The following is a 115,343-nucleotide window of genomic DNA, read 5'->3' on the forward strand; positions in this document are numbered from 1 at the left end:
ACCACCCACAAACAGCCAACGCGTCCAGAACGGGCGACGATCATCACGACGAAACTCGGTCAGCAACCAAGCAAATGCGGCCGCCACAACCGCCCAGCCACCGGTCAAAACATGGAAAGCGGACGCCGCGCCAAGGTAGACCCAAACTCGGTTCCACTTTCGATCCACCAATTCGGCGATCCCCATCAACACCAACCCGTAGGCCGGCACTTTGGCTTCGGTTCCACCAACGACCCATTCGCCAGCCAAATTGCCATACTCGATTCCAGCGATCCACAACGTCGCTACCGCCAGCGACGCCCACCACGCGGCAAACATGCGATCGCAAATTCGCCGCAGCCCCACCGCCAACATCCACCACCCGATAACGCGGCCGATCCAGGCGGTCGCCGTCAGCGACAAAAACTTTGTTGGCCAACCGAAGACCGCATAGTAGGTCGTGTGCGCTTTTCCAGAAGACGCAAAAAGATCGGCGGCACACCAATCGGGCTGCCAAAAGTTTTTGGCTTTCACAAGGTAGTGCGCTTCGTTCACCATCGGCGGCGCATCGCCCGCGTAAACAAAGAACAACAGAAACAACATCACGGTCACCCACCCGCGACCGCTGACCGCCGCTGGGTTGCTGTTCAATTCGGACGCAGCGTTTGGCATATCAAGCATCATCCGACAGATCGATCGCCATTCGAATCGCAGCCAGCATGCTGTGGTGATTGGCTTTCCCCTGCCAAGCGATATCCATCGCGGTCCCATGATCCACACTGGTGCGAACCATCGGCAGCCCCAACGTCACATTCACCGCATCGTCGAAACACAGAGCTTTCAAAGGGATCAATCCTTGATCGTGATACATGCAAACATAAACATCGGTTGCTGATCGCATGGCTGGTGTGAATGCCGTGTCGGGCGGCAAGGGACCGGTGACGAGGATGCCGTCCTGTTTTGCAATTTCGATCGCGGGGATGATCACGCGTTCTTCCTCGCCATGGCTAAACAACCCGTTCTCGCCTGCGTGCGGATTCAATCCACAAACCGTCACGCGAGCCGGTCGACCGTTGCGACGCGTGATGGCGTCATTGCCCAAACGGATCGCTCGGACGATCGATTCGGTCGTCAACTGCTGGGCAACATCGGCCAACGGGATATGGATCGTGGCCAAGACGCATGAAATCGCGTCGCCGGTCAACATCATGCAGGCATCGTCCGTTCCGGTTCGATCCGCCAACACTTCGGTGTGTCCGGGAAATCGGATCCCGGCCGCATACCAGGCTTCTTTTTGGATCGGTCCGGTGACCACGGCATCGATGCGTCCGGCGATCGCGTCAGCCACGCCGCGGTCAAACGCATCAAACGACGCCTGCCCGGTCACCGCATCAAATTTGCCAGGGCAAACTTTCGCCGCATCGACCTTCCCGATGTCCAGCACCCGCGTCGGACGCTGCAGCGACATCTGATCGGCGATTCGATCGATGACGGCCTGTGGACCGTACAGGATCGGTTCACATCGCTGCGTTACCTCGGCCAGTGCGGCACAACGAATCGCCAATTCCGGACCGACGCCAGCAACATCGCCCACGGTGATCGCGATCCGAGGAAGACGGCGCGCCGGCGGTCCGCTTGCGTTGGGATCGGGAAGCTTCGAAAATTCGGGCACGGACGGTGAAGACAATGGAAAGACCGAGAGTTCATGTTGGGGGGGGGAGGGACGGGCGTGACAGACCGCCGGGACTTCGTTGCCGAGAACTTCGTTGCCAAGGGCCCCGTCGCCGAGGGCCCGTTGCCGTGGACACCGTTGCCGATTACACCGCTGCCAAAAACCCTGCGGCCCCAAACACCGACGTTCTCCCCCCGCTGAGCTCAAAAAAACGCTAGAGCGACTGGAGACGTCGATGGCATGGCCGACGGAATGGGATTCGCCAGAATTCCCTTCTAGCACGAAATTCAGGCGAATCCCAAGACAAAAGCCTCCGCAGTGGAGTGGATGCTCTGGCTCGCCCCGGATTGGTCTGGCAGCGAACGTACAATTCGGTTGAGATAATGAGGATATCGACATTGTCAGCTTAACCCATCCGTGGACGATTCCCCAATGACCAGTGCGCGAATAGTTGCGATCACGCTTGCCTTGGTTGTCATCGGCATCATCGCAACCGGCGACGCCCCGGCAGCGGATATTGTCGCGGTATGCCCAGCGGACTTTCGCACCGAACTAGAACCATGGTTGCAGCACCGGCGTGGCCAGGGGATGTCGGTCGACGTGGTCGCATCGAAGTCGGATGCGGAAAGCCTGTCGCGTTCGATCCGCGCCGCCGCAGACCAACAGACTCGGTATGTCGTCTTGATCGGCGACGCCCCCACGATCGGTGTTCGCGGGAACGCCAATCGTCAAATCCCCATGCACTACCGATCCACCACGGTGACCGCGATGTGGGGGTCCCCACCCACGCTGTCGACCGATCAGCCGTTCGGCAATTTGGACGGCGATGACGATGGCACCACCGAAGCGGCGGTTGGCCGATTGCCCGTCAGCACCGCCAACGAACTGCAGCAAGCGATCCAGCGAATCGTCGCCTACGAAACCAGCCAAGACTTTGGACCATGGCGGAATCAAGTGCAGTTGGTCGGGGGCATGGGCGGATTCGGAATGATGGCCGATGCCGCGATCGAATCGGTCACTCGCACCGTGGTGACCGGCGTGCTGCCCGCATCGACTCAAACAACGATCGCCTACGCCAGTCCCGGGCATCCATTTTTTCCGCAGGGTAAATCGTTCACCGGTGCGGTGTTGGCGAACTATCAACGAGGCTCGGCATTCTGGGTCTACGCCGGCCATGGGCAGGTCACCGAACTGGATCGCGTTCCCCAATCAGCCGCCGGGATCCCGGTGCTGGATCGCCAAAGTGCCCAGCGTTTGGATCGCCCGGCCGGTGAATCACCGATCGCGTTGATGTTGGCCTGCTATACCGGTGCGATGGATGCACCGGAGAATTCGATTGCCGAAACCATGTGGCTATCGCCGGGCGGCCCCATCGCGGTGATTGCCGGCAGCCGCGTCACCATGCCCTACGGAAATGCCACCGCAGCGGTGGGATTGATCGATGGGGTCTTTGAACAAAAGCTGCCTCGTTTGGGCGACGCATGGCGGAACACCCTTGATCAAATGCAACAGGAAGATTCCGCCAACCCGGTCACTCCTGAAAACGCGAACTCGCGAATGATGATCGACGCCTTGGCGACCATGATCAGCCCCGCCGGTTCGAAACTGGTGGATGAAAGACGCGAACACCTGATGCTGTACAACTTGATCGGTGACCCAACGCTCAACATGCACCATCCGGAAACGATTGACGTATCGGTGGACACCAGTGTCGTGGCAGGCGATCCCATCGCAGTCACGGTGACCAGCCCAATCGGCGGAAAGCTATCCGTCGCCATCGATCGTCCGTTGGGCGGTGCGAAGGCAGACGACTTTTCCCACACCGATAGCGTGACACCCGATCCAATAGCGTTTGATCCCAACCGCACGCGGTTGGCAACCTTGGAAATGGAAATCAACGCCGGACGCAGCGCGACCGCGACGTTCGTTTTGCCGGCGAAAACGACCGGCCCCGTGATCGCCCGTGCATTCGTCGAAGGTGAACAGGGCTTCGCCAATGGGGCCGCCAGAACCATTCTTCGGGCGCCCTGATTTCGACACACCGATGGGCTCCATCCCCGTCGCGTCCAGTGTCTATAATCGGGGGCATGAACACCAATCTTAGCGCCAAATCGGCTGCCCCCATTCATCGCCTGAACCGCCAACGGTGGCTTCCCAAGTCAGCGCTGGCAAACGGGATGGGTTCGATCCTGTTGCTGACACTCGGTGCAATCCAGACGTTGGCACAGCCACCCACGGTCGAATCGGCCAAGCCGCTGGGGATTGTCTCGCTTCCCAATGCGTTTCGTATCGACCAGAACCTGATTTCGGGTGGGCTTCCCGATGGCGAAGCAGGATTTGTGGCGTTGAAAGACATGGGCGTACGCACCATCATTTGCGTCGATGGAGCGATCCCAGATGTCGAGACGGCCAATCGGTTCGGCCTTCGCTACGTGCACCTGCCGCATGGTTACGATGGCATCGATCCGAGTCGGATCATGGAACTGGCCAAAGCGATCACCGAATTGCCGGGCCCCGTTTACGTGCATTGCCATCATGGCAAACATCGATCGCCAGCCGCTGCGGCAGCAGCCTGCATCACGGCGGGGCGGATGACGGGGACGCAGGGACAGGCGTTCTTGAAGACCGCGGGCACCAGCCCCGACTACCGCGGCCTGTACAGCAGCGTGGCAGCCAGCCGGCCGGTGTCGCCGATTCAGTTGGAACAGTTAAACGTCCAGTTCACCTCGATTGCTCCCGTCCCAGAGATGGCCGCTGCGATGGTTGAACTGGAACACACCTTCACCGCATTGACCTCGTTGGCGTCTAACCAATGGAAAGCCCCCGCATCACACCCCGATCTCGATGCACGGCACCAGGCATTGTTGCTTCGCGAGCACTTCACGGAAATGTTGCGAGTGGACACGTCGACGCCCCACACCGCCGACTTCGACCGCTGGCTGCAACGGTCGATCGATCGGTCGGTCGATTTGGAAAAGTTGCTGAAACAGCGTGCTGAAGCGATCCCCCCCGCGGCCAATCCAGACACAGCTCAACCTGCGATAGCGGCGGACAAAGCACCGACCCAAGTGGGGGAATTGGATCTGCAGATCGACCGGCTGATGAATTCGATCCGATCCGACTGCAAAGCCTGCCACCGTCGCTTTCGCGACAAAAATTAGCCGTTCCCGCCAGGCTCGGGCGGATCGAAATTCCTAGAAAAACGTCTCGCTGAACCAGATTCGTGCGATCGTATGTCCGTTGGGCGGTGTTTGTATCAGAGATGACCTTGGAATTTAGGACGGGATCCAAGGTTGCCAATCTCTCTGAATCATCGCTGTTAGGTGCCCCATGAAAAGTCGCCATTGCTCTGCCGACTGGTTTCCGCTTCCGATCGCACTGACGACAGTTTCGTTGCTCGGTTTGTTCTTCTTTGTTTCGGATGTTGCCGCCGACGATCCCCCGGCGCAGAAATCGTCGTCGTTCCACATCACGCGTGGATTCTTGTTCGTGGACGATGCATTCGTCAGTACGCCTGTTGACATCCAAGCGGACGCGGACCAAATCCGTCTGAACGATGCCATGGTGTCAGCCAGCCAAGTGCCAAACGTTGACTATTCGAATGGGACGACGTTTGGTGATGAACGCCGATTTCGCGGGTCCCGAGGCGCGCCACGACGGGGCTGGGGCGACTACTCCAACCGCGATCCACGTCGCAACCGACCACGTGCCCAGCTTTCACCGGCGCAGGGGCTCGCCGGCCGAATCGCATTTGAATTGAACATGCAAAATATTGTCGTGGTCCGCCCCGACCGTTCGCTACTCGTCTTAGAGATGGCATGGGGTGGACGCGAATTCCTCGCTCGTCTGACATCACCGGCGGAAAGGGAAAAATCACCTTCGGCCGAATTGCTGGAGGCGATCGAGAGCCAAGACATCGATTCGGGCGAGGTATTGGAATGGGCCGACCATTACCAACCGTCCGCCATCTTCTTGGAACAAGCCAAAATCCAATTGGACCCGGTGGACGCTTTGATCATCGCCAACGAAAAGGTGATTACCGGCGTCAAGTGGCAATCTGCACTGACCTTCCCGTTGACTGTCATCGGCATGGTCTTGGTTGTGTTGGCGTTCGGTCACCTGTTGTCGGCCAATCCACGAACCACCACGATCACCGGCGGTGTGGACCTGTCATCGGATCAAGAACAGATGATTCGTCGATCGCTGATGTACGTGTCCGCGTTATCGGTGATGGACCTAATCTGGACAATCCTGGCCTCGCAAGCCGGCACGATGCGAGAACTCAATCCACTCGGTGGCCAACTGATCTCCGATCCGTTGATGTTGGCTGCATTCAAAATTGGCGTGACATCATTATCGGTCGGACTTCTGTTCGCCCTGCGTCGTCAACCGCTGGCTCATCAAGCATCATGGTGGACCTGCCTGCTGTTGACCCTACTGACCGCCCGATGGCTAACCTTCCAGTCCATGTTTGTGGTCTAGGGAATCGCCGTCCGTCAACCAACGCCCCCCCGATCCCAACGGCAAGAACGAAGATCAGCGTTCCCTATCCCCGAGCAACAGTCGCAACACGCTTCGCCACCGTCGCCCAGCAAAGCAATCGAACACTCATCACAAGGCAGGCGGACATCTGACCAGGCTTATTAGTGTTCGATTAGTGGAGATTAGCGTTCTCACTCCTTTCCCTCGACAGCCTCGACGCGAATGAGCGGATGCAGTCGGCGATGACAGGGAACCAAAGCAAAAACGACAAGAACACTAATCAAAGCAATCGAACACTCATCAAAGCGCTGACATGCATCAGACCAGGCTGATCAGTGTGCGATTAGTGAAGATTAGCGTTCTCACTCCTTTCCCTCGACAGCCTCGACGCGAATGAGCGGATGCAGTCGGCGATGACAGGAAACCAAAGCAAAAACGACAAGAACACTAATCAAAGCAATCGAACACTCATCAAAGCGCTGACGTGCACCAGACCAGGCTGATCAGTGTGCGATTAGTGAAGATTAGCGTTCTCACTTCTTCTTCTCGACAGCCTCGACGCGAATGAGCGGATGCAGTCGGCGATGACAGGGAACCAAAGCAAAAACAACAAGAACGCTAATCGACGCAATCGAACACTCATCGAAGGGCTGACGTGCGTCAGACCAGGCTTATTAGTGTTCGATTAGTGGAGATTAGCGTTCTCACTTCTTGCCCTCGACAGCCTCGACGCGAATGAGCGGAACGCTCAGCGATGAGCAGGCGGTGAAGCCAAAACGACAAGAACACTAATCAAAGCAATCGAACACTCATCAAAGCGCTGACGTGCGTCAGACCAGGCTGATCAGTGTCCGATTAGTGAAGATTAGCGTTCTCACTCCTTGTTCTCGACAGCCTCGACGCTAACGAGCAGATGCAGTCGGCGGAGGTCCCCCAGTGAGACAGCACCTTCGAGGAACGCGAATCGTGACAATCGATCACTCATCACAGGGCTGGCGGATACCGGATCACGTCGATGAGTGCGTCTTTGGGGAAGGTTGCCTTCTTCGATCACTCGTTCCTGCGATCGTGAAGATCATTGACAACGAATCGCTTCCACTCCAGGGCACCCTTCTTGCCAAAGTTGATCAAGTACCCAACCTGCTTGCACGCAATCCGCATGTAGTTAAACAGTTGGGCATCGTGTTCCGAACTCAGTTCTTTCAGCGCTTTCAGCTCAACAACGATCTCGTCGAACACCAGCAAATCCGGCCGATACTTCGGCCTCAACAGGTGCCCTTTGAAGAACACATCCAACTCGACCTGAGCGTTGAAAGGAATGCACCGCAAACCGAGTTCAACTTCCAGCGCCGACTGATAAACATCTTCCGCCATGCCATACCCGAGCTCGTTGTAGACCTCAAAAGCGGCACCCATCAAGTCGTATCCTTCTTGTTTGAACATAACCACTCGACTCCTCTAAAACTGACATCTCGAAACACAATACGAACATCAATTTTACCGAACAACTTCCTGATCTGTGATCGATCAGCAAAATTTTGCGTTCCCTTTCCGAGATCCACGAGTGAAACGCCGATGCGAACAAACGCTCGGCAACGACGACGCATCGCAGCCCAAACAGAATGAACGCTAAGCAAAGGGAAGACGAACAACTGACCAGGTCAATGAGTGCGTCAATAGCGAAGATTAGCGTCCTCACTTCTTTCCCTCGACAGCCTCGACGTGAATGAGCGGAACGCTCAGCGATATGCAGGCAGTGAAGCTAAAACAACAAGAACGCTCATCAAAGCAATCGAACACTCATCACAAGGGCTGACCCGCATCAGGCCAGGCATATTAGTGTTCGATTATTGGAGACTAGCGTTCTCACCTCTTTTCCTCGACAGCCTCGACGTGAATGAGCGGAACGCTCAGCGATATGCAGGCAGTGAAGCAAATACAACAAGAACGCTCATCAAAGCAATCGAACACTCATCAAAGGGCTGACGCGCATCAGGCCAGGCTTATTAGTGTTCGATTATTGGAGATTAGCGTTCTCACTCCTTTCCCTCGACAGCCTCGACGCGAATGAGCGGATGCGGTCGGCGATGACAGGAAACCAAAGCAAAAACAACAAGAACACTAATCAAAGCAATCGAACACTCATCAAAGGGCTGACACGCATCAGGCCAGGTTTATTAGTGTTCGATTATTGGAGATTAGCGTTCTCACTTCTTTCCCTCGACAGCCTCGACGCGAATGAGCGGAACGCTCAGCGACATGCAGACAGTGAAGCAAAAACAACAAGAACGCTCATCAAAGCAATCGAACACTCATCAAAGGGCTGACGCGCATCAGGCCAGGCATATTAGTGTGCGATTAGTGAAGATTAGCGTTCTCACTTCTTTCCCTCGACAGCCTCGACGTGAATGAGCGGAACGCTCAGCGATATGCAGGCAGTGAAGCTAAAACAACAAGAACGCTCATCACAGAGCAGACGAACATCTGATCAGGTTGATGAGTATTCGATTAGTGGAGATTGGCGTTCTGTCTTTTTGGCCGCGCGGATGCTGCGTTGCTATCGACGCGGTTGCTCGACGACTGTCGCGGGAAGAGCCAACGAGACTTGCGAGTCGTGCACGACAGCGGGTGCAGCTACAATTGCAAGGCTACGATCACGTTGGATCGCGTGTGGGCTTGCGCTCACCTTATTGGCCATCAGCCAGAGGCCGCCGGAATTTGCCCGTCGACGGCAAGTCGCCTTATCATCTTCGCATTTCAAGAATTGACACGATGAACATCCTTCTGAACGGTGCAGACGCCGCTCGAACATTTGCATGTTGGACCGTCTGGAACATGGCGGTGATGGGGGCCGTGTCGACATCGCTCAATGCAGGCACGCCAGCCGAGAACTTGTGCCGGAAACCAGCCGTCTGGTTCGATAGCCCCGCGGGACAGGAAACCATGCGGATCGTGCTATCGTGGCAATCCGATCATGGCGACTGGCCCAAGAATACGGACACCACAAACAAGGTGTTTTCGGGCGACCGATCCACACTGCGTGGAACGTTCGACAACGGTGCGACCACCGGTGAATTGCGTCTTTTGGCCCACGCATTCCAAGCCACTAACGACCCCAGGTACAAACAGGCATTTGTCAAAGGATTGGACCATATCCTGAATGCCCAGTACGCCAATGGTGGATGGCCACAGTACTTCCCGCTGCGAAAAGGCTACTACACCCACATCACCTTCAATGACAATTGCATGATCCGGTTGCTGCAGTTCCTAGGTGACATTGCCGCAGCCCCGGAATTTGGTTTCCTGGATCAAGAACACCAAAGGGCTGCCCAGAAGGCGATCGATCGCGGCATCGACTGTATCGTGAAATGCCAGATTGTCGTGAATGGGACTGCAACGGTTTGGTGTGCCCAACACGACGAAGTCACCTTGGCTGCGGCCAAGGCTCGCGCCTATGAACTCCCCTCGCTCAGTGGAGCCGAAAGCGCTGGGATCTTGAAATACCTGATGAGCCTGGACAACCCGGATGCACATGTCATTCGCTGCGTCCATGATGGCGTGGGCTGGTTCGAAACTGCAAAGATCGACGGTTTCCGATACCAGAAAAGTGGCACCGGCGCTGCGCTGACTCCCGATCCATCGGCACGCCCACTGTGGGCACGGTTCTATGAGATCGAATCGAACCGTCCGTTTTTCTGCGATCGAGACGGGATCCCCAAATACGATATTCAGCAGATCGGAAGCGAACGACGCAGCGGCTACACATGGTACGGCAACTGGGGCGAAAGCTTGATCAACCAATTCGCCAAATGGGAATACCGGTGAACGCCTACCCGAAGCGGGTGGAATGCTACGCCACGCGTCGGCTGAACACCCACCACTCGGTTGCCAACAATCCCAAGACGCCCAGCAGCGCCCATCGCCAATACTCATGGCGTCGCTCGATGCCACCGGTCGCGGCTTTGACGGCTTCATACCCCAGTTCGATACTGGGCGCCACGGCAAGGCTGCTTTCACCTTGATCAAACAGATTGATCGCAAACAAATCGGCCAATCGATCGTTGTCCAAAACGCGGTAGTTCCCGGTCTGTTCGGTGTCCACCACTTCGATAATTCCGTTCGGCCCGGTTGGGATCGTCGTGATGGCGTCCGCTTCGGCCGAGTCGCTTGACGAACGTTTCAACACCGCTTCGGCAACGGCACTCTCCAAACGCACTCGCACAGTTTCGCCAGGCTGGTATGACGGCGCCCCCGTCGCTTCGGCAGCACCCGCTAGATAGCGCAGCAGGTTCAGCAAGAACACCGGCCAGGATCGTTCGGTATACCAGTTGGTATTGGTCTGGGTCAGACCATCGGCATCAGTCGAAATGATCTCGAAACCAAGCACCAAATCTTGGAATCCATCGCGTGGCGACAGAACCAACATCGGCCCGGTATCGGCGGCAATCAGTTCAAAGGATCCGGCAGGCCCCGAGATGCTGCGACCTTCAAAAATCAACAACGAGAAGACCTCTAGGAATCGCATGATCGGCTGAGTCCGGTCAATGTCGACCAACACGACAGACCCGGGCTCGGAAGCCCAAGACCATCCCTTGCTAGCCGGCGCGTCCGCAGCGGAACCGTCGGGTTCTGCGGTAACGGCATCACCGTCACCGGCATCGTCGGTGTCAGGATTGGGCGGAAGCGAACCGATGAAAAACGTGTTGGTTGCCGGCATCTGGCCCGGGCTGCAGCGATCAAAGATGACCAGGTCATCGGTTCCGGCCCCAGCCCGATCGGCCCAAGCATCGGTATCCAAATAGGATGGCGTCACAAATTCCGAAACGCAAATCTTGGCAGCCTTCTCGGTTTCCAATCCTAGTTCCAGCGGTGTGTTGCCAGGCGTGATCACTAAAACACGGACCGTACGCAGCGGCGTCAAACCTGCAAAGGCGACATTATCGACGGCCAAGTCATCTTCGACATCCAGTGCCAAACGCAGCGACACACCTTCTTCGTTTTCGATCGCGAAAGACAGTCCGGTCTGTTCCCCCGGTTCCAGCGAAACCGATGCCGCATCCAGAAACTCGCTTTCCATCGACAACGTGGCGGTTGTCTCGATCGGCCGTTCCCCAAGATTCATGACGGTTGCAAACGCCTGCACCTGAGTCGGTTGTTCAACGTTTCGCTCTGCCGAAAACGCGGTGATCGCGACATTGTTCGGGCTGTTCCCACCGATCGCGACGTACTGCGGAATCAGGTTACCCAGATTGAACTCGGTGACCGGTTGGAACCCACCATCGCTGAACACCAACAGGTCGGCCGGCATCGCATCGGCCACTTGCAAATCATTCAGGTTGCCGACTTCACTGCTGCGTCGCGGGTTCGCCAATCCGTCTGCGGCCTTCAGGGCACCCAAGATATCGGTTGGATGATTGGTCACCTGGACACGTGAAAGTGCATCACGCAGTCGCCTGCGATCGGTGGTAAACGACTGGACCGTGTCCGGGCGATCGCTAAACGTCACCAACATCGCGGTTTCAGAATCGCTCATGCCTTCGATCCGATCGCGGATCAAGTCGCGGGCGGTTTCAAAGCGAGATTTGCCGTCTACACCGTCGGTTGCCTGCATACTGGCCGACGTATCTAGCAGGTAAACCGTTCGACCTTGCGACGAGGCGTCTCCACGAATTCCGGGCCGCAGCAGCGCCATTGCAGCCAACGCCACCGCCAACAACTGCAGAAACAACAACAGGCTGCGACGCAAACGTTGCATCAGACTGTTGACGTGCAAATCTTCGATGGTTCGCGACCAGAGGTACGTGCTGGGCACCTCGACTGGTTCGCGTCGCAACTTCAGAAAGTAAAGCAGCACGATCCCGACCGGAACGGCTGCGAAGATAGCCCATTGCCAAGGCGCCAAAGCCGATATCCAGCTCATCGTACAACCCCTCGTTCACGCAGGTATCTGGTCACGATGGTTTCCACCGGGACATCGGTGCGGACCGGGATGTACACGATCGATCGACGGCTACAGAACTGTTTGGCTCCTGCGATGAAGGATTGCACCGTGGATTTGTACTTTTCCAACACGTGAGCGTTGATCGTGATCTCCGCGGCGTCCCCGTCTTCGACATCGATCAATTTCCGATCGCCTCGCAGCGGCGGATCAATTTCCTCTGGCGACAGGATATGCATCACAAACACGTCCATTCTTCGTCCGATCAGCATCCGCAGCGCTGACTCGTAACCGGATTTGTCCATCAGGTCGGTCAGCAACACACATACACCGCTGCCCGATGTTCGCAGCGAGAAGTCTTTGACGCCGTCATACAGCGAGACGTTCTGACCCGCTTCGACCGAGTCCAAATAGCCCAGCATCTTCCACAGACTGGCTCGACCGCGCAGCACTGGCGCTCGTCGACCTTCGGGGCCCAACACAGAAACGCTGACTCGGTCCGCCCGGCACATACCGACATATCCGAGCGCGGCGGCCAATTGCTTGGCAACATGCAGTTTCGTGGGATCCCCGAAGTTCATCGATTCGCTTGCATCGACCAGCGCAAAGAAGTGCAGATCCTCCTCTTCCAGAAACATCTTCAGGAACAGTTGGTCAAGTCGCGCGTAAAGATTCCAGTCGATCAGCCGCAGGTCATCGCCGGCGACATAGTTTCGGAAATCGGCGAACTCGACACTTTGACCCTTCCGCTTACTGCGCCGTTCGCCCTTCATTCGGCCACGAAACACTTTTCGCGACACCAATTCCATGCGTTCCAAACGGCCCAACAATTCGGGGCTTAACAGTGTCGATGAGGTGGCGGTTTTGGGCATCGCAAGAGTTTACCAGATGGCGTGCGGCGAATGACATTGGTTACTTCCAAACCAGTGGCAAACGTTCGTCGTCAGGTCCCAAATTGGCGGCCGGCCGTACGCCAGCACCTTTTTGGTCGTTCAGCCGATCCCCCAGGTCTTCGCGAGCCAAGCTAGCCGCAGCCTGCAATTCTTTGACTTGGTCGGGGAATTTTTCCATGACGTTGGTGGTTTCGCCCAGGTCATTGTCCAGATCGTACAAGGCCAATTCGGCACGCGCACTGGCGTAGGGTACCGGGTTACCGCCCGATCCGCCGGGCTGTCCGTCCAACGTGCGGTACTGGTGCGGGAACACCAATTTGAAGCGTTCGTTTCGGATCGTTTGTAACTGGCCACCACCATAGTATCCATAGAATGCATCATGGGGCGAAGTGGCATCGGGTTCGCCGAACATCAACGGACGGATGTCGTGCCCATCGATTTTATGATCGGGAAGCGTTGCACCGATCAGCTTGGCAACTGTGGGAAGAATATCGATCGAGCTGCACAATTTGTCACAGGTCGTGCCGGCCGGAATTTTGTCCTTCCACCACATGATCGTGGGTTCGCGGTAGCCACCTTCGAACATTGTGCCTTTGCCTTCCCGCAGCGGGCCAGCCGAACCAGAATCCGTGCCGTAAGAAAGCCACGGTCCGTTGTCGCTAGTGAACACCACCAACGTGTTCTGCTGGGCACCGATGTCTTCGATCGCCGCCAACACTTGACCGACCGACCAATCGACTTCCATCACAACGTCGCCAAAGATTCCGGCGCCGCTCTTCCCGCGAAACTTGTCCGACACGTAAAGCGGTACGTGAACCATCGGATGTGGCAGGTACAAAAAGAATGGCTGGTCCGCGTTATCTTTGATGAACCCCACCGCCCGTTCGGTGAATTCGGTCGTCATCTGTTCCTGGTCCGACGGTTGCATGTCATCGTTGACCACGCGTGCGCCGCCTTCACGCGTCGACTCGATCATCGGAAGCGCCGCCCAGGGGATCTTGGCTTTGGGATTCTTTTTACGAACCGCGACCGAATCCGGATGCAACGGCCACATGTCGTTGCTGTAGGGGATCCCATAGAACTGGTCGAATCCGTGATTGGTTGGCAAAAACTTTGGATCGTGCCCCAGATGCCACTTTCCAAACGCAGCCGTTGCGTAGCCTTTCGATTTACAAAGTTCGGCCAACGTGACTTCACGATCGGCTAGCCCCGTGGTCGCCTTGGGCCCCAGTGCTCCGCTGAACCCAACGCGGCGGTGGTAGCAACCGGTCATCAATGCCGACCGTGATGCTGAACAAACCGCTGACGAAACGACAAAATCGGTAAACCGCCGACCTTCACTGGCCATGCGGTCCAGGTTAGGCGTCGGGTAGTCGGTCGCGCCAAACGGTCCGATATCAGCGTATCCCATATCATCGATGAAGATGACCACGACATTGGGCGGCGGCGTGTCGGCCGAAGCGCGATCGGCCGTCAACAGCACGAGCATCAGCGAGAAACCGAGCAAACAAATCAAACAGCGAGGCGAAGTCATCACAGCAGGCTCATCAAGAAAGTCAGGTGTCTCCATTACAGTTGGCCCATTGTAATGGCTGGCGTCCCACGCTGGCAGGCAAACCGGAAGATTGCAAATTGCAAAATGAACATTGCAAATCGGATATCGGATCGGCAACGAAAATCGAGACGCTACGCGGAAACGGACAGACCGAACCGAGTCACACAGATCTCAGCGGAAACAACCGGCACACCGGGACTCGCCCGCATCCCAGCGTTTCAATTTGCGATTTGAAATGTTCATTTTGCAATTTGCAATCTCCCCCTCCCCCCTCCGCAACCAACCATTGCCCAAAAATCGCATTGGGGCAAATACCGTTCTGCCCGCATCTGAATGCCCGCGGATTCGATTAGCGGATAGAATGGCTTCCAACCGCTGATTTGTTTTGTACCGACCACGTGTTCCGCCTTTTTCCTCTCCCATTCCATCCGAGTGTCATGTCGATGACGTCTGCCCTGCTATGGATGATGCTGGTCATGCATCCGGTCCACGAAACTGTGGCCGAAGTCGAATGGAATCCGCAAACGAAACGATTGGAAGTGGCGTTGCGATTGGATGTCGATGACGAGCGATGGATCGCTGACAAAATGGCGGCGCGAGCCGAAGCCGACGGCATCCCATGGGACCGATCGAAGACGTCGACTTGGGCAATGGCCTACCTGCAGCCACGTTTCCGAGCGGCCCCACTGCCTGCGTCTGGCAAGTCCGATTCAACCCGATACCACTGGATCGGGCATGACCAAGACGGCGCCCACGTTTGGTGGTACTTCGAGATTGAACCGGCAGACGGCAAACCGGTCCAGTGGATCGACCAACGATTGCTGTTCGATCGCGAACCCGACTTTCTGCACCGCATCCTGGTTTTGAACCAAACGCAAACGCCTGGGTCATCCAAAATCAAATCGCCACAGCGATCTGATTCGGCGTCAGTCCCCAAGTCAGACTCCCAACGATCGACGGCTTCGCGCGCCGCCGATTTGACGATCGGACGTTCCAAGTTTTTCTTGGACGGTTCCGACGGCCCATCACGATCGGGTCCCTCCGATTCGAATCATTCCAATTCCCCCGAACCCAGCACGGACGATGACGATGCCCCCCTGCCGCCCACTGACCTGTGAAATCGTTTCGATCGGCGACGAGATGACGTCGGGAGCGAGGCTGGATACGAACGCGCAGTGGCTTAGCCGCCGGATGGGCGAACTGGGTGTGACGGTGCAGTTCCACAGTACCGTTGGCGACACTCTGGATGACAACATCAACGTGTTCCGTATCGCTGCGTCGCGCGCCGATTTGGTGGTGGCGACCGGCGGACTTGGTCCGACCCGTGACGACCTGACACGCGAATCCTTAGCCGCGGTTGTTGGCCAGCCTTTGGAAATGCGTGAATCGGCAATGAAACATATCGAATCGATGTACTCACGCCGCAATCGCGAGATGCCCGAGCGGAACCGTGTCCAAGCCATGTTCCCGGTCGGCAGCGATGAAATCTTCAACCCGCAGGGAACCGCACCTGGGATCGATCTGATGGTTCCCCAGAACGGTCGGTCGCCGAGTCGTATTTTTGCACTGCCAGGTGTCCCGGCCGAAATGGTGCGGATGTTCGACGATACCGTGGCGCCGCGAGTCATGGCAATCGCCGGAGGCGGATCCAGAATTCGACACGCTGTGATGAAATTCTTTGGCACCGGCGAAAGCGATATGGAACAACGGTTAGGCGAAATGATTTCGCGTGATCGCCAACCCCGTGTCGGTATCACGGTCAGTGCAGCCACGATTTCGCTGCGGATCACAGCAACAGCAGACACCGACGAAATCTGTGATGGCATGATTGCCGAGACGCGTCGAGAGATTTTGCAGCGAGTACCAGAGTTCTACTTCGGCGATGGCGAAACGTTCGAACAGCATCACGCGATCGCCGCGACGCTGCGTTGCCGCGACCAGTCGATGGCGATCGTTGAACTTGGACGCGCCGCCGTCCTGGGCGACTGGTTTGCCACGCTGGGCGATTCACCAGCCTATCGTGGTGGCGTTTCGCTGGCTGACACCGACGACCTGTGCCGCATTTTTGACGCGGCGAATCCGGACGAAGCCCTCCAAAACGCTCGCCAACGATTTGCCGCCGATTGGATGTTGCTGGTCGACCAATACCCGGCCTTGGACAATGCAGCCGATGCTCGACTGCCCAACGTGGATGTCGCGCTGACGATCATCGATCCAAGTGGGCAGACGCTTCGGCACACCATCACATTGGGCGGACATCCGGACATCATGCAGGCTAGGATTGCAAAGTCGGCGATGGCCTGGATGCGAAAAGTGCTCCAATGATGTTCACCGATCTCGGTTGCAGCCCAGCGTTTTCGCTAAGCCGGCGATCGGCGCCGGCGATTCGTCCTCACCATCCTTTTATGGAAACCATCTGATGTCACGCACGCTATCTCTGCTGGCCTTTTCGTTGATCCCGACCATGGTGATCGCAGCGGAACCGCCCGCGTCAGGATCGGACACGGCCGTCATCCAGAGTGACGCGAACCAGGAATCGGATCAGCCAACCGCCGGCACAGCGGCCCCGACACCAAGAGAATCTCGGCTTGCTGCTTACCTTAGCGGCGCCCAATTCGTCGGCAAGTTCACCGTCGACGGCAAAGAAGACAAACTTCCCAAGACCGAACGGTACACGATCAGCAAATGCGAAAAGCTACCGGCCACAGACATGTACCGGCTGACCGCTCGGATCACCTACGGAAAGGTCGACAGCGAAGTACCGATGGACATCAAGATCCTTTGGTCTGGGAACACCCCCGTTATCACTTTGGATCAGTTGTGGATCCCCGGCATGGGAACCTTCGACGCGCGCGTGATGATTCACAGCGACCGTTATGCCGGCACATGGCAACACGACGAGGTCGGCGGCCACATGTTCGGCCAAATCCAACAGGCCGCTAAAACCGACGCCGCTGGTGAACCGGCAGCGAACCAATAGCGCATAAAAAACGCCCGGCTTCCCCCCGAAAGCCGAGCGTTTTTCGCTTCTTGAACTCCTGATCGTTGCCCTAATCGCAACCGGGCTATTCCACCGGCTCCCGCCGCCCAGGTTGCGAAGTCAATCGATCATTCGTCGCATCAACGGTTCGATGCCAAGAAGCGTCGTTTGGAAACTGGTTCGACTGATTCCAGTTCGCCAAAGTTAAATGCCTGAGCCGTGGCTCCCGGCCCGATCACCAGATTATTGAACTCGTCATTGGCGGTGTTGGACGAGACTGCCCCTGTCCCGGCAGTGTCGGTCCCGTCATCAAACCCGGCCGGATCGGTTTCGACGACGCGGTAGGTACCGGCTGCCAACTGAGCGAACAGATAGTCACCCGCCGCAGTGGTTTGAACCGTGGTGTCGATCGTGTTGCCCAGCACATCGGTGCCGGTCAAACGAATGTCGACTCCTGCGATGCCGGTGTCGCCCGTGTCGAAGATTCCGTTGCTGTTGACATCCAAGAACACCTTCCCCGCGATCGACGACGTCAATGGATCGACGGTCGTTGCCGCCGTTGCCGTGTTGTTGGCCGTGTTGGTTTCGTTGGTATCGGTCGCAGCGACCGCGGTGTTGGTTTGCGTCACCGAAACGCCCGAGTTGATCGTGGCGACAATGGTAAAGCTAAGCGATGCACCGCTGGCTAGGTCGCCACCGTTGACCGTGACCACGCCGCTGGATGCCGACAATGCCGATCCGGTCGGGCCGGTTCCGCTGGTGAATGTCACACCGCTAGGCAGGGTGTCGGTGACCACAACATTCGTTGCAACCGACGGTCCGTTGTTGACAACCGTGACGGTATAGGTCAGCGAATCGCCAGCCGCCGCGTTGGCGTCGGAGACGGTTTTGGTGACGGCCAAGTCGACTACCGGAGTGACGGTAACCGTGGCGGTGTCACTGTTGTTGGTCAGATCGGTTTCACCCGCAGCCGAAAGATCGGGGATACTAGCGGTGTTGGTGATCGTTCCCGACGCGGTGGACGCAACCGTAAAGTTCAACGTCGCCGTGGCCGATTGATTCGGTGCCAAAGTGATCGCAGGGAAGACAACGTTGCTACCCGAAACCGTGCCGGCTTGCCCGTTCAACGTTCCGCTGACGAACGTCATCCCAGCGGGAATGACATCGGTCAGAACGATGTTCCCAGCTTGGCTAGGACCGCTGTTGGTCAACGCCACGCTGTAGACGACGGTGCTGCCGACCGCTGGGGTCGCCGTGTTGACGGTCTTGTCGACGTCGATGTCGAACTGCGGGGTCAACGTCGTGGTGACGGTGTCCGAGTTGTTCGTCGTATCCAGCTCGGTCCCTGACGAAGTGACGGTTGCCGGGTTGACCACATCGGCGGTTGCGTCGGCATTGACCGTCGCGGTGACCGTAAAGGTTCTGGTTTCACCAACCGGAATCGCACTGTAGTTGACGGTCACAACGCCGTTGGCAAAGTTGCTGCTGGTCGCGTCGGCGGCGGTGATCGTGACGCCCGCCAAACCGGCTGGCAAGGTGTCCGTGACGACCACGTTGGCCGCGTCGCTGACACTATCGGTGTCGTGGCTGACGGTGAAGGTGTAGACCAAAGTGTCTTGACCAGGGACGGCGGTTGCCTTGTCGACAGCCTTGTCCAAGATCAAATCGATCTCGCGACCCGCATTGATGTCCACGCTGTCGGTGTCGTTCGCCGGGACAGTATCGTCGTCCGTGGTCGAAACCGTGGCGGTGTTAGGGATCACTCCGAACGCATCGGAATCAAGCGTAACATCGAACGAGAACGTTTCGACTTGCGATGGGTCCAGAACGCCGACATCAAAGGTCAAGGTTTGGCCGTTTTGAGTGACCGTGACTCCCGAAGTCCCAGCGTTCAGGCTGCCGGTGACGAATGCAAGGTCGGCATCCAAAGTATCCACGACGGAGACGCCACGAGCTTGGCCAGGTCCGTTGTTGGAAACTTCGACCGTGTAGGTCACGGTGCGACCAGCCACTGCGGTGCCGGTTACTGTTTTGTCGATGGCAACGTCGACTTGACGATTGACGGTGGTGTCTTCGTCTGTCGTGTTGTTATCAGGGTTCGGGTCCGTGTTGGGGCTGGCGGTCACGCTTGCGGTGTTGGTCAGCGGGGTGTCGGCATCCGCATTGACCTGAACCACCAATGTGATCACCGATGCACCCTGGTTGGCGAGCGTTCCGACGGTCGCGGTGACTTCGCCAGTTTGGCTGTCAAAGGTGACCAGGTTGGAAGCCCCATCAACGTTGCCACTGACGAACGTCACACCAGCCGGCAAAGGATCCACGACCACGACACCCGCAGCATCGTCAGGTCCGTCGTTATTGACGGTAATCTGATAGGTGAATTGATTCCCCGCGTTGACCGGGTCCGTCAAGTCGATCTTATCGATTCGCAAGTCGGTGCTGATGACGTCGATCGCTTCGTCGTCACTGTTGTTGGTCGTGTCGGTTTCAACTTCGTCACCGGCCACGGTTGCGGTATTGGTCAAGTCGGCGGTCTGGTTGGCATCGATGTCCGAATTGAATCGGAACGTCGCAGTCGTGCCGGCGGGAATCGTGCCCATCACAACCGTGACGGTCGTGCCGTTGACGTTGGTCGTGAAGCTGCCCGATGCATTGGTTGTTCCGGTGAACGTCAATCCGGCCGGGAACGCGTCGGTGACGACCACGTTGGTGGCATCCAAGGGACCGAGGTTTTCCACCACGATGTCGAACACGGCATTGCCACCGGCGACAACCGTCGAATTGGCGGCGTTGAGTGTCTTGGTGATCTGCAAATCGACCTGTGGGAAGAACCCAAAATCGATGGTGGTGTTTGTATTGGGGTCGGTATCGTCATCGTTGATCGGCTCGGAATTCGATTCCAAGGTAATCGTTCCGCTGGCCACGTCTCCGCTGGCCAACACGGTACCATCGTCAACGGCATCGGCGTTATCGTCGGGATCCGCGATCGGATCGTTGCCCGTGCTGTTGGCAAATCCAAACAGCGGGGCTCCGGTACCGAACTGCGACGCAGGAATCACAACCGCGTAGTTTCCGGGGTCCAGGTCCGGGAAACTGTACAGACCACCGGTTCCGGTCGTTGTGGTTGCGATCGGTGTATCGTTGGCTGGGTCGACCACATCGTTGGCACCGGCCAATTGATACAGTTGAACGGTGACACCGACTTGGCCTGATTCGCTGACCTGCAGAATGCCGTCGTTCTGGCCACCGGATGAGTTATCCTGGATCACCGATCCGCCCAAAGTCAACGTTTGGACGTTGGCCAGGTTGACGGAGACGATTTCGGGAGTGATCGCTTCGACGATTCCGATGTTCACATCGTTGTTGGCAACGGTGATTGGAACGTTGGTTTCGATGGCACCCACGTTGTTGAAGTTCGCACCGGTACCGGTGTTGACGGTAAAGGACGCGAACGGGATGTACAGTTCTTGGTTGGTGGTCACGTTTTGAGGAATGGCGATCGTCGCGATCGACGAATTGCCGCCATCGGTGTGCACGATGACCTCGATCGAATCGCCCACCTGTTCGGATCGCAGCAGTGCGATGAAGCCAGCGTCAGGGTCCACCGGGTCACTGGCAGCTCCCCCACCCAACGAAACGCCTACGCCACCGGTTTGCAATCCGATGGGATCCAGGGCCGCGGTGCTTTCGGGACCGTCATACTGAATCTGAACGTTTCCTGTACCGCCCGCACCTGGCGAAACCGTCAGTTCTTCGGTGGTCGTATTGATTTGGAACGTGATGTTGCCGGTATCCGCGCTGATCAGAATATCGCGGTTGTCACCGATCGCTTCGGAAGCCGCTTGCGTCAGGAAGGAATCGGGGTCACCCGCGGTAACGACTTGGGCGGCGACTGCGGTGGTCGCAAAGTCATCGATCAATGCAGTCTGCACACCGCTTTCGTTGACGACTTGTGCGGCAACCGGATCAGGCGTGTTCAGCTGTGGAACGTCCGCTTGTTGGACAAAGTACGATCCGACGGACAAACCATCGAAACGATACAGGCCATTGGCGTCGGTCGTCGTCGTTCCCGCCAACGTATCGGATCCGTCCAGCGTGCCGGGGGTCGTCCCATCATCGTTGAACAGTTGCACTTGGATCCCTGTGGCACCCACGGTGCCGACGGAAACGAGGTTCCCGCCACCATCGACCAACACAGGCGGCTCGGTGCCGTTCTGGACTCCGTTGTTGTCCTGGTCGACGAACGCAGTACCGGCAATCACCCCCAGGTCGGACGCCATCAATTCGCGGCGTTCCATCTGTTCCAAACGCAAACGGCGTTGATTCAGTTTGCGGTTGGTGCGTTTGGTATTGCGGCCCAAACGGTTCAAAATGTCTTGCCAGACCATCGAGATCTTCCCGTATTGCTTGATCGTTCGCGATGCCGTCATTGGCCAAACAGCAGTGTTTGGCATGGGTCGCGACTATGTTGGGGTGAATCAGGGCGTAGTTTCGTGACACGTATCGGTGGCAAAGTGAACTTCGCCACCAGTCCGTGTTCTGGGTCTATCGGACAACCGGCCCAATACTCTTAAGCGTTGCTGTCGCTTTTTCTGCTAAACGTGGTGAAACACCACCTTCGGGGCACCGCGGCGGGACAAGTCATGCTCGCCGCCGCCGGGCCGCAGAATGATTACCAGCGGTATTCGCCACCGATGCTAAGCCCTTGAGCCCAGTAGTCGGTCGTGTCGAAGTCAAATCCAGGTCGGTTCGCACCGGTGAAAGGATCCGATTCAGGTGGCAACAAAGCGGGGTTCACGTCGCGGTCGATGTGATCGCCGGGGCGAACCACGTTGGACCAGTACAGGAACGTGTATCCCAAAGTGGCTCGGAAGTGGTCGGTCAGTTGATAACCGAGCTTCAGGTCCAATTGAGGGATGACGCTGAATTCGTCTTGTTCGTGATTTCCGATGTTGGTGCGTTGAGCCAGCAGTCCGCCAACCAGAGGTGCACCGCCATCGATGGTGGTCGCCCCGTTGATGCGAACCGATTGCTTGGTATTGCCGACGGCCAAGCGAAGCAACGATTCGAAGCTCCAGTAGCCGCGTGTTCGACGATACTTCCAGCCCAGATCAATCCCGTTGAACTGGTTCCGGGTTTCAAAGCGATCGGCGATGTTGAACGTTGCCGCAGGGTCGATGCCTCGAAGCGATTCGGTGACCGATACGCTTTCGTCTAGTTGCACGTAGCGATAGCCGATCAGTGCTTCTTGGCGGCTGCAGTAGTGCCCGGGGCATCCACAGAACAGTCCGCTGGTGCAACCTTCGCTGCAGCAGCGTAGGAAGTTCAAGTGCATGCCGGCTCCCATCAATTCGCTGGTCGCACGGGCTGATACGTTGCCCGAGACAATTCCGTCGTACGAAACCAATTCCGAATCTTCGCGGGCCGGACCAGTCGTTGGGTTCACGTTGAAGAACGGTCGAGCCAGGATGGTGCTGCCCGAGCTGGTGCGGCTGAACGATTCGCTTTCTTCGCCAATTTGGAAGTACTCGCCGCTGATCGACAGGGTGTGACCGCGATCGAGCCAGACGCCAAAGTCAAGTCGATAACCGTCAAAGGCATCGTCCAGAACGCGGTCGCCACCGAACAAGGTTTGGGCTCCGCGGCCCAGGACACCGGCGTCCGTTGCACTGGTGCCGGGGATGCTGGTGGTGACCAAAGGTGGCAATTCCATGCCGTCTTGGAACCACATCAGATATTCGGCACTGAACCAACCGTCTTGGGGAAGGCACAAGGTGACACAAGGTCGCCATGCTGCGGGGCTGACCAATTCGCCACAGGTGCTGCAGCCGGCTGATCCACAGCCTCCGCAACTGCCCATCGAATCGCATCCGCCGCTGCAGGATGTTTCACCGCAACCGCAGGACGAACCCATGGAATCGCAAGAGGAACCGTCTTCGTAGATCACTTCGCCCTGCATAGGCGACAGGATCACTTGACCGTCGAGTGTTTCGTGGTGGATGGGCGGATCGATGATCGACATCGAATCCGAGGGTGGCACAGGGATGCCTCGGCTAGAAGCGTGACCGACCTGTTGGACGGGAGTCTTCACTTTGCGACGCGGCGTGGCGGGCTCGACAGGAGCGTCCACCAAAGGCCGCGATGTCGACGCGGAACTCGTTGACGAGTTGCTGCGGGTGGGCTGCCAGTTAGCCCGAGCGACGCTCTCGCTCGAACGAACACTGGTTTGGGATAGACCCCTCGAAGATCCAGTCTGAGCCTGAACTTCGGTGGTCATAACGACCAATAGGGCGAGAGAGAAACTGATGTAGTTACGGTAGGTAAGCACGGGCTTCACCATGGAATGCTTGGATGGCGTGTTCGTGAAACAGCACCGAAATCGTCTTCCCCCCCGGGAAGAACCGATCGTCAAAGCCGCACTGCGTCGGCGATCATCGACCGGTTCCTTAGCGATATCGGCGACTTCACCATCGAACATCAACTCAAAATCGGAATAATCCGAAAATTCCATAAACTCCATGCAATCGACAAAGTCCCCCAAGCCGGAACAATGTGAACGGGCGACCGAAGTGGCAGCCGAACTGCTCGCCACCCCGCTCGACCTTTCTTCACTCGCTGCGCCAAACCCCCCGAGCCACCCGCTGCGTGCAGAGCCCCGCGGTGGCTGACACCGGTGGTTAGATGTCGTCCTTGGCGGGATTCTTTTTCTGCTTCAGGTGCTCGTACATATTGAAACGCTCGGGAAACGCGACCCCGGTCTTCGTCGCCCAGATTTCCCACATCTCGACCATTTCATCACGTTTTTCGGCCCGAACCTCGGCCAGATTGTTCAGCTCGGTACGGTCCGCGTCCAAATCGTAAAGTTCCCAGGGTTGTTGGTACTGACGCACCAACTTCCATGGCCCCATCCGCATCGCCGCGTTGCCTTCGTGTTCCCAGTACATCGGTGACTGGTGAACGACCAATTCAGTTTCCGGGTCAGTTTCCGGGTCAGTTTCATGCAGCACAGGCACCAACGACTGGCCTCGAACGGCCGGCTTGTCGGACGGATACTCAGCACCGGAAAGATCGATGCACGTGGCCATGAAATCGGGCAGGTAGGCCGCCCCGCGATAGAACCCGCCGCGACGCGTGGCCGGAATTCCCTGCGGCCAATGCGCGATCATCGGCGTGCAGGCACCGCCCTCGTGGACGAAGTGCTTGTACAACCGAAACGGCGTGTTGCATGCGTTCGCCCAAGCCTGCCCCAAACGCACCCCATCGACCGTCTTCAGCGGTGGGTCCTTGACCATCGCGGCAGATCCCTTGCCAAGCATGCCACCTTCCTGGCACGCACCGTTGTCGGACAAAAAGAAGATCAGCGTATTGTCGTACTGTTTGACGCGGCGCAAGTGACGCGTCAGTTTGCCAATGTTCTGGTCAATCGAATCGATACACCCAGCGTAGGCTGCCATGATCGAATCCATATCGTTTCGTTTGCGTTTCCCCAGCGAATCCCACTGTGGCCCTTCGTGCGATGCGTAAAACGTATCCGCCTCGAACAGCCCCAACTGTTGTTGTTTGGCCAACCGATCTTTCATCAATTGATCCCAACCGCCGGTGTACTTGCCTTTGTACTTTTGGAAGTCTTCCAGCTTGGCGTTCAGCGGCCAGTGCGGCGCGTTGTAGGCCAGGTACAGGAAGAACGGTTGGTCCCCGTCCGCTTCAACGGCTTCGCTGATGTACTGACAGGCTTTGTCGGTGAACGTGTCGGTCGCATAGAAGTCTTTGTCGGTCGTGACCGCTTCGTTGCCTTCCATGATTCCCCGATCTCCGCCGGGCTGGAAATAATTGAACGCGCCGCTCAACCCGCCGTAAAACCGGTCAAAGCCGCGCTGCAATGGCCACTCGGACTTGTTCTCGATGCCGAGGTGCCATTTGCCAGTCATCATGGTGTGGTACCCCGACGACTTCAAAACTTGGGCGATCGTGACGCAGTCGTTGTTCAGATATCCCTGGTAGGGGCCCGTGATCCCCAGCGGTTGACCGGGGGGTGCCGTCATGTGACCGATGCCGACCTGATGCGGATGCAGCCCCGTCATCAAACTCGCTCGCGTTGGGCAGCAACGACCCGAGTTGTAAAACTGTGTGAACCGCAATCCGTTTTCGGCTAGCCCGTCAATGTTCGGCGTTTCGATCTCGCCACCGTAGCAACCGACGTCCGAATACCCCATGTCGTCCACTAGCACGATCACGATGTTGGGCCGTTCGGCCGCCATGGCAGTCGTGCCAAGGATCGCCGCGCCCAATATCGCCGCGCCCAATATCGGGGCTCCCAACGCCAATCCCATCCACAGGGTCCATGCAAATCGGTTCATCTTTTCAATCCGCTAACGGGAAAAACGGGGGGGAACGCATCGAACGACCGCGATACCTGCGCAGGCGGTGGCCGAAACGGGACATGATGTGACGACCACGGTCGTCCTGCTACACGCGACGCAGCACAAAGACCGCGTCGGTCAGGTCGTTGTCGAATTCACGCGGTTCGTCGATATCATAATCAAAGTCGTAGATTCCGCTGATCTGCCAAACGTCGGAAACTTTTTCAAGCAATCGCTGTGCCTGTTTGGGGGTGTAGATCCGAAGCGGAAAATCGCTGCGAATCCGCTCGATCTGGCCGGTGCGTTTGACTGCTTTGATCGACACTCGCAGCATCTCCTGACGCCGCTTGCGATCAAAGTCGGTGACTCGCAGCGTCACACTGATCTTCGTCCCGCCGGCACTAGCCTTCCAACGCTCGGTACACTCCGGGTCAGCATCCATCGGGATCAGGTGCAGCCCCAGGATGTAGATCCCGCCGACTCGCATATTGTCGGCAACACTGCGCAAATGGGCAATCGCCGACGCTTCGTCCAGCATGTGACGAAAGGTATTGAAGGTGCAGAACGCAGCGTCGAAGGGCTGGTCGAACTGCATCGCCGTCATGTCACCAAGGACATAAGTGCCGTCTAATTTGCGACGTCGCATGCGGGTTCGCAGATACGACAACATCGGCTGGCTTAGATCCAAGCCGGTCAAGTCGTATCCTTTTTCGGCCATCGCGACGACCAAACGGCCGCTGCCGCAACCGGGTTCCAGCAACCGTTTGACATCGATATCGGTGAAACGTTCGAAGGCCTGCTCGAAGAATTCAACTTCGGCCTCGGTTTCGTCACGAAACACCATGTCAAAGTATTGAGGGTGGTCGTACCAGTTTGCCATCAGAATCCTAAACTACGTCGCGCCGCATCGTCATGCCGCTTGGGTCACGGAAAGGGGGAAACCCACCAAGGTATCCGACCCGATGTCACTTCGACCAGCGGCCATCACTATCCTTTTCCCCAAGTAGGACGGCCTTTCCAGGCCGCCGGGAACTTCCCAAGCACAAATCCGGAACGGTCTGGAAAGGCCGTCCTGCGAAAGCGTCGCATCTACCGCTGACCACTTCGTTGGCGAGATGGCTTCACAGCGACTTGAGGTATTCCACCAGATCCGCGGCCTCGGATTCGCTTAGCGGACCGGTGCCGTTGACCTTTTCGGGGCTATGCCAGTCCGTCACCACGTCTTCCAAACTCTTGGCCCGACCGTGGTGCAACCAGCGTACCTTGGCGTAGGTGCCCAGCAACGATGGTGTGTTGTATCCCTGGTAGTGGTCCGATTTAGATCCCGTATCGACGTCATGGATCTGGCCATCGGTTAGCAACGGGCCAGAGTGACAATCGGTACAAGCCGCTTTCGGACTTCGAAACACGTCCTGGCCACGCATTGCCGATTCGCTTAGCGAACCATCGGCCAAGCGGTACGGGTTGGGTGGATGATCCAGCGTCTCCAAAAACGCGACCAAGGCTTCTTTATCGCGACTCTCCGGTGCAGTCCCCTGCATCGACGACACGATGGATCGGTGCATCGCGTCGCTGAGGTCATCTTGCCAACCGTGCCACGTCCATGGCGACGTCTTGGTGACGTTTTGGAGCGGCAAGACCGTCTTGAACGTCATCTCGGTCCCATCATTGAAGGTATCCATCACCCGCGAATTGCTGCCCCCGCCGGGGTGACAGGAGTGACAACTGTACCACTGGTCCAGGCTTCGCTTGGCGTCATAGAAGATCTCCATTCCCGTTCGGGCCAAGGTTTTCTTGGCTGGCCCACCCAACGGAATTTCGGCGACCACGCTGCTGATCGCGACATCGTCAGCAACCACCTCGACCACCTGCACACTGTTGGCCAGATAGTTCGCCACGTACACCATCTGGTTGCCCGACGCCGGGTCACGTTGGATCGCCATCCCCATCGGCCGTCCACCGACTTCGATCCGATGGAACCGCTCGGGATCGTATTGCAATTGAGGGTCGATCAAATCGCCGGGGCCGCCTTCGGCAATGAACGGTAGGTCGGGCAAACGGTACACCAACAATTCGTGAGTCCCCGACGACGACGCAACGATCCGTTTCCCATCGTCGCTTATCACCAAGTCGTGCGAATCCGCGACCGCGATTCCGGGCACGTCCAACGAAACCGCTTCGCGATAGGCGGGGCCATCCAGCCGGACACGTCCGATTCGGCTAGCCAAAACCCAACCCAAACGAATGTTGCGGACGTTGATCGGATTGGTTCGGTAAACCATCCAAGGGAAATAGGCATAGGTTCCATCGGCCGAGGTCAACATCTGTCCCAGATTGATCCCACCCGACAAGGGTTCGCCGTACAAGTTTTCGCCGGATGCAACATCGATCACAGCAATCTCGCTCTGGCCCGCCAGCCCGACTGCCAAGCGGCTCGCATCGTTGGACAGTGTCAGATAGCGAGGCCAATCGCCAACGTGAAACCGTCGCTCGACGACTCCCCGTTGCCAGTCGATTTCGGCAACTTCGCCGGACGCCACCAAACCGACGTAAGCCTTGGACGAATTCGCCGAGACAGCGATCCCGCAGGGCCGCATGCCGACGGGGATCGTGCGGACCAAGTGCAGACGATCACGGCTGATCTGCAGCACCTGGACAGTTCCTGCCCACGCGCAGGTGACCAGTACAAATTCGCCATCGGGCGTGAACGCTAGGTTTGCCGGATGCTGACCGATGGAAATCTCGTTCACGACCGTTCGATCGGCAACGCGGATCAGGGATGCCGAATCCGACGTTTCGTTGATCGTGACGATCCACTGGCCATCGGGCGAAATTGCCAGATCGACGGGGGACCGGTCCATTTCCTGGGGTGGGGAACCAATCGGTGCGGCGGACGTTCCGCCAACGGTCGTCTCTGCAGATACCGCCGAAAACCCGCCCGCGACGATCAGGGTGCTGACCCACAGGCCGATCGCGACTGGCAAAACCAAGTGTCTGGACGTCATTTTCGGTCAGGCTTTTGCAACGAGGGGACAAATATCGGCAAAAAAACTCAAGTCCGGCGGCGGATGAACTTCCACTTTAGACATTCCTTCCTAACATACCCGCGTCCGGCAAATCGGTCGAACAGATCCTGCGACGCTGGTCAAGGCAAAACGCGATGCGGATTGATCAAATGTCAAATTGACAAGTCTTGAACACTTTCGACTAGCCAGCTGGCATACAATCTAACTCGCGCACCGAACTCCCCGTACGAATTCTGTAGAACGGCGTCCTCTTTCGGGCGTTGTACTTACGTTGTGTTTCTCCCTCCTTTTGAAGGAAGTATCCGTGAAGAAGTTTTTTGTGTTCAGCCTCGGAATGGTTGTCGCCTTGGCCGCCACAAGCCTGACCGGATTGGCCACCGCCGAAGAAGCCGCCACCGCAACTCATGACATGGTCAAGAGTGGTCCAAAGGGTGGCGATCACCTGGGTCCGTTCACCGTGACCAAGATTGCCGGCGCAAGCGAAGACGGTGTCGAAGAAGGCAAGAAGTTGTGCTACCGCTGCAAGAACAGCAGCCGCCCACAAGTTGTGATCTTCACCCGTTCGACCGGTCCTGAAGTTGCTGCCTTGGTTTCGAAACTGGACGCTGCTTTGGTCGAGCATGAAAGCGAGCAACTTCGCTGCTTCGTCAACGTCTTGGGTGATAACCCCGAGTCGGCTGCTGAATCGGCCAAGAAATTCGCCATGACCAGCAAGGCCAAGAACATCCCGTTCGTGGTCCCTAACGAATTCGAAAACGGTCCTGACGACTACGGAATCAACCCCAAGGCCGAAGTCACCGTGACTTTCGCAACCGACGGCAAGGTCACCTCCAGCCGTGGCTTCAAAACCGCTTCGGACGTCTGTGTTGACACCGTCATGGGCGACCTGGCTGCACTGGTCAAGTAATTCAATCGAAACAGGTGGTTGAAAAGCGGGGGTGACCCATCCCCGCAAAAAGCCGCCTGCCGCGAAAATCTGAAAGCTTGCCTCGAACTGTTTCGAGGCAAGCTTTTTTTGTGTCGATCGATCGCCGGACGTTGGTTTCTGATAATATACGACGCATGAAACAGATCGTCACCATCGTCCGCCCGCACCTGGCTGAACAGGTTCTCAAGAGCCTTCGGCTGGCACCGATCGAAGCGCTTAGCGTTACGGAAGTCAAAGGATACGGACGTCAAAAAAGTTACCTGGACGAATACCAGGAAACCGAATATTCCCAAGCGTTTGTTCCCAAAGTGGAAATCACGATGTGGGTCGACGATACGCGATGTGACGAGATCCTAGAAAAAATCGTGTCTGTCGCCCGCAGCGGCCGAATCGGCGATGGCAAGATCTTTGTGCTTCCCGTTGGCGAATTCCTGTAGCGATGCAGTGGCCGATTCTTCCTGATTACGGTTGCATTCCACGTTGGCCCGAAGACGGCCAAGGATTCATCCACCCCGACGATGTCGCGATCGCCACGCGACTGTTCCCCAGTGAACGCGTCATCCGGCGAGACCGGTTTGATGGCGTCTATTACCACTGCTGCTATGGGGCCAACCATTTTCGCCTGCGTCCCTGCCTGTGGCTGACCGTCCAACCGGACGGCATCGACATCGGTGACGAAGTCGAAACCATCGGCCTTGGAATGGAACGTGAACTGTTCATCGCGACCGTTTACGGCATGTATTACGTGCGCCGCAAAGGTCGAATTTTGTACCGGCTTCGCCGCGGCGATCAATTGGTCCCACGGTTGTATTCGGCTGGCCAAATGCGACTGCTGACCGTCAAAGACACAGTTCGACCTGGCGAAATCCCGCATCCCACCCCCAAGTGGTCCGGGCAAGGCGAGAAAATAGAAGGAATCGACCTAGGCGAGTGAACGACTTGGGCGGCCAGCGATCTACAATGCAAACTTTTCGACGCAGTCCGTTTTGTCGCCGTCGGTGGCGAAGCGGCGCAAAGTTTGGATGTGTTGATGAGTTGGCGGCCAAAAGGGAATCTCGTGAATCGAACCATCCCCGAAGTTCAGCATCCAAAGACTGAATTCAAACCGGCGCTGGCCCGAACCCTGCTGCTATTGGCCGGCGTTTGCTGCGCGATGCGTGGCGTGCCCCCCTGCATGGCAGCGTCCCCCACCGATGATCCGGCCCTCGAATCCGCCGCGACCGGCGAACCCGCCGTGGATCCGCAATCACCGCAGGCCAAGGCTCAGATCGACGAGACGATCCGGGCGCTCGGTGCACCTAAGATCTCGATCCGAATGGAAGCCGTCCGACAACTTCGCCGAATCGGGCGTCCGGCCACCCAAGCGGTGGCCGATGCAGCCGACCGGCACCCCGACGCCGAGGTGCGCCGACTAGCACAAGAAATTCATCTCGATTTTCGCTTTGGTCTCTTCCGCGACACTCCTGCGATCGTTCGCCAAGCGATTGCCGATGTTCGCAGCCGATCGGAAGTTCGTTGGGCACGCGGCGTTGATACGCTGTTGAATTTCCAGCATTTCGAAACACTGTTGATCGCGATCGAGTTTCAACCCGATACGTCTTCGCGAATCAAGATGGCCGGAATGGTGATCCAGCATCCCGCCGGCCAAACGTACTTCATGACCGAGTCGAGTTTGACGTCGCTGTTCAAAGCGGTTCGTGGCGATACGCCCAATCCGATCGTGCAGATCAGCAGCTTGTTCTCGCCCTCGATCATCGATGCGATCGCCCGCAATGGCAAACTGGACTTGCTGATCGAACTTTTCGCTGACCTACCGGTTCTAGATCGGCAAAACGGCTGGCTCCTGATTTCACGCAGCCACAGTGCGCTTGCGAATCTGTTCGAAACCGGCGGGGTCGAAAAGGTGTTTTCGTTGATCCAACGTGGCACATCCAAGCAGGCACGCGAAGAGATCGCCGCCAGCGTGTCCGGCAATGCGATCATCTTTGTCACTTTGATTCGGTCGGGATCGCTGCCACGTTTCCTGGACTTTTTTTCCGATTCCCAAACCAGAATCATTGCGTTGTTGTCGGCCGATGCGACGCTGCGAGCCATCTTGTCGAATCTTTCCAACGATCAAATCATCGAGTTGTACGAACGCATCGATTCGGATGCACCGAAGGTTGCGACAATATCGGCGCTGCACCAACTGCGACAACGCATGGGGGGCAATGAAAAAGAAGCCTTGCGCGCCGATGATGCGATTGCCGCGGTCGAGGAACACTTTCTGCGGGTCGAAACCGATGCGTTTCGCGTCGCTTACTTGGTGAACCAGGTCCGTCTGACTTCGTCCAGCCGATCCGACGACGTCGTGAAGTTTCAGTCGGTGCTAGACCAACTGATCCGCTTGGACAATCCATTGGACGCGGAACAATGTGCCGTCCTGACGCGATCGCGAGTGGTCGCGAGGCTGCTGGCGAACCAACCGGCCTATGCCTGGTTCAACAAGCAAATCGAACGCCTAGACCTTACCAACCATGCATTGGTAGTCCGTCAATGGATCAACCAGCGTGATGTGCTGGTCGCATTGTTCGAATCCGAAGGAGCGTTAGGACTGCAAGTCCTGGATCAGATTCTGAGCAAGGATTCGGATGCCCATCGGCAATTGGCGGCGGGAATCATCCGTTCCATTTCATCGCGTGATTCACGCCAGATGGAACGTATCAGCAATGCACTGATGCAGCGACTGGAAACCGTCACCCACGTTGACACTCGACAAGCAATGATCGCATCGCTTGCGGGCAACAGCATGATCATACGGCACTTGATCGCTAATGAAAATCTGGAACCGTTGCTGGTCCAGATTGAATCGATCGAAGACATCCGTCAACGTAGCGAGTGTTTGACGCCGCTGTATTCGCACACCGGCATCGCTCAGGCGTTGATCGACCTGGAACGCACCGATTTGCTTCTGGCCTATCGCGACGACGCGTGGCCAGCCGACAAACGCATCCAATTGCTGATGCGAATCGTGCAGTCGACGGATTGTTTGTCGGCATTGATCCAACAGGGCGAATTCGAAGCGTTGGACAAGGCCACCCGGGATCTGGCGAACGATACCCAGCGTCGTCTGAGCCGAAGTCACTTCTTGGCGTCCCCGTCGGTGATGGCGATCTATCTGAAAAACGGTTCGATCGATCAGGTCAAAGCATTCCTGGAATCGGTACCGCCTGCTGAATTGGACATCACCCTGATCATGTTCGCGGGACGAAACTACGACCGCGATGCCTACAGCGTGATTGGTGAAACGCTTTGGGATCGTGTCGCAGAAATCCCCACCGACCGCACGCATCAACGATCCTACGTCCTGAACCGACTGCTTCGCAGCGATTCGTTCGTTGCGTGGCTGGTCACCCAGAAAAAGTCCGGCCAACTGATCAACCGCCTGGAATCGTTGCTGGAACCGCATGACGTTGGCAGCGTGATGTCGGAATTCATGTCCAACCAACGCTCGATTGCTTGGTTAAGAAGTGTCCCGATCGATCAGTGGATCCAGATGCTTCGCGCCAAAATCCCCACTTCGGAACCAGGCAATTACGCAGCGATTCTAAGATCGAAAACACTGATCGACCATCTACTTGGCGAAGACCGTTTTGATGACTTCGCCAAGGAACTGTTCGCCGTGCTTGACCAACCATCGGGCAATCGGGACGAATGGATTCGCCGGATGTTCAACGATTCACTGATGCGGGAACTGATCCAACAGGGTCACCAAGAATCGCTATTGGGCATGTTGACGGTGAAGTCGGACCAGATCCCCTACCAGACGTTCAGCCAATTGCTAAGGATGAAAGAGTTTTCGAACTCCTACCTGCATGATCACAGTGCCACCGAAATGATGGATCTAGCGGAACGTCAGCAGGATCCCAACGCCGCAACATACCTGCAAAGATCCTTGCTGACCTCCGCGTCTTGGATGGCGGCATTGACCAAGGAAGCGGCGATCGATCCGCTGCGTCATCGTTTGTTGGCAGCCCCGGCGACTGTGGACCGAGATTCACTGCTGGCGGTCCTGATCACACAAGCTGGTATTCTTTCCGACATGAAAGACGCGGACGTGGACCAGATCTTCGAACTTCTAGTCCAACGAAGCGACGTTTCGACGACCGCCCTCTCATCCACTCTGCGGTCGCCCAGCACAGTGTCACGTTTGATATCGCTGGGCCACTTCGACCTGATGCGGCAGCTAGCGAAGGACCAGAACATCGAATCGTTCTACGAGCACCCACGGGTGTTCCGCCGACTGGACGCCCCCGAACGTCAAGAAGCATTCGATCAACTCGAACAGCGATTGCAAGATCCCAATCGCGGCGGCTTCCTCCCGTTCCGCAGTCACTTGGTGGCCGCCTATATCGAAAACAAAGGAATCGCCTCGTTAATTCAGGCCATCCATTCCCGTTACCGCGACGAACGGGTTTACCGGATTTGGATGGATGATGTGGCGTTGATTCCGGTCTTGAAACGAGGTGAACTGCTGACGTTGTGGGAGGCGACCAACCCCGCGAAACGAGGCATCGTGCGAGCCAACCTACCGATTCGCCGCCGTGCGCTGCTGTCGGCTCTGGACTCTGCTGCCGCAGCCACCGCTTTGATCGATTGGTTAGAGGAACTGTCGCCACGCGAGACGCAGTCGATGCTGATGACTTTGCGGTCCCCCATCCCGTTCAAGCTGCATCAACATGGGCTCGGCGAACGTTTTGCCAAGTTGACCGATCGTATCACGGACACGCGACAAGCTTCGGCGATCCAACGTTCCAGCAGTTTGTCGACAAACGATTCAGTGTCTCTGCTGATCCAACAATCCAAGATCGACCTTGCGATCGCCAAACTGCGCAGCGAAGCAAACACACCCCCCAGCAACGTTCAGTTCGTGTCGCTGCTGATGACCTGTGGTCTTGCCGAATCGGAACTGGCCGCGATCCAAGCGGCCGATTCGAACGCATCACCGGCAGGGAATGCAGACGATCCACCGTGGACGATCAGGCAACAACGAAAGGCCCTCTTGCTTCGTGCCATGGACCAACCCACCGCGGCCATCGAATCGGCGGTGTCAAACGAGATGCCAGACTTGGCATCATCGATCGCCATCGAACAACACGACTGGGCCACCGCGGCCAAGCACGGGCCACCGATGACCAAGAAATTGCTGGATCCACCGTCAAACTTGGATGCCAACATGGACGCCATCGAAAGTGCCGCGTTGTCCGGAAAGATCGGTTTGTATGCGGACGACATGGCAGCGTACAACCAATCCATCGAAGACCTGAAACAGATTGTGGAAGATCGTCCAGACGATTTGAAGAGCCGCAGCTATGCCGCCGAAATGTTGATCGCTTCACAGCGCGTCCAGGACGGGATTGCGAGACTGGGACGTTTCCCATGGCAGGCGTTTTATCTCCGCCGCGCGACCGGGTTCTATGATCCCGCATTTGCTGCGTGCAATTGGAATGGGCGTCCGGCAGCCGAGTATTTTGATGCCGCGGCAAGCCAGGCGGCCATTGGTGAAGCCAGCCGACAACGGACGGTCCCGTTCCTGCTAGATATCGCGGAAACCGAACGGATGCTGGGCCGAAGCCAAACCTATGCCGAGATTCAAAATGCGCTGCGACAATTCCCCGATCGCTACAACGATGCCGTCATCGAAGAAGAAAAGGAAGCAGCCAACCCCAGCGATCCAACTGGGCGCCGCATCAAACACTACGACAAGCTAAGCACCAAAGTCCAAATGTACCGAGCCCGCTTGTTCGGCGAATGGATCCGCCGCGGCGAACTGGAAGAATGTCGTCGATTCGAAGAACAGCATCCCCAGTTTGATCAGATTGTTCTGGCCAACGAAACCTTCCGCAAACTCGGTCCCGATAGCGGCAGTGCCCATCACCTGAATTCACTGATCCAAACCTCGACACCGCTGTTGCCGGTCACCGACCGTTTAGATCTGGTGATGCGGTTGATCGTCGACGCGAAGTCGCGGGATCCAGCGGCGACTTCTTGGTCCAAAGAACTTTGGCCGCTTCAGCCGAATCTGCATCCCGATGCACCGGAGCCACTTTCAGCAGACCATCCGTTGTGGGCGGATGTCGTGGCGATGGCGAATGCCCAAATGCAGCAAGCGGCCGACCGCCAAGATGGGCGGTCATCGTCGATCTTCGAAACCATGATCAAGCTGTGGGCACCGACCGGCGTTTCCTATCCAATGGATCCCGAAACGGCAAAGACATTGATCGACAACACGGATGACGCCGACGTCCTGTGTTGGTATGGGATCGGAAAGCTTCGCGAAGGCGACGCCGCAGAAGCGGTTCGGATCTTCGCCGCCGCCCGACGCATGTCGCCCGCACGCGCTGACATTGTTCATTGGCATGCCGATGCACTTCAAACAGCGGCCCAGCAGACACCCGCCCAGCAGACACCCGCCCAGCAGACACCGGCCCAGCAGAACGTGGCGGCCGAGACCGCATTGATTGCCCAACGGTTGCTGCACATTCCCGACGATCGGTTTCGTGTTGCCCACGGCATGATGTCTCTCGGACAGCGTGCCGCGGCGATCGAGCAACTGAAGATTATCCGCAAAACTACCGCTCCGGGAAGCCGCTGGCACGTCCGAGCGACTGAAAAATTGGCCGACTGGACGCTGAATCATCATGACCGGTTTCAATATTCACGTGAATTGCTGATCGCAGCCTGTCGTCAACGATCCGATCGCACCGACCGGGTACGACTGCTTGAAAAGACCGCCGCGGTGCACCATGCCTGCATGGATCTAGCGTTGGCGCAAAAGGACTGGGAAACGCTGCGTCGACAATGGACCTGGAGTCGCCAAGTCAACGCCAACGATGCGGCCCCGATGACCAAGTTCATCCCGCGAGTCCGCGAAGCGGGCAACCCGGAATTGGCGGACGAAATGTTCGCCGCATCCGATCGATTCCTAGGATCGCGAATCGACAAGTTCACCGAATCGGATGCGGTGAAGATCGCCCGACGAAAACTACGCGACGCATGCGCAGCGAATGAAAGTGACGCCGAACCAGTCACAGAGAAGGCGGAACCAGCACTAGCCCACTAGGATCTCGCGGCACCAAGGTTTCCAGGTCGCCAAACTCGCCAAGACTTCCGCGATCGAGTGAGCCGCGACGCGTAAGCGGCCGGGAATCCCCCCCCCAATGCCCGTGGCCTCACGGCCAGCGGCTCACCATTGCCGTTGAACACAAACCGTTGAAGACTTCCGCGACGCCTGTTGTCCGCGATCAGGCGAACTGCGACGCCATTTCTTCTTTCGCGATTTCGTCAGCGTCCGCTTCGCTGATGCCAAGCTGTTGCAACAATTTCGATAGCTGTACCTGATCGAAACGGCGACTGAAAGTCATGCAGACTTCTCGGCCCGATTCGTCTTTGACGACGACCGAATGCATCACCCAGCCACGTCGAACCGTCGGCAACGATTCTGGTGATAGACGGTGTTCTTTGGACGGCATCCACCAATTCGCTTCGGTCAATTGCCAGCCCTTGTCGCTGTGGCCGACCAATCGCAATCGGCTCTTGGCCTTGAAGGGGCCAAAGTCGTCTTTCGGAAAAACGATCAACTCCGGTCGCCGTGGCGTTCCGAATCCAGTCCAGAATTTGGCCAACACCGGATCCAGCACCATGGTCCGATAGAACCGCACACGGCGGCTGATCCAACGCAGCATCAGGGCGGCGACCAACAGCAGCACCAAATTGATCCCCGTCGCGATCGTTGGGCTAAACGCATAGACCATCATCAATGCCGCACACAGCGATTTGTTACAGACTTCGAAAACGGCGTCCAAAAACGGGACCGGTGTCAACCAAACCAGAAACTCGAAAAAGAACTTCACGCTGTTGATCACCAAAATATTGATCACCATCGCCACGGCCAGCAGCGTGTCCAGCGTCATGCTGACGATCCCCAAGTGGACCATCGCTACCGGGGTTCCGCCCAGTTCGCCATCGCCCGGATTTTGCGCCGACATCACCAACTTGATCACCAGCAGGATCACGATCACGGCATAGGTTTCCAATCGATCGACAGCCTGTGCAAAAGGCTTGCTGACCTTGGTCAGTCGCGGCAAGCTGGTCAGCAGCGTCAAGCCCATGAAGATGACAAACAACCATTCGTTGCGAAGCGGTCCCGCCACGCCCAGAACCGCGTTGTCGGTTGCCCAATCCGGCCCCCACAGTGCCAAGCCGGACAGACAAGTGACGCCGAAAAAGGGCGACAACGCGACCGGCGCCAGCGGGCCAAGCCAATCCACCACACCACTGTTGGTCGCCCATCCGCTAGCCGCTGCGATGTCGCCCGCATCGATCGGGCCTTCGAGGTTTCGCTGAATACTTTCGGCACTGAGAACCTCCGTATCGGTTTCGACATCTGCGCGATCAAGACTTGGATCCTGAATGTCCACGTCACCCAAGCCCACGTCACTCAAGCCCACGTCACTGCCGCCTAAATCACCGCGGCCTGAATCGACCGAGGATGGTTTCGCCCGGTCCTGTGCACCGGCCAAATGGAACACGGGCGGCGATACCAGAGCGACAAAAAGGATCAGAGCGATCAGGTGGCGCATCAACAGGAACTCCGACAGAAAAGAAACTCGAGCAAGTGCTCAGCCCGGTCATTCTAACGCCTTTTCGTCCTCTGCAATCGGTGTGGCCGCCCGTCCGGCCGCCCAACGACGCAGCCCCTGCAAACGTTGGCGGCCGCGTGCGAAATAGGTTTCGTCCAAGGATTGCATGACGGAGGCGACTTGAAGCTGGAACTCCGCTTCGCTGGCGTCATCGAATTGGCACCACCCGAGTTCTTCGAAGCGGTCGGCAACCGCGGCGGCGATGCGTTGATGCCCGGCGACCGTGGGATGCACATGGTCTGCGAAAAATTCAGGATCGGCGATCCCGTCCGGAACACGTGCCCCCGAACCACTGCGTTGATCCAGGCACTGGGGAACATCCACCATCGGAATCTCTGCAATCGCACAGGCGTCACGCACCGTGTCGATGATCGTCGAGGTGGCGCGCAGCGGGCAAAGGTCGTCGTCCCGAGCTTGGGTCAGCCACTGTTTCGCTTCGGCCGCAGATCCGCCGGCGTCCCACAGTTCCTTGCCACGACGATAAGCATCGCCGGTTGCCAAGTCGTCCACTTTGAAGGGCGGCGTGTTGACCAGATCGCAAGCCGGAACGCAAACAATCAAAGGAACGTTTGCCGCCGACGTCGCCCGGATCATTCGCTGCAGTGTGGCCGCAAACTGTTGCTCGACCGATCGTCGCCACTCGGGGTCGCGTTGATACAGATCCATCCCACCGATGTGATCCAGACGCGTGTCGACCTCGGATGCCAGCGGCCTGCCCGCCAACGGAAGCTGCGATGCAGGCTGCGACGGAGGCGACTGTGACGGGGCGGATGCCAACGATTGCAACCAACCGACCGTCTTCCAATACGATGCCGCCCGAGTGACCACGCGGCGAGCGGTTCCCAGTTTCCGAACATGTTGATAGCTGCGGTCTTCCAAGAACTCGTTGTGTCCGGTGTACAGCACAATCGCATCAGGCTTGTGCCGGAGAACTTCGTCCAGAATCTTTGCCACCCGATAGCTGGCGTACGAAACGCCTCCGCAATTGACGACTTCGTAGTGATGCTTGGGATCCGCCGTTTCCAGTTTTAGCCTTAACCAGTTCGGGAAAGCCGTCTGTGTCGAAAACGGTCGCCCCTGGACGGTTGAACCGCCCAGCACAAAGACGCGTCGAGTGTGCGGCGATTTCGTGGCTGCAAACGATGCCGGTCGAAAAAAGTTCATCCGCGACTCGGCAATCTGCCACCGCCCGCCGGATGCGTTCGTTACGTCGTCAGCGGGACCGTCAGCATCATCAACGAACTGGAACAATGGTGGCAGTTCCTGGTACCCCGCGACCGGATCGGCGTCCACCATCGGCAAAAGTGGTGCCCATCGGCGGACACCGCATTCAAGCGCTGCAAACGGCAACAGTGCCAGCGCCACCGCTGCGGCCGCCATCAACGGCCGGCTTCGGCGGTTCGAATCAGATGGCACGGCGTCGGGCATCAAAAATAGGCGTGGGTGGTCGGCAGGGATGCAAGCACGCGGTTTGCAGCGCGACGAGCAATGACGCTACGCGACAATCCATTTCGTCCCATCACGTCACGCCTGATTTCCTCACGCGTCCATGCCGCACCGGTCTGCGACAAGCGTTCAGCGACAACCGATCTGCGACGCGTCCCGGATGTCCGCATTCGCGGGATACGAGCGACCATGATCTGTGGGCGTGTGTTGGGGGGGAACGCGTGTTTGGGGGACGCGGGTAGGGATCAGCTGCGTTATCATTCTAGACACCCGACCTGTCCAAGGTAGAAGCGAAAATGAAGACCTCTGCACATATCTATCTGACCGGCTTTCGCGGCACGGGCAAGACTTCGGTTGCTGCACGGCTTGCCGCTGCCTGGGCAATGGAAAAAATCGACCTCGACGATGTCATCGAAGCCGCGGCGGGCAAGTCGATCCGTCAGATCTTTGCGGTAGGCGGCGAGTCTCATTTTCGCGATCTAGAAACCGAAGCACTGCGTTTGGTCGCGGCCGGACCCAAGTCGATCATTTCGCTCGGCGGCGGAGCGATCCTACGCCCCGAGAATCGAACTTTGATCGCGTCGACCGGCCAGTGCATTTGGCTGGATGCGACCGCCGACGAAATCTGCAATCGCGTGTTGGCGGACGCGTCGACCGCCGAACGTCGCCCGGCCCTGACAGCGCTTTCGCAACGAGAAGAAATCACCCGTCTGCTGGCCGAACGAGAAGATCTGTATCGGGCATCGTCCGATTACCATGTCGACACATCGGGCAAGTCGATCGACGAAGTCGCCAGCGAAATCGTCAAAATCTGGCAATCCTAATACCCGCTGGGATCCGCGACGGGGTTCCCGCTGCGCGTGTTTCACGAGCGGCTGGATACGTCGGGCGAAGGAAGGCAGCAACGCGGTGTGCCGCAACCGGCGGCGGTATGCGACGGGGTGCCAAAAAAACGGTCTATTGCCAGAGGGTGTGGTCGGGGTAAGCTGTGCGGTTTTCGCAAGTTGTGGCGTTTTGGGCGCTTTTGCGAGACGAAAACATTTGCCGTTTGTTAGGGAAGGACGAAACGTGTTTGTTTCAGCATCGACCGAGTGCTGGCCCGAGATGGAGTTGCGGGAAGCGATTGAGGTTCTATCAGACCTTGATTTTGCGGCCGTTGAAATCGCGCTGCATGAATCGGGCAAGGTCAAACCAAGTGAATTGCTTGAAGACATGGATCGCGCGATCCAATTGCTCCGACACACGCACCGCCTAGACATCTCTGGGTACAGTGTCGAATTGGGGTCCACCGGCGACCAACATTACGAAGACTTCGCACAGATTTGCCATCTGGCCAAGACCACCAAAGTGGTCAACATCACCGTCCCATCGGGCGAACATGGCACCCCGTTCAACGAAGAAGTCGAGCGGCTGCAAAAACTAGTCAAGATTGGTGAGGGCGAAGGAGTCCGGATCAGCGTCCGCAGCCAACTAGGTTGCCTCAGCGACGATCCCGACACGTTGATGGTGCTTTGCAACAACGTCGACGGACTGGGCATCACGTTGGACCCCAGCGTTTACATCGCCGGTCCAGCCAAGGGCAAAAACCTTGACAAGATTCTGAAGTTTGTCTGCAACGTTCACCTGCGGGACACCCGCCCGGATGCGTTCCAGGTCAGTGTCGGGCAAGGCGAAATCGACTACGGCAAATTGTCCACCCAATTGGCTCGTGATCGGTACGACCGCGCGTTGACCGTTCACATGGTGCCCATGGAAGGCCACGACCATCGGGTGGAACTCAGGAAGCTTCGTCGTTTGCTTGAAACGTTGATGTAGGTCCCACGTTGGTGAATTTTCAACGCCCCGAAGGTCGCCCCGACTGGGCTCACGAACCGCGTCTGGGCGAAAAACTTTCCCGCGGTCTGATCCAGGCCGCGGAATCGCAGGATTTGCAACGTCGCGTTGATCGACTCTCTAGCATGTCCCCGGTGCTGGCCTATGGTCGGCATCGCGGACCGGCACCGCGGCAATCGCGAATCGCGGCCGTGGTGATCGCGATCTATCGCGACCCCGACCACGGATGGACGATTCCGTTGACGCTGCGTCCGACCACGCTGCTGCATCACGGCGGACAGATTTCGCTGCCCGGCGGCCAGATCGACGCGGGCGAAACGATCCAACAAGCCGCCGTTCGCGAATTCGAGGAAGAACTCGGTATCCGCCCGACCGTGCAATCGTTCTGTGGCGAATTGACGACACAGTATGTCTACGCCAGCGAAAACCTGGTCCATACGGTCGTTGCCATCATCGACCGGCCTACCCAAACGTGGATCCCCGATCCGGCCGAAGTGGCGGAAGTCGTGACACTGCCGTTGTCCAAACTGACCGATCCGGCGTGCCGGTGCGAATCAGTGCATTCAAAATCGGTGATCAAGGACGGTCGCCAAGTCGGATCCCTGGCCTTTCGGGCCGGTTCGATCGAGCACGATGGCCACCAAATTTGGGGGGCGACAGCGATGATATTGGACCAATTGGCCCAATTGTTGCTGAAGCTGGGGTGATCCGGCAGGTTCCCTGCCATCGGCGACGCGGCCTTTTGATTTCCACAAGAACGCATCGCCCGAGCGGACATTCGCCGTTTTTGGCGGACTTTTCTCGTTGATGGCAATCTTAAAGGAACCATCTGCCGACTGAACAAGATGCGATTGGACGACGGCGACCCAGCGGGATTCCGCAGGTCACTAAATTGACAGGTGCCCCCGCGGCCCTACAATTTCCGTCACGACGATTCGCTCAACCGTTCATTCGGTGGGCCGGGCCGGGGGGAAACGCACATCTGGATGTGTCGATCGCACCGATTCACTGTGAAATACAAATCGCGACCACTTCTATACCACGAAGGAATTTCCTATGGCTTCTGACGCCGTCAAAGAATTCACCGATGACAACTTCGACGCCGAAGTACTGAAATCGGATACTCCTGTCCTCGTCGACTTCTGGGCCCCCTGGTGCGGTCCTTGCCGCCAAATCGCGCCGATGATCGACGAACTGGCCAACGAGAACCCATCGGTCAAGATCGGTAAGATCAACATCGATGACAATCCCGGCATCGCACAAAAGTTTGGCATCAGCAGCATTCCTACGCTGTTGGTCTTCAAAGGTGGCGAAGTTTCGGAAAGCTTCGTAGGCGTTCGTCCTAAGAGCGCCCTGCAAGAAGCCTTGGATGGTTCGGCAGCCTAAACAGGGTTGCCGGTTGCCTTTGGCAATCCACCCTGACGCTTTTCAGCCGTGCCTGCGAATTGGCAGGCACCGCTACCGAAAACAACGCAGAGGCCAGGATTTGATCCTGGCCTTTTTTCGTGCACATACGCAGCCGTGCTGGGACCGGAATCCGTTGCCATCGCAGGTCGCAACGACGAATCCCTAAACGCCAGCGACATCGGCTGCTTTGTAGACGACCTGGGCCCGTTTGAATCCCATCCGTTCGTACAGCCGAATAGCCGCAGTGTTCTCGGTCGTGACCTCCAGGTGCATTCGAGTCAGCCCCGCTTCGCGGAACCCCTGGGCGGCACGTGCCAACAGGATGGTCCCCAAACCGCGGCCACGGTGCAGGGTGTCGATCCCAAGATTCTGGATCGCCCCCCAGCCATCGATTTCGAGTCCTTGGACCGTCCCCACAGGCAACAAATGCCCGGTTGGGGGATCCCGGAACCGGCACAACCATGTTGCACCAGCGACAAAGCCTTCTCGCGACGCGATCTCGCGCATCAAACGCATGCACCCATCGCGGCGTCCCAGGCAGGGAAAAACATTGACGTCCAATTCCTGACGGAAACTCTGATATTTGGCCGTCGCATGTTCACGGACCAATCCGCTGCTGAAGGGGACCATCGAATATCCCGCCGGCACGGTGGTCGATCGAGCGTGTTCCAGCGGCCCCATGACGCTGCCGCCGGATGCCGAAGAAACACCAATCGGCCAAAGCCCACTCGATCCGTGGCCCCGCCCTGCGTCGTCGCCCACTTCTTCGCGATTGTCACCAAACCCATCGGGAAAGTGATATTCCATGCGAAAACGTTTGAAGTAGGTCATTCCCATTTGGATCTCCGCGCACTGGCGCCGGGCTATCGCGGCCCATTCCCCCCCGGTCGTCCCCGTTGCCAGGGGAATCACACGACCCGATCCGCAGGCGGTGATCTCCGCCTAGGTTCGCCCGTTCGTGCCGATCCGCCGGACAGCGGGTGGATCGTTTCCGGTCAAAATCAAGTTTACCACACGAATCGGGACCGACTGCGAACGCAGGAAACACAAACCAAAATGGCAGTTTCCACGTTCTCGGCACGCCACTTGCATCCATTTCGTCTAGTTTTTGATTAGCCAAACAATTATATTTGGCTACCCGCAAACCCTGTTTCATTGAGTTTTCCCTGTGTATATGCCACGTAAGCCCGTTTCATCGCCATCTTCTCGCTTGGTCGCAGCGATCTTGCTGACGCTGATGATGTTCTGGGCTGCCCTACTTTTGGGCGGTTGTGGCAACAGTGCTGCCAATTCGACAAGCAACAGTGAAGACGCCCGCCCCCGGATCGTGGCGACAACCGGCATGATCGGCGACATGGTTTCGGAACTTGTTGGCCAGGATGCGCGGGTTGAGACGATCATGGGCCCCGGCGTGGACCCGCACCTGTTTCAACCTTCGCGGTCGGTGTCCGTCAAATTGCGAAACGCCGACGTGGTCGTTTACAACGGTTTGCACCTCGAAGGTCGTTTGTCGGATGTATTGGCTGCCCGATCGGGCGGTACCACTCGAACCATCTCGCTCGGTGAAATGCTGCCGGAGGACCGATTGCTGCATGCGGACGCTGGTGTGCACGACCCGCACATTTGGATGGATGTTTCGCTGTGGAGCGAAGCGGTCGGTCACCTGGCCGACGAACTGTCGACGATTATGCCAGAGCAATCCGATGCGATTCGCCAACGGGCCGATGCCTACCAAGCCAAACTGGCAGCCCTGGACCGATGGGGTGCCGCGGCGATCGAAACCATCCCCACATCGCAACGCATTTTGATCACCGCACACGATGCATTCCGCTATTTCGGCAAACGCTATGGCGTCGAAGTGCATGGTGTTCAGGGCGTATCGACGATCAGCGACGCCGCCATCCAGGATGTCAATCGATTGGTTGACCTGATCACCGTCCGACAGGTCCCAGCGGTATTCTTTGAATCCAGCGTTTCGCCGCGGCAAGTCAAAGCGATCGTCGAAGGTGCCCGCAGTCGTGGCCAATCGGTCAGTAGCGATTGGGAACTGCTAAGCGATTCGATGGGAGCCGAAAACAGCCCCACGGGCACCTACGTAGGCATGATGCGGCACAACTTTACTACAATCGCGACAGCGCTTGGCGGATCGCCCGACATGGTGGTTCAAGAGATAAAGCTGCCCAGAACCTTTCAGCAAAGCGCCGTCCGGCAAAGTGCCTTTCAGCAAAGCGCCTTCCAGCAACATGCCGTTCAGCAGTCGGAAACACCCATCGCCCCCGACGTTACTCTGGGTCGTCCGATTCGCGTCCAACCCATTCGCTTTGAACAAAACGATGCACCGGAGTCCCAGCAATCGTGAACGAGAACCAGGCGCCCGTTCCGCCCCTGCGAGCCGTCGACGTCACCATCGCTTATCGCAGCGTGCCGGTGCTGCAGAACGTCAACTTTGCAGCCCCCGCTGGGTCTTTGACGGCGATCGTCGGCCCGAACGGAGCCGGCAAAAGCACATTGATCAAAGCATCGCTCGGATTGATCGAACCCGCATCCGGGCACTTTGAATTCTTCGGCAAGTCATTCCGCGAAGCGGTTGGCCGGGTCAGCTATGTGCCTCAGCGGACCAGCGTCGATTGGGACTTTCCCGTGACGGCCTTGGATGTGGTCTGCATGGGGCTGTACCGAAAGATCGGGTGGCTGCGACCGGTTCGCGCCAAGCATCGGGCGCTGGCGATCGAGGCGCTGCAAAGCGTGGGGATGCAGGACTACCATCGACGCCAAATCAGCCAACTGTCCGGTGGCCAACAACAACGCGTCTTCCTGGCACGTGCGTTGGTCCAGGGCGCGGATTTATTCTTGATGGATGAACCGCTGGCCGGTGTGGATGCATCGACCGAGCGGACGATCATCGACGTGCTGCGGAAACTTCGCGACGCTGGAAAAACCGCGATGGTTGTCCACCATGATCTAGACACCGTCGCCGATTACTTCGACCGGGTCCTGTTGCTGAACCAGCGGGTGATCGCCGACGGATCGGTCGCGGATGTGATGCAGCCATCGTTGCTGAAAGAAGCCTATGGCGGCAAACTGCTGATCTTTGATCACACCGATCGCCCGCCGAAATCCTCGGCGCCGCAATCGGCCAATCCAGCTCGATAAGCCTCGCCCTAGAAAGTTGACCTTTTCCGTGTCGTTGTTCGATACCCTGTTCGCTTACAACACCATGGTCGTGCTAGCAGGCACGATGCTATTGGGGGTCGCTGCTGGCGTCACAGGCACATTCCTGTTGCTACGCGGACGGGCTCTTGCCGGCGACGTGATCGGGCACGCGGCACTTCCGGGCGTCGCGATCGCATTTCTGGTGCACAGCATGATCGCACCGGAATCCGGAAAAAGCTTGGCCGTGATGCTGATCGGCGGTGCCATCAGCAGCGGGCTTGGGATGGTCGCCGTTTTGTGGCTGCGACGGGTCGGACGTCTGCCCGAGGACGCGGTTCTGGCGATCGTACTGAGCACGTTTTTTGGCGCCGGCGTCGTGATCATGCCGATCGTCCAGGCATCACCGACGGGCAGCCAAGCCGGGCTGCCTGGGTTCATTTTTGGCCAAGCGGCATCGATTCGCCAAGCCGACGTGTGGCTGCTGGGATCGATCGCCGTGGCCACGATCCTGGCCAGCATGACGTTGATCAAAGAATGGACGTTGATGTGTTTCGACGAAGGGCTGGCAACCGTATTGGGTTATCCGATTCGGCGGCTGGACCTGCTATTGATGGCCCTGGTCGTTGCGGTCAGTGTGGCCGGCATGCAAGCGGTCGGGCTGCTGTTGATCGTCGCACTTCTGATCATTCCGGCCAGCGCCGCGCGGTACTGGAGCGATTCGATTCGGCCCAACATTTGGATATCCGGCGGCATCGGTGCGTTATCAGCCGGCCTCGGATCGATGGCAAGCGCCGTCGTGCCCAAATTAAGCACCGGCGCGATCATCGTGGTTTTCGCCGCCCTGCTGTTGGCGATTAGCGTGCTGGTCGGTCGTCAACACGGACTGATCTTTCGTTGGCGGGCGATCAGCCGATTGAAACAACAGAATTTGGCGGAATGATTCCCGCCACATCGACGGCCTGATGCGACACGCCACGATCGCCCCGATTCCCCCCACCGGGCGGGATCCTTATCGACGGGGCTGGTTGATGCCCTATCATGACCTGCCTTTGAAACGTTCGTCACGACATCGCTGGGCGAACGTCACCGGCGCTTCCAACGCGATACGCGTCCTTGTCGAGGGCGGTGCCTGATCCAAGCAACTCTGATTTACCCAACCATTTGCGCTGTGAATTCCGCTCCGAATCCCGATTCCCCACTGCCACTGGCCGCCCCCTCCGACGACGGCGATCGCCAGCCAGCCGTTGACGTTGGCGGGCAGTGTTTTGAATCACTGGCCAACCGATCCATCGTGCTAACGGGGCCGACCGCGTCTGGAAAGAGCCGCATCGGGATCGAACTGGCCAAGCGAATCAACGGCGAAATTTTGTCGCTCGACTCGATCGCCGTCTATCGTCACCTTGATATCGGGTCCGCCAAGGCCACGGCCGCGGAACAGTCCGCTGTCCCGCACCACTTGATCGACTTGGTCGACCCATCCGAAGAATTCAGCGTCGCCCGGTATCTGCACTGCGCACACGCGGCCGTCGCGGATGTGATCCGACGCGGACGTGTCCCGATCTTTGTCGGGGGTACGCCGATGTTCTTGAAGGGTGTGCTGCGTGGCTTCGATCCTGGACCACCAGCCGACTGGGAATTTCGCAGTGCGGTCGAACAGGATCTGGCCGAACACGGCATCGAGGCGTTGCGATCGAGATTGCGGCAGGTCGATCCATTGGCCGAACATCGGATCGGCAAGAACGATGCGCGGCGGATGATCCGAGCTCTGGAAGTGGCGTGGCAGACCGGCCAACCGATCACCCACCGTCAAATTCAGTTCGACCGGCCGGTTGCTACCGCCGATTGCCGCGTCGTTGCGATCCGTTGGCCACGGCCGCAACTGCACGACCGAATCAATCAACGCGTCGATGAAATGTTCGCGGCCGGATTGGTCGAAGAAGTTCGAAGCTTGCTGGACCGTGAACATCCATTGTCACGAACCGCCCGGCAAGCCGTCGGCTATCGTGAAGTCCTTGACTACCTGGACCAACAAGACGCTTCATTGGATGACACGATCGCGCTGGTCGCCACCCATACGCGCCAACTAGCAAAACGCCAAGAGTCGTGGTTCCGATCGTTCAGCGAGATCCGCGGAATCGACGTCGACGATCCGATCGACGCCGAGGCGATTGCCGACCGGATCGTGCACCAGTTCCAGTCCGACGCCTCGGACGATTAGCGAAGCAACGAGCGATCAATCAGTGTCGTTTTTTTCTTCCCCCCTCTCTCGAACTCTCTCGAACTCTCTCCCCCCCGCAAACCGCTGCGTGGCGGGGGCGAGATGACTTGAATCGCGACACTGATTGATCGCTCGTTGCTATGCCAGGATTTCGTCGACCACTCGCCCGGCGACGTCCGTCAAACGAAAATCGCGACCCGCGTAGCGATAGGTCAGCCGTTTGTGGTCATAGCCCATCAACCGCAGCACGGTGGCGTGCAGATCGTGCACATGGACTCGGTTTTCGACCGCTTTGAAACCCAGTTCGTCGGTGGCCCCGACCGCTTGCCCGCCTTGGACACCGCCGCCAGCCAACCAACAGGTGAATCCGTGATGGTTGTGATCGCGGCCATTCATCTTGCCTTGGTTGCTCCCTTCCTTGGGCATCTCGACGACAGGGGTGCGTCCGAATTCACCGCCCCACATCACCAGGGTTTCGTCCAAGATCCCGATCCGCTTCAGGTCGGTCAGCAATGCACCGATCGCTTGATCGACCTTCTTGGCGTTGTTGCGATGCCCCACGGCCAGGTCATCGTGATTGTCCCAGGGCTGCCCCGCGCCGGTATACAGTTGCACGAAACGAACGCCTCGTTCAACCAACCGCCGCGCGATCAACGTTTGTCGGGCGAACGCACCGTCGCCATACATTTGACGTGTCTGGGCCGTTTCGCGGGATACGTCGAATGCATCCGACGCTTCGCTTTGCATTCGGTACGCCAATTCGAATGATTCGATGCGAGATTCCAGCTTGGCATCGGTATCGCGATCAACCGCGTGCTTCCGATTTAGCTGTGCCAATAAATCCAACTGTTGGCGTTGGTCTTGGGAAGCAACTCCGCGGCTTTGGATATGGTCGATCAGTTGTTCAATCCGCTCGCCAGCCGAATCCACATAGGTCGCCTGATACTTTCCTGGCAGGAAACCATTTTGCCAATTCTGAGATTCTTTGATCGGATAACCGCCGGGGCACATCGCGACGAACGCGGGCAAGTTTTCGTTCTCGCTGCCCAACCCATAGGTCAACCATGAACCCAAACTGGGCCGCACCAACCGCGATTCGCCCGTGTTCATCAACATCAACGACGGTTCATGATTGGGCACGTTGGCATGCATACTGCGGATCACGCAGATGTCATCCATGTGCTTTGCGGTATTCGTGAACAGTTCACTGACGGGCAGCCCACACTCGCCGTAGTTGCGAAACTTGTAGGGCGACTGCATCACCGCGCCGGTGGGCCGTTCGGTTTTCAAGTTCTGTGTCGGCGCCGACTTCCCATCCAGTTTTGCCAACATCGGCTTCGGATCGAAGGTGTCGACGTGGCTGGGGCCACCATTCATGAACAGGTGGATGACATGCTTGACCCGCGATGGGTAATGCAGCGGCACCTCGCCGACGGCAAGCGTTTCGTTGCCGCGCGCGTCGCGGCCCATCAGATCCGACAAGGCCAACGCACCGAAACCTACTCCGCAGGTACGCAGCACCTCACGACGAGAAGGACGGTAGATCGGTGAAGGTTGTTCCTGATTCATGATCGCTTAGTCCACAAACGCAAATTCGTTACTCATCATCAACACCTGTGCCAACTGGGCCAATCGGTCCAGCGGATCCGTGCCTTCTTCGACCAACGGGCCGCTGAAATCACGGTCCGTTTGAGTTTCCAAATGTTGGCCGTCATCGCCATGCAGCTGTATCGTCATCTTCAACGTGAACGTGTCTGAATTATCGGATTCGCCCGGGCTGACGACGAAATCCACCGTCTGGCCCGCTTGGACACGCCGCACGATTGGTCCTACTTCGCGTTGGCCATCCTTCTGGTTGGCATAGAAGGCTCGGTCGTCGCCAATCCAGAGCCCCAAATAGACGCCATCCCCGGGATTCTTATGCCGAATCTGACCACGCACGGTCACTTCGGCATCAAACGGAACCGTCAATCGCCGCACGACGGCCATGTCGGTTTTGCGAGGCGTGTGTCCGGATTCGCGGCTGAAATACGCGTGCCCGTTCTCGTCCGTTGCAGGAAAGGCTTCCGATGATTGCCAACGGTTGTCTTTGAAGTACCCGAACGGCGTCAACGAGTTCACGCTTTGGCGGTCCCCCAATTTTGCCACTCCATAAGTCCACAGGGATCGCGGGTCGTATCGTGGCGGCAAATCGGCCACCGGCAACATCAGGAACGCGGCGGCGGCTTCGGATTCGTCCGCCGTGGGCGGCCGGCTCAGCACGCGTCGGAACATCGCCTCGGCCAACCGGGCTGTGTCGTCGGATCCCACCTCTATCCGGTCCAGATCACGTCGCACCGAATCGGCGGCTTCGTGCGCCAAGGCGAACATCTGCGGGCTATTCAACAAGAACAACGCTTGTTGTGGAACGGTCGTAAAGTAGCGGCCAGGCGAATGCGTGTCCGGGCTGGCGAAGTCGAATGTGCGGAAGATCGACGGCAGGTTCTGACGATCAATCATCGCGTACACCGTTCGACGCGGCGTCAGGGTGGGCAGGGTGATCTCGACCGGCGGACCACCGATCGTTCGATCCATCGCTCCGGCGACCGACAACAACGAATCTCGCAGTGATTCAAAATCTCGACGCTTTCGGTTCGCGCGAGCCAGGTAACGGTTGTCCGAGTCGGCGGCGATCGCACCCACATCCGCTTTGGTCGATTGACGATACACGCGGGTCAAAACGATCCGGCGGACCGCCTTCTTGATGCTCCAGTCATCTGCGAACTCAATCGCCATGTCATCCAAAATTTCGGGCACCGCCGGTGGATCGGTACGGAAACCAAAGTCGCTGGGCGAATCCACCAAGGACTTCCCAATCAAATGAGTCCACAAGCGATTGACCATCACGCGTGCGGTCAACGGGTTGTCGGTCGCCGTGATCCGCTGGGACAGTTCCCATCGCCCGCTACCGTCGCTGAACCGTGGTTCGTCCGCTTTCCGCAGGGCGGTCAGAAACTGCCGTGGCGCGTTCGGGCCTCGGTTGCCAGGTTGCCCACGCAACAGCACCGGTCGATCCCCCACCTTTTCACGATCGACCATCATCAACGGGCTGGCGCCATCTTCGGGCTGCTGGCTGCTTTCTAGGATTCCAAACAGCGAGTAATAATCGGTGGTCGGTATCGGGTCGAACTTGTGGTCATGACAGCGGGCACACGCAACGGTCAAACCCAACAACCCGCGGGTGATCGCATCGATGCGATCGTCGGTTGTATCCAACCCGCTTAAAAAACGTCGGCCAAGCGTTAGAAAGCCCATCGCATCCAGGTTGCCATCGATGTTCTTGGGGTCGGTGCGATCGCCCGCCAACTGATGTTCGATCATGCGGTTGTAGGGCATGTCATTGCTAAACGCACGGATCACCCAATCGCGATAACGTTCGCTTCCCTGGATTCGACGTTCCTTCCCGCCAAGCGCGTACCCGACCGTGTCGGCATACCGCGCCACGTCCAACCAGTGCCGACCAAAACGTTCGGCGAACATCGGATTGGCCAACAGGGAATCGACCAAACGTGCGTATCGGTCCGGCCGCTGCGAATCGACGTAAGCTTGGATTTGTGACGGTGTCGGTGGCAGACCGGTCAGGTCGAAATACAACCGCCGCAGCAACGCGGTGTCTTCGGCAACCGGATTGATCGGGATCGCTTGGGATACTGCAGCTCGTCGCGCCCAAACGTCGATCACATCGCGATCCGAATCGCTCCCTCGGTCCGCAGCAGACGGCTGGACGAGTGACTGGACGGATGGTTTGACAGGTGGCACAAAGGTCCAGTGCGACAGGGGGTCACGATCCATCGGCGATACGGACGCCGGCTTCGCTGGTCCGCTGCGAGGATCGGGGGCACCGATTTCGATCCAATGCTTCAGTAGGTCGATCGACTGCTGATCCAATTTGCCGGACGGCGGCATCTGCAAATCACCGTCGAACAGCACAGCTTGATAAATCAAACTCTTACCGGCGTCACCGGCGACCAAAGCTGTTCCGTGGCTGCCACCCGCGGCGATCCCGACCGCCGTATCGATCACAAAATCCCCTGCCGATTCGCCCGACTCGGCACTGTGGCATTCGTAGCAATGTTCGATCAGCAACGGCCGCACTTTGGCTTCGAAGAAATCCATCCCGTCATCGGCGGTCGCGACGGCAGACGAAAGCAACATACCGATAAGCGAAAACGCAACGACACACGCGAATCCGCCCATCGGCGGCACGCGAAGTTCGAAACGGTGGGACGCAGACCAAGCGATCGGAAAATTCAAAATGACCGAACGGGGGTAGCAAGGTGGGATGGGATCCAGGGCCAGGCAGGAAACGTCGAAACGTCAGGCGATGGACAGGGGGGGGGTAGGACCTCGGCAGCGGCGGGGCATACAGCCCGACTGTTGACCTGATGGCTGGGCCCGATCCGCGACGCATTCGATGCCAAAACGGGGGCCGGTCAGCCGAGAACCACTATAGCCTGAACCGGGGCGACCCACCAACCAGAAACCGCCCCGACAACACATTCCTGCGAAGGGAACGTGTCCGGGGCGGTTGCAAAGTCATGGTCAGCAGATGCAATCCCGAGCGATCACTCAGGTTCACACTTATTTAGCGTCGGCTTCCTTTTTGGGCTCGTCCGACTGGGCTGCTTTTTCTTTCAGCTGTTCCAACATTGGGGTCAGGCGACTCTTTTGTTGATCGTCAGCCGCTTCGATCGCAGCTTCTTGTGCCGCGATGGCCTTGGGCAGATTGCCGTCGGCGTCGTTCAACATGGCAAGCACATTGAAATACATTGGCTTGGCTTCGTCGGCAACCGATTCGGATTCCGCTTCCAACGCCTTGATCGATTCGCCAGCCAAAGGACCGATCTCGCCACCCTGTTGGGTAACGCCATAGATCGAATAGCCGAATCGGATCAGCGAATTGACGTCGCCCTTCATCATCACGATTTGCCCGCGATAGAAGTCAACCGTTTCGTCGTCGACTTTGCCGGACGACAACTTCAGGCTGTGCAGAACACTGCTCCAGTGATCTTTCAGCATTTCGTTCGGTGCGTTCTTGATTTGAACGTTGGTCATTTCGATGGCTTCATCAAACTTTCCTGCACCGGCTAGTTCTGCCATCGCCTGCATGTTCTCTTGCAGTTCTTCTTGGATCTTCAATTCCTTCTTGAAGGCTTCGCGATCCCAAGAATCATTGACGACTTTCTCCAGTGGTTCGTCCATGTTGCCTGGGTGTCCGATCCATTCGATCAATCCGTCTTTGCCGACGATGAACGCGGTCGGAATGCCCTGTTGCTCGGACGCTTCCATGTAATCGATGTAAACCGAACGATCGGGGTCGGTCGTCAAACAGTAGGCCGCAGTGATCTCGGCAAATGTCTTTCCGGCGTCCGGATGATCTTTGCCCATCAGGTCTTTGACTTCGTCGACGGTTTCGTCCGAAATGCTGATGATCTGGACCCCGTCACCACGATACTTTTCCTGCAGCGTGGCCAGATGCGGCATGCTGCCGATGCAAGGACCACACCACGTCGCCCAAAATTCGACAACGTAAACCTTGCCCTTTTTGAAATCGGTGACTGGCTTGAAAAAACCGTTGCCGTCTTGCAGCCACGATTCAACGTCCAGTGCAGGGGCTTTCGAGCCGATCCCCAAATCCGCTGCCGATGCGTCGCTGGATTGAAACGCCGAGCACAGCAATGCGGTCGCGACGACGGTGGGAAGGAACAATCGATTCTTCATGGTGGGACAAAAGCTCGTGTCAGCGGAAGGGTTGGCGAAGTTGCCGGAAGGGTCGGTCGCGTGGACATCTGGGATGTCACCAATCACAACCGTATCTTACGTGGTGCTGCGTAGTTTAGCCCAGACAGATTGCGATGCGACAGTCAGCGGCCTATCAAACTTGGCCGATCTTGCCCGGACCACATCGCCCCGGTTTGGGTGAACAGTCCCCCGTTTCAGTGAACAAGGGCTATCGATTGAATGACCAAATGCAGCGACAGACCGCCGAAGCGCCCGGGTTTCCGGCGAAAAAACGTCCACTCGCGATCGCCCCGATAAGACCTAGCGATCGATTCCCGAGACCACTTCGCCCTGACCGCCGACCGCCCGATCCCCTCGACGCGAAATCGCCCATTCCCCGCATAATCGATGGATCAGCCGATCGATCGACGCACAACCTTGCTGGAAAAAACTCATTTCCGGCACTGAAATCAGCGATCCAAACAGATACCGCGACCGAATCGGGGCCGTGAATCGCCCAGACGGCAGTTCAGGCATCTCGGACAACAGCACGGTTCCGCGGCGCATTCCGATCGCCAGGTCCGGCCCGGCCGATCCTGCCACGGCGATCGTCCCTGCGACCATGTGGGCGGCCAAAAAGTCGCCCGCGTCGCCGCCAATCCAGATTTCGCCCCGTCGCATCCGGTGCCCGACGTGGCTGCCCGCATTTCCAGACACGACGATCCGGCCACCCGACAAACCTGTCCGATTGCCGCCCACCGCGGATCCCAAGAAATCGCCAACATTCCCGTCGACCATGATCTGACCGGACGCCAGATTGCCACCGATATGGCTGAAACGTCCCACGTCCCCACGGATGACCACCGTGTCGAGCCCCGGTTCATCAGACGCAGCGGTTTGCAATTCGAACCAGTCACCCAAGCGGACCTCATCCAAGCGGGCCTCACCCGACCGGCCCGCCCCGATCGGCTGCGACAGGATCCAATCATCGCTTTGACCGGCGAAACGCGCTGGATCGATGCACGACGCGTCCATCATCGGACCATCGTCGCGGTCCAAGCCACCGCCGGATGTCACATGCCGTGTCAGTGTCCATCGGGTCATTGCATCACCTCGGCCAAGTGGAAGTGATGTTTGCCTAGTTTGCCACCATAGTTGCCCGCCGTGACACGAAGCAGCCCGTTGCCACCACCGACTTCACAAGCCGCCATGATGCCAACCTTCATCGACTCGGCGATCGCATCGAAGGACAATCCATCGATCACAATTTCCATCGCCACCGTTTCGTCGTCACGCAGCAAAGTCTCGGTAGCGTTTTTCAAAGTGGGACAGAACGCATGGTTGGTCGATGCGAACAGCGCGGGATACTTTGATCCCACCTTGGAACCGCTGCGAGCCACGCCGCCGGGGAACGGGGTGATGATCCCCGGCAATTTCCCCATCGCATCGATCGCCGCGCGGCAAGCCGTCGAAACAGCGTCGACCGAATCGCCCAACAACAAAAAATTTCCGCCGCCGATCCCGTCGACACGCCCCACATCGTGTTCGCAAATGAATTCACCATCCATCACCGGAACTCGCCAAAAACGCTGGCCGCGGGGATAGGCGTCGTCGTAGGTAACTTTGCTGATCTGATGACCGTCGCCGAAATAGCGGATGGTCTTTCCCATCGGAATCCGCTTGGGATGTACCGACTTGTCTCCTTGGATCCCCGCGTACATGGCGGATGTGGGACAGGTCAAAACACACTGACCGATCCGCCGCGGAATCTGCTTTTCCAGTTCTTTGCCGGATACCGTGAACGCCAAAATAGCGAAACCGGGTCGGCCGTCCGGAGTCTCGGCAGGCGAAAGTTCACGTTCAATCGCCATCTCGATTCCACAGGCAATCACGCTGGTAGCGAACCCCGTCATCGCCCGAGCGCCGTCGAGCGCCCACTGTCGATCATGACCGGTGATGATCACGCGAGTCGCCTTCATGTCAAAGGCTTCCGCAAATTCCGATTCGATTGCGACACCGTTGACCGGCGCGATTGATACTTCCATGTCGGATCCATTCATCGCACACGCGCTCCCGCCGATGCCGGCTGTGGCACCGAACCGATGACGTCCGACATCTCGTCATCACTGATCCAGATGCGTTTCAGATCCATCGTCGCCGATTCTTGATAGCGATCGGTGAACTGCTGGACCGCTTTTGGATCGCAGTCCAGTTTTGCCGTCAACGTTGTCTGTGATTCAGCCGCCACTGCGGAAGACGAATTCGTCGAATCCACGACGACCGCACCATCGTGACGAACCATTCGCCCGCGGCGGAACACATACTTGGGTCGGGCAAACATCCGTTCTAGGTTCGAATCATTTTGATAGATCACGATGTCCGCCAGCGACCCGGCGTTTAGGTTGCCACGATCGGTCAATCCTAAAATCGATGCCGGCGCGTTGCGAGTCATCGTTGCGATTTCATCGATACGATATTGGCGATCCAGTCCGCCCAAACTGCTGCTGGCCGCAGCGTCGGCATGAATTTCGGCCAGAGCGGTTTCTCGTAAACTGCGATCGCCTAGCAGTGCCAACAGATGCGGGTAGGTGGTCAGCGGCGCGCCGTTGGGATGGTCCGTTGTCAGGAAGACTCGCGATGGGTCGTCGATCAACAAAAACAATTCCAACCCGATCGCCCACTGCAAACTGTGAACGAACTGCCGCCGCCTGTATTTGAACGGCACCACGCCGCAACCGGCTTCGCATTCGACATCGACCAGAGCCGACTTGCGGGGGGATGCATGCCGAAAATTTTCGAACTGGTGCATCGCATCCGCACTGATCGTGACCGTCTGGCCGAACATGACTTGCCCGACGTCGATCGTGACATTGGGATGCTGGCGCATCGCCTCGACCAACCGGACCGCAGCCGACGACATCCCGTAGGTACCGTCCTTGCCATAGCAGTGGAATTGGGCATGCGTCAGGTGAATCGGCAGACCGTCCGCAGCACGAATCGTCGCCAGAGTGGATTCGATGTTGCCCGGCACACCAAGATTGCTGCAGTGGACATGCAGCGGATGGACCAAGCCGATCTCATGGACCGCACGGCATAGCGTACGAATGACGTCGCCCGGCGTGATGTCGTACTTGGGATGCCGCGAATCCACATCCAAGGTCCGCACGTTGAACTTGAACGCGTTGATCCCGCCTGGGTTGACGACCTTGACCGCAATGCACTGGGTTGCCGTCACCATCCATGCGACATAGTCATTGATCATTGCCTGCGGCACACCATCGGCGATCATCGACAACAACACGTCGTCGTTTCCCAGCAAACAATATCCGCCGGTATCGATTCCCTGGACGTCCGCCATTTCGGCATGTGCCGATCGCGCATTGCAGGGGATGACGGCCGGTTCAAAACAGGTCGTGTATCCCATGTCCAAATACCGCCGTGCGGTGACCGACGCGGCAGGCAGGTATTCGCATTCGGCGGACAACTCATTGGCGGCTTGCGCATGCGAATGGATTTCGTCGGCCAACAACATCCGAGCGATCGAAACCTTTCCGCCGCCAATGTGGGTGTGCAAATCGATCCCCCCCGCCATCACGACACAATCGGTGGCATCGATCGTGCGGATGTTTGCATCGCCATCGGGCAGGGCCCTCTGGTCGATCACCGCGCGGTCCGCCGCCGCGATGATACGGTCTCCGTCGAAGTACAGATCAGCCACCCGGTCCAATCCGGATTGCGGATCAACCAAACGGCCTGCTTGAATTTTAGTGATCATCGAACCAGACATCATTCGGCGGGAACCGAACTGGATGCGTCGCTGGATCCAACACCGCCCAAAGCTGCGTCGCCACCATCGGCATCCGGCTTGGCATCTTTCGTACGCCGGGATCGACGCGTCGCACGCACCGGTTTGGTATCGACCTGTTCGCCATAGATTCGGTCCGTTGTGACGGTCACTCGTTCAGCCTTGACCTTGGTGTCGTCCGGCGGTTGATAGAACCCCGACACCGACACCGGATCGTTTTCCTGCGCCAGCGACAGATGATTGAACCGGATTTCGATTTTGGCGTCAGGCGACATCGGTGCTCGCACAGGGATATTGCCCGCTTGCACCGCGATGCCGGTATTGTCCAACCCTAGCAATCCACCGACAACGGTGACCTGGGCAGTTGCGGGCACCGGTTCGTTGCGACCGCGGCGTTCACCGTGCACGCCCGGGGTGTACATTTCGCGAGCACGTCCGGTCAAACGCCCGGTCGGTGGCTGAATGACGGTAACAGTTTCGATCGGAGCGGTTGCCTGGCCCGCGGCGGTGAACGTCCCGCTGAAACGAACCAGCATCCCTTGACGCAAAAATGGCGGCTTCGCTTCGGCGACAAACGTGAACGCGGACGGATCATCCGGCAGTTGCACCATGACTTCCGTGCCGTCTTCGCGGACGACGATCAGCATTCCACGTTCGAACGATTTCAAGGCTCCCTTGAACTCGGTCACCATATTGGCGCCGGCACCCTGCGAAGCATCCTGGGCTGTCGCCGGCAGGACAATGGAATACGAAATCAGCCCAATCGCGGAAATCGCCGCAGCAATGATCGGCTTAGGAATGCATCGCAACATCATGGCCTCGTCAAAGAAGGATTCAGGGAAGAAACGAACGATTCAGGGACAGATCGCAGCAGCGGCACTTTGGCGGCCCAGAACCTGCGCCGCAGCATGCCGCGAACTCTGCAGGCCAATTCCATGATGCCAGAAAACACGGGGCGAGCACTTCGCGTCCGAGCAACGCGACTTTTCTTGCTCTCTGGTAAAATTCGACCGAGAGACATTGTACGTCGACGCTAGCCCGCTGTCGCCGGTGTGGCTGCGCTGGTCGCCGGTGTAGCTTCGCTGGTCGCCCGTGTTGCTTCGCTGGTCCCCCGCTAGGCTGCGCCAGCGATGGGCACCGGTACCGCCCCGTTGGAACGGGGCCCACCTTGGCTAAGATGGGCACCGTCCTAAGATGGAACGTGCTGCTAGGGCAACCGCACGATCATTCCCCACTGAAAGTCATTGATGTCAGGTTCGAATTCTTCGCATGCTTCTTCGCCGCCGCGTGTGACCACCCGCACGCTCAGCAAGATGCGCCGTGACGGAAAACGGATTTCGATGCTGACGGCCTACGATTTCCCCACCGCCGAAGTGCTGGACGACGCAGGCATCGACATCCTGCTGGTGGGGGATTCCTTGGCGATGGTCGTGCAAGGACATTCCACCACTCTGCCGGTCACGATGGACCAGATCATCTATCACGCCGAAATGGTCGGCCGTGCTGCCAAGCGGGCGATGGTGGTGGTCGATCTCCCGTTCCCCGAAGGCCAGCTGGACATCAATCGCAGCATCGCGTCGAGCGCTCGCGTCCTGAAAGAAACGGCCTGTCACGCCGTCAAACTCGAAGGCGGCGCCAACCAGGCCGGACGGATCGAAGCCATCGTGACCGCTGGTATCCCGGTGATGGCTCACGTCGGTCTGCGCCCACAGAATGTGCACGTCGAAGGCGGCTACCGCGTCCAACGCGATCAGGAACAATTGGTGGCCGACGCCCGCGCTGCCGAATCGGCTGGCGCCTTTGCTGTCTTGATCGAATGCGTGCCTAGCGAGATCGGTCAAGCGATCACCGATGCCGTTTCAGTCCCCACCATCGGAATCGGCGCCGGGCCAGGCACCAATGGGCAAGTCTTAGTGACTCACGATTTGATCGGATTCCAAACCGGATATTTGCCCAAGTTTGTTCGCCAAGTCGCGGACGTCCGCGGATCCATCAGCGACGCGGCTACCGAGTACATCCGATCGATTCGTGACGGTGAATTTCCCGGCGACGCCGAATCCTTCTAGCGGACCTGAACACTCACCAGCGTGCGTCCCCCCCCAAACGACATCTCTCTGCCATCGCTTCCTTTCACTTCCTCGCTTAACCAATCCGAGATCCACATGATGGTCAACCCATTGCAGCCCTACGCCGATCTCGACTCGCTCCACAACGCTGCCGCAGACGCGTTCTGCGAACTGGTTGCCGAAACGCTGACGACCAGCGACACGTTTCGCGTGTCACTCTCCGGCGGATCCACCCCCAAACGGCTTTACGAGATATTGGCCACACGCGACCTGCCTTGGGACCGCATCCATTGGTTTTGGGGCGATGAACGCAATGTGCCTCGTGACCACGACGACAGCAACCAACGCATGGTGCGCGAAGCCATCCTTGGCCCCGCCGGCGTCGACGAAAACTACATCCATCCGGTACCGGTTGTCGTCGAGGCGCCGGCCGACACCGCGGACCAATACGAACAGACGCTTCGCCAGCATTTTCCCGGCGACGAATTCCCTGCGTTTGATCTGGTGCTGTTGGGAATGGGCGACGACGCACATACCGCATCGCTGTTCCCGGAAACAGACGCCATCGACGAATCCGATCGCTGGTTCGTTCAGAACTGGGTGCCGAAGTTTTCAAGTTACCGTTACACCTTGACCGCCCCCGCCATCAATGCGGGACAGGCGATCTGGTTCTTGATCGCCGGTTCGAACAAACAGACGGCAATGGGCCAAGTGCTCGGCAACGAACAGAACACTCGACTGTACCCGTCACAACTGATCACTCCGACGCGTTGGTTCGTAACGGCTGATGCACTTCCGCAAACGGCCTAACTGCCCCTCTCACGCCTCTACACCTCCTCTGCCACAACTGCAATTTCGATGACCGACGATCCCAAGATTGCCCCCTCGCTAAAACTAACTCGCACCGGTTTGGTGGTTAGCCTTTCGGCGATGGCCCTCGTCGGTCTGATTGTCTACTCGATCTTTCCGTCGCAAGTTGGCGGGCCACCGCTACCGGTCGAAGTCACGCTGGATCACCAGCCCGTGGCCACGACCAGCGGCGGCGGAGCGATGGTGACCGAAGTGGTGGTCATCCGAAACTTATCGGATCACGAAATTCCTCGCCTGACCATCGACATCAATGGCCAGTACCTCTTGCTGCAGAATTCGCCACTGAAGGTCGGTGAAACGCTGACCCTGCCGCAGCGAGTCTTCACCGACAAACGCAGCAGTCAACGTTTCGATCCCTCGAAATATGATGTCGAGGGCGTCGTCGTCACCGGGCAGCTGCCCAGCGGAGCCCGAGGGGTCAGCGAGTTCCTTTTTACGCACTAAAGCCACCAAAAGAGGTCAGGCCTCCGCTTGTTCGTAGTACCGGCTTCAGCCGAAATCGGACCGCCGCGTCGAACGAACACATCCGAACAAAGCCGGCCGAAGCCGTACGACGAACGGAACATCGCATCGCCATCCACGGCCGAACGTGAAAAGCCGCCGAAAAAGAGTCCTGGCACCTTTTCCGTCTCCACGGCAGACAACTCTCACTCATGAATGACAATCCCTCCGTCCTGATCGGTATCGATTGGGCTGATAAAAAACATGACTACCATCTGATCGGCCCAGACGGAAAAAGCCATACCGGAATCTTTCTGCAATCGCCCGAAGCGATTGAGGAAATGGTCCAGAAGTGGCGTAAGGTTGCCGGCGGTGCCCCGCTCGCGATTGCCATCGAAGCGACCAAAGGTCCGCTGATCAACGCGCTGATGCAGTTCGGGAACATCGAGATCTATCCGATCAACCCGGCCGCCATGGCAAGTTATCGCAAAGCGTTTTCGCATGGTGGCAGCAAGAATGATCCCGTCGATTGCCAACTGCTCGTTCAGTACCTGAGCAACTACATCGATCAGCTTGAGCCACTGCGGCAAGACCAACCGCTGACCCGTCAGATCGCTTCACTAGTCGAGGAACGAAGGCACTTGGTCGACCGACGTGCGGATCTTGGCAACGAATTGGTTTCCGTACTAAAAATGTATTTCCCTGCGATTTTGGCACTCAAAGCTGCCAAGTCCTACGCCGGGTTCCTGCTCGCATTGGTCGCCAAATACCCGACCTTGGAAGCAACCAAGAAGGCGGGGGCCAACAAGCTGCGTAGGTTCTTTAACGCTCGTGGACTTCGAAAGCATGCGGAATCTCGTATCGAAACCTTGCTAACTTCGCGGGCTCTCTCTGACGATGAAACGCTGCTGCAAACATGTTCCCGGCGAGCGGTGAATCTGTGCGAGCAACTTCAGCTGCTCAACAAGTTGATCAAGCGCGCCGAAGACGAATTGAAGTGCCTGATTCCCCGTCATCCCGACCACGCAATCGCTGAGTCATTTCCCGAAGCGGCTGTGGTGACTCAGGCCAGGATGATAATGGCGATGGGAGATGACCGGTCACGATTCCCCACCGCAGAGTCACTAAGCGCCTGCTCGGGGATCGCGCCGGTAACGATTCAAAGTGGAAGGATGAAGATTGTTCGCCGTCGCTGGGCGTGTCCGAAATTCATGAAGCAAACGTTTCATGAATACGCCGCTCAATCGGTCAAAGGCGGTGGATGGGCCAAGGCGTATTACGACCTCCAAATCAGTCGTGGCAAGCCGGCCCAAGTGGCGTTTCGAGCACTGGCATTCAAATGGCAGCGTGTGATCCATCGCTGTTGGTTGTCCGGCCAACCGTACTGCGAATCCACCTACGTCGAGCGGCTTCGCGCCACCGGATCTCCTGTCGTTGCCCTGCTCGATCAAAGCATCCCAAAAGCGGCCTGAAGCCAGTGCAAAACCTGTCTGCAAATCAAGAAAACATCGTTGAAAACTTGTCTACAAAAATGAAGCAAAAACTCCACCCAGACTAGACACGATGCCTCAGATGTCTCCGTTGCATCGCATGGTTCCGCTATTGTACTGTTTGCCACGGAAGCGGATTTAGTTCGACAATCGAGTCGATCAGCCAAGGGGGTACGCCAGGGAAGTGCTTCCGGGATACTATTTGTCGCCCCGTCGAAATGCGGTGCAGTTGTTCGTCCCATGGGAGTGATGGTGACGCGGAAACCTCGAGTGCCAATTCAGGCGCCGTTCGTTCGCAGAGGCGCAGTAACCCGTGAGCACAAAACGCGATTGCCTTCTCCATCAAGTTTATCTGCGGGGTTCTGCGATATCCTGAGAGAACTGATGCAAGGGCAGCCTGAGCCTGCTCCTGGCTTCGTTGTGCAACGGCGGCGATAAATTCGAGACAAGCACGAAGCCAACTGGCACAACTCTTCGTTGTACGCAAATCGAGGTCTTTGAGTTGTGTAGAGGGTTCGCGAAGCAATTGATGGACCGCATTGAAAAGTCTTGCGGCCTCCCCACCCTGTGAGTTGGTCAGTGGAAACGTGGCAAATTCCAAGTGGCGGTTGATCGTTACGCAGTCGTCAATCGCAAGTGCATCCAAGAGGGACCAGACCTCGATGTATTCATCGTGATTCTTGTAGTACCAATGAAACCGCGAGCGAACGTGCATTTCTAGAAATAGCTGCAATTCATCCACGTCGCTTGCAAGAATACGTCGCGCTACCCCGCGAATCAACCAACGATTCCCGTCGGAAATTCGCCTGAGACGAGCGTAACCCTCGAGCCACTCGTGAGGCCACTCTGGGTGCTTTCGTCGGCAATTCTCGATCGCCTTGGAAACATCGCGATTCATGCAAGCGGCGACAAACTCCTCGAAAGTCAACGAGTAGTCGAGGTCAGGGTTCGCAACCGCCTCGGAAGCGTGTTCGATGTAGTTCTTCGGGAAACGCATAGTAATTAGCGGAACGGTACGGGTAACCGGGGACGAGCGAAACGGCAACCATTGCCCAAGAGCCACACGAGTCCTCCGGTTCACCCGATGGTTCCGCTTCTTCGCGTCGGAAAACGGCATCACAGCAGTATAGCGTGATCTGAGTGCTAGCGAGTCCTTACGATCCAGCCCCATGGGAAGTCGGCGCGGTCAAGGCACCGGTTTCGGCGTGAACAGCGACGGCGTATGAAATATAAAAGTCGACGTTGATTGCAGCATAGTTGTCGCGTGCAACGAAATATGTGTCGCCCCGTAGAGTCACCCAGTCCGTTGGCGATTTGTCGCTATTGCGACGTTCGGGAAGCAGATTGCGTGAGCGCAGATTAAACGATGTTTCGAGATATGGTTCTGCTATTGCAACTGCTTGTTGTGGGGTAATCGCGCAGCCGTCCACAGGCTCGAGGCCGGATGCGGTGTTGCCGAGCGAACGCGTTGCCGGTGATCGAACATACATTGCAACGACGGCAATCAGCACGATGGTTGAAGCGACTAAGAAGGCTCGTCTCAAGATAGATCGTTAGATAGCGGAACGTCAGACGTCAGCGGGGACGGCGATTAGATTTTCCATTTGTAAACGCCCAATGCCGTCCTCCGTTGCACGTCATTGTTATCCGTCAGTAGCCGTATACAGAGGCGGAAACTAGCTGATTGTTTTCGTCAAGGTTTACGAACAGGAATGCGTCATCGTATCCAATCCATGAGCACGGTCCAACCCAGTAAGCAATTGTACGTACTCCGGGCATTTGGCCGCCGTCTTGGAAATGAGATCGGTCGCGATCTGTGAAGGAGTCACCAAGTAAGTCCGAGATTTGATCTAGCGTCATGTTTGGTTGCAGGTGTCTATCGATAATGTCTGTGCACATCGCCGCACGTTCGTATCCACCAGGGTCTGCTTCCCAAACAAGGCGATCGAAATCGCGTCCATCGTGCGGGTCAATCCATCGCTTCGCCTCAATCCCGATGTAGGCAAGACCAGTGACCATGATTGTGATCGTCACGATCTTAAAAACATTGCGGTTACGGTTCGACATTGGTGCGGAAACAGGTTTTGCTCTGAATCAGTCGGATAACGGCGGACATCACGGGGCACGGAGAGTTGGGCATCCATTGCAAGAAAAGCCGCAAGCCGTGCTCCCGTGCATGTCATTGTTCCCCGTCCGCTCCTGTTCGAAGCGAGTGAACGGCAACAATTCGCATCGGGCCGGGTTCGGCGTTGTCGAAGATGCCAGTTTCGAGACATTGGACAGCGTAGTCGAGTGAATCAATCAGACAGTGCGAATTTACTTGAACGTCAGTCGCAACGTGGTTGCAGGACAACGGCGAGCATTCGGGCGAGTTTTGCATTGAGTAGCAGACGATGTCGTATCCGAGCAGAGTAGATGCGGTTGATGCAAAAACATCGGTCTTGATATCCGGGTCAGGCCCGAAGTCCCTCCACGTGTGATCGTCGTTGTCGAACTGCTGCGGATGGGCTTCGTAGTAGACGAATGTAAGGCCATCCAGTGAGATGCCGTGCTGGGTACAAAGCCGGACAATGTAGGAAGGCCTGTCGAAGAACCAGAAGCCGTTGTGCGTCCAAAAAGTGATGTAGTTCGCGAAGTCCGGCGAAATACAGTCGGACACGGCGTAGACGTCGCGGACCGATGGCACGTCCAGCCAACCGGGACGCTCGACGATTCGTTTCGCCATGTAGCCGAGTGCGATCATTGGTATTCAGCCGGCGAACGGTAGCGATGTGCGGGCGGCGAGAGCGAGCTTGCAAGCAGACGGTCAAGCGTGCCGCCGCTCCGTCACCATCGCCTGGTTACCAGTCGTCTTCAGTCTTTTGGGCGATCATTTCGCCAGCATTAGGATACCAGTATGATTCGATCCAGTCATCACCGATCGGAGCAATTCGATCGCCCAACCAGCCCGCATCGAGAGAATCATGCTGTCGGCAGCGGGGGCATTCGTTGAGTGAATCAACACGGGACAAATCGCGTCTTGGGCCGCGAGAAATGTCGACACGTCACGCCCGTCACCGGGATCAGGATCATCTGGCGAGTCGACGAACAAATCGTGGTCAAGACAGATCAAACACGGAGTCGAAGTAAGTGTCGAATATGCCGCGATGAAAGCCGGTGCAGGACGGCAGACGTCAATTCGGACGCCGGGATGGTGAGTCGCAACGATGGCATTGAATCGCCGGATACGGTCTAGATCGTCTTCGAGCATCACGAGGTAATGCATCAGCGTTTCACACTGCGTGACTCAGTCGGGTAACGGCAGCGGTAACGGGGCCACCGCCAAAAAACTATGATTGCAAATTCCGCGTCATCGGCGACTCCCGTTCACCGCTTGGTTATTCACTCTTCGGCAGTAACTCTTCAACCCAAGTGATTAGTTGGCGTCCACAATTCCCGGATACGCGATGTCGAATCCGCCCTTCGGAATCAAGCACGAAGTAGGTAGGCCAAGATTTGATTTTCCATTGCTTCGCGGCAGGGCCATCGCTTCCGTCTGTGACAACAATCCACCCAAGTCCTTCTGATTCGATCTTCCCACGCACTGTCTCTAGCGAATCCAGTGTGTCACTGTTCATTTCGATGACGACTACCGATTCTCCCGGGAACTTCGAGATGATTTCTTTCTGAATCGGATGCATCGCGACACACGGGCCGCACCAATGCCCAGAAAAAGAGATCACAGCAACCTTTCCGCGAATGACCTCACTCAGATCAAAGTCCTCGCCCAAGATCGTTTTCCCTTGCGTACTCGGCGCTATTCGGGTGATGGCTACTGGGCTCCGCATTTCCCTAAGCAGTTCCGTTGCGTTTTCACGATTCTCACCGCGATAGGTACTCACTTCAGGGTATTCTGCGATCACACGCTCCAACAGTCGTTCAGCAGTGGCGCAACCTTCCACATCGCCATGTTCCTCTGCATGACGCCGGGTACGGGCCGCCAGTGCATAAAGCGCGGCACCACGCACACCCGCGTTTGCGTGACTCTCAACGATGACGGATAGTGCGGGGTTGATGCGCTCGGATTCCAAGTTGATGAATTCAGACATCAGCAGTTGCAGCTGAGTCGTATTGCGAACAACTTTTGCAGTCTGCCCCAAGACATCGAACATCTCGTCAAAGGCTTCTCCGGGAACTCCTTCGACCGACGTCCAAATCAAGCAATCCAGCCACAAGTCGTCATTCAAGTGCTCTTTAGCAAGGTCTAGAAAGCGAGGTGTGTATCTGTTGTTGATGCCTCTCTTCTTGCCCCGCTTCTCCGGACGCGACAGTTCGGGGACGACGTCATCCAAGGCGTTGACTTCGGCTTTCCATTCGTTGTACAGGACGCCATAGGGCGTAGGAGTCCGTTGTTCTTGTGCGGTGGCACCCGTCAGGCTGAGTGCCATTAGTAACGCCGTCAAACCAGCGGAACGCAGTTGCATCGTGATATGACCTTTGTGAATAACGGGGCGGATCAGCGGGGCCGCGCGAACGACTCGCCACTTCCAAAACGTCAAGTCGCGGCCTTCGTTGCATCCGACGGTCCCCCGCCCTTTGGAGCGAACACCGGCAAGTCGGACCCTTGGTCGTGTATTGACAAGGAACGCCCATTCAAAAAACCGACGTTCTGCCACGTGCCCTCAAAGCGGTAGCCGTATTGGGTGAGACTAGGAGTTGCCCATATGAATCCAAATGGCTTGTAAACAGTATAACCGCTACGAAACCAGTCAGGTGCAATCGAATGCCCCCAGAGCGTGCGTTGAACAACAATATATGGTCCCATTGAGACAGCCCAAAGCGGGATCAGGCAGACGGCGATGGCCCCCAACGAACCGATCGGTACCAGGTCGGGCGACGGAACATGAAAACAGATACAAGTGAAACAATTGCGAGTAAAAATACGCCGAAACCGAAGAGCGGCCTCAGCATCGCGAATCCCGTGGCGATCAGCGCGGTTGCGATTAGAAGCTTGCGAATCGTCATCAGAGAAGAGCCACGATGTCAGTCGGGGAACGTCCGCGACAACCGAGTCGCGGCGAATGACTTTCCGTTGTCAAAAACGACGACTCCGCGACTTCGGTTCATCGCATGGTTCAACGCAAATTGCCGTTGCGTTGCGTAATCGCATGTGCACCGCAAGGAGATCAATTCAACACTTCATTCGATTCGGGCAGCCCCTATGTCGGTTAAGGAAATCCGATGTGCTCCAAGTTGACGGTGACCCGTAGGGTGCCCAAGTATTTCGACACGCTCCCACCGCGATACGTTCCGATTCTCCGAATCGAGTAAATTCAATTCACCTGCGTCAAGCATTGCGATGATAGCACGTCTGAATCCTTCTGCGTCGGGGAAAAGCCCGCGAACAATTTCGAGCGAAAGATCGCCACCCTGCAGTTGGTCGAGTGTTTCAAGTTCAGGAGACACGTTCATCGCCGGGGAACGGTAACGATCACGTGGTCGCCGCGAACGATCAACCACTTCAATAAACTCAACTCGGCGACTCACGTGCATCGCCTGGTTCCCCGCTCTTCGTATCGCCGATCCCAATAGCGGAAAGCAAAATAGGGCAAGCGTCAAAATCAGCGGGTTGTGATCGACACGAATTCCGCACCCACCGCAATCCGGAGTTGATCGCAGATTGAGCAACTGGGTTTAGCGATGAAGAAGAACTAGGAATGTGTGGGGCAAGCGAGTACAGGAACGGGTTAATGCACTCTAGCGAGTTGTCGGATTCGTAGTACGATGCGACGGGGTAGAAGTAGAAGAGCAGGCTCGGGAAATCCATGTAGGAGAAGCACCACGGGTAGAAGTCGAGGTCGGCTCGGGTGACGTCGTCGACACTACGATGATTGATGCCACGACTAGTGAACCTGTCGTCACCGTACGGCGAATCCAGGCGAGCAGCGGATCGCAGGTTCATCCGCGGAGGAGCAAACATCGATGAAAGTTCGCGAACGGCGGAGGCGTTCATAGTTCAGTCGGGGAACGTTTGCCATCAGCGGGTACGGCCGATTGATTGTCCATTTTCAAAAACCTGATGCCGTACTCCGTTGAATGGCTTGGTTATTCGCCATTCAACTTGATGCGGATTCGAGCGTGCTCAGCCTTGAAGTACAGAGCAGTTACAGCAAGAAAAACAGGCAAAAGAAGTAAGTAAGGAAAAGCGAAGTGAGTGCGCAAGTATGCCTTACGGTACCAGAGCAGATGCCAGTCGTGTACCGCGAACCAAGAAAAGACTGCCATGCAACTGCCGACGACCAAAATCGAAGAGAGAACTAGACCGGTCATTTGAATCGCAAGTCGCCAATTAGTCGGAAGCTTGGTCATGAACTTGTATAAAAAGGTACGTCGAGGGTATTCCGCGTTGAAATAGTTGAGCGACGCAAATGCCCATACGTCGTCGGCATTCACGGGCATCCTCAGTGCAGCTGGATGCCGCCACCACGAATAGGTCATGAGTGCTATTGTTGCAACAATTGCGATGTTGAGCGCGATGATGACCGGGAATCCCAACGATGACATTGCTGGGTTGCCTTCAAGTTTCAGATCTGGTGAAAAAGCGTACGTCGTACTGTGCTGGTTCAGCGGGAATTGGAAATCGACCGATGGCTTGAAACGCAATTTGATGGCGTCCTCCCGCCTCGTGATCCACGCCTCCAGTGTGGAAGGTTTTTCGCTTTGTGGCGTATCCCGAAAGGGAAAGGTGGCGGTCATCGACTGGCGACAACCGCCTGCCTTTCGGTCTACGCACTTGATGCGGCGCTCAGGTTGCACCTCTGCAGAGCCCTATCCTCCGACCAAGCGTAGACATTCTCGTCTGATCATCCGGCAACTGCAAGTTCGCTGTCACTACTGCGCGACGTCGAACGCCGACGCATCCGAGCTTCTTCGAGTTTACGGTCTCGTTCGGAGTGAATTTCCGGTGCCAATCCGGCCAGGAAGTCAGCCGGCGTAACGTAGCCGATCGCGCTGTGAAGCCTGACCTCGTTGTAGTGATGGACATACTCCGAGATCAGCTTGATCGCTTCGGCGGCATTTCGTGGACAGTTCGGACGAATGCTTTCAACCTTGAGCGACTTGTGCCACCGCTCGAGCTTGCCGTTGCTCTGTGGATAGTACGGACTGGTTTTTACATGCGTCATCCCGCTGTGACGGACGAACGACTTGAAGTCACCGGCGACGAATTGAGGACCGTTGTCGCTGATGATCCGAGGCTTCACGCCGGGGTGTTTTTCCAAAGCCGCTTGGCAGACGATTTCCACGTCCAGTTCGGTCATCGACTCGCGTAGTTCATGATGCACGATGTACCGGCTGTAGCCATCGAGAATCGTGATCAAGTAGAAGAACGTCCCGCCAGCATTGATGTAGGAAATGTCGACATGCCAGTGCGCATGGGCTTTCAGCGGATGCTTGAATCCGTTTCCTTTTTGCGATGCCTTGTTGCTTTTTCGATCCAGTCGGCCTGCGGCCTTGAGCACGCGGTAGACCGTCGACGGAGCGACCGCCACCACGTCTTCATCGAGCATCATGAACGTCAGCCTTCGGTAACCTTCGAGCGGGTTTTTGTCGTGAAAATCGACGATCGCCTGCTTCTCCCAGTCTTCCAGCCACCATTCCCTGGGAACTTTGCCGTTGTGGGCATTCACCTTGCCGTAACGTCGCTTCCAGTTGTGATACTTGCTGGTGGGCAGCTCGATCCATCGCAAGAGCTGACCGATTCCGATCTCAGTTCGTTCGTGCCAGTACTTGGTGTAGTCGACGATTTGGTCTCGCGTGTCATGGGGAACCCATCGACCTTTCAGAGTTCCCCATTGTCTTTTTTTGAGCGGATGTTCTCCTCCATCAACTCGGAAATCACCTCGTTCTTAGCGATGAGTTTCTCACGCAGTTCGATGACCGTGCGATCGGTTTTCACCTTGCCGGCCTTGGTCGAGCGGGGCGTTTCAAAAGCCCGTTCAGCTTGGCTCATGACGGCATTGACCCAGTTGTGGATCAACGTCGGTTGAACCTGCATCTGGTCGGCGATCTGGGAAACAGGAACTTTGTCGACAAGGTGCTTGCGGACGGCGGCAGCCTTTTCAGCAGCCGAGAAAGAGCGTCGTTTTCGTGTCATTGTGAAATCTCCTCAAGTGAAAATAGCTCACCATTGGCAGATTTCCAATTTCAAGAGAGGCAGCACAGTACCAATATCCGCGGCCCGAGCGATGGCTGGAGCGACAATAGACGCGATGAAGATCAGTGTTCGATTCATGCTTCGCCTTGGCTAGATTTCAGTCGAATAACGTCGGTCGTCACCGAGGACCGCCAATGTGGTTTCCATTTGTAAACGCGCCATGCGGTCCTTCGGTGCACGACATTGTTACCCGTCCTCGTCGGTGAGGAGCCAGCCCGCCTCAGCAAGAAGCTCCGGCTCCCTGTCGTAGTGATTCGCTGGGCGCGCACGCGAAGCAGCGATCCATTGCCGAACGTCTGCAATGTACTCGTGGCATGCAGTAGATTCAACGAGCTGTGCTGCTGCGTCACGGTCAATACGGGCAAGCATGCGAAATGCGATGGACCGCAAAGAGTGTTTGCCCGTCGCATCAAACCGTTCATCGCTACCGATCAATTCGTGTAGCCGCTTGGAGATCGATGCAGGTGGGACGCCGAGTTCCCCCATACCCCACGTCCCGGCAGCCGCAACTTGAATATTAGGACTATCTACGAGGCTCATGATCCAGTTTGCGACTCGTTGATGGAGCGACTCGCGATCAGAATATCCAACCGAATGAACGATTCGTCCCGAGGATCTCGCTCCGTAGAGAATGAAACTCTCTTCGCGGTCTGTAAGTCTACTTTGGTGATCAAACCGCTCGCAAAGATCGAGAAGACGCGGGAGATGAGCCAATCCATCTGCACCGACATTCATAAGCTGCACCGCCGCCCACCAGTGCGATCGAAAATCGCTGGAGGAGAGTCTCGAATCGAACCATGCGAAATCAAACATCAGTCGGGTAACGGTGGCCGTAACCGGGAACGGCGGATAGATTGTCCATTTGTAAAAACACGATGCCGTCCTCCGTGTCCACCGTTTGGTTCTGCCTCCGTGTGATGTGCCAGTAACGGAGTAGAAGAAAACAGAGCAACGCAAATCCCGACCAAAACAGTAAACCGAAGATATCACCGAATCTCCAGGGGACCAGCGCATCCACGCGACTTGGGCCGCATTTTCGGTCAGCCAAACCCTTGCACCTCCATGCCAGAGCGTTCTGTGATTACACCAAGAAATGCGTCGAATTCTGATTCGGTTGAGAAAGCTCGGCGTGGGACCACATAGGCTTCGATGCCGGAAGTATACACGAACAAATGCGATGGCGTTGTCACGATGCGTTCCACGGAAGTCCAGTTGCGAATCGTTGATCCAGATGGTCGGGTCTCCGTGAGCGCCTCATCACCCGCCTCCAGTTCGCATTTCCCATAGAATTCCTTGTTCTGCCCTTCGCTGAGAAGACGGTTTGACATTTGACGCGTTCGCCAGCGAATGTAAGGAGTTGCGAATATGCCGAAGAGTATTGGGCCGAGTAGCAATGGCCAAATATCGATTGCCGTTTCAAGCACCGGTTTGTCTGTCGTGAGTAGAATTCCGGCCGGCAGGATCATCAGCGCAAAGAATGCAACGACAAGGCATCCGATCTTTTGTCGCCGCAATGCGGGCGATGTACGCTGGTGGAATTCAATAAACGCGGCGAGATCATCACGCGTCAACTCGTAGGTTGTTTTCATCGTGTCGCGCTGAGACTCCAAGCAACAGAACGTTACGCGTCACCGGGTACGCGCGACAAATTCTCAATTTCAAAACCGGCCAACTCGCGTACTCCGGTGCACGCGAGTGTTCTGTGTTGTGCTACATGACAGTCGCGCCCTGATCGACGAAAATAACCCGGTCATTCGACACCTCAAATCGTACCCAGTGCTTTGCGTTCGGACCGTTCTTGATGGCGTGAAGCACATCAGCACGATCTTCGTCGACTGTGATGCTAAAGCCGCATGATTCAAGGTGTGACCTTGCCTCTGAAACAGACATTCCCTCCCGAACGCGAGCAGGGTGTCCGCCCAATCCGGCAATTGCCTCGGCAAGCCCGATGTCGATCTGTCGCCGTTGCTCGTACGTATCGAATTGAAGTTTCGCTTGGCTTTGCCACCAGTTGTTTTTGGCACGTTGCGTTTCGGGCGGCCAGTGGATGAGCGCGTGTATGCGCTGCTTCGCAAGAATCGAAGCTTCACGGTTAACCCTGTCATACCGTTCCTTCTGTTGGCGATGATCAAGAAACCAAGCCGAGGAGATCGCAATCAAAGCGACGTGGAGAAGCAGGTTTGAGAGTCGGAATCGAAGCTTCATGTTCGGATACGCTGGTACACAGAACGGCGGACATCACCGAGGACGCGCGAAAGACTCACCATTGCCAAACCGCTCGGCTCGCGTCCTTCGGTGCATGTCATTGTTCTGGCTTCTCCGATTGTCGGTAGATGCCAAACGCGTATGGCCAGTTTAGCGTAAGAACCGGCGTTGCCCATGTCTCATCATCCCCGGCCTTGCCGTTATGCCAAATCACAAATTGCCCATCACACGTGGGGCAACGAAAAACGATTCGCGGATATCGACGATCAACAATTTGAAACGCTGGCTGGAAGCGACGGCAGCAAGGACACCGTGGCAAAATCATCGGGAATAGACGAAGGATCCTGTAGAACGGGTAGACCAAGATTAGGTATAGGCCGACGCCACCTGCGATGCCAATCAGAGCTTTGTTGCCGTGGGGTAGCCCCGATGTGAAGTATTGCGCCGAGATCGACCCCGTCGAAGTGCATGCAATCGCGAACAGCAAATCGATCAGACCAAATCGCATGTTGAATCAATGCCAGAACAACTAAGTTATCCCCCGGTGAGTAGGGGTGTAATAGGGCGCCGAGCGGGGGTGCATTAGCATGCACTACCATTACCCCCCCATGTCAGCAGGTCTTTTGGGCTAATATCCCTCGACGCGTGTTTTCGGGGGGTGGCATCCGCGGATGTGGCATTGATTCGGCCCTTGAGAAGGAGAGTTTAAATGTCAGTGGCTCAATTCGAACGAGAAGTTCTGGGTGATCGCCTTGGCGAGAATGACCAAGCTTGGTTCCCCCGCTGGCTGCGCAGATACGCGATGAGTTTTCGGAACGGATTGGAAGACAATCTTCCTGTCAATTTGGGCTCGGTGCTGAAGTTTTCCCGAAGCCTGCTAGCAAACGGAGCTCCGGCTTGGCAGCGTTGGCAGGCGGTGCGGGCGATCGAATTCTATCGAACGTCGGTGCTCGGTTGCTCCGAACCGGATCTCTCTCAAGTGATTTCAACGCTTGCACGACTAGGATGCCAGGAACGGAACCTGCCTTTGGACGCCCCGCCCACTGAAGAGGAATTGGGCAAGTTGCGTGGCAATTTGAATCGCAGCGAACCGATTTTTATCCAAACGATGCGTGGGGAGATGCGAGTGCTGCACTACGCGGCAGCGACGGAGAAAGCGTACGTGCGTTGGGTAAAACGCTTCTCGGGTTTCATCGGCTCCCTTGAGCTGGAGCAATTCGGGGATCGAGACATCGGTGCCTTCCTGACCCATTTGGCGGTGGAGGGTAACGTGTCGGCGAGCACTCAAACCCAAGCCCAGTCGGGCCTGCTGTTTTTCTATCAATGCGTGCTCGGAAAGCAGCTTGGATTTCTCAATGCCGTCCGCGCTAAAAGAAGTGAGTCGATCCCGGTTTGGTTCAGCCGATCGGAGATCGAACAGTTGTTGGTTCATTTCGTCGGGGTACACCGGCTGATGTTCTTGCTGATCTACGGCGCACAGCCTGCGACACAGCTTCGCCACTCACTTGGTTGAATCGGGGACGGATATCACGACGGTTCAAAAACTGATGGGGCACAAAGACAACCGGTCAACATGCGCTGAGGGCGGACTTCGTCTACTTGGGTGACCTCGACGTCGCCCTTTTGCTGGTGGGTATGCACGGACAGGATTGGAACAGGGGATCCCATGGATCTCTAACGCAGCAATTGAGTTTTGCCGAGTTCCAAACGAGATGCAAGCAAATTCTTCAATCAAGATAACGTGGTCTTAGCAACGGTCGATCGATCAATCTCGCTTATTGCTTAGCTACCATCGAAAACGCCTTTGAACACCCGAGCGAAGCCTGAAAAAGTGCGCGGGGGTTGGGGGGCTGGCTCCCAAGTGCGCTGGCACCAATCACTGAACCGTTGAGAAAGTTGTCTGCAGGTCGTTGACACATTCCGCAGACCCAAGCACCTGATTTCAGAAAGTCCCGAATGGGACGACCGGCCAGTGGGGCAGACGACGTCACCGGCGACAGCGCAGTCTAGGCAAGCAGGGCAGTTTGTGGTTTGACTGATTGCCGAACTCGCCTTGCTGCGGAGCAGCTATTTGGGGTATCACGCAAGCTGGAAGTGGCTTTTTTCCAGACTTTTAGCCGGATGCGTGGCAGGATGCCGAAGCACTGCAATATTTCGCGATTCTTGTTGACGATGCTGACGTTGGTCGCAATCGGTTCATCGGGTTGCTCGCTATGGCGTGGCGAATCTGATGAAGACGACAATTCGGCGCTGAAGGAGCTGATGAAGGCTCCCGCGCCGCCCGACCTGGTTCGCGAGGCGGCGATCTCGCATGGCCTGCACGCGATCAAGATCGATGGAGTCGGTGCGGTCAATTCGCTGGCTGGAACCGGCGGCCCCGCTGACCCGTCGCTGTACCGCGACCAATTGCTGGAGGACATGAAGCGCCGCGAAATCAGCGACCCCAACCATTTCCTAGAATCCAACGACACGGCGCTGGTTCGCGTGCAAGCGTCGATTCCCCCAGGTGCTCGCCGCGGCGACCCGCTGGATATCCGCGTGCTCGCGCCGCCCGAAAGTCGTGCGACGAACTTGGCCGGTGGATGGCTGCTGGACACACGTCTGCGGCAACAAATTGCGGTTCAAAAACAGCTGATGCAAAGCTCGGTCCGCCAAAGTGAAGTATTGGCGATCGGAACCGGGCCCGTGTTGACGCGAGGCGCCTACACGCCCACCGAAGATTCCAACGTACAGGTCGAAGGCAGTGTGATTTCGGGCGGACGCGTTCAAACCAGTCGGCAACTGGCGTTGATTTTGCGACCCAAGTTCCGACACGTCGCGATGTCCAGTGCGATTTCAAGCGCCGTCAACCGCCGCTTCTTCTTCTTTGACGGAACCACTCGTCGAGGCATCGCAACGCCCCGCGAAGACGACTTGATCGAAATCGAAGTCCACCCGCGATACCGCGACAGCATCGGACGCATGATGGAAGTGGTTCGCGCCATCGGAATCGAACCGGAATCCTCTGCAACTCAAAAACGGTTGACCAACCTAGCTGCTCGGTTGGCGAATCCTGCCACCGCCGCCGACGCCGCGATTCAGTTGGAAGCCATGGGTGACAGCGCAGTCCCCACCTTGCTAGATGGACTCAATACACAGAATCCCGAATTGAAATTTTACGCTGCCGAAGCTTTGGCGTACTTGGATCGAACCGAATCGCTCGATCCCCTGGAAGCCTCGGCTCGCGACGTCGCGGCCTTTCGCGCCCCCGCTCTGCTGGCCATGCAAGGCCTGAAGCAACAACTGGCGATCGATTCGCTGCAGCGTTTGATGAACGAGCAGAGTTTGGAAACCCGCTACGGTGCATTCTGTTCGATCCGACGGCGATCCGACGGAAAACGCGTCCTGGACGGGCAAGCCCTCCGTTCATTTTGGATGTATCAAATCCCATCGGATGCATCGCCGGCGGTCGTCGTTTCGCTGCGAGAGTCTCCCGAAATCGTCCTGTTCGGCGACCTATCGCCTGTCAGTATTTCACGATTCCTAAGAGGGCCCGGCGGGATCCTGGTCCGCGCCGATGACGAATCGCCCCAGAAGCTTCGCGTCAGCCGTTTCCAAGTCGGAAAAGAAGATCAATTGGCCGTGGTCGATGCCACCGTATCGTCGCTGATCACCGGCATCGCTGCCGTCGGTGGCGGGTACGGCGACACAATCGAGATCCTGCGAGTCGCCAAAGAGAAGGGCTACATGTTGGACCAACTCGCCATCGATCCGTTGCCCAAGAGCCTGCGAACCTACTATCGCGATGAGCATAGCCACATCAGCGATGAAGATTCGGATGACGAAGAATCGTCCGAAGATAGCGAAGACGACGTCATCACCGACGCCGCCTAATTGCTCGCATCGCCACCGAACATCGGCTGGACGTAGGAACCTACTTTGCCCAGAAGTCGATCACACGGACTTTGTCGAGCACGGGCTTTAGCACTTCGACAAAGGCCAGATGGTCGGCGTGCGGCAGATACTTTTCGCGGCCAGCTTCCGAATCGAAGGTGACCATGAAACAGTGGGTGAACCCATCGTCGTGCTTTTCGGGGCTGTTGTTGACGCCCCATTCAAAGGCTTTGATCGAATCGATCTTCGCTGGCAATGCCGCGAACGCTTCTTCGACCGTTTGGATATCCTGGGCCGCAGCGTCATCTTTGAACTTAAAGAACACCGCGTGCTTGAGTTGCTTTTCCAAGTCGTCTTTGGAATCGTCGCCCCAATAGTCCACCACAAACACTTCTTTCATGTGGGGACGCAGCACGCCACCGAACGCGGCGTGTTCGGGATGTGGCAGGTACTTGGCCCGGCCGGCTTCGTCAGCGAACGACAGCACAAAGGCATGGGTAAAACCGTCGGCGAGACCTTCAGGACTATTATCGGTGCCCCACTGAAAACCTTGGATCGAATCGATCTTCGACGGCAGCGCCTCGAACGCATCGACCACGCCTTGGACGTCTTCGGCCGAGGACGAATCCTTGAACGCAAAGAACACGGCGTGACGAAGCACCTTGCCTGATTTGGCTGCGTGGTCATCGGCCTCTGCGTCGGCACCGCCGACCATCGAAGCGGCCATCAACGTGGCGGACAAACACAGCAGGTTACGATACAGGCGTTTCATGAGTGGCTTTCGCAAGGTTCGGAATAGACAGGTAGACCCATCGGCGACAGTAACACGCCGGGGTTTGAATTTCAAACGACCGCCAAGAATAGGCCAGCATTTTCCGTCTTTTCGCGTCCTTACCAGCGCCGCGTGAACGCAAGTGCACCGACCGATCGGGTTAGCGACTACGGACCAGCGTGGCATTGTCGATCCCGAGGCGCCGAATCGTGGCAGCGGCGTCTTGCAGAAATCGATCGGCATCGACCGGGTACCCTGCAGTCGGCCGGTAAACCTGGCCAGGCGGATAGTGGCCGGCAAAGTAAGCGTTGAACGCATTCATCATTCGTTCCCGCAAATACTTGGCATGCATTGACGCAAGTGCAACCGGCGTGAACGAATCACCTTTGACCTTGAAATCGATTTCGACCGTCTGGATTTGCCCACCACGATCCAGCGTCATCCGATAGGCGCTGATCCCCTTGGATTCTGTCCGGACCTGCACCTGCGCATCCGGAAAGACATGCTGCAACACTCCGCTGTAATAGCGTCGGCCGCCATGCCGGTCACAATGAACATGAATTTCAGCGACCCCATCACCATGGCGGGCGATCATGTCACGAACCAATCCGATCGTGGTTTCCGACAACAAGTCGGCTTTGTTGTAGCCGCGCTGACAGCGGCGATTGAACTCAGCGGCCGTCAACACGCGGGCCTGGACGTCGTGCAAAGTTGCAGCGGGCGACGACGCCGATACCTGAGCCGATGTCCCGGCCGATGGAACTGCCGATTGCCACGACTGGATCACCGCAGAGGTTTGCTCGGTCGCCAAAAACGCTTCGTCCCCCAGATCGCTGAACCAAGGTGTCTGCTGGATAGCGGCCAGATCGTCAGCCGCGATCTGCGTCAGAAGATCCGCCATGTCGGTCGGTTGCCGACCGCACCAATGGTGGCTGGCGCTGACCACCGCGTGCAAAACAGCCAGCCCGCCACCGGGTTTAAAGACAGCTTTCGAATCGTCGACTTTGATCTTCAGCTTGCCGATCTGAACGGGTTGGCGTAGCCCGGCAAAGGCAGCGTCAAAATCGTCCCCAGCGTTGACCGCATCAGGTTCGACGACCACGGTCGCACCGGATCGGGCAGTCCCCGATTTCGAACGTCCGCCCGGGTTCGATGGTTCGGCGGCCTCGCTAGAAATGGCCCAAGCCGTCGCAGCAACCACCAACGGACCTAGCTTGGGTCCGTACCCGGCTTCGTCGGTCGCGATCAGCAGAACGGCGTTTTGCTGACGGTTGGCGGGATTTCCGCGTCGAACCATATCGTCTGTCGGGGGGCTAGTGGCGTTGTCTAAAAAGTGCCGAATACTGGCATCCTGGCAAACCGCTGCCCCGACCACAAGCTATCCTCCCTTGAGGGACATCCCGTTTGCGTTTTGCGACCGCGATTGTCCGCTGCATCTTGCCGACCGCGCTTTCCCGCTGAAATCGACGAATGAATTTGTCTCAAACCCTTCCCGGAAAGACCTATCCCCTGGGCGCCACCATCACGCCGGTGGGTGTCAATTTCAGTGTTCATTCCAAGAGCTGTTCTTCGATGGAACTGCTGTTGTTTGACGACGTATCGGACGCGAAGCCACAGCGAGTGATTCGCTTGGACCCGAAGCTGCACAATACGTTTCACTATTGGCACGTCGAAGTCGTTGGGCTTGATGCCGGCCAGATTTATGCCTTTCGCGCCGACGGGCCCAACCTGCCCCAACACGGACTGCGTTTCGACGGCGAAAAAATCTTGTTGGATCCGTACGGCCGCGCCGTCGCGGTTCCCGAAGCTTTCGATCGCAACGCCGGCGCATGCCCCGGTGATAACACGCCGTATGCGATGAAGAGTGTTGTCGCCGATTTATCGACCTATGACTGGGAAGGCGACCTGCCGCTGTACCGGCCATTCAACAAGACGATCATCTACGAGATGCACGTTGGCGGATTCACCAAGCACGCATCGAGTGGCGTGGCCGAGGATCGCCGCGGAACCTATCTGGGGCTGATCGAAAAAATCCCCTACTTGAAATCGCTGGGCGTCACGGCGGTCGAACTGCTGCCGATCTTCCAGTTCGATCCCCAGGAAGCTCCACCCGGACTGAGCAATTACTGGGGCTACAACCCCGTGTCGTTTTTCGCGCCGCACCTTGGGTACGGTGTCGGCGGTTGGAAGGCATCCCCGCTAGGCGTGCTGGACGAATTCCGCGACATGGTCAAAGCCCTGCACCGGGCCGGCATCGAAGTCCTGCTGGACGTCGTCTACAACCACACCGCCGAAGGCGATGCAACCGGCCCCACGTTCTGCTTCAAAGGACTCGAAAACCCAGCCTACTACATCCTGGAAAGCAATCCGTCGGCGCCTGCCGACCGAAGCCTGTACGCCAATTTTAGTGGCTGTGGCAATACGCTGAACGGCAATCACGCCATCGTTCGCCGCATGATCCTTAGCAGCCTACGCTACTGGGTCGAAGAAATGCATGTCGACGGATTCCGGTTCGACTTGGCATCCGTGTTATCAAGAGACATCAACGGGCATCCCCAAGCCGATCCTCCGATTTTGTGGGACATCGAAACCGACCCGGTGCTAAGCGGCACCAAGCTGATCGCCGAAGCCTGGGACGCCGCAGGTCTGTACCAAGTGGGCAACTTTTTTGGCGACCACTGGAAAGAATGGAACGGCCATTTCCGGGACGACGTTCGATCCTTTGTGAAGGGCGATGATCGCCAAGCCGAAACGTTCACCAAACGTTTTTTGGCCAGCCCCGATATCTATGGACACCGAAATCGAGAGCCCGAACAAAGCATCAATTTCGTCACATCCCATGACGGCTTCACGATGAACGACCTGGTCACGTACAGCCACAAGTACAACGACGCCAACAACGAAGGCAATCGCGACGGCCACAACGAAAACTTAAGCTGGAACTGTGGCGTCGAAGGACCGACGGATTCCGCAGAGATCGAGCGACTTCGCATCAAACAGATCAAGAACATGTTCTCGATCAACCTATTGGCCTTTGGCGTGCCGATGCTGTTGATGGGCGACGAGGTTCGGCGAACCCAGCTAGGCAACAACAACGCCTATTGCCAAGACAACGAAATCAATTGGTTCGACTGGACACTGCTGGACAAGAACGACGAACTGCTGCGGTTCGTCAAACGGTTGATCGATTACCGCAAACGTCTTCCTGAACGAAACGCGCCCGATGCGACCCTGAACGAAGTGATTGCCCATTCGCGAGTGCGCTGGCATGGCGTCCAATTGGACCGCCCCGATTGGGGGCCGTCGTCACACAGCGTGGCGTTCACGATCGAATCCAAATTGAAGTGGTATCACTTGATCTTCAATTCGTATTGGGAACCCAACGACTTTGAAATCCCATCGGTCCCCCAGGATTTCCAGCCATGGCAGCGGATCATCGACACCGATCTGCCGTCGCCCCAGGACATCGGCGACGGTGTGAGTCTGGAATCGGCGGACCGCTACCCGGTTGCCGCCCGATCGACGGTCGTGTTGACATCGGCCAAGACGCCGCCCGCCTAGGCTGCGGCATTGTGATCGGCAGAAGTGCGGTGGTCAATTTGCCCGATTGACGAAGGCGTCACCGATGAATCAGAGTCACGGACCAAGGGACCGCGTTGCAACCTGCTTGGTTGATTCTTGTCGCCAGTGGTAAGATGAACGCGGTGCTGTGGGGACTGCCCCCCAGCAGCATCCCAGCACACCATCATCGCCCCTTCACTGAGCACTGATCCATGAACCAGATCCAAGCCTGCACGGCGGTTTGCACCGTATGACATTTTGCATCGGCATCAAGGTTCGTGACGGCGTCGTCGCGCTAGCGGACACTCGAATCGTGCGTGGCAGCGAACAGTCGAACAAACAGAAGTTAGCTGAGTTTCAGCACAACGGGCAAAGCCTGTTTACGATGACCAGCGGGCTGCGGTCGGTGCGTGACAAGGCGATCATTTATCTTGACGAATCGCTCCGCAACGACGAACAAGCAAGTTCACAGCAGAACTCGCAAAGCGTCGATCGCCTTTACCAACTGGTCAATCGGTTCGGCGAACAACTGCGGCGGGTGAAGGCGGAAGACGGCGACGCGTTGCAATCGACCAACCACAAATTCAACTCACACGCCATCATCGGTGGTCGGCTCTCTGCCGATGTCGGACCGCAGCTGTTCTACGTCTATCCGGAAGGCAACTGGATCGAAGCGGCCGAGGATTCGCCGTACTTTGTGATCGGTCGCACCTATTACGGAAAACCGATCCTGGATCGGTTGTTGACGTTCGAAACGCCGCTTCGATCGGCCATCGGTTTAGCGTTGTTGGCGTTCGACGCGACGCGTGCCAGCGTCACCGACGTCGACTATCCCCTCGACGTGGCCGTGCTGTCCAACCACGCCCAGTTCCCAACCTTCCGTCGGTACACCGAATCGGACCTGACGGCAGCCACCACTTGGTGGTCCAACACGCTATTGAATTCGCTGAACGAAATGCCCATGGACTGGGCCAACGATCTGACGAATCCAACCTAGCCGAAGCCCTAAGGATCGTGCGATCACGTAACGGGTTACCAAAGCTGACATTCAGTCCAGTCCCGCACGAAATCGGTCGTTTGCGTGAAACTGGCTCGCATTTTGCATCTGGTAGTCGATCGTAGAAGGAGGGCGTTCTGTGCCGCTGCGTAGGCGGCTTTGCCTTTCTCGATGAAAGCGAATCGAACAGACCGAGGTTCCAAGATGATCAAAAAACGATCGATTGCCGTTGCCACCCTGGGCAGTGCAGCATTCCTATTGGCAGTGGCCGCGACGCCTGCGTCGGCACAAGTCACCGTACAGTTTGGCAACGGCATCAACACGCCCGGCTATCAAGTCGGTCAACCCGCCTATCGCAGCAATGGCTACAGCCAATCGTATTACTACGGCCAACCGACTTACTCGCAGTCGCAGCGGTATTATTCCGCACCCAGCCAGCGTTACAGCAGTGGATATCGTGGCTACAGTCAACCGAGAAGTGATGGGAATTCAATCTATGGAAACTCGTACCAGAGCTATCGGCCCAACTACGGTCAGCCCGTCTACGGAAATAGCTACTACGGTAATGGCTACAGCGGGAACAGCTATTACGGTAACGGATACAACTACGGCACCCAGGCTCAACAACGAGGTGCAACCGTAGGCGGTGCGATTGGAAACGCGGTTGGCGGACAACGCGGTGGTAACATCGGAGCGGCAATTGGCGGAGCAATCCAGAGTCAGTAGCTGGTACTCGGTGACTGCCGCCCAGCTTCTGGCGCCCAGTTTCTGGCGACTGGCGACTGCTCATCAAGCCGAGGTGAACCGCGTGGGGATGGCCCATTGGATCCATGGTGGTGAGGTTCGCGATCGCGGCCGCATCTGACCTGACCTATCTTGCGGCCCCCGCGGCTCGCGGCCTGTTGATTGAGTGAGCCGCGACGCGTAAGAGAGCGTCCAGCTTACGGCAGCCTCGGAGAGGCGAAAGCATGCTGCCGTGTGGGCGGGCCCCACGGATTCAGTGTTACCACCGCCCCCTCACCCAACGCCGTTAAGGAAATTTTTCATGCTGCATTTGAGAGGTCCAGTGTAGCTTTGGCAAGCTTCTGTTGCTCTGCGGTGGCGAGTTCAATTGTGGGTGGGCCGGTCCGGGGTTCCTCTTTTCGGCGTGGGTAGTTGCGACTTTTCTTTTTACTTGCGCGGTCGTATGTATCCGTCAACGCACCGGCCAAGAGACTCCGAAGCGATTCGCCCCGCGCGGGTATCTCGTTGGGGCAGTGCAGGATGTTTTGCAATATTCGTAACACCATCGCGACGCTCGTTTGAGCCGCCGGTTCGATCCGATCGATTTGTTCGCGAAGCGCCAGTAACTGCGCCATCCAAAGACCGACAAGCGACCAGGTTAACTCGTGCTCGACGACATCCGGCGTTCGCCCGAGCAGTTTCGAACGACCGTAAGTTTGCTTTAAGGATCGGAATTGCACTTCGATTCCCCAGCGTTTTCGATAAATTTCCCCAGCACGCGAATCACTTAACTTGCGTAAGTTCAATTCGTTGGTGACGAGATAGACTTCGCCACGTCCGTCGTGAAAGCGAAGTAGCCGAAGGACCAACGGCGGCTGCTTGCGTTGCTGTTTTTCTTTCGGCCAGCAGTACACGATGCCATCACGTTCGCGAACCCGTCCAAGTTGCTTCAGGAAGCGACAATTGCTTCCGACACGCGTCAGGAAGTGATGGCCGTGGCTGTCGATCGCGTTCCAAAAGTCGTAGCCGACGAAACCAGCATCACCGCAGATGAGCGTGTTTTTCGGTAGGTCTAAAGCATTCAGCATTTCCAACAGATGGGCTCGTTCGCTGGAATAACTCGGTCCGATTTTCCATGCCCATGGCAATCGCTGTCCGACATGCCACAGTAGCGTAAGCCAGACTTGAGGACCGACGGGCTGCGGATTGTAGTTCTTCTTTTTGCTCACCGGTTTTCGTTTGTTGGCGTGTCGACCACGCTTGTTCTTCTTGTTCTTCTTGTTCTTCTTGTTCTTCTTCGATCCCCTTTTGTTCTTTGGCTTGCAGAACCGCTTCTCGTTGGCCAGGGTTCGGCAAGCATCCAAGCGGGAACCGTCGACGGCCAACACCAACCAAATCCCAATGCGAAAACTTGCTTGATCTGTCTTCTCCATCAAATGATGCATTCGTTGGACCAGTGGCGGAAGGATTTGCTCGGTGTACTTCTGCAGTGCAGTGATCAGCGTCTGATACGAATGAATCCCGGTCGTACCGAATAAGCTCTCGACACTTTTGATCGCGTCTTTGGTGGATTCGACGAGCAATGATTGACTACTCCAAACCCATAGAATTGCGACCTGCATCAAGTGAGTCGGCACCCAATTGGCATTGCCGTGAACACGAACCTTTGCGAATAATTGGTCGTTGGCGATCCAGCGAATCGCTTTGGCCAGCTGTTCACCTTGAGTCATTGATTGCTTCTGTTTCGAAGCAGCATCCTTGCCACTGTTACTCATAGCCAGGCTCCTTTTCTTTCGACGATGTAGTCGAGGATTTTGGGGGGAGCCTGGCTTATTTCATTTATGGCCCTCCAAAAGCTATCCTGGTTACCTAATTCACTCGAAAAATTTCCTTAACGGCGTTGCCCCTCACCCCAGCCCTCTCCCCCTGGATAATCGAAGCTCCACTTCGATAATCCAGGGGGAGAGGGGGCTAAAGAAAACCAACCAACCGCAGTGTCTCCCCACCTCGTTTTGCCCCCTCTCCCCCGCGTTGAACGCGAGTTCCGCTCGCGTTCAACGCGGGGGAGAGGGGTGAGGGGGGGGAGACGCTGCGTAGGCGGCTTTGCCTTTCTCCATTTCGGTACATGCGGCTATCATGTCGGCCAGCCGCCCTACCGAAGCAACGGCTTCAACGACGGCACACCGGCAAGAGAAACGATGACAGCCGATTCAGGCAAACGCCAGCAGTTAACAGTAGCATGTGTGGTCAAAACACAGGCTAGAAGCCGATGCTACGGTAGAGAGTCTCTGTGAGTGCTTGGTTGCCAAACATGTGATAGATGACGCTTCCTGGCTTGCCACCGTAGGTAAATCCGCGTGCGGTGTAGCTCGGGGCATCATGGTGAAAGTCGTGCCAGGTTTGACCAGAGTCAGTGCTCCGCAGGATGCCTCGGCCGCCATGCAGTGTGCTCATCAACATGATTTCGGGCTTGATGGGGTCGATGTACAGCGGCCCGCTGTCCAATGCAGCCAACTCGGTCCAATTCTGACCGGCATCGGTGCTGCGAAGAAGTTTGGCCGGACGCCTACCTTCGTGACTCCAGTAATTCTCGTGCTGGCCATCGGAGACAAACAGAGTGCTTTCATCATGGGGGTGATGAGCCATGCCGTCGATGCCATCCGCAGCGTGAGCAACCTGCCATGATTCACCTCGGTCGTGACTCGCATAGAGACCGGTTCGCTTGAGGCATTGCAGATAGACGTGCTGACCGCTGGGGCTTGTCATCAGGCTGAGTGCGTTTTTCGTCGACAGCGTTTGCTGCCAGGTTGCGCCACCATCCGTGCTTTTGAAAACGCCAAGCTGATAGTTGCAGAGGTGCATCACGTCGGGGTTGGAGGGGTCGAAACAGAGGTCCCCCATCTCGGTGTCGTCCAGCCATCGGCCCCACTGACCACCAAATCGCTCTTTCAAATCCAGCACGAGTTGCCAGTTTTCGCCTCCGTCATCGCTGCGATGCAGGCGTGGATGGCGGGTGCCACCGTGACCATGAATGACGGCGAACCAGGTTCCAGGCTTCGATGGATGCGCTTTGACGACGCTGCCGTCGTGGTTCTGCCAATCGCTATCCCACCACTCGGATTGGATACGCAACGGTTTCCAGGTCGCCCCACCATCGTTGGTCTTGAACACGCCTTGATCCAACGCGGCCACCATCGCCTGTTGCGGATCGTGCGGACTGACCGCGGGTCCCTGGAAGTAACACAGCACTTGCAGGCCGGTGGTGCAGCCAGTCCAGGACAATCCATCATCGGTGCTTCGGCACATCAGCGAACTGTCGCATGTGAGCCACGTTTTGCCATCCGCCGTGACAGTCGCGGCGCTGCATTTCCCTTCGGGCGAAGCGTAACGATTCATGCCGGGATACGAACCACGGTCCCAGTTCTGATCGATGGAACGTTTGGTCCAACTGTCGCCCCAATCGTGACTAACGCTTAGGTCACCCGACGCCCACAGCATGACTTTGCCTTCGCCACTGACCGCAAGGCCACCTGCGAACCGCTGCCCCAAACGCCATCGATGCGCCGAGGTCTTGACGATTTCAAACGTAGCAGCGTTGTCGCCGCTACGATGCAAATTCCCGTTTGAATCAAGGGCGAACAAGACGGTGCTGCCGGAGGCGTCTTTGGATACCGCGCGAGCGTTCAGAATGATGCGGCTTTTAAGAGTCAGTGTCCAGGTCACACCACCGTCGTGCGAAACGGCAAGCCCTTTCGATGGTCTGCAGGCAACACACAATGTTCGACCGGAGATCGCAATTGGAAACGCCGGCGTGTCGGTGGAATTCTCTGCGATCGGCGGCGATGTCAGTTCGCTCCAAGATGTTCCATGATCGCGAGAAACACGAAGAACGCTTGCGGAGTCCAATGCATAAACCGTGCCGTCGGGCGCAACGTCCATCGCGTGTCCGATGCCCGGCGTCCTGTCGTCGCCGACGGACGGTGGATTCCCCCAAACAGGCACCCATTCCACGCCGCCATTGTGGCTGGCCCAAATCATCCCACAGGTTCCCCAGTACATGTGTTGGGGGGCCTGGGGATCGATCGCAAACTGACGATTGTGTGAAACGATTTGCTTCCGCGCCAGAACACCACGTTCCACATCGGCGGACATTTTTCGCCAGGTGACCCCTGCGTCTCGCGAGCGAAACAGGCCCGACAAATCAGTCATCGCCCAGACCTCTTGTGGATCGATCGGATGCGCAACAACGTCTTCGATCCAACCTCCACCGCCCGGACCAAAAGGAACCCACAGAGACTCCGAGCAGGCCACCGATGGCATGACGAGCATCCCCAACAAGACAACGATAGAAACAATCGACTTCACGAAAACAGACTCCAATGGGCGGTTCAGCAGCTAGGCACACAAGATATCGTATTCGCAACCGCTTCCGATTTGGAACGTCTCAAAAACAAGATCCCGAAGGATCGGCAGTTGACACGCAATCCGCTGTAAACACTCAACCGCGTCTCTCGGGACGTGCGATCGAGAAGTTGCCTGTTTCAAAAGCCTCCTGCCCAATGGAATGGCAGGACAGGGGATGCTGGCGTGTCCCGACGCGAACGAAAGCTCAATGCCGAGTGCGTTGCGGCCAGTCGATTGAGCCGAACTTTCAACCACCGGGGTGACCCGCTGGCGGTGAGGCCAAGGGTGGGCTGATCAAAAGTTGGGGTTGGTGCGCATTGCCATGGCCATGCTTTTGTTCCGCTTGAACGGGACGCAGACCAACGAGTCTTTACCGGAAGCGCCCGGCCCAACGCTATCTATTTTGGGTGTCACGAGAGGGAGTTGGCTCGAACAGTTGATCGCGTGTTCAAGTTTGATCTTCCTAGCCACGTAGTGGCGACAGCCTTCTGCCGGCAGCCTTGGCCGCCGGTGTCTACGCCTACCTTCTTCCCCTGCCTGGAATCGCCGCCGTTGGCGGCAATTCCAGGCACGGGAAGAAGGCTCGCGTTTCGATCGAGTCGCTCCGGTGGCCGGGGGCCGGGGGCCACCGGCAAATGGCTGTCGCTGCTCCGCAGCTAGGGATCCTGCATTGCTCGCCCGGCTAACAACACCGATCGGCCGTCCGCCGAGCCTGACAGCTACGAAATTGGCGCCGAACGAAACTTGAACAAGCCAAATGCGAGGCAAAACCAAACCTTTAACAGCCCAGGCATAAGGGCTATGCGGCATGCCCGGCCGCTCACCGGCGTGTTGATTGGTTAGCCGCTTAGGCGGCTAGCGGCTAAACGGGCCCCCCGAACATTAGGCTGTGACCCGAGCACGAGTGCCAAGAACCGTAAGCTGCGTCCGGTCTGGAAACTCGTTCCCAGGCTCTGCCTCGCAGACCAGGTTGGGCAGGCGGAGCCTGCGTGGCAGTGGGTTCTCAGGCGGCAATCGTCTTAGCGGGCTGGTAGAGTGCCGCGCTGGGTTGGTTCTTGGCTGGAGAGCCGCCGGGCCCTCGCCTTCGCAGCGACCAAGGAAACAAAGCGACCGCGTTGGACCACTCGGCCGTGTTGGTTCAACAGTTGCCGAACCCAGGTGACGCGGCCAGCTCGACGCCCGTGTTGGTCGATCGAAATGATCTCGGTCGAAACCTGGACGCGATCGCCAAAGAAGATCGGTGCTTCGAACTGCCAGTCCGAAATGCCAACCAGGGCCAAGGTGGCCACGCTGGGACTTTGGCTGCTGAGCCCCGCTAGGACACTTAGCCCCAACAATCCGTGTGCGACCGGTTCGCCGAACGGGGATCCACCGCCGGCCGGTGTGTGCAGCGGATCGTGGTCGCCGGTCAAGGCAGCGAAATCAGCCACATCATCGGCGGAAATCTCCCGCCACTGGCTCATCCAGCGATCGCCGACCTTCATGTCTTCGAGGTAAATCAGTTCTTTGTCAGTTGTAATTTCCAACGCCGCCTCGAAATTCGCAGGTGATGGGACAAGTGCGTCCATGTCGACAGCGAACCCAAACGATTCACCGTCTTGCCGTCCATCGGCTTCCCGTTAATGCATGCCATCACGACCAACGGTATGATTACAATCATGGCGTGCAAGACAGATTTTCAACAGTATAGATTCATCTGGTTTGCCAGTTGGTGCGAAAACGGCCCCGCAGTTCGCGGGATCATTTCGGTCGCGTAAACCATGCTGATCAAGCAAGACAGCCCGTTATCCTATACGCGGCTTCCCTGACGACAAACCGCCCACCTATCCCTCCGAAGATCACCGAAGCAGTTCGCTAGACGGACCGATCGGTGACATTGCCCACCCCCAAGGTCCCCCAAGATGCTGATTCGCCATTTCGCCTGTTTCCTACTGGTTGCTGGATTTTCCCAGCCCGTTTTCCCCCGATCGGCGTCCGCCGAGGATTCCGTCACCAGCTTTCGCCCGCGACTGTTGGCCGTCGATGCGAACGAAGGAATTGCCGCCGGCGACATCGACGGGGATGGGCACTCCGATCTGGTAGCCGGCCGAAATTGGTACCGCGGCGGCGACGGCACCAGCGGCGGAAATTGGGAAAGCCGCCCGCTACGATCCATCGAAGACTGGAATGGATACGTTGATAGCAATGGCGATTACCTGTTCGACATCAACGATGACGGTCGATTGGATGTGATCGCCGGATCCTTCATCCCCACCGAAGTTCATTGGTTCGAGAACCCCGGTGCGGAAGCATTGCGTTTGGGCAAAACCTGGACCAAACACTTGCTGGTCGACACCGGCAATTCCGCCAATGAAGGCCAACTGTTGGAAGACATCGATGGCGACGGCCGCCCCGAATGGATCGTCAATAGTTGGAAGAACGACGTCCCGGCAGTCATCTGGCGTTTGGTCGATCGCGACGAACCCGATCAAGCCAAAGGCGGCGCGAAGTACGATCTAGTACCTCATACTCTTGGCGAAAAAGGCAACGGCCACGGGGTCGCCGTGGGAGACATCAGCGGTGACGGGCGTGCGGATCTACTGGTCGGCCAAGGCTGGTACGAACAGCCCGCCGACGGTGCTTGGACGGGACCTTGGAAATTCCACGCCGATTGGAATCTGCACTCGTCGCTGCCGATGCTGGTCGTTGACTTGGACAAAGACGGTGATGGCGATTTGATCTTCGGCAACGGCCACGACTTTGGGCTGTTCTGGTGGCAGAATGACGGGATCGACAGCGATGGAAAAATCAGCTGGACCGAACACGAAATCGACCGCACCTACAGCCAACCGCACTCGTTGGCCTGGACCGATATCACGGGCGATGGCAGCCCCGACCTGATCACCGGCAAACGATACTTTGCACACAACGGCAACGATCCCGGCGGCATGGAAATGCCCTGCCTTTATTTCTATCAGTGGGATGCGAAAGAGAAAGAGTTCACTCGCCACACGATCGAAGAAGGCCACGTTGGAACGGGGCTGCAGATCGTTGCCGAGGACCTCAACGGAGATGCCAAGACAGACATCGCCGTGGCGGGCAAAAGCGGCACCTATCTGTTGATCGCAGAATGACCGACCCGACGGCAATGGAAACGCGGCCCCGCGACGACTTGTCGATTCGCGCCGCTCAGGAAGAAATCGATCGCTGGATCCGTACCATCGGCGTTCGATACTTTGACGAGATGACGAATCTGGCACAGCTGGTCGAAGAGGTCGGCGAGGTGGCAAGGATCTTGTCACGGACCTGTGGCGAACAATCATCCAAGCCCGGCGAATCGCCGGGCGACTTGGGGGACGAACTGGCCGACGTTCTGTTCGTCACGATCTGCCTGGCCAACCAATCGGGCATCGACCTGACCGAGGCGCTGCGGAAAAACTTGGACAAGAAAACCGAACGAGACGCCACCCGGCACCGCGACAACCAGAAGTTGCAGTAGACGGAAGCGGCCACGGGTCGCTCCTGCAGGGCTAAAACACACGCGTTGCATCACCCGCTATCGTTTAGCCGTGTGCCCACCGGGCCACGCGTGTCAGTCACGTGCGTCCGTACACTCCTGTCAGCAAACGCACGGGGCGATGCCCACGCGGTTAAACGATTTCAATGATCCGAAGCCTGACGTCCGCTGCATCCGTTTTGACACTGATTCATCGCGTGTTGCTAAGCGTGTTTGGCTTTTAAACAAATCCGCAGACTGCCACCGATCAACGCCCCCAAGATCGGGCCGACGATGTAGACCCACAAATCCGTCAGGTGGCCGGATGCTAGGGCGGGGCCGAGGCTGCGGGCCGGATTCATCGACGCTGCGGTCAACGGGCCGGCCACGAATGCTTCCATCGCGATCGTGGATCCCACGGCGATCCCTGCGGTGATCGATTCCTCTTTCGCGCCCGTCGACACGCCCATCACCACGAACATCAAGATCCCAGTCATCATCGCCTCGATTGCCATCCCGGCCATCGGCGTTAAACCAGTCTTGACCGTCGTTGCCCCCAGCAGTCCTTCGTCCAATCCCAACACAGCGCGGATCGCGATCGCGCCGGCGAACGCGCCCAAGCACTGCACCGGCACATAGGCAGCGGCATCTTTGAAGGGCAACTTTCGGAAACACGCGAACGCAATCGTGACCGCGGGGTTCATGTGAGCACCGCTGACGCTGCCAACGGCATAGATCATTGTCAGCACGATCAGCCCCCATACGATCGCGACACCCACGTGCGTCAACGCTTCGGTGCGGACATCCACGGCGATCGCGCCGCACCCGATCACGATCAGAAAAAACGTGCTCAGGAACTCGGCAAGACATCGGGTGGGCAGCGGCGATTGCATCGGGGGGGGGCTCAGGCATTCACGACGGGCGAGTACAAAAACAAATACAACCCGATCAACGTCTTGGCGTCTCGGATCCTGCCCTCGCCAATGTATCTAGCCACATCGGATCGCGTGGCAACGTGGTTCTCGATTTGCTCCACCGCTTCACGGGCATGCTGCCCCTTGGTCAGGCTTCGTGCAACGTACAAATGCATCAGTTCGTCACAAATCCCGGGTGCCGAATAGAATTCGTGGATCTTCGTCAATGAGCCGGCGGCATAGCCGGTTTCTTCGATCAGTTCGCGGCCGGCGGTCACTTCCGCATCCTCGCCGGCTTCGCGGGTCCCTGCGGGAAGTTCTAGCAGGGTTTCGCCAACCGTTGCGCGAGTGTTTTCGATCAACACGACGGTGTCATCATCGATCAACGGCAGCAACACCACGGCACCTGGGTGCCGAATCACTTCGCGATGGTACGTTTGTCCGTCGCTGCCGGTCAGGACCATTTGGTGAACATTGAAACGCGTCCCGGTGAACACAAGTTTCTCGGGCACCGATTCATCCGGGTTTTGGTTCATGACAACACGTGCGACGAAGGGAAGGGGAAATTGGGCGGCTTGGGTCCACCGCGTTTTTTTGTAAAGCTATCGCTTCGACTTTCCTGGCAACACCCGACTTCCCCTGCGGCCCACGTGTTCGGATTCATCAACTGCTACAAGCCGCCTGGCATGACATCCCGTGACGCGGTCAACGTAGTTCAGCGGCGATTGCGTGGGCTTCGCACGGACGACGGAGCGAAGGTCAAAGTCGGCCATGCGGGAACCTTGGACCCGTTGGCCGAAGGCGTTTTGGTGATGGGCGTTGGACGCGCCGTCCGGCTGGTGCCCTATGTTCAACAACAAGTGAAACATTATCGGGGCAAGTTTCTGTTGGGCCAATCCAGCGTTTCGGGAGACCTGGAGGGCGAAGTCGCCCAACATCCCGACCTGCCGATCCCCACGTTGGACCAGCTGCAAACGGCAGCCACCGGCCTGATCGGCACAATCACTCAAACGCCGCCCGCCCATTCGGCCATCTGGATCGACGGAGTCCGGGCACACGAACGGGTTCGAGCCGGCGAAGACGTCGACATGCCATCGCGGCAGGTCCAAATCGACACGCTTCAGATATTGAAGTACCAGTTCCCAGAGATCGAACTGGACATTCAGTGCGGTTCGGGAACCTACATTCGCACGCTGGGGATGGACCTGGCACGCGCCGCCGGGTCCGTCGCCGTCATGTCACACTTATGCCGCCACGGCGTCGGGCGTTTCGTCCACACCAAAGCGGTGTCGGTCCAGCGACTGGCCGAAGACGATCTGGAACCGCTGCTGTTGCCGCCCATCATGGCGGTCGCCCATATGCCGCAAATCGAGATCGACGAAGACGAGTCGGTTCGACTGGGACATGGTCTGCAAATTCGCCGCACCACGGATGACGACGAAGCTGCTGCGATCAACGAAGACGGAGAACTGCGTGCGATCGTCAACGTTCGCGACGGAGCCTGGTTCCCCAAACGAGTCTTCCCGACTCAGAACAGCTGATACCGAAACGGTTGGCGAGTTGCACCGTAGCGAATGTCGCCAAGACTTTCGGCCATCGGGCACAGACGTGATGGCACACGACAGCCAGCCGACGAAGCCAATTTTCCCGAGCCCGATTCCCGGCCGCGCACGCGATCGCGGCTCACAAGATTGGGCGCGATCCCGGCCGAAAGTCTTGGCGACTTGCGCTACGGGTGAGGGCGCCATCCCGGCCGAAACTCTTGGCGACTTGCGCTACGGGTGAGTAGCGAATGTCGCCAAGACTTTCGGCCATCCAACGCAGACGCGATGGCACACGAAGGCCAGCCGACGAAGCCTAGTTTCCGAGCCCGATTCCCGGCCGCTAACGCGATCGCGGCCGAAACTCTTTGCGAGTTGCGCTACGGCTGCACCCGTAGCGAATGTCGCCAAGACTTTCGGCCATCGGGCACAGACGCGATGGCACACGACGGCCAGCCGACGGAGCCGAGTTTCCGAGCCCGATTCCCGGCCGCTCACGCCATCGCGGCTCACAAGATTGGGCGCCATCCCGGCCGAAAGTCTTGGCGACTTGCGCTACGGGTGAGGGCGCCATCCCGGCCGAAACTCTTGGCGAGTTGCGCTACGGGTGAGTAGCGAATGTCGCCAAGACTTTCGGCCATCCAACACAGACGCGATGGCACACGCCGGCCAGCCGACGAAGCCGAGTTTCCCGAGCCCGATTCCCGGCCGCTCACGCCATCGCGGCCGAAAGTCTTGGCGACTTGCGCTACCAGTGCACCCGTAGCGAATGTCGCCAAGACTTTCGGCCATCCAACGCAGGCGCGATGGCACGCGACGGCCAGCCGACGAAGCCGAGTTTTCCGAGCCCGATTCCCGGCCGCTCACGCCATCGCGGCTCACAAGATTGGGCGCGATCCCGGCCGAAACTCTTGGCGAGTTGCGCTACGGCTGCACCCGTAGCGAATGTCGCCAAGACTTTCGGCCATCCAACACAGGCGCGATGACACACGACAGCCAGCCGACGGAGCCGAGTTTCCGAGTCCTATTCCCGGCCGCTCACGCGATCGCGGCTCACAAGATTGGGCGCGATCCCGGCCGAAAGTCTTGGCGACTTGCGCTACGGGTGAGGGCGCCATCCCGGCCGCAACTCTTGGCGAGTTGCGCTACGGGTGCCGATCGATTCCTTAGCGCAGTGCAGCGCCGATGACGGCGGGGACGTTGGTGGTCACGCCCATCGCACCGAGGGACTGGAAGGTTTTTGCGGTAGCCACATCATCGATCGTCCAGACGTGAAATTCGGGACAGCCGCCGGCCTTCAACGCCTTCACAAATTCGGCGTCGATCACCTCGGTCTTGCCGTTCATCCCGACACCGTCCACGCCAATCTTATCGACTGTGGCAGCGATTCGAGCGGCGGTCGGTTGATAGGCCGATACCGGCGTGCTTTGTTTAAAACTGGTCAACCAGTGCGTCTTCACATCAGGCATCTGTTTCTTGAACGCGGCAGCGGTGGGGGCATCAAAGGCGATCACGATCCACTCGATCGGCTTGTCCTGGTGCTTCTTCAGTGTCTCGACCAACTTCGGCACGATCCGCAACGTCGACTTCAACTCGATGATCAACTTCTTGCCCTCCGGCACGGTCTCGATCACTTCGTCCAAGGTGGGGATCGATTCGCCAGCAAACTTCTTGTTCTTCCAACTACCGTATTCCAGCGTGCGAAGTTCAGCCAATGTCGACGCTTCGACCATCTTTTGGGTACCTGCGGTTCGCTTGGTGTCGCGATCATGGATGCACACAATCTGATCGTCGGCCGTCAGATAGAAATCGCCTTCGACACCGTCGGCTCCTTGCTGCCAAGCCAAGCGGAACGCCGACAGCGTGTTTTCGGGCGCGTCGTGCGAAGCACCACGGTGGGCGACGATCATTTGGGCGGATACCGGCGCGGAAAGAACAACAACGGCAAGCATGCCGAACAGGCATCTGGAAAGTGAGCGAATCATGGGGTGTTTCTCAATCAGTCGAACGGGACAGGTAGGATTGCATCCAAAGGTAGGGCATGCCGTTGGCCTGCTTGGCCTCCAAGACGCAAGCCATCGCAGGATCGGTGACGACAACGAAACGTCAACACGGCCGACGACCTTGGGTCATGGTTGGCATGGGAATGCCCTAGAATAACTGGTGGGCATCTCCAGCGGCACACTCCGACAGGCTAATTGGGCTGCAGACTTGAAACCTTCACATTTGTTGGATGAACGCAGTGTCACAATCCCTCCCCTGGCTGACCTGGATCTATGCTGCGCAGACTCTGATTTCGTTCTTCTTTGGCGTCGGCGTCTTCATCTTCATTGCCATCCGAGCCAGCGATCACAGCCAAGCCAAGAAGTACGCGTTGATCGGATTTAGCATTCAGTTGTTGGTGACGATCGTGGGCTTGGTGGCCCCCGTTATTTTGTCACAGCTGATCAGCATGGACTCGCTGGGCACCGGAATCATGTTGATCAACTTCGCGGGAAATCTACTGCAGATGGTCAGCACGGGATTCATCGTGGCTGCCATCGTCACCGGTCGACGTCCGGGTGCGAGCGTCCCTCCCAGCGGCACAGAAACAGAACGCCCCAGAACGATCGACGGCCAAAACCCCTATGCGGTCTAAGAGTCAGGCGGATTGCTGCATCGGTTGTGGCCCTCGCCAAAAGCTGAGAAACTGAACACATGCGGCGGGCAATCGCGTTTGCCACTGGTGATTTGCCCCCTTCTTCCTATTCCTTGTCGTCCACTGCGATTTCGATGCACACATTCAAGATTTCCGGCCGTCCTGCACTTTGGTTATTAACGTTTCTTTGTTTGACCGCGGCATCTTGCGCCGGTCCCCAACGCGGACCTGCCTCGATCGATCCCGATGCTCCCGAAGAATTTACGACGACCGATTCGGGCCTGAAGTATCGGATTTTGCGGAAGGGCAATGGCGAAATGCCTGGTCCCAGCGATCGCGTGACCGTGGATTACTCGGGTTGGCTGGACAACGGTCAAATCTTCGATTCGTCCTACACCCGCAACGAACCCACATCCTTTGGCCTCAACGGCGTCATTCCCGGCTGGACCGAGGGACTGCAGTACGTCAGCGAAGGGGGCATGATCGAGCTCGAAATCCCGTCGGAACTGGGCTACGGAACCCGTGGAACCCCGGGAATTCCGCCCAATGCCACGCTGCACTTCAAAGTCGAACTGCTTGATATCCGCTAGTTCGGGTGCGCATCCATCAACCCAGCATCGCCAGCGTGATGTCACGATTCATTTCGGGGCAGGAAAACACGCGTCCCAAATCGACTGTTCATTCGCACACTCCTTTGGCCCGTGATTGACACTTTCGACAGCCGGTCTATCCTTTCGGGGCATCCCATTGAACCATCCATGGAAATTCACCGCGTGACTGACCCGAAACTGCCATCGATTATTGACCGCGTCGTCGGCATTGTAAGCCGAGGCTGACGCGGGGACGAAACCTGGCGCACCCCCGAGGAACCGACTTCCTCTTGGTGCGACTCGAATCAAAATGCCATATTTCACCCCCGAGGCCTCCATGGGTTCGGGGGTTTTTTCGTATCCTTTCGGCCCACGGCCTTCCCTATTCGCACAGCGGTAATGCTGCCCCCCCCCTGTTTTTGGAAAACCTGCGTCATCCCCCCCGAGTTGTCGTCAACGAGATTCACTGTTCATCGACGAAACCTGATGTCGCCCCGTACCTACCGCCGCTGCTGAAAACGCTGAAGAAGAAGAACATGACGCTCAAGCCGATCCAGATCTATGACACCACCCTTCGCGACGGTTCGCAGGGGGAAGGCATCAGTTTTTCGCTGCAAGACAAACTGAACATCGCACGCCGTTTGGCCGAATTGGGAATCGATTTTGTCGAAGGCGGATACCCGCTGTCGAACGAAAAAGACGTCGCGTTCTTTGAACAGATTCGCAAAGAAAACCTGGGCGACACCAAGGTTTGTGCGTTCGGGATGACGCGGCGGCGATCGATGAAGGCCGAAGACGATCCGGGGATGAAGTGTCTGGTTGCGGCCGGCACGCCCTGCATCACCCTGGTTGGCAAAACCTGGGACTACCACGCCACGGACGTTTTGAACGTCACCTTGGACGAAAACCTGGCGATGATCGGCGAGAGCGCCGAATTCCTGGGCCGAAACAGCGAAGTGATTTACGACGCCGAACACTTCTTTGACGGCTACACAGCCAACCCCGCCTACGCGATCGAAACGTTGCGGGCGGCAGCGTCGGCCGGCGCCAAGTACTTGGTGTTGTGCGATACAAACGGCGGCACGTTGCCCGAACGGATCGCGGAGGTCACGACCGCGGCGATCGACGGGACCAAGGACTATGACGTTCAGATCGGCATCCATACGCACAACGACGGTGAACTTGCCGTGGCCAACGCGCTGGCGGCCGTCGATGCCGGTGCGACTCAGGTCCAAGGCACGATCAACGGGATCGGTGAACGCTGCGGCAACGCCGACTTGATCTCGGTGATGGCCAATTTGGCGTTGAAGAAGAAAGGCTTCAGCGTGCTGGGCGGCCGCAACATGAAACATCTGACCGAACTAAGCCGGTATGTCTACGAAACGGCTAACCTACAGTGGCGCGGCGGCCAGCCCTTTGTCGGTCAAAGTGCGTTTGCCCACAAAGGCGGCATGCACGTCCACGCGATCAACAAAGCGGCCAAGACTTACGAACACATCGACCCGGCATTGGTCGGGAACGAACGCCGAATCCTGGTCAGCGAGCTTTCCGGACGCAGCAACATCGTCGCGATCGCGACCAAGCACAACATCCAAGACGATCGCAAACTGATGGACAAGATTTTGTCCGAAGTCGTTCGGCTGGAAAATCAGGGCTACCAATTCGAAAACGCCGGCGCGTCGTTCGACCTGCTGATCAAAAAGCTGTCGGATTCGTTCACCCCTCACTTTCATCCGATCAAATATCGCATTGTTGCGGGCGATCGCGATTTCCAAAACGAAGTCGTGTTTGCCGAAGCCATCATCAAACTAGAAATTGGTGACAAGCTGTTCTTTGACGCCGCCGAAGGCCACGGCCCGGTCAATGCGTTGGATGCGGCACTGCGAAAAACGTTGTCGGATACCTACCCCAGCCTGAACGAAATGCGGCTACTCGATTACAAGGTCCGTGTGGTCGATTCCGGGGGCGGCACCGAAGCGTCCATTCGGGTGAACATCGAAAGCGGTGACGCCGACGAAACCTGGGGCACCATCGGTGTCAGCGAAAACATCATCGCAGCCAGTTGGCAGGCGCTGACCGACGCCGTCGAATACAAACTGCACAAAGAAGACGCAGCCAAACAAGCGTAAACATGGCCGGGTGAACGAATCGCCCCCCAAAAAATCGCTGACTGCAATCCAAACTTTCCTCCGCGCTTTCCGTCGCACATTTCTCTCTGTCACTGAATCATCATGAACGAAGACTCGACGATTCCGACTCGATTCGAACACGCCGAAGCGGCTCAGCAGATCGCCAAGGATTGGGACCAGGCCCAATGTGCCCACGCGGAAGTCAATCCGGATCGCAAACCTTTCACGATCGTGATCCCGCCGCCCAACGTGACCGGCGCGTTGCACCTCGGCCACGGGCTGAACAACACGCTGCAGGACATGGTCATCCGGACCAAACGGATGCAGGGATACGAAGCCCTGTGGATGCCGGGCACCGACCACGCCGGTATCGCCACCCAAGCGGTCGTGGAACGACGGCTGAAAGAAAACGAAAACCTAACCCGGCATGACCTGGGCCGCGAAGAATTGGTCAAGCGCATTTGGGACTGGAAAGACCAATATGAAAAACGCATCGTTGAACAGCTGAAGCGAATGGGATGCAGCTGTGACTGGCAACGAGTTCGCTTCACACTGGACGAACAATGTGCCGCCGCTGTGCGAGCGACGTTTTTTGACCTGTTTGGCAAAGCCTTGATCTACCGCGGCAAGCGGTTGGTCAATTGGGACACGTTTTTGCAAACAGCCGTATCCAACGACGAAGTCGAAAACGTCACCCAGAAAGGCCACTTCTGGCACTTTTCGTATCCGGTCATCGATCCCAAACCGGGCGAACCCACGCGAGTGGAGATTGCGACGACGCGGCCCGAAACGATGTTGGGCGATACCGCCGTCGCGGTGCACCCGGACCCCGAAAAAGCGTTCGACAAAGTGGCCGCTGAACTGCAGGCCAAACTAGCCGAAGCATCGGAGAAAGAAAAACCGCTGGTACAAAAGCAAATCGATGCGTTGGCCAAACGCCGCGACACGATGCTGCCCGGGCTGATCCAATTGCGTGACATGGCCAACGATGGCCGGATGCTGCAATTGCCACTTGCCGATCGACCGATCCCGCTGATCGCCGACGTGTGGGCCAAACCCGAACTGGGATCCGGTTGTGTGAAGATCACCCCGGCCCACGACCCGAACGACTACGAAGTCGGTCTGCGCGTCGGTCTGCCCATGATCAACCTGCTGAACCCCGACGGAACACTGAATGCCGATGCCGGCACGTTCGAAGGGCTGACGATTCCCAAAGCACGCAAAGCCGTCGTTGCGGCTCTCGAAGAACTAGAACTGCTTGGTGATATCGAAGACCGCGAAATCGAACTGCCGCACAGCGACCGCAGCAAGACACCGATCGAACCCTATTTGGCCGACCAATGGTTCGTGCGGATGGACGAACTTGCCGAGTCGGCGATGTCGGCGGTACGCGACGAAGAAGTCAAAATCTTCCCGACTCGTTACCGCAAGGGTTACTTGGACTGGTTGGGCGAAAAACGTGATTGGCCGGTCAGCCGACAATTGTGGTGGGGACATCAAATCCCGATCTGGTCCAAGACGGGACTGACGACCGACGAAGCCGACCAGTTGGTCGAAAAGATCAATGCGGCGATTGGTTCCGACACCGATACGGCGCGTTGCCAAGTGGATACCGCCGACGACGATACCCGCGGTGTGTTCGTATGCTTGAAAACCGAAGGCGATCCGCGTGAATCGGCGATCGAAGCCCTCGGCCTGGAACGCGACCCGGACGTTCTGGACACGTGGTTCTCGTCAGCCCTGTGGCCACACAGCACGCTGGGGTGGCCCGAAAAGACTGCGGAACTGGAATACTTTTATCCGACCAGCACGTTGATCACATCGCGCGACATCATCACATTGTGGGTTGCCCGAATGGTGTTGATGAGCCGCAACAACCTGGGCGTGGTTCCCTTCCGCGAAGTGTTCATTCACCCCAAGATCCTGGACGGATTGGGCGAAACGATGTCCAAGAGCAAGGGCAACGGCGTCGACCCGAACGATGTGATCGACAAGTTCGGTCCCGATGCACTGCGTTTCGGCTTGGCCCGCTTGGCCACCGACACGCAAGACGTCCGCATGCCGGTCCAGTACGAATGTCCCGCCTGCGAAAAGCTGATCGACCAAACGAAGAAGAACCGGTCGCTTCCCAAGATGGCTTGCCCTGAATGCAAAGCCGAATTTTCGACTCAGTGGGCAGAAACCGAAGCCGACAAATCGCTTCCCAAAGCGGCCGTGGTTAGCGAGCGATTCGAAACGGCTCGTAACTTCGTCAACAAGCTTTGGAACGCGGCTCGTTTCGTGATGATGAACATGGACGGGTACCAGCCGCAATCGATCGACGTCGACGCGTTGCCGCTGGAAGACAAATGGCTGCTAAGCCGGCTGTCATCGGTCACCACACAAGTGACCGAAGGCATCGAACACTACCGGTTCGCCGAAGTGTCGCGATTGCTGTACGACTTTGCCTGGGATGAATTCTGTAGCTTCTATGTGGAAATCGCCAAACCGCGTTTGGCCGACGAAAGCCAGCGTGCGTTGACTCAGTCGGTGATGGCTCACGGGCTGGACACGCTGCTAAGGCTGCTGCACCCGACGATGCCCTTCGTGACCGAATCGATTTGGGGGTACCTGAACGAATTGGCTCCGCAGCGAGGTCTAGAACCCGCGCAAGCGAACCGATTTGTCATGACGGCGGATTGGCCCGTTGCCATCGCTAGCCATCATGACGAAGGGATCGAACGACAGTTCGCCGAATTCCAAGAAGTCGTCGGCGCGATCCGAAAGATCCGAGCCAGCCAGAACATCGCTCCGCGCGAAACGTTGCCGGTTGCGATTCGATGCAGCCAGTCGTCGACCGAACTGCTGGAACCGATGCGGGCCTACCTGGAAGGATTGGCCGGAGCGGAAGTGATCTCGCTAGGCCCCGACGCCAAACCTTTCGAAACCGATGGACCGCTTTCCATCCCATCGATCGATATCGATGTCCACGTGGACCTGGAAAAGTTCATCGACATCGAAGCCGAACTGGCTCGATTGGAAAAGCTGCACGGCCAACTGGTCAAACAGATCACGGGCAAGCAACAGAAGCTGAACAACGAAAGCTTCGTATCCCGAGCCCCTGCCGAAGTGGTCCAGGGCGAACGCGACAGCCTGGCCGATCTGGCCAAGCAACGCGAATCCGTCGAAGGCGACATCCAGCGTCTGCGAGCGAAATCGAAGTAGCCCAACGATTGGCACCCAGAACCAGCCAGCGCTACCAATCCGCCAGCGGACCGGCGTTGTGCTCGGTCGCGTAGCGGTGCTGGGCATCGCAGAACGCGTCGGTCATGCCGGCCAAGTATTCGCCCACGACCTTTTGCACCGGCATTTTTTCCGCTCGCACACGAAATCGCAGTGGCAAACGGTCGGGCTTGGCCGACAGGATATCGAACAACGTCCGCAGCCGATCGGCCGCCGCATCGCGAACCGGTATCAGCCGTTTGTGGCGATAAACGGCATCGAACAAAAACGCTTCTAATTCGCTGCGTTCGCGTCCGAGGGAATCGCTGTGATTGATCCGCACACCGGCCTCGCACAATTCACCGGCCCGGTACCCGTCGTAGGGTCGCAGTTGTTCCACGGCCATCTGCAATAGGTCGCTGACCTGCAGATCGATCAATTCGTGCACCAACAACTGCCGAAGTTGGGTTGTCGGCAACATCCCGTGTTTGACGCGAATCGATTCCAACGATCGACGCACGACGGCCAATTCGGATAGTTCGTCGATCGAAAGCAATCCCATCTGCAACGCATCGTCCACATCGTGCGCGTCATAGGCGATGGAATCGGCAAGGTCGACGATTTGGACTTCTAGGATCGGCGAACGCCCGACGGCGGCTTCGGCTTTGTGAGCTCGAGTGTCTTGCCCGGCCAATGTTTCGGCCGACAGATTCAAGCCCAAGAACCGGCTGTAACGCTGTTCCAATTCGGTCACGATGACCAATGCGAATCCGTTGTGCGAAAACCCGCCCACCGCATGCATCGCTTCGGCCAAGACGTCTTCACCACAGTGGCCATAGGGTGGGTGGCCGACGTCGTGCATCAGCGCCAGGGCTTCGGTCAGATCCTCGTTCAGTCGCAGCACCCGGGCGATCGTGCGCGCAACCGATGCGACTTCGAAAGTGTGGGTCAGGCGAGTTCGGTGATAGATCCCCATTTCGCCCGTGAACACCTGCATTTTCCCGCTCAGCCGGCGAAACGCACTGCTATGCAGGATCCGGTCGCGGTCGCGGGCAAACGGGCCTCGGTAGGCGTGTTCCGGTTCGTCATAGATCCGTCCCCGACTGTCGCGACTGTGCATCGCATAGGACGCCAGCAACAGGTGCTCGCGATCGGCGAACCGTCGCAGGTCGATCATCGGTGGGGTTTCCGCCCGTTCCAACGTTGGCCTCTTGCTGTAATCTTACGGGTGAATGACTGGGGGGGCACGTTGCCGGGTCTCCTATCATCGTACCACTGGCCTCCAAGAACGGCGACACGGAATGCACCGCGCCGAAACATCGGCACAGCAGTGCTGACACGAAGGCCAGCTTGCGGTGAATCAAAGCGGTGTGGAAACGACGAGGCGAGGACGCCAATGAGAAAACATACAACGCAGAATCTTTCGCACCAGAAAATCTAGCCAGAAATCCCTACCCCCCCGAATCGGTTGCCGTGTGTCCGCTTTGAAACCGCCCGCTGCGAAATCGTCCGTTTTGAAACGACCGGCTGACGCCCATTCCGCTTTCATTCGGATTCGTGGTGCCCGTGTCCATAATCTGCAAAGCGTCGACATCGACATCCCACGCGACGCGGTGACCGTCATCACCGGTGTCTCGGGCAGCGGAAAAAGCTCGCTGGCCTTCGATACCCTGTATGCCGAAGGGCAACGCCAGTACATCGACAGTTTGTCCGCCTACGCACGTCAGTTCCTGGACCAAATCCCGCGCCCCGATGTCGATACGATCGATGGGCTGGCACCGACCTTGGCGATTGACCAGAAACAGGGCAATTCGGGCGCCCGCAGCACCGTTGCGACCATCACCGAGATCTACGACTATCTGCGGCTGCTGTTCGCCCGCGTCGGAACACCCCACTGCAGCCAATGCGGCAGTTCCATCGCCCAGCAATCGGCAGACGCGATTCGCCAATCACTGCTGGCTTTGCCATCGAAGACCAAATTGGTGTTGATGGCACCGATGATCCGAGGTCGCCGCGGCGTCCATCGCGAAGTCTTCGAAACGATCCAGAAATCCGGCCTGATCCGGGTTCGTGTGGACGGGGAATTGTATCTGCTAGAAGACGTGCCTCCGCTAGCGGCCAAGAAAAACCATACGATCGAGGCTGTGATCGACCGCCTGGCGATTCGCGAAGGCATCGAATCGCGATTGCACGAATCGGTCGATCTGGCGTTGCGACTGGGCGATGGCCTGATGTCGACATCGATTCAGCGGCCCGATGATTCCAAAGCCCCATCCGATTCCAAGGACGGGGCATGGACCGAGACGATCTACAGCACGGCGATGGCGTGCGTCCAATGCGGAGCCAGTTTTGAAGAGTTAGAACCGCGGACGTTCAGTTTCAACAGCCCCTACGGCGCCTGCCCAACCTGCGATGGACTCGGTCACGTGGGGGACGGAGACGCCAAAACGGTTTGCCCGGCATGTGACGGTGCGCGACTGCGCCCAGAGGCTCGCCGAGTCACGATCGCAGGCATGTCGATCGACCAGCTAACAGCCCAACCGCTGTCCGGTGCCATCGAATGGATGCGTCAAGTGACGTCCCACACATCGGCCCTGCACACGCAAGTGGCCGAACCGATCGTTCGCGAAGTCACCCGGCGGCTAGAGTTTTTGATGAAGGTGGGGGTGCCCTATCTGACGCTGGATCGACCAGCCGATTCGCTTAGCGGCGGCGAACTGCAACGGGTGCGTCTGGCCACCAGCATCGGCAGCGGACTGGTCGGCGTCTGCTATGTGCTGGACGAACCATCGATCGGGCTGCACCCGGGCGACCACGACCGGTTGATCGGTTGCATCCGCCAACTGCAGGTCCAAGGCAACACCGTCGTGATCGTCGAACATGACGAAGCCACCATGCGGCACGCTGATTTTCTGGTCGACATCGGCCCGGGTGCAGGAAAACATGGCGGACGAATCATCAGCCAGGGGCAACCCAGCGAGGTCGCCGACGATCCGGATAGTTTGACCGGACAATACCTCAGCGGCGTTCGCAGCGTCCCCATCCCCGACCAGCGACGCGAACCCAAGCAGTGGTTAACGATCACAGATGTGACGACGCACAACCTAAAAAACGTCACCGCCGAATTCCCGCTCGGGTGCCTGGTCGGGATCAGCGGTGTTTCCGGAAGCGGGAAAAGCTCGCTGGTCAATGACACCCTGTACCCCGCACTGGCCAAGAAACGGGGCCTGGTCGGCGCACGGCCCGGTCCGCACAAGAGTCTGCGTGGTGCCACCCGCATCGACAAACTGGTCCCGATTGACCAAGCCCCCATCGGTCGCAGCCCGCGCAGTTGTCCGGCAACCTATGCCGGTGTTCTGGACGAAATCCGCAAGGTGTTTGCCAAGACTCGCGAAGCCAAAACACGCGGGTTCACGGCCAGCCGATTCAGTTTCAATTCGAAGGACGGCCAGTGCGAATTGTGCAAAGGACACGGCGTCGAACGGATTTCGATGAACTTCCTTAGCGACCTGTTTGTCACTTGCACCCGATGTGGCGGAAAACGTTTCAATCGGCAAACGATGCAGGTGCGGTTCAAGGGAACCAATGTGGCCGAGGTGCTGGAGATGTCCGTCGATGGAGCCACCGAATTCTTCGAAAACGTGCCCAAAATCCACCGACTGCTGAGCTCGCTGCAGGATGTTGGCCTGGGCTATGTGCACCTTGGACAAGCCAGCACGACGCTCAGCGGCGGCGAAGCACAGCGAATCAAATTGGGCACCGAACTGGCTCGCGCGTCGACCGGCCAAACTCTCTACCTACTGGACGAACCGACCACCGGTTTGCACTTTGCCGATGTCGAACGTTTGGTGGGCGTGCTGCAACGATTGGTCGATGCGGGCAACACGGTGTTGGTGATCGAACACAATTTCGATCTGCTGGCAGCCTGTGACTGGATCATCGACCTGGGCCCCGAAGGCGGGGTCGGCGGTGGCCAAATCCTTGCCGCCGGAACTCCGGAAACAGTCGCCAAGGCGAAAGGGAACGCGACGGGCAAGTACCTGAAACAAACCCTGCGGGCGGGGAAGCGGTCTTGATCGGTCGCAATCCATCGCTGTCGCCCGACCGCCCCTATCTAGTCCTGACGGAACCGGAACCCGATGGACACGGCAGTCTTGCCAACGTGTTGACCGTGTTCCTGACGGCGTCCGAGTGCCCGATCGGGTGCGCGATGTGCGATCTTTGGCAAAACACCCTGGATCGACCAACCCCGGACGGCGCGATCACGCGTCAAATCACGGATGCCATCCACGCCCACCCGATCGCCAGCCCCCCTGCCGAACAGAGCAACTGGATCAAGCTGTACAACAGCGGCAACTTTTTTGATCCTCGCAGTATCCCCGTCGCAGAATATCCATCGATCGCCGACCGGCTGACACCGTTTGATCGTGTGATTGTCGAAAACCACCCACGGTTTGGTAAAGAACGTTTGCGAACGTTCCGCGATCGAATTGATGCACCGTTGGAGGTCGCGGTGGGACTGGAAACCGTGCAACCACGATGGTTAAATCGACTGGGCAAACAGATGTCGCGTGATGATTTTGATTCGTACGCCGCATGGCTGGACGACCAGAATGTGGGGCTGCGAGTCTTCTTGATCTTGGGAGTCCCCGGCATCTCGGCAACCGAAGCAATCCGTTGGACGCGGCTTTCGGTACGTCACGCAATCCGCTGCGGAGCCAGGCACGTCAGCCTGATTCCGGCCCGATCCGGTCATGGCTGGAATGGACAGGCGGATCGCTTGCCACCGTTCACCACCGACCAATTGGCCGGCGTCTTGTCCGCCTCGATCGATGACGCCGATGGCAAATCCTGTGTGACAATGGACCTGTGGGATCTGGATGCATCGGATGCCGCGGTCACCGCGATGCAGCAAATGAACCTGACTCAGCAGAACACCGGCCGGCCAGAGAAGATTCAGCTGCCCCCATCCCCCCGGACGTTGGACCGATGAAACAGTACGACGTTGCCGTGATCGGCTCGGGCTACTCTGGCACCATCTTGGCTCGCGTTTTGACTTCGCTGGGTATGCGAGTGGCGATCATTGATTCGCAGTCCCACCCACGATTTGCGATCGGCGAATCGTCGACCCCGATTGCCGACATCATGCTGCGGCGACTGGGATTGCGTTACGGGCTGGACGACCTGGTTTCGTTGTCGACCTGGGGCGGTTGGCAGCGTCACCACACCGATTTGCCGGTGGGACGCAAACGCGGCTTCAGTTATTTTTCGCACCAGCGCGGTCAATCCTTTTGCGAATCGGCATTGGGACAGCGCAGCCTGTTGGCCGCAGCCAGTCCCCGTGATGACGTGGCCGACACACAGTGGTACCGACCCAACCTGGATGCGTATCTGTGCGACCAAGCGGTCGATTCCGGCGCCACGTTGCTGGCACCGGCGAAGTTGGTTGCGATGGAATCCGCTGGCACGCGGTGGAGGCTGACCATGGGGTCAGGCCCCACAAAACACTTGGATGCCCAGTGGGTAATCGATGCATCAGGGCATGCGGCGGTGATGGCGGGGATGCGAACGGTCGCTGATCGCACGGAATCATTAGCCACGCGAACCCACTGCACCTTTGCTCATTTCACGGGCGTCCAAAGCTGGTCGGCATCACTGCGCCGCGCAGGCATTGCCGGCGGCGACTTGCCGTTTGATTGCGATGACTCGGCCCAGCACCATCTGTTGGGACACGGTTGGATGTGGATGCTGCGATTTGCGGCAGCCCCAACGAAGCCGCCCATCACCAGTGTCGGTTACACCGCGCCGCTAGACCGACCGCTGGATTGGTCCGGATTCCCATCGATCGATGCGGCTCTTGCCGATGCCAATCGGGTTGCCCCTGATGGTGGTTGGCGAACAACCGGACGATTGCAACGTTACGTGGATCCAATCGGTGGACCACGTGCATTGATGTTGCCGACGGCCGCGTTGACGCTGGACCCTTTGCACAGCACCGGCATCGCCCATGGGCTTTCCGGCGTCCAGCGGATCGCCGAAATCCTGACCACGGCTGAATCGAACACCCGTGATGCGATGATCGCGGACTACGCCCACAACTTTCATCGCGAGGTCCGACTGTTGGATCAATTGGTCAGCACGGCCTATGACGTGATGGACGACTTCCCGCGGTTTGCCGCTGCCTGCATGCTGTACTTTGCTGGCGCCATCGCCTGTGAAGAACGGTTGCAGGTGGGGCAACCATCCGCACCACTGTCCACCGGTCGCCCCATCCCGGCCGCGATGTGGAGCGCCGATGACGACGCGTTCTTGGTGGTCGCCGACAAGGCTTGCCAGGCGATCCGAAATCGCCAGGAAACGAGATTCGAATCGATCGTTCGCGATCTGATCGGTCCGTGGAACGACATCGGTTTGATGGATCCCGACGTGCAAAATCGATACGCCTACACCGCCACCAAGTGACCGGTGTGACGAAGTCAATTCAAAACGGGGGCGGAGCCCGTTCCAGCAGAACAGAGCAGGTGGAAAGGAACGACGCCCCCCGCTAGCCGCCTGGGCAATCGCCCCAGTTAGCCGAAAGCACGGGGGCGGGTGCTTGGAAGAGGCATTGGAATTTGGATGGGAAGCGGCCCCCAGGGGATGTCGCGTTTCGGTCAGCCGGATCTGCGATTCGCGTGCAAAGTTTGTGGACTTCGGCTGCCGTTTCGAACCTGCCCCAGGCGACTTGGAAATAGGGGGCGTTTCTTCGGGTCCGACATCGAATTCGGACCTAGATTTGATTCGCGGTACCACTTTGCCCCTGACCCGACATCTTTTCCACACCGCACATCTTCCTCACCTGATTCGATCGACCCTTGATTTCGCTTTCATTCGTGATCCGACGTCATCAAGACTTCACGAACCAGCCTGTCGCCCGCTAGCGTAGTGCGACACTCGTTTGAAGATTCTTTTTCTCCGCGATGGATGCACATGACACCCGACGACGCCAACCTATCACCGACCGATGACGCCGCATTGGCGACGGAAACCGCCGACCAAATGTCCGACACCGGATCGAGTGACGACAGCGTGCCACAGCCGCTGGCCGACCTGGAAGTAACCGCTCCTGTGGATCCGGAAGTCCAAGAAGCACGCCAGGCTTTTGAAACGGATGCCGCATCGGCTAGCGATAGCGGCGAATACGAAGACGTCACCGACGAAGTCGCCGATTCCAGTCTCGAAGCCACTGCGGTTGCCGACACCGCCCCCCCATCGGCCGAAGTCGAAACTGCCGAAGCGGAATCGGTCGAATCCGATGCTGCCGACGCATCCGAAATCGAACCCGTCGCAGAAACCACCACGTCGATCGAAGATGGAATCGCCGACGATGTCGCCGAAGTCGCGTCCGAGGTTGCCGCCAATGTGTCGTCGCCCGAACAAAACGACGAACAACTGGCCGAACTTGCGACCCCGTTCGTCGGTCGTTGGAACGAACTGATCAGCACCACCAACTGGGAAAAGGGCCGCATCATCAGCGATTGGCGAGCCGCCTTGATCGAATCCGGTGTCGGCGCCGACCAATACTCCGACGAAGCCTGGGCTCGCCGCGTCGGCGGTGTCACCGCACCCCACGTCGGTCGTCTCCGCCGCGTGCACGACCGTTTCGCCGATAACTACGCCGCCTACGCTGGACTCTACTGGAGCCACTTCCTGGCCGCACTGGATTGGGAAGATGCACCGCTGTGGCTGCAAGGCGCCGTCGAATCCGGTTGGAGTGTCGCTGGAATGCGTGAACAACGCTGGCAGGCACACGGAGCCGTCGATTCCCAACGACCAACGTCCAGCCAGATTGTCGAAGTCGAAACCGACGAAGGCGTCGAACCGCTGGCCGAAGGCGACGCGGGCACCAAGAATTATGACGACGACCCCGGGACCGCCGTGGGCAAATCGTACGAAAATGCGGACTTCGGTGACGAGGAAGAACTGCAATCCTTGGCCGGGCCTAGCGACCTTCCCGACCCAGGCGGACTGGGAATCGCCCCCGAAAACGTCGAAGAGACGCCGACGCCCGTGCAACCGTTTGCCGGACTTCCAGAGTTGCCTGAAGATCTCTCGGACGCGATCGAGATGATGAAACTGGCCATCCTTCGCCACAAGTCCAACAAGTGGGAAAAGATCGACGTCGAAGTCGTCGCCAAGTACCTGGAGGCCGTCGGCGTGCTGCTACGCAGCCCTTGATCGAGGCCCGCTGGGGCGGACTGCGAACGGTAGTCGACCGTTCCGATGCACGTAATCTCGCTGCCCCCCTTTTTTTTGGGGGGGGGGGGCAGGAAGGAAGAAAGAACGCAAGAAAGTTCGAGTTCGAGTTCGAGTTCGAGTTCGAGTTCGAGTTCGAGTTCGAGTTCGAGTTCGAGTTCGAGTTCGAGTTCGAGTTTTTGAACAACAACGGCGTTAGCGCAACTTAAACTCGAACTTAAACTCGAACTCGAACTCTTCCTACATTCCACATTGGACGCAACCTAGCAAGAAAAGATCGCAGCGTCCTCGCCCTCGCCCTCACGCCACGCTACATGACCGAGAAGTAATTGTCGCACGCGAAATCCATGTACTCGCGTTTCAGTTCCACCGGCAGGTCGTTGTACAGGCAATAGTTCTTGACCTGCAGCAACAGGTCGCGTGGCTGACACATCCGCATCGGTCGATCGACCGCCTGGTAGTGCTTTGCGATCAGATAGTCGATCGGGTCCTGCTGGTACGGGATCTTGACGACCTTGCACATGATTTCGAACAGCTTACGAAAATCCGCTTCCGGTGGATTTTCGGCTTCGATCTTGTAGGGAATCCGCCGCAGAAACGCGTCATCGACCAGGTCTTTGGGTTCTAGGTTGGTGCTAAAGACCACCAACTGGTCAAAGGGCACTTGGATCTTTTTGCCCGAAGCCATGTTCAAAAAGTCGTACCGTTTCTCTAGCGGCACGATCCAACGGTTCAGCAATTCGTCGACCCGCATGCGTTGACGTCCAAAGTCATCGATCACCAAGGTGCCGCAATTGCTTTTCAGCTGCAGCGGCGACTCGCTGATGTTGCTTTCCGAATTGTTCTGGACCTCCAACATGTCCATCGTCAGTTCACCACCGGCGATGATCGTTGGGCGCAGAATCCGCACCCAACGCTTGTCGTACCCGCCCACGTCCAACAGGCCTCCCGATTCTTCGGGCATCGCCAATTCGTGGCACATCGGGTCAAACACGCGCAGCACATCGCCATCGATATCGATCGCGCGTGGAATCCAAACGTATTTCCCAAACGCACCGGTCACCCGTTCGGCGATCGACGTTTTGCCATTGCCGGGAAACCCAAACAGGAACATACCGCGACCACTGGCGACCGCCGGGCCCAGCTTGTTCAACATCTTGGGATTGATCAGCAGATCGCTAAAAGCCTTCATCAAGTCCCGTTTCTTGGGATACTGACCTTCGATCGTTTGCCGCTTGACGCTTGCGATGTAGTCCTTCAACGGAACCGGGCAGGACCCGTAATAGGTACAGTCTTGCATATGGCTGCGAGCGATCGCGCGGCCGCTTTCCGTCAAGATGTACACGTAATCGTTCGTGGTCGTCGCGCTTTTGTAGGCGACGTTTTGTTCGGATTTCAGCCGTGCCAACATCGGCTCGATCAACCCGAATGGCAACTTCACCTGGTCGGCGATTCGCCGCCCCGAAGTCTCGCCAACGTTGCGGATGTATCGATAGACGATCGCTTCGAGCAGAGTTTCGTTGACTCCCGCCGCCTCTAGATCCAGCGACTCCGAAGGCCGCCAAGGTTCGTCGCGGGACGGTTTGAAGCCCGCCGCCTGGACCGCTACCGCAGGCCGGGCCGCTGATGCTTGGCCCGCGGTCGACGGTTTTGCCGATGTTGGGCGAGTGGACGTTGGCGCCGTGGACACTGGGGCGCCTACCGTTTGGCCGCCGGCACGCATGGGTGCTTGCGCCGCACTGCCGCCGCCCTGAACCGGTGAATCCGCCGCCTTCTCGGGCACGATCGGCGGACGTGACGCATCCGAACCGCCGCTAAGCGACTGAATTCGAGAGATCAACGAATCGAGCTTACTGTCAACGTCACTGCTCATAGGAGCCTCTGAAATCCCAACCAGACAAATGAACGGGCAATGGACGCTGCCGAATGCGAGCGTGCGACCCGCGAAACGATGCCAATGATCGCTGTCCCCCCCTGCCTTCGACGGGACCAGCCCAATTTCAAGGGACCGACCCACCGCTCAGAGGATGGCTAGCGTCCAGGCGTCGACGACACGATCGTTTTGGATATCGCGTCAAGACTCGCCCGCCGCCACCGGCAATGACACCGCCGCCGGCAATGACAATTCGTGCCGATACTGTCACACGGCTCATGCTTCATCGTCCCGAATGACCGCTCCATTCCACAAAATCATCCCGCAAAATGCCGACGATCGGACGATTCACGTGTGTGCCTGGCCCGGCATAACCGTCAAAGATCCCCCATTCCGAAATCTGTTCTTCGGGAACCACCAAGCTGCCGATGCCGTGCTGACGCCGGATTGGATTGCGTGACGTAGGATCAAACTAGACAGCACATTCCATCGAATCATCCTGATCCATGTCTTCATCATCCCCTTCCATGCCCGTTCGATTCGGTATCCGCGCCGAACAGGCCAAGTGGGAACTTGCACTTCCCGACGGTGCCCGTCGATTGATTGCATCGGGCGACTTCGACGGCCGTGACAAGGAAACGCTCGCCTGCTGGCTTCGCAGCGAACCGGTGCTTTCCCAGCGACTTTTGGTTTGGTGCAACACACCGATGTACAACCTGTCGCGGCCCTACCAAACGTTGGACGATGCCGCTCGAGTGATGGAACCCTGCGATTTATCGCGGCTGGCATTCCTCTGCTGGGTCCGCGGTATGATGCTGCCCGAAAAACGCATCGACAATTACAGCCGCGATCGGTTGTGGGCACACTCCATCGCGGTCGGATCCGTGGCGAACCTGATCGCCCGCACCTGTGCGCTAACCGATCCCGGCCTGGTGATGGTCGCCGGGACGCTGCACGACATTGGAATGCTGGCCAGCGAAAAGCTGGATCCCGTCGCATTCGCAGAAACCATCAGCCAAACCGACCACCTCTCTCCCCTGCACGAAGTCGAGCAGGAAATCCTCGGTTGGGATCACACTCAATTGGGCCAGATCATCCTACGGCAATGGGGAATGCCCGACGCCGTCCAAACAGCTGCCCGCTATCACCACGAACCGGACCGAATTTTGGGCCAACCCGACGGCCAAACGGTCGCTTGCGTGGCCATCGCAAACTTTTTGTGCAACCGAAGCGGCTGGTCATCGACCAAATCCGCCGTGTTGCTGCCGCCGTCGGAGGCAACTTTTGGGCTGCTGGGCATCGATTCCGCTTTGCTAGCCGTTCTTTGGCAACAACTTTATCCCGCGATCGAATCGGCCTCTGGTTTGCGATAACGAGCCGCTGATTCCAGAAATATCGCTAAAACCCGCCGAATAGCATGTAGAGAGCGACCGCAGACGACGATGAACAGTGCTCACAGGAAGCATATCGGGACGCTCAAAAGCGTCTTCTCAGAAAATTCGCCAGAAAAGCTTCGTTGCCACTTGCGATCCAAGATGAGTCCCGATATCTTTCCGCCTCGCTGACACCGGTCAGCCAACTTCGCCTAGCGAACGCGGCCGATCCACGTCAGCGTCAACCGCCTGAAGCGGCTCAAAAGTTTTTTAACTTTCGACCCTAAGACCGGTTGACGAAAACGAAACACTTCCCGATACTAAGGGAACAGTCAACGACACTGGCCGGCACCGAAGGGTGCCAATCACGCCACTCAGCGACTAATTGATCTTTGACAATTTGGTGATGAAACTTCTGTTGAGTTCAGATTTGCGAGGTCATTTCTCGTGATTCTGCGGCGGGCTTGCCCGCCACAGATGAAGCGAAAAAATGGCGAATCGCTGGAGTCTTTACCGAGGCTCCAGACCAGATCAGCTTATCGGTTTTAACTTTGCTTTCTCCCGGTGTGACTTCGGTCGCACTGGTGAATCAATACAAAATTGAAGGGTTTGATCCTGGCTCAGAATGAACGTTGGCGGCATGGATTAGGCATGCAAGTCGCACGAGAACTTCAATTAGCTTGCTAAGCGAAGGGACAGTGGCGAAAGGGAGAGTAACGCGTGGTTATGTACCTCGGAGACTGGGATAGTAGCGGGAAACTGCTAGTAATACCGGATAATATCTACGGATCAAATGGTGTGATTCCGCTCTGAGATCGGACCGCGTACTATTAGCTTGTTGGCGGGGTAATGGCCCACCAAGGCTGCGATGGTTACCGGGTGTGAGAGCATGGCCCGGCTCACTGGGACTGAGACACTGCCCAGACATCTACGGATGGCTGCAGTCGAGAATCTTCGGCAATGGACGAAAGTCTGACCGAGCGATGCCGCGTGCGGGATGAAGGCCCTCGGGTTGTAAACCGCTGTCAGTTGGGAGGAAATCCATGAGGGCACTCTCTCATGGTTGACCGATCTTCAGAGGAAGGACGGGCTAAGTTCGTGCCAGCAGCCGCGGTAAGACGAACCGTCCAAACGTTATTCGGTATCACTGGGCTTAAAGCGTGCGTAGGCGGCTTGGTAGGTGAGATGTGAAAGCCCACGGCTCAACCGTGGAATTGCGTTTCAAACCCCCAAGCTCGAGGAAGATAGGGGTGATGGGAACTTATGGTGGAGCGGTGAAATGCGTTGATATCATAGGGAACACCGGTGGCGAAAGCGCATCACTGGATCTTTTCTGACGCTGAGGCACGAAAGCTAGGGTAGCGAACGGGATTAGATACCCCGGTAGTCCTAGCCGTAAACGATGAATACTGGGTTGAGGGGACTTTCACATCCTCTCGGCCGTAGCGAAAGCGTTAAGTATTCCGCCTGGGGAGTATGGTCGCAAGGCTGAAACTCAAAGGAATTGACGGGGGCTCACACAAGCGGTGGAGGATGTGGCTTAATTCGAGGCTACGCGAAGAACCTTATCCTAGATTTGACATGCTTGAGAACCTCTATGAAAGTAGAGAGTGCCCTTCGGGGAGCTCTTGCACAGGTGCTGCATGGCTGTCGTCAGCTCGT

85 protein-coding genes and 1 rRNA gene (2 of these 86 only partly in view) are annotated in these 115,343 nt (G+C 57.5%); 43 read left to right on the forward strand and 43 right to left on the reverse strand.

Going from position 1 to position 115,343, the window contains the following annotated elements; genetic code table 11:
- A protein-coding gene (locus K227x_RS22590; RefSeq protein ID WP_246146067.1) for a DUF6798 domain-containing protein crosses the window boundary here: on the reverse strand, positions 1-663 show its beginning. The gene continues 942 nt to the left of window position 1, outside the view; the window shows 663 of its 1,605 coding nt (coding positions 1-663); the start codon lies at positions 661-663; the stop codon falls past the left edge of the window.
- Positions 653-1,651, reverse strand: a complete 999-nt coding sequence (pdxA, locus tag K227x_RS22595) for a 4-hydroxythreonine-4-phosphate dehydrogenase PdxA (RefSeq protein WP_246146069.1) — start codon at positions 1,649-1,651, stop codon at positions 653-655. Before pdxA ends, K227x_RS22590 begins: the two co-directional genes overlap by 11 nt.
- A 432-nt stretch (positions 1,652-2,083) precedes the next feature.
- Between pdxA and K227x_RS22600 the strand changes: the two genes are divergently transcribed.
- From K227x_RS22600 to K227x_RS22610, 3 genes are all read left to right on the forward strand, one after another.
- Positions 2,084-3,682: a C25 family cysteine peptidase gene (locus K227x_RS22600; RefSeq protein ID WP_145173180.1), complete on the forward strand. Its 1,599-nt coding sequence runs from the start codon at positions 2,084-2,086 to the stop codon at positions 3,680-3,682.
- Between the two features lie 56 nt (positions 3,683-3,738).
- The gene (locus K227x_RS22605) at positions 3,739-4,812 is read left to right on the forward strand and encodes a protein-tyrosine phosphatase family protein (RefSeq protein WP_145173183.1); all 1,074 of its coding nucleotides are present in this window, start codon (positions 3,739-3,741) and stop codon (positions 4,810-4,812) included.
- A gap of 169 nt (positions 4,813-4,981) precedes the next feature.
- Positions 4,982-6,133, forward strand: a complete 1,152-nt coding sequence (locus K227x_RS22610; protein WP_145173186.1) for a DUF5658 family protein — start codon at positions 4,982-4,984, stop codon at positions 6,131-6,133.
- Between the two features lie 1,050 nt (positions 6,134-7,183).
- On the opposite strand, the gene K227x_RS22615 is transcribed toward K227x_RS22610, so the two are convergent.
- The gene (locus K227x_RS22615) at positions 7,184-7,576 is read right to left on the reverse strand and encodes a GxxExxY protein (protein WP_145173189.1); all 393 of its coding nucleotides are present in this window, start codon (positions 7,574-7,576) and stop codon (positions 7,184-7,186) included.
- 1,329 nt (positions 7,577-8,905) lie between these two features.
- On the opposite strand from K227x_RS22615, the gene pelA reads away from it, so the two are divergent.
- On the forward strand, positions 8,906-9,958 hold the full coding sequence (gene pelA / locus K227x_RS22620; RefSeq protein WP_246146076.1) for a pectate lyase: 1,053 nt from the start codon (positions 8,906-8,908) through the stop codon (positions 9,956-9,958).
- Positions 9,959-9,983: 25 nt separating this feature from the next.
- Here pelA and K227x_RS22625 read toward each other — a convergent pair whose 3' ends face one another.
- Genes K227x_RS22625 through K227x_RS22635 form a run of 3 tightly spaced genes read right to left on the reverse strand, consistent with a single transcriptional unit; the run spans position 9,984 to position 14,498 of the window.
- A complete protein-coding gene (locus K227x_RS22625; RefSeq protein ID WP_145173192.1) occupies positions 9,984-12,053 on the reverse strand; it encodes a vWA domain-containing protein in 2,070 nt (689 codons plus the stop codon).
- Positions 12,050-12,943 carry a DUF58 domain-containing protein gene (locus tag K227x_RS22630; RefSeq protein WP_145173195.1) on the reverse strand — a complete coding sequence of 298 codons (894 nt, stop codon included), beginning with the start codon at positions 12,941-12,943 and terminating at the stop codon, positions 12,050-12,052. Before K227x_RS22630 ends, K227x_RS22625 begins: the two co-directional genes overlap by 4 nt.
- 40 nt (positions 12,944-12,983) lie before the next feature.
- A complete protein-coding gene (locus K227x_RS22635) occupies positions 12,984-14,498 on the reverse strand; it encodes a sulfatase family protein (RefSeq protein WP_145173198.1) in 1,515 nt (504 codons plus the stop codon).
- 464 nt (positions 14,499-14,962) lie between these two features.
- Between K227x_RS22635 and K227x_RS22640 the strand changes: the two genes are divergently transcribed.
- The 3 genes from K227x_RS22640 (at position 14,963) to K227x_RS22650 (ending at position 17,499) form a co-directional block, all read left to right on the forward strand.
- Positions 14,963-15,637: a DUF6702 family protein gene (locus K227x_RS22640; RefSeq protein ID WP_218933460.1), complete on the forward strand. Its 675-nt coding sequence runs from the start codon at positions 14,963-14,965 to the stop codon at positions 15,635-15,637.
- A complete protein-coding gene (locus tag K227x_RS22645; protein ID WP_145173204.1) occupies positions 15,609-16,844 on the forward strand; it encodes a competence/damage-inducible protein A in 1,236 nt (411 codons plus the stop codon). Before K227x_RS22640 ends, K227x_RS22645 begins: the two co-directional genes overlap by 29 nt.
- A gap of 94 nt (positions 16,845-16,938) precedes the next feature.
- The gene (locus K227x_RS22650; protein WP_145173206.1) at positions 16,939-17,499 is read left to right on the forward strand and encodes a hypothetical protein; all 561 of its coding nucleotides are present in this window, start codon (positions 16,939-16,941) and stop codon (positions 17,497-17,499) included.
- Between the two features lie 140 nt (positions 17,500-17,639).
- Here K227x_RS22650 and K227x_RS22655 read toward each other — a convergent pair whose 3' ends face one another.
- From K227x_RS22655 to K227x_RS22675, 5 genes are all read right to left on the reverse strand, one after another.
- Entirely contained in the window at positions 17,640-21,953 is a 4,314-nt protein-coding gene (locus tag K227x_RS22655; RefSeq protein WP_145173209.1) for an SdrD B-like domain-containing protein, read from the reverse strand.
- Positions 21,954-22,171: 218 nt separating this feature from the next.
- Positions 22,172-23,629, reverse strand: coding sequence for a BBP7 family outer membrane beta-barrel protein (locus K227x_RS22660; RefSeq protein ID WP_246146078.1), 1,458 nt, complete (start codon positions 23,627-23,629; stop codon positions 22,172-22,174).
- A 547-nt stretch (positions 23,630-24,176) separates the two neighbouring features.
- The gene (locus tag K227x_RS22665; RefSeq protein WP_246146079.1) at positions 24,177-25,856 is read right to left on the reverse strand and encodes an arylsulfatase; all 1,680 of its coding nucleotides are present in this window, start codon (positions 25,854-25,856) and stop codon (positions 24,177-24,179) included.
- Positions 25,857-25,965: 109 nt separating this feature from the next.
- On the reverse strand, positions 25,966-26,739 hold the full coding sequence (locus tag K227x_RS22670) for a class I SAM-dependent methyltransferase (protein ID WP_145173212.1): 774 nt from the start codon (positions 26,737-26,739) through the stop codon (positions 25,966-25,968).
- A 241-nt stretch (positions 26,740-26,980) separates the two neighbouring features.
- Positions 26,981-28,864: a beta-propeller fold lactonase family protein gene (locus K227x_RS22675; RefSeq protein ID WP_145173215.1), complete on the reverse strand. Its 1,884-nt coding sequence runs from the start codon at positions 28,862-28,864 to the stop codon at positions 26,981-26,983.
- 325 nt (positions 28,865-29,189) lie between these two features.
- On the opposite strand from K227x_RS22675, the gene K227x_RS22680 reads away from it, so the two are divergent.
- The 4 genes from K227x_RS22680 (at position 29,190) to K227x_RS22695 (ending at position 36,915) form a co-directional block, all read left to right on the forward strand.
- Positions 29,190-29,792: a hypothetical protein gene (locus tag K227x_RS22680; RefSeq protein WP_145173218.1), complete on the forward strand. Its 603-nt coding sequence runs from the start codon at positions 29,190-29,192 to the stop codon at positions 29,790-29,792.
- Positions 29,793-29,947: 155 nt separating this feature from the next.
- Positions 29,948-30,250, forward strand: a complete 303-nt coding sequence (locus K227x_RS22685) for a P-II family nitrogen regulator (protein WP_145178322.1) — start codon at positions 29,948-29,950, stop codon at positions 30,248-30,250.
- 2 nt (positions 30,251-30,252) lie between these two features.
- Positions 30,253-30,747, forward strand: a complete 495-nt coding sequence (locus K227x_RS22690) for a hypothetical protein (protein WP_145173221.1) — start codon at positions 30,253-30,255, stop codon at positions 30,745-30,747.
- A gap of 123 nt (positions 30,748-30,870) precedes the next feature.
- A complete protein-coding gene (locus K227x_RS22695; RefSeq protein WP_145173224.1) occupies positions 30,871-36,915 on the forward strand; it encodes a hypothetical protein in 6,045 nt (2,014 codons plus the stop codon).
- Between the two features lie 181 nt (positions 36,916-37,096).
- Here K227x_RS22695 and K227x_RS22700 read toward each other — a convergent pair whose 3' ends face one another.
- On the reverse strand, positions 37,097-38,434 hold the full coding sequence (locus K227x_RS22700) for a hypothetical protein (RefSeq protein ID WP_145173227.1): 1,338 nt from the start codon (positions 38,432-38,434) through the stop codon (positions 37,097-37,099).
- 48 nt (positions 38,435-38,482) lie between these two features.
- Positions 38,483-39,922, reverse strand: a complete 1,440-nt coding sequence (locus tag K227x_RS22705) for a GDSL-type esterase/lipase family protein (RefSeq protein WP_246146080.1) — start codon at positions 39,920-39,922, stop codon at positions 38,483-38,485.
- 314 nt (positions 39,923-40,236) lie between these two features.
- Here K227x_RS22705 and K227x_RS22710 point away from each other — a divergent pair, with 314 nt between their 5' ends.
- The 4 genes from K227x_RS22710 to trxA all read left to right on the forward strand — a co-directional run bounded on the left by K227x_RS22710 (position 40,237) and on the right by trxA (position 43,159).
- Positions 40,237-40,764, forward strand: coding sequence for a shikimate kinase (locus K227x_RS22710; RefSeq protein WP_145173230.1), 528 nt, complete (start codon positions 40,237-40,239; stop codon positions 40,762-40,764).
- A 244-nt stretch (positions 40,765-41,008) separates the two neighbouring features.
- Positions 41,009-41,755 carry a sugar phosphate isomerase/epimerase family protein gene (locus K227x_RS22715; protein ID WP_145173233.1) on the forward strand — a complete coding sequence of 249 codons (747 nt, stop codon included), beginning with the start codon at positions 41,009-41,011 and terminating at the stop codon, positions 41,753-41,755.
- Positions 41,756-41,766: 11 nt separating this feature from the next.
- Positions 41,767-42,480 (forward strand): NUDIX hydrolase, encoded by a 714-nt coding sequence (locus K227x_RS22720; protein WP_145173236.1) that lies wholly within the window; start codon positions 41,767-41,769, stop codon positions 42,478-42,480.
- 349 nt (positions 42,481-42,829) lie between these two features.
- Positions 42,830-43,159, forward strand: a complete 330-nt coding sequence (trxA, locus tag K227x_RS22725) for a thioredoxin (protein ID WP_145173240.1) — start codon at positions 42,830-42,832, stop codon at positions 43,157-43,159.
- 183 nt (positions 43,160-43,342) lie between these two features.
- Here the strand turns inward: trxA and K227x_RS22730 are convergent, their stop codons facing one another.
- A complete protein-coding gene (locus K227x_RS22730) occupies positions 43,343-44,017 on the reverse strand; it encodes a GNAT family N-acetyltransferase (RefSeq protein ID WP_246146081.1) in 675 nt (224 codons plus the stop codon).
- 337 nt (positions 44,018-44,354) lie between these two features.
- Between K227x_RS22730 and K227x_RS22735 the strand changes: the two genes are divergently transcribed.
- From K227x_RS22735 to miaA, 4 genes are all read left to right on the forward strand, one after another.
- Positions 44,355-45,539, forward strand: coding sequence for a metal ABC transporter solute-binding protein, Zn/Mn family (locus K227x_RS22735; RefSeq protein WP_145173243.1), 1,185 nt, complete (start codon positions 44,355-44,357; stop codon positions 45,537-45,539).
- Entirely contained in the window at positions 45,536-46,333 is a 798-nt protein-coding gene (locus tag K227x_RS22740; protein ID WP_246146082.1) for a metal ABC transporter ATP-binding protein, read from the forward strand. Before K227x_RS22735 ends, K227x_RS22740 begins: the two co-directional genes overlap by 4 nt.
- Positions 46,334-46,361: 28 nt before the next feature.
- Complete coding sequence (locus K227x_RS22745; RefSeq protein ID WP_145173249.1) at positions 46,362-47,273, forward strand: metal ABC transporter permease; 912 nt, start codon at positions 46,362-46,364, stop codon at positions 47,271-47,273.
- Positions 47,274-47,501: 228 nt separating this feature from the next.
- Positions 47,502-48,551, forward strand: coding sequence for a tRNA (adenosine(37)-N6)-dimethylallyltransferase MiaA (gene miaA, locus K227x_RS22750; RefSeq protein ID WP_246146083.1), 1,050 nt, complete (start codon positions 47,502-47,504; stop codon positions 48,549-48,551).
- Between the two features lie 138 nt (positions 48,552-48,689).
- Here miaA and K227x_RS22755 read toward each other — a convergent pair whose 3' ends face one another.
- The 7 genes from K227x_RS22755 to K227x_RS22785 all read right to left on the reverse strand — a co-directional run bounded on the left by K227x_RS22755 (position 48,690) and on the right by K227x_RS22785 (position 58,931).
- Positions 48,690-50,120 carry a DUF1501 domain-containing protein gene (locus K227x_RS22755; RefSeq protein ID WP_391540390.1) on the reverse strand — a complete coding sequence of 477 codons (1,431 nt, stop codon included), beginning with the start codon at positions 50,118-50,120 and terminating at the stop codon, positions 48,690-48,692.
- Positions 50,121-50,126: 6 nt separating this feature from the next.
- The gene (locus tag K227x_RS22760) at positions 50,127-52,745 is read right to left on the reverse strand and encodes a PSD1 and planctomycete cytochrome C domain-containing protein (RefSeq protein WP_145173252.1); all 2,619 of its coding nucleotides are present in this window, start codon (positions 52,743-52,745) and stop codon (positions 50,127-50,129) included.
- Positions 52,746-53,171: 426 nt separating this feature from the next.
- A complete protein-coding gene (locus K227x_RS22765) occupies positions 53,172-54,311 on the reverse strand; it encodes a TlpA disulfide reductase family protein (protein ID WP_145173255.1) in 1,140 nt (379 codons plus the stop codon).
- Between the two features lie 321 nt (positions 54,312-54,632).
- Positions 54,633-55,415, reverse strand: a complete 783-nt coding sequence (locus K227x_RS22770) for a hypothetical protein (protein ID WP_145173258.1) — start codon at positions 55,413-55,415, stop codon at positions 54,633-54,635.
- Positions 55,412-56,356: a formylmethanofuran--tetrahydromethanopterin N-formyltransferase gene (gene fhcD, locus K227x_RS22775; protein WP_145173261.1), complete on the reverse strand. Its 945-nt coding sequence runs from the start codon at positions 56,354-56,356 to the stop codon at positions 55,412-55,414. Before fhcD ends, K227x_RS22770 begins: the two co-directional genes overlap by 4 nt.
- Positions 56,357-56,367: 11 nt before the next feature.
- On the reverse strand, positions 56,368-58,086 hold the full coding sequence (locus K227x_RS22780) for a formylmethanofuran dehydrogenase subunit A (RefSeq protein WP_145173264.1): 1,719 nt from the start codon (positions 58,084-58,086) through the stop codon (positions 56,368-56,370).
- Positions 58,087-58,097: 11 nt separating this feature from the next.
- Positions 58,098-58,931 (reverse strand): hypothetical protein, encoded by an 834-nt coding sequence (locus K227x_RS22785; protein ID WP_145173266.1) that lies wholly within the window; start codon positions 58,929-58,931, stop codon positions 58,098-58,100.
- 432 nt (positions 58,932-59,363) lie between these two features.
- Between K227x_RS22785 and panB the strand changes: the two genes are divergently transcribed.
- The 4 genes from panB to K227x_RS22805 all read left to right on the forward strand — a co-directional run bounded on the left by panB (position 59,364) and on the right by K227x_RS22805 (position 62,965).
- Positions 59,364-60,182, forward strand: a complete 819-nt coding sequence (gene panB / locus K227x_RS22790) for a 3-methyl-2-oxobutanoate hydroxymethyltransferase (protein WP_145173269.1) — start codon at positions 59,364-59,366, stop codon at positions 60,180-60,182.
- A 96-nt stretch (positions 60,183-60,278) separates the two neighbouring features.
- Positions 60,279-60,992, forward strand: coding sequence for a 6-phosphogluconolactonase (pgl, locus tag K227x_RS22795; RefSeq protein WP_246146084.1), 714 nt, complete (start codon positions 60,279-60,281; stop codon positions 60,990-60,992).
- Between the two features lie 48 nt (positions 60,993-61,040).
- Positions 61,041-61,496 carry a hypothetical protein gene (locus K227x_RS22800; protein ID WP_145173272.1) on the forward strand — a complete coding sequence of 152 codons (456 nt, stop codon included), beginning with the start codon at positions 61,041-61,043 and terminating at the stop codon, positions 61,494-61,496.
- A 209-nt stretch (positions 61,497-61,705) separates the two neighbouring features.
- Positions 61,706-62,965, forward strand: coding sequence for an IS110 family RNA-guided transposase (locus tag K227x_RS22805; RefSeq protein WP_145173275.1), 1,260 nt, complete (start codon positions 61,706-61,708; stop codon positions 62,963-62,965).
- Between the two features lie 127 nt (positions 62,966-63,092).
- Here the strand turns inward: K227x_RS22805 and K227x_RS22810 are convergent, their stop codons facing one another.
- The 12 genes from K227x_RS22810 to K227x_RS22855 all read right to left on the reverse strand — a co-directional run bounded on the left by K227x_RS22810 (position 63,093) and on the right by K227x_RS22855 (position 73,382).
- Entirely contained in the window at positions 63,093-63,980 is an 888-nt protein-coding gene (locus tag K227x_RS22810) for a hypothetical protein (RefSeq protein ID WP_145173278.1), read from the reverse strand.
- Between the two features lie 157 nt (positions 63,981-64,137).
- Positions 64,138-64,527: a hypothetical protein gene (locus tag K227x_RS22815; protein WP_145173281.1), complete on the reverse strand. Its 390-nt coding sequence runs from the start codon at positions 64,525-64,527 to the stop codon at positions 64,138-64,140.
- Between the two features lie 106 nt (positions 64,528-64,633).
- The gene (locus tag K227x_RS30785; RefSeq protein WP_218933464.1) at positions 64,634-65,050 is read right to left on the reverse strand and encodes a hypothetical protein; all 417 of its coding nucleotides are present in this window, start codon (positions 65,048-65,050) and stop codon (positions 64,634-64,636) included.
- Between the two features lie 112 nt (positions 65,051-65,162).
- On the reverse strand, positions 65,163-65,726 hold the full coding sequence (locus tag K227x_RS22820) for a hypothetical protein (protein WP_145173284.1): 564 nt from the start codon (positions 65,724-65,726) through the stop codon (positions 65,163-65,165).
- 126 nt (positions 65,727-65,852) lie between these two features.
- The gene (locus K227x_RS30790) at positions 65,853-66,248 is read right to left on the reverse strand and encodes a cyclic-phosphate processing receiver domain-containing protein (RefSeq protein WP_218933465.1); all 396 of its coding nucleotides are present in this window, start codon (positions 66,246-66,248) and stop codon (positions 65,853-65,855) included.
- Between the two features lie 112 nt (positions 66,249-66,360).
- A complete protein-coding gene (locus K227x_RS22825; RefSeq protein WP_218933466.1) occupies positions 66,361-67,446 on the reverse strand; it encodes a TlpA family protein disulfide reductase in 1,086 nt (361 codons plus the stop codon).
- Between the two features lie 1,621 nt (positions 67,447-69,067).
- Positions 69,068-69,718, reverse strand: a complete 651-nt coding sequence (locus K227x_RS22830) for a hypothetical protein (RefSeq protein WP_218933467.1) — start codon at positions 69,716-69,718, stop codon at positions 69,068-69,070.
- Positions 69,719-69,825: 107 nt separating this feature from the next.
- Positions 69,826-70,806, reverse strand: a complete 981-nt coding sequence (locus tag K227x_RS22835) for an IS3 family transposase (protein WP_315854364.1) — start codon at positions 70,804-70,806, stop codon at positions 69,826-69,828.
- Positions 70,803-71,117 (reverse strand): transposase, encoded by a 315-nt coding sequence (locus K227x_RS22840; RefSeq protein WP_145172788.1) that lies wholly within the window; start codon positions 71,115-71,117, stop codon positions 70,803-70,805. The genes K227x_RS22835 and K227x_RS22840 overlap by 4 nt, the downstream gene beginning before the upstream one ends.
- A 246-nt stretch (positions 71,118-71,363) precedes the next feature.
- Positions 71,364-71,990 carry a hypothetical protein gene (locus K227x_RS22845; protein ID WP_145173293.1) on the reverse strand — a complete coding sequence of 209 codons (627 nt, stop codon included), beginning with the start codon at positions 71,988-71,990 and terminating at the stop codon, positions 71,364-71,366.
- Between the two features lie 227 nt (positions 71,991-72,217).
- A complete protein-coding gene (locus K227x_RS22850; protein ID WP_145173296.1) occupies positions 72,218-72,766 on the reverse strand; it encodes a YcxB family protein in 549 nt (182 codons plus the stop codon).
- Positions 72,767-72,887: 121 nt separating this feature from the next.
- Positions 72,888-73,382, reverse strand: coding sequence for a hypothetical protein (locus K227x_RS22855; RefSeq protein ID WP_145173299.1), 495 nt, complete (start codon positions 73,380-73,382; stop codon positions 72,888-72,890).
- 1,120 nt (positions 73,383-74,502) lie between these two features.
- Here K227x_RS22855 and K227x_RS30795 point away from each other — a divergent pair.
- From K227x_RS30795 to K227x_RS22870, 3 genes are all read left to right on the forward strand, one after another.
- Positions 74,503-74,895, forward strand: coding sequence for a site-specific integrase (locus tag K227x_RS30795; protein ID WP_218933469.1), 393 nt, complete (start codon positions 74,503-74,505; stop codon positions 74,893-74,895).
- Positions 74,888-74,989, forward strand: a complete 102-nt coding sequence (locus K227x_RS22865; protein WP_246146085.1) for a site-specific integrase — start codon at positions 74,888-74,890, stop codon at positions 74,987-74,989. Before K227x_RS30795 ends, K227x_RS22865 begins: the two co-directional genes overlap by 8 nt.
- Positions 74,990-75,515: 526 nt before the next feature.
- Positions 75,516-77,255, forward strand: coding sequence for a flagellar basal body P-ring protein FlgI (locus K227x_RS22870; RefSeq protein ID WP_246146086.1), 1,740 nt, complete (start codon positions 75,516-75,518; stop codon positions 77,253-77,255).
- Positions 77,256-77,295: 40 nt separating this feature from the next.
- Here the strand turns inward: K227x_RS22870 and K227x_RS22875 are convergent, their stop codons facing one another.
- Entirely contained in the window at positions 77,296-78,027 is a 732-nt protein-coding gene (locus K227x_RS22875; RefSeq protein ID WP_145173305.1) for a Dabb family protein, read from the reverse strand.
- A gap of 160 nt (positions 78,028-78,187) precedes the next feature.
- Positions 78,188-79,324, reverse strand: coding sequence for a hypothetical protein (locus K227x_RS22880; RefSeq protein WP_145173308.1), 1,137 nt, complete (start codon positions 79,322-79,324; stop codon positions 78,188-78,190).
- Positions 79,325-79,497: 173 nt separating this feature from the next.
- Between K227x_RS22880 and glgX the strand changes: the two genes are divergently transcribed.
- From glgX to K227x_RS22895, 3 genes are all read left to right on the forward strand, one after another.
- Positions 79,498-81,588, forward strand: coding sequence for a glycogen debranching protein GlgX (gene glgX / locus K227x_RS22885; protein WP_145173311.1), 2,091 nt, complete (start codon positions 79,498-79,500; stop codon positions 81,586-81,588).
- 250 nt (positions 81,589-81,838) lie between these two features.
- Complete coding sequence (locus tag K227x_RS22890; RefSeq protein WP_145173314.1) at positions 81,839-82,585, forward strand: Ntn hydrolase family protein; 747 nt, start codon at positions 81,839-81,841, stop codon at positions 82,583-82,585.
- Positions 82,586-82,789: 204 nt separating this feature from the next.
- Positions 82,790-83,311 carry a hypothetical protein gene (locus tag K227x_RS22895; protein ID WP_145173317.1) on the forward strand — a complete coding sequence of 174 codons (522 nt, stop codon included), beginning with the start codon at positions 82,790-82,792 and terminating at the stop codon, positions 83,309-83,311.
- Positions 83,312-83,628: 317 nt separating this feature from the next.
- On the opposite strand, the gene K227x_RS22900 is transcribed toward K227x_RS22895, so the two are convergent.
- From K227x_RS22900 to K227x_RS22910, 3 genes are all read right to left on the reverse strand, one after another.
- On the reverse strand, positions 83,629-85,083 hold the full coding sequence (locus K227x_RS22900; RefSeq protein WP_145173320.1) for an IS4 family transposase: 1,455 nt from the start codon (positions 85,081-85,083) through the stop codon (positions 83,629-83,631).
- Positions 85,084-85,567: 484 nt separating this feature from the next.
- Entirely contained in the window at positions 85,568-87,673 is a 2,106-nt protein-coding gene (locus tag K227x_RS22905; protein ID WP_145173323.1) for a beta propeller repeat protein, read from the reverse strand.
- 1,058 nt (positions 87,674-88,731) lie between these two features.
- Positions 88,732-89,238, reverse strand: a complete 507-nt coding sequence (locus K227x_RS22910; RefSeq protein ID WP_246146088.1) for a MaoC family dehydratase — start codon at positions 89,236-89,238, stop codon at positions 88,732-88,734.
- A 375-nt stretch (positions 89,239-89,613) separates the two neighbouring features.
- Here K227x_RS22910 and K227x_RS22915 point away from each other — a divergent pair, with 375 nt between their 5' ends.
- Positions 89,614-90,825 carry an FG-GAP repeat domain-containing protein gene (locus K227x_RS22915; protein WP_145173331.1) on the forward strand — a complete coding sequence of 404 codons (1,212 nt, stop codon included), beginning with the start codon at positions 89,614-89,616 and terminating at the stop codon, positions 90,823-90,825.
- On the forward strand, positions 90,822-91,190 hold the full coding sequence (locus K227x_RS22920; RefSeq protein WP_218933470.1) for a nucleotide pyrophosphohydrolase: 369 nt from the start codon (positions 90,822-90,824) through the stop codon (positions 91,188-91,190). The genes K227x_RS22915 and K227x_RS22920 overlap by 4 nt, the downstream gene beginning before the upstream one ends.
- 221 nt (positions 91,191-91,411) lie before the next feature.
- On the opposite strand, the gene K227x_RS22925 is transcribed toward K227x_RS22920, so the two are convergent.
- A complete protein-coding gene (locus K227x_RS22925; RefSeq protein WP_145173335.1) occupies positions 91,412-92,080 on the reverse strand; it encodes an MIP/aquaporin family protein in 669 nt (222 codons plus the stop codon).
- Between the two features lie 11 nt (positions 92,081-92,091).
- Positions 92,092-92,637 carry an NUDIX hydrolase gene (locus K227x_RS22930; RefSeq protein WP_145173339.1) on the reverse strand — a complete coding sequence of 182 codons (546 nt, stop codon included), beginning with the start codon at positions 92,635-92,637 and terminating at the stop codon, positions 92,092-92,094.
- Between K227x_RS22930 and truB the strand changes: the two genes are divergently transcribed.
- Positions 92,530-93,642, forward strand: coding sequence for a tRNA pseudouridine(55) synthase TruB (gene truB / locus K227x_RS22935; protein ID WP_145173342.1), 1,113 nt, complete (start codon positions 92,530-92,532; stop codon positions 93,640-93,642). The genes K227x_RS22930 and truB overlap by 108 nt on opposite strands.
- Positions 93,643-94,808: 1,166 nt before the next feature.
- Here truB and K227x_RS22940 read toward each other — a convergent pair.
- On the reverse strand, positions 94,809-95,627 hold the full coding sequence (locus K227x_RS22940; RefSeq protein WP_145173344.1) for a glycerophosphodiester phosphodiesterase: 819 nt from the start codon (positions 95,625-95,627) through the stop codon (positions 94,809-94,811).
- Positions 95,628-95,884: 257 nt separating this feature from the next.
- On the opposite strand from K227x_RS22940, the gene K227x_RS22945 reads away from it, so the two are divergent.
- From K227x_RS22945 to K227x_RS22960, 4 genes are all read left to right on the forward strand, one after another.
- A complete protein-coding gene (locus K227x_RS22945; protein ID WP_145173349.1) occupies positions 95,885-96,280 on the forward strand; it encodes a hypothetical protein in 396 nt (131 codons plus the stop codon).
- 134 nt (positions 96,281-96,414) lie between these two features.
- Entirely contained in the window at positions 96,415-96,870 is a 456-nt protein-coding gene (locus K227x_RS22950; protein ID WP_218933472.1) for an FKBP-type peptidyl-prolyl cis-trans isomerase, read from the forward strand.
- Between the two features lie 536 nt (positions 96,871-97,406).
- Positions 97,407-98,999 (forward strand): citramalate synthase, encoded by a 1,593-nt coding sequence (cimA, locus tag K227x_RS22955; protein ID WP_145173355.1) that lies wholly within the window; start codon positions 97,407-97,409, stop codon positions 98,997-98,999.
- Positions 99,000-99,101: 102 nt separating this feature from the next.
- A complete protein-coding gene (locus K227x_RS22960) occupies positions 99,102-102,203 on the forward strand; it encodes a valine--tRNA ligase (protein WP_145173358.1) in 3,102 nt (1,033 codons plus the stop codon).
- A gap of 31 nt (positions 102,204-102,234) precedes the next feature.
- Here K227x_RS22960 and dgt read toward each other — a convergent pair whose 3' ends face one another.
- Positions 102,235-103,377 carry a dGTP triphosphohydrolase gene (gene dgt / locus K227x_RS22965; protein ID WP_145173361.1) on the reverse strand — a complete coding sequence of 381 codons (1,143 nt, stop codon included), beginning with the start codon at positions 103,375-103,377 and terminating at the stop codon, positions 102,235-102,237.
- Between the two features lie 337 nt (positions 103,378-103,714).
- Here dgt and uvrA point away from each other — a divergent pair, with 337 nt between their 5' ends.
- The 4 genes from uvrA to K227x_RS22985 all read left to right on the forward strand — a co-directional run bounded on the left by uvrA (position 103,715) and on the right by K227x_RS22985 (position 110,417).
- Positions 103,715-106,276 carry an excinuclease ABC subunit UvrA gene (gene uvrA, locus K227x_RS22970; protein WP_246146089.1) on the forward strand — a complete coding sequence of 854 codons (2,562 nt, stop codon included), beginning with the start codon at positions 103,715-103,717 and terminating at the stop codon, positions 106,274-106,276.
- Positions 106,273-107,193, forward strand: a complete 921-nt coding sequence (locus K227x_RS22975) for a hypothetical protein (RefSeq protein WP_145173364.1) — start codon at positions 106,273-106,275, stop codon at positions 107,191-107,193. Before uvrA ends, K227x_RS22975 begins: the two co-directional genes overlap by 4 nt.
- Complete coding sequence (locus K227x_RS22980; protein WP_145173367.1) at positions 107,190-108,662, forward strand: NAD(P)/FAD-dependent oxidoreductase; 1,473 nt, start codon at positions 107,190-107,192, stop codon at positions 108,660-108,662. Before K227x_RS22975 ends, K227x_RS22980 begins: the two co-directional genes overlap by 4 nt.
- 507 nt (positions 108,663-109,169) lie before the next feature.
- Positions 109,170-110,417: a hypothetical protein gene (locus K227x_RS22985; protein ID WP_145173370.1), complete on the forward strand. Its 1,248-nt coding sequence runs from the start codon at positions 109,170-109,172 to the stop codon at positions 110,415-110,417.
- 328 nt (positions 110,418-110,745) lie between these two features.
- Here K227x_RS22985 and K227x_RS22990 read toward each other — a convergent pair whose 3' ends face one another.
- Positions 110,746-112,308, reverse strand: a complete 1,563-nt coding sequence (locus K227x_RS22990) for an AAA family ATPase (RefSeq protein ID WP_246146091.1) — start codon at positions 112,306-112,308, stop codon at positions 110,746-110,748.
- A 295-nt stretch (positions 112,309-112,603) separates the two neighbouring features.
- Here K227x_RS22990 and K227x_RS30800 point away from each other — a divergent pair, with 295 nt between their 5' ends.
- The 3 genes from K227x_RS30800 to K227x_RS23000 form a co-directional block, all read left to right on the forward strand.
- A complete protein-coding gene (locus K227x_RS30800) occupies positions 112,604-112,768 on the forward strand; it encodes a hypothetical protein (RefSeq protein ID WP_218933473.1) in 165 nt (54 codons plus the stop codon).
- Between the two features lie 67 nt (positions 112,769-112,835).
- Positions 112,836-113,681, forward strand: coding sequence for an HDOD domain-containing protein (locus K227x_RS22995; RefSeq protein ID WP_218933474.1), 846 nt, complete (start codon positions 112,836-112,838; stop codon positions 113,679-113,681).
- A gap of 597 nt (positions 113,682-114,278) precedes the next feature.
- A 16S ribosomal RNA gene (locus K227x_RS23000) occupies positions 114,279-115,343 on the forward strand (it continues 472 nt past the right edge of the window).

This window comes from Rubripirellula lacrimiformis (assembly GCF_007741535.1).
Taxonomy (GTDB): Bacteria; Planctomycetota; Planctomycetia; order Pirellulales; family Pirellulaceae; genus Rubripirellula; species Rubripirellula lacrimiformis.

What these genes read in the sequence shown, in the direction of transcription:
- K227x_RS22600 (WP_145173180.1), top strand. Translation starts at nt 2,084, where the DNA reads ATGACCAGTGCGCGAATAGTTGCGATCACGCTTGCCTTGGTTGTCATC.
- K227x_RS22605 (WP_145173183.1), top strand. Translation starts at nt 3,739, where the DNA reads ATGAACACCAATCTTAGCGCCAAATCGGCTGCCCCCATTCATCGCCTG.
- K227x_RS22610 (WP_145173186.1), top strand. Translation starts at nt 4,982, where the DNA reads ATGAAAAGTCGCCATTGCTCTGCCGACTGGTTTCCGCTTCCGATCGCA.
- K227x_RS22615 (WP_145173189.1), bottom strand. Translation starts at nt 7,576, where the DNA reads ATGTTCAAACAAGAAGGATACGACTTGATGGGTGCCGCTTTTGAGGTC.
- pelA (WP_246146076.1), top strand. Translation starts at nt 8,906, where the DNA reads ATGAACATCCTTCTGAACGGTGCAGACGCCGCTCGAACATTTGCATGT.
- K227x_RS22625 (WP_145173192.1), bottom strand. Translation starts at nt 12,053, where the DNA reads ATGAGCTGGATATCGGCTTTGGCGCCTTGGCAATGGGCTATCTTCGCA.
- K227x_RS22630 (WP_145173195.1), bottom strand. Translation starts at nt 12,943, where the DNA reads ATGCCCAAAACCGCCACCTCATCGACACTGTTAAGCCCCGAATTGTTG.
- K227x_RS22635 (WP_145173198.1), bottom strand. Translation starts at nt 14,498, where the DNA reads ATGACTTCGCCTCGCTGTTTGATTTGTTTGCTCGGTTTCTCGCTGATG.
- K227x_RS22640 (WP_218933460.1), top strand. Translation starts at nt 14,963, where the DNA reads ATGACGTCTGCCCTGCTATGGATGATGCTGGTCATGCATCCGGTCCAC.
- K227x_RS22645 (WP_145173204.1), top strand. Translation starts at nt 15,609, where the DNA reads ATGCCCCCCTGCCGCCCACTGACCTGTGAAATCGTTTCGATCGGCGAC.
- K227x_RS22650 (WP_145173206.1), top strand. Translation starts at nt 16,939, where the DNA reads ATGTCACGCACGCTATCTCTGCTGGCCTTTTCGTTGATCCCGACCATG.
- K227x_RS22655 (WP_145173209.1), bottom strand. Translation starts at nt 21,953, where the DNA reads ATGCCAAACACTGCTGTTTGGCCAATGACGGCATCGCGAACGATCAAG.
- K227x_RS22665 (WP_246146079.1), bottom strand. Translation starts at nt 25,856, where the DNA reads ATGAACCGATTTGCATGGACCCTGTGGATGGGATTGGCGTTGGGAGCC.
- K227x_RS22670 (WP_145173212.1), bottom strand. Translation starts at nt 26,739, where the DNA reads ATGGCAAACTGGTACGACCACCCTCAATACTTTGACATGGTGTTTCGT.
- K227x_RS22675 (WP_145173215.1), bottom strand. Translation starts at nt 28,864, where the DNA reads ATGACGTCCAGACACTTGGTTTTGCCAGTCGCGATCGGCCTGTGGGTC.
- K227x_RS22685 (WP_145178322.1), top strand. Translation starts at nt 29,948, where the DNA reads ATGAAACAGATCGTCACCATCGTCCGCCCGCACCTGGCTGAACAGGTT.
- K227x_RS22690 (WP_145173221.1), top strand. Translation starts at nt 30,253, where the DNA reads ATGCAGTGGCCGATTCTTCCTGATTACGGTTGCATTCCACGTTGGCCC.
- K227x_RS22700 (WP_145173227.1), bottom strand. Translation starts at nt 38,434, where the DNA reads ATGCGCCACCTGATCGCTCTGATCCTTTTTGTCGCTCTGGTATCGCCG.
- K227x_RS22705 (WP_246146080.1), bottom strand. Translation starts at nt 39,922, where the DNA reads ATGCCCGACGCCGTGCCATCTGATTCGAACCGCCGAAGCCGGCCGTTG.
- K227x_RS22710 (WP_145173230.1), top strand. Translation starts at nt 40,237, where the DNA reads ATGAAGACCTCTGCACATATCTATCTGACCGGCTTTCGCGGCACGGGC.
- trxA (WP_145173240.1), top strand. Translation starts at nt 42,830, where the DNA reads ATGGCTTCTGACGCCGTCAAAGAATTCACCGATGACAACTTCGACGCC.
- K227x_RS22730 (WP_246146081.1), bottom strand. Translation starts at nt 44,017, where the DNA reads ATGGGAATGACCTACTTCAAACGTTTTCGCATGGAATATCACTTTCCC.
- K227x_RS22735 (WP_145173243.1), top strand. Translation starts at nt 44,355, where the DNA reads ATGCCACGTAAGCCCGTTTCATCGCCATCTTCTCGCTTGGTCGCAGCG.
- K227x_RS22755 (WP_391540390.1), bottom strand. Translation starts at nt 50,120, where the DNA reads ATGAATCAGGAACAACCTTCACCGATCTACCGTCCTTCTCGTCGTGAG.
- K227x_RS22760 (WP_145173252.1), bottom strand. Translation starts at nt 52,745, where the DNA reads ATGTTGCTTTCGTCTGCCGTCGCGACCGCCGATGACGGGATGGATTTC.
- K227x_RS22765 (WP_145173255.1), bottom strand. Translation starts at nt 54,311, where the DNA reads ATGAAGAATCGATTGTTCCTTCCCACCGTCGTCGCGACCGCATTGCTG.
- K227x_RS22770 (WP_145173258.1), bottom strand. Translation starts at nt 55,415, where the DNA reads ATGACCCGATGGACACTGACACGGCATGTGACATCCGGCGGTGGCTTG.
- fhcD (WP_145173261.1), bottom strand. Translation starts at nt 56,356, where the DNA reads ATGGAAGTATCAATCGCGCCGGTCAACGGTGTCGCAATCGAATCGGAA.
- K227x_RS22780 (WP_145173264.1), bottom strand. Translation starts at nt 58,086, where the DNA reads ATGATCACTAAAATTCAAGCAGGCCGTTTGGTTGATCCGCAATCCGGA.
- K227x_RS22785 (WP_145173266.1), bottom strand. Translation starts at nt 58,931, where the DNA reads ATGATGTTGCGATGCATTCCTAAGCCGATCATTGCTGCGGCGATTTCC.
- panB (WP_145173269.1), top strand. Translation starts at nt 59,364, where the DNA reads ATGTCAGGTTCGAATTCTTCGCATGCTTCTTCGCCGCCGCGTGTGACC.
- pgl (WP_246146084.1), top strand. Translation starts at nt 60,279, where the DNA reads ATGATGGTCAACCCATTGCAGCCCTACGCCGATCTCGACTCGCTCCAC.
- K227x_RS22800 (WP_145173272.1), top strand. Translation starts at nt 61,041, where the DNA reads ATGACCGACGATCCCAAGATTGCCCCCTCGCTAAAACTAACTCGCACC.
- K227x_RS22805 (WP_145173275.1), top strand. Translation starts at nt 61,706, where the DNA reads ATGAATGACAATCCCTCCGTCCTGATCGGTATCGATTGGGCTGATAAA.
- K227x_RS22810 (WP_145173278.1), bottom strand. Translation starts at nt 63,980, where the DNA reads ATGCGTTTCCCGAAGAACTACATCGAACACGCTTCCGAGGCGGTTGCG.
- K227x_RS30785 (WP_218933464.1), bottom strand. Translation starts at nt 65,050, where the DNA reads ATGTCGAACCGTAACCGCAATGTTTTTAAGATCGTGACGATCACAATC.
- K227x_RS22820 (WP_145173284.1), bottom strand. Translation starts at nt 65,726, where the DNA reads ATGATCGCACTCGGCTACATGGCGAAACGAATCGTCGAGCGTCCCGGT.
- K227x_RS30790 (WP_218933465.1), bottom strand. Translation starts at nt 66,248, where the DNA reads ATGCATTACCTCGTGATGCTCGAAGACGATCTAGACCGTATCCGGCGA.
- K227x_RS22825 (WP_218933466.1), bottom strand. Translation starts at nt 67,446, where the DNA reads ATGCAACTGCGTTCCGCTGGTTTGACGGCGTTACTAATGGCACTCAGC.
- K227x_RS22830 (WP_218933467.1), bottom strand. Translation starts at nt 69,718, where the DNA reads ATGACCGCCACCTTTCCCTTTCGGGATACGCCACAAAGCGAAAAACCT.
- K227x_RS22840 (WP_145172788.1), bottom strand. Translation starts at nt 71,117, where the DNA reads ATGACACGAAAACGACGCTCTTTCTCGGCTGCTGAAAAGGCTGCCGCC.
- K227x_RS22845 (WP_145173293.1), bottom strand. Translation starts at nt 71,990, where the DNA reads ATGTTTGATTTCGCATGGTTCGATTCGAGACTCTCCTCCAGCGATTTT.
- K227x_RS22850 (WP_145173296.1), bottom strand. Translation starts at nt 72,766, where the DNA reads ATGAAAACAACCTACGAGTTGACGCGTGATGATCTCGCCGCGTTTATT.
- K227x_RS22855 (WP_145173299.1), bottom strand. Translation starts at nt 73,382, where the DNA reads ATGAAGCTTCGATTCCGACTCTCAAACCTGCTTCTCCACGTCGCTTTG.
- K227x_RS30795 (WP_218933469.1), top strand. Translation starts at nt 74,503, where the DNA reads ATGCGAGTGCTGCACTACGCGGCAGCGACGGAGAAAGCGTACGTGCGT.
- K227x_RS22870 (WP_246146086.1), top strand. Translation starts at nt 75,516, where the DNA reads ATGCCGAAGCACTGCAATATTTCGCGATTCTTGTTGACGATGCTGACG.
- K227x_RS22875 (WP_145173305.1), bottom strand. Translation starts at nt 78,027, where the DNA reads ATGAAACGCCTGTATCGTAACCTGCTGTGTTTGTCCGCCACGTTGATG.
- K227x_RS22880 (WP_145173308.1), bottom strand. Translation starts at nt 79,324, where the DNA reads ATGGTTCGACGCGGAAATCCCGCCAACCGTCAGCAAAACGCCGTTCTG.
- glgX (WP_145173311.1), top strand. Translation starts at nt 79,498, where the DNA reads ATGAATTTGTCTCAAACCCTTCCCGGAAAGACCTATCCCCTGGGCGCC.
- K227x_RS22890 (WP_145173314.1), top strand. Translation starts at nt 81,839, where the DNA reads ATGACATTTTGCATCGGCATCAAGGTTCGTGACGGCGTCGTCGCGCTA.
- K227x_RS22895 (WP_145173317.1), top strand. Translation starts at nt 82,790, where the DNA reads ATGATCAAAAAACGATCGATTGCCGTTGCCACCCTGGGCAGTGCAGCA.
- K227x_RS22900 (WP_145173320.1), bottom strand. Translation starts at nt 85,083, where the DNA reads ATGAGTAACAGTGGCAAGGATGCTGCTTCGAAACAGAAGCAATCAATG.
- K227x_RS22915 (WP_145173331.1), top strand. Translation starts at nt 89,614, where the DNA reads ATGCTGATTCGCCATTTCGCCTGTTTCCTACTGGTTGCTGGATTTTCC.
- K227x_RS22920 (WP_218933470.1), top strand. Translation starts at nt 90,822, where the DNA reads ATGACCGACCCGACGGCAATGGAAACGCGGCCCCGCGACGACTTGTCG.
- K227x_RS22925 (WP_145173335.1), bottom strand. Translation starts at nt 92,080, where the DNA reads ATGCAATCGCCGCTGCCCACCCGATGTCTTGCCGAGTTCCTGAGCACG.
- truB (WP_145173342.1), top strand. Translation starts at nt 92,530, where the DNA reads ATGGTACGTTTGTCCGTCGCTGCCGGTCAGGACCATTTGGTGAACATT.
- K227x_RS22930 (WP_145173339.1), bottom strand. Translation starts at nt 92,637, where the DNA reads ATGAACCAAAACCCGGATGAATCGGTGCCCGAGAAACTTGTGTTCACC.
- K227x_RS22940 (WP_145173344.1), bottom strand. Translation starts at nt 95,627, where the DNA reads ATGATTCGCTCACTTTCCAGATGCCTGTTCGGCATGCTTGCCGTTGTT.
- K227x_RS22950 (WP_218933472.1), top strand. Translation starts at nt 96,415, where the DNA reads ATGCACACATTCAAGATTTCCGGCCGTCCTGCACTTTGGTTATTAACG.
- cimA (WP_145173355.1), top strand. Translation starts at nt 97,407, where the DNA reads ATGACGCTCAAGCCGATCCAGATCTATGACACCACCCTTCGCGACGGT.
- K227x_RS22960 (WP_145173358.1), top strand. Translation starts at nt 99,102, where the DNA reads ATGAACGAAGACTCGACGATTCCGACTCGATTCGAACACGCCGAAGCG.
- dgt (WP_145173361.1), bottom strand. Translation starts at nt 103,377, where the DNA reads ATGATCGACCTGCGACGGTTCGCCGATCGCGAGCACCTGTTGCTGGCG.
- K227x_RS22980 (WP_145173367.1), top strand. Translation starts at nt 107,190, where the DNA reads ATGAAACAGTACGACGTTGCCGTGATCGGCTCGGGCTACTCTGGCACC.
- K227x_RS22985 (WP_145173370.1), top strand. Translation starts at nt 109,170, where the DNA reads ATGACACCCGACGACGCCAACCTATCACCGACCGATGACGCCGCATTG.
- K227x_RS22990 (WP_246146091.1), bottom strand. Translation starts at nt 112,308, where the DNA reads ATGAGCAGTGACGTTGACAGTAAGCTCGATTCGTTGATCTCTCGAATT.
- K227x_RS30800 (WP_218933473.1), top strand. Translation starts at nt 112,604, where the DNA reads ATGACCGCTCCATTCCACAAAATCATCCCGCAAAATGCCGACGATCGG.
- K227x_RS22995 (WP_218933474.1), top strand. Translation starts at nt 112,836, where the DNA reads ATGCCCGTTCGATTCGGTATCCGCGCCGAACAGGCCAAGTGGGAACTT.